This window comes from Arthrobacter sp. FW306-07-I, assembly GCF_021800405.1.
Lineage (GTDB): Bacteria > Actinomycetota > Actinomycetes > Actinomycetales > Micrococcaceae > Arthrobacter.
In genome coordinates this window covers 225,242-337,157 of sequence record NZ_CP084550.1, presented here as the reverse complement: position 1 = coordinate 337,157, position 111,916 = coordinate 225,242, and the positions used below count along the sequence as shown (strand labels likewise).

The 111,916-nt window shown below is 66.0% G+C and carries 110 protein-coding genes and 1 tRNA gene (2 of these 111 cut by a window edge); 41 read left to right on the top strand and 70 right to left on the bottom strand.

From position 1 onward, the window contains the following. The 4 genes from LFT46_RS01655 to LFT46_RS01640 form a co-directional block, all read left to right on the top strand. Positions 1-608: the 3' portion of an aldo/keto reductase gene (locus tag LFT46_RS01655; RefSeq protein WP_236821099.1), read on the top strand. 226 nt of this gene lie to the left of the window's left edge; the window shows 608 of its 834 coding nt (coding positions 227-834); the start codon falls outside the window, past its left edge; its stop codon occupies positions 606-608. Positions 609-740: 132 nt separating this feature from the next. After that, positions 741-1,007 (top strand): GlsB/YeaQ/YmgE family stress response membrane protein, encoded by a 267-nt coding sequence (locus tag LFT46_RS01650; protein ID WP_142131436.1) that lies wholly within the window; start codon positions 741-743, stop codon positions 1,005-1,007. A 126-nt stretch (positions 1,008-1,133) separates the two neighbouring features. Beyond that, entirely contained in the window at positions 1,134-1,550 is a 417-nt protein-coding gene (locus LFT46_RS01645) for a YtxH domain-containing protein (RefSeq protein WP_236800736.1), read from the top strand. 228 nt (positions 1,551-1,778) lie between these two features. Continuing rightward, positions 1,779-3,824 (top strand): HNH endonuclease signature motif containing protein, encoded by a 2,046-nt coding sequence (locus LFT46_RS01640; RefSeq protein ID WP_236821098.1) that lies wholly within the window; start codon positions 1,779-1,781, stop codon positions 3,822-3,824. Positions 3,825-4,117: 293 nt separating this feature from the next. On the opposite strand, the gene LFT46_RS01635 is transcribed toward LFT46_RS01640, so the two are convergent. Beyond that, on the bottom strand, positions 4,118-4,930 hold the full coding sequence (locus tag LFT46_RS01635) for a putative protein N(5)-glutamine methyltransferase (RefSeq protein WP_236821097.1): 813 nt from the start codon (positions 4,928-4,930) through the stop codon (positions 4,118-4,120). Positions 4,931-5,156: 226 nt separating this feature from the next. Between LFT46_RS01635 and LFT46_RS01630 the strand changes: the two genes are divergently transcribed. Next, positions 5,157-6,233, top strand: coding sequence for a lactonase family protein (locus LFT46_RS01630; protein ID WP_236821096.1), 1,077 nt, complete (start codon positions 5,157-5,159; stop codon positions 6,231-6,233). A gap of 229 nt (positions 6,234-6,462) precedes the next feature. Continuing rightward, positions 6,463-9,579, top strand: a complete 3,117-nt coding sequence (locus LFT46_RS01625; protein ID WP_236821095.1) for an alpha-amylase family glycosyl hydrolase — start codon at positions 6,463-6,465, stop codon at positions 9,577-9,579. 89 nt (positions 9,580-9,668) lie between these two features. On the opposite strand, the gene malQ is transcribed toward LFT46_RS01625, so the two are convergent. Then, positions 9,669-11,891, bottom strand: coding sequence for a 4-alpha-glucanotransferase (gene malQ / locus LFT46_RS01620; RefSeq protein WP_236821094.1), 2,223 nt, complete (start codon positions 11,889-11,891; stop codon positions 9,669-9,671). Positions 11,892-12,053: 162 nt separating this feature from the next. Beyond that, complete coding sequence (locus tag LFT46_RS01615; RefSeq protein WP_236821093.1) at positions 12,054-12,788, bottom strand: GAF and ANTAR domain-containing protein; 735 nt, start codon at positions 12,786-12,788, stop codon at positions 12,054-12,056. 178 nt (positions 12,789-12,966) lie between these two features. On the opposite strand from LFT46_RS01615, the gene LFT46_RS01610 reads away from it, so the two are divergent. From LFT46_RS01610 to LFT46_RS01600, 3 genes are all read left to right on the top strand, one after another. After that, positions 12,967-14,010: an aldo/keto reductase gene (locus LFT46_RS01610; RefSeq protein ID WP_236821092.1), complete on the top strand. Its 1,044-nt coding sequence runs from the start codon at positions 12,967-12,969 to the stop codon at positions 14,008-14,010. A gap of 119 nt (positions 14,011-14,129) precedes the next feature. Next, on the top strand, positions 14,130-14,654 hold the full coding sequence (locus LFT46_RS01605; RefSeq protein WP_236800721.1) for a DUF488 domain-containing protein: 525 nt from the start codon (positions 14,130-14,132) through the stop codon (positions 14,652-14,654). A 108-nt stretch (positions 14,655-14,762) separates the two neighbouring features. Then, positions 14,763-15,059 (top strand): DUF3040 domain-containing protein, encoded by a 297-nt coding sequence (locus LFT46_RS01600; protein WP_236800720.1) that lies wholly within the window; start codon positions 14,763-14,765, stop codon positions 15,057-15,059. Here LFT46_RS01600 and LFT46_RS01595 read toward each other — a convergent pair. Together LFT46_RS01595 and LFT46_RS01590 are read right to left on the bottom strand one after the other, a co-directional pair. Next, positions 14,970-16,019, bottom strand: coding sequence for a DMT family transporter (locus tag LFT46_RS01595; RefSeq protein WP_236800719.1), 1,050 nt, complete (start codon positions 16,017-16,019; stop codon positions 14,970-14,972). The genes LFT46_RS01600 and LFT46_RS01595 overlap by 90 nt on opposite strands. Beyond that, positions 16,016-16,636, bottom strand: coding sequence for a TetR/AcrR family transcriptional regulator (locus LFT46_RS01590; RefSeq protein ID WP_236821091.1), 621 nt, complete (start codon positions 16,634-16,636; stop codon positions 16,016-16,018). The genes LFT46_RS01595 and LFT46_RS01590 overlap by 4 nt, the downstream gene beginning before the upstream one ends. 211 nt (positions 16,637-16,847) lie before the next feature. Here LFT46_RS01590 and LFT46_RS01585 point away from each other — a divergent pair, with 211 nt between their 5' ends. Beyond that, a complete protein-coding gene (locus LFT46_RS01585; RefSeq protein WP_018772148.1) occupies positions 16,848-17,147 on the top strand; it encodes a DUF4193 domain-containing protein in 300 nt (99 codons plus the stop codon). A 66-nt stretch (positions 17,148-17,213) separates the two neighbouring features. Next, a complete protein-coding gene (locus LFT46_RS01580) occupies positions 17,214-17,996 on the top strand; it encodes a MerR family transcriptional regulator (protein WP_236800717.1) in 783 nt (260 codons plus the stop codon). A 9-nt stretch (positions 17,997-18,005) separates the two neighbouring features. Here the strand turns inward: LFT46_RS01580 and LFT46_RS01575 are convergent, their stop codons facing one another. From LFT46_RS01575 to LFT46_RS01565, 3 genes are all read right to left on the bottom strand, one after another. Further along, entirely contained in the window at positions 18,006-18,488 is a 483-nt protein-coding gene (locus LFT46_RS01575) for a hypothetical protein (RefSeq protein WP_236800715.1), read from the bottom strand. Then, positions 18,485-20,950, bottom strand: a complete 2,466-nt coding sequence (locus LFT46_RS01570; protein ID WP_236821090.1) for a molybdopterin oxidoreductase family protein — start codon at positions 20,948-20,950, stop codon at positions 18,485-18,487. The genes LFT46_RS01575 and LFT46_RS01570 overlap by 4 nt, the downstream gene beginning before the upstream one ends. 123 nt (positions 20,951-21,073) lie before the next feature. Continuing rightward, positions 21,074-22,105, bottom strand: a complete 1,032-nt coding sequence (locus LFT46_RS01565; RefSeq protein WP_236800713.1) for a bile acid:sodium symporter family protein — start codon at positions 22,103-22,105, stop codon at positions 21,074-21,076. Between the two features lie 184 nt (positions 22,106-22,289). On the opposite strand from LFT46_RS01565, the gene LFT46_RS01560 reads away from it, so the two are divergent. Further along, positions 22,290-22,757, top strand: a complete 468-nt coding sequence (locus tag LFT46_RS01560; protein ID WP_236802988.1) for a MarR family winged helix-turn-helix transcriptional regulator — start codon at positions 22,290-22,292, stop codon at positions 22,755-22,757. Positions 22,758-22,788: 31 nt separating this feature from the next. Here LFT46_RS01560 and LFT46_RS01555 read toward each other — a convergent pair whose 3' ends face one another. The 8 genes from LFT46_RS01555 to LFT46_RS01520 form a co-directional block, all read right to left on the bottom strand. Then, entirely contained in the window at positions 22,789-23,613 is an 825-nt protein-coding gene (locus LFT46_RS01555; RefSeq protein ID WP_236800712.1) for a class I SAM-dependent methyltransferase, read from the bottom strand. Positions 23,614-23,658: 45 nt separating this feature from the next. After that, on the bottom strand, positions 23,659-24,888 hold the full coding sequence (gene manD, locus LFT46_RS01550) for a D-mannonate dehydratase ManD (RefSeq protein ID WP_236800711.1): 1,230 nt from the start codon (positions 24,886-24,888) through the stop codon (positions 23,659-23,661). Between the two features lie 57 nt (positions 24,889-24,945). After that, positions 24,946-25,986 (bottom strand): sugar kinase, encoded by a 1,041-nt coding sequence (locus LFT46_RS01545; RefSeq protein ID WP_236800710.1) that lies wholly within the window; start codon positions 25,984-25,986, stop codon positions 24,946-24,948. Next, complete coding sequence (locus tag LFT46_RS01540) at positions 25,983-26,660, bottom strand: bifunctional 4-hydroxy-2-oxoglutarate aldolase/2-dehydro-3-deoxy-phosphogluconate aldolase (protein ID WP_236800708.1); 678 nt, start codon at positions 26,658-26,660, stop codon at positions 25,983-25,985. Before LFT46_RS01540 ends, LFT46_RS01545 begins: the two co-directional genes overlap by 4 nt. Before the next feature lie 5 nt (positions 26,661-26,665). Next, positions 26,666-27,814 (bottom strand): galactonate dehydratase, encoded by a 1,149-nt coding sequence (gene dgoD, locus LFT46_RS01535; RefSeq protein ID WP_142131464.1) that lies wholly within the window; start codon positions 27,812-27,814, stop codon positions 26,666-26,668. A gap of 10 nt (positions 27,815-27,824) precedes the next feature. Then, positions 27,825-28,703 carry a carbohydrate ABC transporter permease gene (locus tag LFT46_RS01530; protein ID WP_236800706.1) on the bottom strand — a complete coding sequence of 293 codons (879 nt, stop codon included), beginning with the start codon at positions 28,701-28,703 and terminating at the stop codon, positions 27,825-27,827. Further along, positions 28,700-29,653 (bottom strand): carbohydrate ABC transporter permease, encoded by a 954-nt coding sequence (locus LFT46_RS01525; RefSeq protein WP_236800704.1) that lies wholly within the window; start codon positions 29,651-29,653, stop codon positions 28,700-28,702. Before LFT46_RS01525 ends, LFT46_RS01530 begins: the two co-directional genes overlap by 4 nt. Before the next feature lie 99 nt (positions 29,654-29,752). Next, positions 29,753-31,051 carry an ABC transporter substrate-binding protein gene (locus LFT46_RS01520; RefSeq protein WP_236800702.1) on the bottom strand — a complete coding sequence of 433 codons (1,299 nt, stop codon included), beginning with the start codon at positions 31,049-31,051 and terminating at the stop codon, positions 29,753-29,755. A gap of 138 nt (positions 31,052-31,189) precedes the next feature. Between LFT46_RS01520 and LFT46_RS01515 the strand changes: the two genes are divergently transcribed. Further along, on the top strand, positions 31,190-31,939 hold the full coding sequence (locus LFT46_RS01515) for a FadR/GntR family transcriptional regulator (RefSeq protein WP_236800700.1): 750 nt from the start codon (positions 31,190-31,192) through the stop codon (positions 31,937-31,939). A 55-nt stretch (positions 31,940-31,994) separates the two neighbouring features. Here LFT46_RS01515 and LFT46_RS01510 read toward each other — a convergent pair whose 3' ends face one another. The 3 genes from LFT46_RS01510 to LFT46_RS01500 form a co-directional block, all read right to left on the bottom strand. Next, complete coding sequence (locus LFT46_RS01510; protein ID WP_236800698.1) at positions 31,995-32,459, bottom strand: phage tail protein; 465 nt, start codon at positions 32,457-32,459, stop codon at positions 31,995-31,997. Positions 32,460-32,521: 62 nt separating this feature from the next. Next, positions 32,522-33,100: a hemerythrin domain-containing protein gene (locus LFT46_RS01505; protein ID WP_236800696.1), complete on the bottom strand. Its 579-nt coding sequence runs from the start codon at positions 33,098-33,100 to the stop codon at positions 32,522-32,524. 140 nt (positions 33,101-33,240) lie between these two features. Then, positions 33,241-33,678 carry a universal stress protein gene (locus LFT46_RS01500; RefSeq protein WP_236821089.1) on the bottom strand — a complete coding sequence of 146 codons (438 nt, stop codon included), beginning with the start codon at positions 33,676-33,678 and terminating at the stop codon, positions 33,241-33,243. A 514-nt stretch (positions 33,679-34,192) separates the two neighbouring features. Here LFT46_RS01500 and LFT46_RS01495 point away from each other — a divergent pair. Continuing rightward, positions 34,193-34,528: a hypothetical protein gene (locus tag LFT46_RS01495; protein WP_236800691.1), complete on the top strand. Its 336-nt coding sequence runs from the start codon at positions 34,193-34,195 to the stop codon at positions 34,526-34,528. Here LFT46_RS01495 and LFT46_RS01490 read toward each other — a convergent pair. Continuing rightward, complete coding sequence (locus LFT46_RS01490) at positions 34,513-35,265, bottom strand: GAF and ANTAR domain-containing protein (protein ID WP_236800689.1); 753 nt, start codon at positions 35,263-35,265, stop codon at positions 34,513-34,515. The genes LFT46_RS01495 and LFT46_RS01490 overlap by 16 nt on opposite strands. Positions 35,266-35,365: 100 nt before the next feature. Here LFT46_RS01490 and LFT46_RS01485 point away from each other — a divergent pair, with 100 nt between their 5' ends. After that, positions 35,366-36,925 carry a carboxylesterase/lipase family protein gene (locus tag LFT46_RS01485; RefSeq protein ID WP_236800687.1) on the top strand — a complete coding sequence of 520 codons (1,560 nt, stop codon included), beginning with the start codon at positions 35,366-35,368 and terminating at the stop codon, positions 36,923-36,925. Here LFT46_RS01485 and LFT46_RS01480 read toward each other — a convergent pair. The 6 genes from LFT46_RS01480 to LFT46_RS01455 all read right to left on the bottom strand — a co-directional run bounded on the left by LFT46_RS01480 (position 36,903) and on the right by LFT46_RS01455 (position 40,829). Beyond that, entirely contained in the window at positions 36,903-37,343 is a 441-nt protein-coding gene (locus LFT46_RS01480; RefSeq protein WP_236800685.1) for an SRPBCC family protein, read from the bottom strand. The two genes, LFT46_RS01485 and LFT46_RS01480, sit on opposite strands and share 23 nt — an antisense overlap. A gap of 52 nt (positions 37,344-37,395) precedes the next feature. Beyond that, the gene (locus LFT46_RS01475) at positions 37,396-37,644 is read right to left on the bottom strand and encodes a hypothetical protein (protein ID WP_236800684.1); all 249 of its coding nucleotides are present in this window, start codon (positions 37,642-37,644) and stop codon (positions 37,396-37,398) included. 22 nt (positions 37,645-37,666) lie between these two features. Then, a complete protein-coding gene (locus LFT46_RS01470; RefSeq protein ID WP_272910844.1) occupies positions 37,667-38,158 on the bottom strand; it encodes an RpiB/LacA/LacB family sugar-phosphate isomerase in 492 nt (163 codons plus the stop codon). Then, on the bottom strand, positions 38,158-38,949 hold the full coding sequence (locus LFT46_RS01465; protein WP_373462172.1) for a DAK2 domain-containing protein: 792 nt from the start codon (positions 38,947-38,949) through the stop codon (positions 38,158-38,160). The genes LFT46_RS01470 and LFT46_RS01465 overlap by 1 nt, the downstream gene beginning before the upstream one ends. Positions 38,950-39,083: 134 nt before the next feature. Continuing rightward, positions 39,084-39,857, bottom strand: coding sequence for an SDR family NAD(P)-dependent oxidoreductase (locus LFT46_RS01460; protein WP_236800682.1), 774 nt, complete (start codon positions 39,855-39,857; stop codon positions 39,084-39,086). Positions 39,858-40,004: 147 nt separating this feature from the next. Beyond that, positions 40,005-40,829: a sugar phosphate isomerase/epimerase family protein gene (locus LFT46_RS01455; protein WP_236802987.1), complete on the bottom strand. Its 825-nt coding sequence runs from the start codon at positions 40,827-40,829 to the stop codon at positions 40,005-40,007. A gap of 185 nt (positions 40,830-41,014) precedes the next feature. On the opposite strand from LFT46_RS01455, the gene LFT46_RS01450 reads away from it, so the two are divergent. From LFT46_RS01450 to LFT46_RS01430, 5 genes are all read left to right on the top strand, one after another. Continuing rightward, the gene (locus LFT46_RS01450) at positions 41,015-42,352 is read left to right on the top strand and encodes an MFS transporter (RefSeq protein ID WP_236800681.1); all 1,338 of its coding nucleotides are present in this window, start codon (positions 41,015-41,017) and stop codon (positions 42,350-42,352) included. A 36-nt stretch (positions 42,353-42,388) separates the two neighbouring features. Beyond that, positions 42,389-43,300, top strand: a complete 912-nt coding sequence (locus tag LFT46_RS01445) for a transketolase (RefSeq protein ID WP_236800680.1) — start codon at positions 42,389-42,391, stop codon at positions 43,298-43,300. Next, on the top strand, positions 43,297-44,328 hold the full coding sequence (locus tag LFT46_RS01440) for a transketolase family protein (RefSeq protein WP_236800678.1): 1,032 nt from the start codon (positions 43,297-43,299) through the stop codon (positions 44,326-44,328). Before LFT46_RS01445 ends, LFT46_RS01440 begins: the two co-directional genes overlap by 4 nt. Before the next feature lie 120 nt (positions 44,329-44,448). Next, entirely contained in the window at positions 44,449-45,108 is a 660-nt protein-coding gene (locus LFT46_RS01435) for a GntR family transcriptional regulator (RefSeq protein ID WP_236802986.1), read from the top strand. A 93-nt stretch (positions 45,109-45,201) separates the two neighbouring features. Further along, positions 45,202-45,651, top strand: a complete 450-nt coding sequence (locus tag LFT46_RS01430; protein WP_236800676.1) for a transferase — start codon at positions 45,202-45,204, stop codon at positions 45,649-45,651. A 54-nt stretch (positions 45,652-45,705) separates the two neighbouring features. On the opposite strand, the gene LFT46_RS01425 is transcribed toward LFT46_RS01430, so the two are convergent. Genes LFT46_RS01425 through LFT46_RS01405 form a run of 5 tightly spaced genes read right to left on the bottom strand, consistent with a single transcriptional unit; the run spans position 45,706 to position 51,425 of the window. Beyond that, entirely contained in the window at positions 45,706-46,758 is a 1,053-nt protein-coding gene (locus LFT46_RS01425) for a LacI family DNA-binding transcriptional regulator (protein ID WP_236800674.1), read from the bottom strand. Next, complete coding sequence (locus LFT46_RS01420) at positions 46,758-48,230, bottom strand: glycoside hydrolase family 1 protein (protein WP_236800673.1); 1,473 nt, start codon at positions 48,228-48,230, stop codon at positions 46,758-46,760. The genes LFT46_RS01425 and LFT46_RS01420 overlap by 1 nt, the downstream gene beginning before the upstream one ends. Then, positions 48,227-49,141 (bottom strand): carbohydrate ABC transporter permease, encoded by a 915-nt coding sequence (locus LFT46_RS01415; RefSeq protein WP_236800672.1) that lies wholly within the window; start codon positions 49,139-49,141, stop codon positions 48,227-48,229. Before LFT46_RS01415 ends, LFT46_RS01420 begins: the two co-directional genes overlap by 4 nt. Continuing rightward, complete coding sequence (locus tag LFT46_RS01410) at positions 49,138-50,130, bottom strand: carbohydrate ABC transporter permease (protein WP_236800671.1); 993 nt, start codon at positions 50,128-50,130, stop codon at positions 49,138-49,140. Before LFT46_RS01410 ends, LFT46_RS01415 begins: the two co-directional genes overlap by 4 nt. Positions 50,131-50,132: 2 nt before the next feature. Further along, positions 50,133-51,425 (bottom strand): ABC transporter substrate-binding protein, encoded by a 1,293-nt coding sequence (locus LFT46_RS01405; protein ID WP_236800670.1) that lies wholly within the window; start codon positions 51,423-51,425, stop codon positions 50,133-50,135. Positions 51,426-51,721: 296 nt separating this feature from the next. On the opposite strand from LFT46_RS01405, the gene LFT46_RS01400 reads away from it, so the two are divergent. Next, a complete protein-coding gene (locus tag LFT46_RS01400) occupies positions 51,722-53,656 on the top strand; it encodes an adenylyl cyclase (protein ID WP_236800669.1) in 1,935 nt (644 codons plus the stop codon). 69 nt (positions 53,657-53,725) lie between these two features. Here LFT46_RS01400 and LFT46_RS01395 read toward each other — a convergent pair whose 3' ends face one another. From LFT46_RS01395 to arfA, 12 genes are all read right to left on the bottom strand, one after another. Next, complete coding sequence (locus LFT46_RS01395) at positions 53,726-54,784, bottom strand: HoxN/HupN/NixA family nickel/cobalt transporter (protein ID WP_236800667.1); 1,059 nt, start codon at positions 54,782-54,784, stop codon at positions 53,726-53,728. After that, entirely contained in the window at positions 54,784-55,482 is a 699-nt protein-coding gene (locus tag LFT46_RS01390) for an urease accessory protein UreD (protein ID WP_236821088.1), read from the bottom strand. Before LFT46_RS01390 ends, LFT46_RS01395 begins: the two co-directional genes overlap by 1 nt. 284 nt (positions 55,483-55,766) lie before the next feature. Then, positions 55,767-56,381 (bottom strand): urease accessory protein UreG, encoded by a 615-nt coding sequence (gene ureG / locus LFT46_RS01385; protein WP_236800665.1) that lies wholly within the window; start codon positions 56,379-56,381, stop codon positions 55,767-55,769. A 24-nt stretch (positions 56,382-56,405) separates the two neighbouring features. After that, positions 56,406-57,074: an urease accessory protein UreF gene (locus tag LFT46_RS01380; RefSeq protein WP_236800663.1), complete on the bottom strand. Its 669-nt coding sequence runs from the start codon at positions 57,072-57,074 to the stop codon at positions 56,406-56,408. Positions 57,075-57,218: 144 nt separating this feature from the next. Further along, positions 57,219-57,704, bottom strand: coding sequence for an urease accessory protein UreE (ureE, locus tag LFT46_RS01375; RefSeq protein ID WP_236800661.1), 486 nt, complete (start codon positions 57,702-57,704; stop codon positions 57,219-57,221). Positions 57,705-57,737: 33 nt separating this feature from the next. Beyond that, positions 57,738-59,468, bottom strand: a complete 1,731-nt coding sequence (gene ureC / locus LFT46_RS01370) for an urease subunit alpha (RefSeq protein WP_236821087.1) — start codon at positions 59,466-59,468, stop codon at positions 57,738-57,740. Further along, entirely contained in the window at positions 59,465-59,818 is a 354-nt protein-coding gene (locus LFT46_RS01365; RefSeq protein ID WP_236821086.1) for an urease subunit beta, read from the bottom strand. The genes ureC and LFT46_RS01365 overlap by 4 nt, the downstream gene beginning before the upstream one ends. An 11-nt stretch (positions 59,819-59,829) precedes the next feature. Beyond that, positions 59,830-60,132 carry an urease subunit gamma gene (locus tag LFT46_RS01360; RefSeq protein ID WP_236800658.1) on the bottom strand — a complete coding sequence of 101 codons (303 nt, stop codon included), beginning with the start codon at positions 60,130-60,132 and terminating at the stop codon, positions 59,830-59,832. A 94-nt stretch (positions 60,133-60,226) separates the two neighbouring features. Continuing rightward, complete coding sequence (locus LFT46_RS01355) at positions 60,227-60,784, bottom strand: cysteine hydrolase family protein (protein WP_236821085.1); 558 nt, start codon at positions 60,782-60,784, stop codon at positions 60,227-60,229. Positions 60,785-60,881: 97 nt separating this feature from the next. Further along, the gene (locus LFT46_RS01350; protein WP_236821084.1) at positions 60,882-61,886 is read right to left on the bottom strand and encodes a LacI family DNA-binding transcriptional regulator; all 1,005 of its coding nucleotides are present in this window, start codon (positions 61,884-61,886) and stop codon (positions 60,882-60,884) included. After that, positions 61,886-62,473, bottom strand: a complete 588-nt coding sequence (locus tag LFT46_RS01345; RefSeq protein ID WP_236800654.1) for an HhH-GPD-type base excision DNA repair protein — start codon at positions 62,471-62,473, stop codon at positions 61,886-61,888. Before LFT46_RS01345 ends, LFT46_RS01350 begins: the two co-directional genes overlap by 1 nt. Before the next feature lie 58 nt (positions 62,474-62,531). Continuing rightward, entirely contained in the window at positions 62,532-64,058 is a 1,527-nt protein-coding gene (arfA, locus tag LFT46_RS01340) for an arabinosylfuranosidase ArfA (RefSeq protein WP_236821083.1), read from the bottom strand. Positions 64,059-64,527: 469 nt separating this feature from the next. Here arfA and LFT46_RS01335 point away from each other — a divergent pair, with 469 nt between their 5' ends. Together LFT46_RS01335 and LFT46_RS01330 are read left to right on the top strand one after the other, a co-directional pair. Continuing rightward, positions 64,528-65,316 carry an ANTAR domain-containing response regulator gene (locus LFT46_RS01335; RefSeq protein WP_236821082.1) on the top strand — a complete coding sequence of 263 codons (789 nt, stop codon included), beginning with the start codon at positions 64,528-64,530 and terminating at the stop codon, positions 65,314-65,316. Positions 65,317-65,424: 108 nt separating this feature from the next. Continuing rightward, positions 65,425-65,901 carry a hypothetical protein gene (locus LFT46_RS01330; protein WP_236821081.1) on the top strand — a complete coding sequence of 159 codons (477 nt, stop codon included), beginning with the start codon at positions 65,425-65,427 and terminating at the stop codon, positions 65,899-65,901. On the opposite strand, the gene LFT46_RS01325 is transcribed toward LFT46_RS01330, so the two are convergent. The 5 genes from LFT46_RS01325 to LFT46_RS01305 form a co-directional block, all read right to left on the bottom strand. Next, the gene (locus tag LFT46_RS01325) at positions 65,891-66,700 is read right to left on the bottom strand and encodes an anti-sigma factor (protein WP_236821080.1); all 810 of its coding nucleotides are present in this window, start codon (positions 66,698-66,700) and stop codon (positions 65,891-65,893) included. The genes LFT46_RS01330 and LFT46_RS01325 overlap by 11 nt on opposite strands. After that, positions 66,687-67,301: an RNA polymerase sigma factor gene (locus LFT46_RS01320; protein ID WP_373462174.1), complete on the bottom strand. Its 615-nt coding sequence runs from the start codon at positions 67,299-67,301 to the stop codon at positions 66,687-66,689. Before LFT46_RS01320 ends, LFT46_RS01325 begins: the two co-directional genes overlap by 14 nt. Positions 67,302-67,330: 29 nt before the next feature. Beyond that, on the bottom strand, positions 67,331-68,059 hold the full coding sequence (locus LFT46_RS01315) for a class F sortase (RefSeq protein ID WP_236821078.1): 729 nt from the start codon (positions 68,057-68,059) through the stop codon (positions 67,331-67,333). A 111-nt stretch (positions 68,060-68,170) separates the two neighbouring features. After that, the gene (locus tag LFT46_RS01310) at positions 68,171-69,007 is read right to left on the bottom strand and encodes a DUF4397 domain-containing protein (RefSeq protein ID WP_236821076.1); all 837 of its coding nucleotides are present in this window, start codon (positions 69,005-69,007) and stop codon (positions 68,171-68,173) included. A 111-nt stretch (positions 69,008-69,118) separates the two neighbouring features. Beyond that, positions 69,119-70,138, bottom strand: a complete 1,020-nt coding sequence (locus LFT46_RS01305; RefSeq protein ID WP_236800643.1) for a LacI family DNA-binding transcriptional regulator — start codon at positions 70,136-70,138, stop codon at positions 69,119-69,121. Between the two features lie 148 nt (positions 70,139-70,286). Between LFT46_RS01305 and LFT46_RS01300 the strand changes: the two genes are divergently transcribed. Beyond that, positions 70,287-70,628 (top strand): YciI family protein, encoded by a 342-nt coding sequence (locus LFT46_RS01300; RefSeq protein WP_236800641.1) that lies wholly within the window; start codon positions 70,287-70,289, stop codon positions 70,626-70,628. Positions 70,629-71,017: 389 nt separating this feature from the next. Next, complete coding sequence (locus LFT46_RS21235) at positions 71,018-71,263, top strand: M23 family metallopeptidase (RefSeq protein WP_336885564.1); 246 nt, start codon at positions 71,018-71,020, stop codon at positions 71,261-71,263. Between the two features lie 292 nt (positions 71,264-71,555). Here the strand turns inward: LFT46_RS21235 and LFT46_RS01290 are convergent. Continuing rightward, positions 71,556-71,628 (bottom strand) — tRNA-Lys (locus LFT46_RS01290). A 210-nt stretch (positions 71,629-71,838) separates the two neighbouring features. Between LFT46_RS01290 and LFT46_RS01285 the strand changes: the two genes are divergently transcribed. From LFT46_RS01285 to LFT46_RS01270, 4 genes are all read left to right on the top strand, one after another. Continuing rightward, positions 71,839-72,498 carry a hypothetical protein gene (locus LFT46_RS01285; RefSeq protein WP_236800640.1) on the top strand — a complete coding sequence of 220 codons (660 nt, stop codon included), beginning with the start codon at positions 71,839-71,841 and terminating at the stop codon, positions 72,496-72,498. 314 nt (positions 72,499-72,812) lie between these two features. Further along, positions 72,813-73,430, top strand: a complete 618-nt coding sequence (locus LFT46_RS01280; RefSeq protein WP_236821074.1) for a DUF47 domain-containing protein — start codon at positions 72,813-72,815, stop codon at positions 73,428-73,430. Position 73,431: 1 nt separating this feature from the next. Further along, positions 73,432-74,442 carry an inorganic phosphate transporter gene (locus tag LFT46_RS01275; protein WP_236800638.1) on the top strand — a complete coding sequence of 337 codons (1,011 nt, stop codon included), beginning with the start codon at positions 73,432-73,434 and terminating at the stop codon, positions 74,440-74,442. Positions 74,443-74,622: 180 nt separating this feature from the next. Then, the gene (locus LFT46_RS01270; protein ID WP_236800637.1) at positions 74,623-75,030 is read left to right on the top strand and encodes a hypothetical protein; all 408 of its coding nucleotides are present in this window, start codon (positions 74,623-74,625) and stop codon (positions 75,028-75,030) included. 13 nt (positions 75,031-75,043) lie between these two features. Here the strand turns inward: LFT46_RS01270 and LFT46_RS01265 are convergent, their stop codons facing one another. The 5 genes from LFT46_RS01265 to pstS form a co-directional block, all read right to left on the bottom strand. Beyond that, positions 75,044-75,502, bottom strand: coding sequence for a hypothetical protein (locus LFT46_RS01265; protein ID WP_236800636.1), 459 nt, complete (start codon positions 75,500-75,502; stop codon positions 75,044-75,046). 91 nt (positions 75,503-75,593) lie between these two features. Continuing rightward, on the bottom strand, positions 75,594-76,373 hold the full coding sequence (pstB, locus tag LFT46_RS01260; protein ID WP_018770927.1) for a phosphate ABC transporter ATP-binding protein PstB: 780 nt from the start codon (positions 76,371-76,373) through the stop codon (positions 75,594-75,596). A gap of 71 nt (positions 76,374-76,444) precedes the next feature. Then, positions 76,445-77,557, bottom strand: a complete 1,113-nt coding sequence (pstA, locus tag LFT46_RS01255; protein WP_236821072.1) for a phosphate ABC transporter permease PstA — start codon at positions 77,555-77,557, stop codon at positions 76,445-76,447. Further along, the gene (gene pstC, locus LFT46_RS01250) at positions 77,558-78,490 is read right to left on the bottom strand and encodes a phosphate ABC transporter permease subunit PstC (protein WP_236821070.1); all 933 of its coding nucleotides are present in this window, start codon (positions 78,488-78,490) and stop codon (positions 77,558-77,560) included. 103 nt (positions 78,491-78,593) lie between these two features. Beyond that, entirely contained in the window at positions 78,594-79,715 is a 1,122-nt protein-coding gene (pstS, locus tag LFT46_RS01245) for a phosphate ABC transporter substrate-binding protein PstS (RefSeq protein WP_236821069.1), read from the bottom strand. 250 nt (positions 79,716-79,965) lie between these two features. Between pstS and LFT46_RS01240 the strand changes: the two genes are divergently transcribed. The 3 genes from LFT46_RS01240 to LFT46_RS01230 all read left to right on the top strand — a co-directional run bounded on the left by LFT46_RS01240 (position 79,966) and on the right by LFT46_RS01230 (position 84,336). After that, on the top strand, positions 79,966-81,093 hold the full coding sequence (locus LFT46_RS01240) for an FUSC family protein (protein ID WP_236800632.1): 1,128 nt from the start codon (positions 79,966-79,968) through the stop codon (positions 81,091-81,093). Positions 81,094-81,122: 29 nt separating this feature from the next. Further along, positions 81,123-82,496 carry a DNA repair protein RadA gene (gene radA / locus LFT46_RS01235; RefSeq protein WP_236800631.1) on the top strand — a complete coding sequence of 458 codons (1,374 nt, stop codon included), beginning with the start codon at positions 81,123-81,125 and terminating at the stop codon, positions 82,494-82,496. 133 nt (positions 82,497-82,629) lie between these two features. Beyond that, the gene (locus LFT46_RS01230) at positions 82,630-84,336 is read left to right on the top strand and encodes a sensor histidine kinase (protein WP_236821067.1); all 1,707 of its coding nucleotides are present in this window, start codon (positions 82,630-82,632) and stop codon (positions 84,334-84,336) included. Positions 84,337-84,386: 50 nt separating this feature from the next. Here LFT46_RS01230 and LFT46_RS01225 read toward each other — a convergent pair whose 3' ends face one another. Continuing rightward, the gene (locus tag LFT46_RS01225; RefSeq protein ID WP_236821065.1) at positions 84,387-84,602 is read right to left on the bottom strand and encodes a hypothetical protein; all 216 of its coding nucleotides are present in this window, start codon (positions 84,600-84,602) and stop codon (positions 84,387-84,389) included. A 137-nt stretch (positions 84,603-84,739) separates the two neighbouring features. Between LFT46_RS01225 and LFT46_RS01220 the strand changes: the two genes are divergently transcribed. Then, the gene (locus LFT46_RS01220) at positions 84,740-85,243 is read left to right on the top strand and encodes an NUDIX domain-containing protein (protein ID WP_236821063.1); all 504 of its coding nucleotides are present in this window, start codon (positions 84,740-84,742) and stop codon (positions 85,241-85,243) included. Between the two features lie 120 nt (positions 85,244-85,363). On the opposite strand, the gene LFT46_RS01215 is transcribed toward LFT46_RS01220, so the two are convergent. After that, positions 85,364-86,599, bottom strand: coding sequence for a beta-ketoacyl-[acyl-carrier-protein] synthase family protein (locus LFT46_RS01215; RefSeq protein ID WP_236822109.1), 1,236 nt, complete (start codon positions 86,597-86,599; stop codon positions 85,364-85,366). A gap of 10 nt (positions 86,600-86,609) precedes the next feature. Continuing rightward, positions 86,610-88,223, bottom strand: coding sequence for a peptide chain release factor 3 (locus LFT46_RS01210; RefSeq protein ID WP_236800627.1), 1,614 nt, complete (start codon positions 88,221-88,223; stop codon positions 86,610-86,612). 195 nt (positions 88,224-88,418) lie between these two features. Between LFT46_RS01210 and LFT46_RS01205 the strand changes: the two genes are divergently transcribed. The 4 genes from LFT46_RS01205 (at position 88,419) to disA (ending at position 91,829) form a co-directional block, all read left to right on the top strand. Then, positions 88,419-88,649: a hypothetical protein gene (locus LFT46_RS01205; RefSeq protein WP_236800626.1), complete on the top strand. Its 231-nt coding sequence runs from the start codon at positions 88,419-88,421 to the stop codon at positions 88,647-88,649. A gap of 60 nt (positions 88,650-88,709) precedes the next feature. Next, positions 88,710-89,225: a 2'-5' RNA ligase family protein gene (locus LFT46_RS01200; protein WP_236800625.1), complete on the top strand. Its 516-nt coding sequence runs from the start codon at positions 88,710-88,712 to the stop codon at positions 89,223-89,225. 190 nt (positions 89,226-89,415) lie between these two features. Continuing rightward, the gene (locus LFT46_RS01195) at positions 89,416-90,600 is read left to right on the top strand and encodes an acyltransferase family protein (protein ID WP_236800624.1); all 1,185 of its coding nucleotides are present in this window, start codon (positions 89,416-89,418) and stop codon (positions 90,598-90,600) included. Between the two features lie 152 nt (positions 90,601-90,752). Continuing rightward, positions 90,753-91,829: a DNA integrity scanning diadenylate cyclase DisA gene (gene disA, locus LFT46_RS01190; RefSeq protein WP_236800623.1), complete on the top strand. Its 1,077-nt coding sequence runs from the start codon at positions 90,753-90,755 to the stop codon at positions 91,827-91,829. A gap of 93 nt (positions 91,830-91,922) precedes the next feature. Here the strand turns inward: disA and LFT46_RS01185 are convergent, their stop codons facing one another. Further along, positions 91,923-92,618, bottom strand: a complete 696-nt coding sequence (locus LFT46_RS01185) for a hypothetical protein (RefSeq protein ID WP_236800621.1) — start codon at positions 92,616-92,618, stop codon at positions 91,923-91,925. Positions 92,619-92,784: 166 nt separating this feature from the next. Here LFT46_RS01185 and LFT46_RS01180 point away from each other — a divergent pair, with 166 nt between their 5' ends. Continuing rightward, positions 92,785-93,711 (top strand): A/G-specific adenine glycosylase, encoded by a 927-nt coding sequence (locus LFT46_RS01180; protein WP_442863702.1) that lies wholly within the window; start codon positions 92,785-92,787, stop codon positions 93,709-93,711. A gap of 58 nt (positions 93,712-93,769) precedes the next feature. After that, positions 93,770-94,201 (top strand): DUF3592 domain-containing protein, encoded by a 432-nt coding sequence (locus LFT46_RS01175; protein ID WP_236800619.1) that lies wholly within the window; start codon positions 93,770-93,772, stop codon positions 94,199-94,201. A 30-nt stretch (positions 94,202-94,231) separates the two neighbouring features. Here LFT46_RS01175 and LFT46_RS01170 read toward each other — a convergent pair whose 3' ends face one another. From LFT46_RS01170 to LFT46_RS01140, 7 genes are all read right to left on the bottom strand, one after another. After that, the gene (locus tag LFT46_RS01170) at positions 94,232-94,405 is read right to left on the bottom strand and encodes a hypothetical protein (RefSeq protein WP_236800618.1); all 174 of its coding nucleotides are present in this window, start codon (positions 94,403-94,405) and stop codon (positions 94,232-94,234) included. A gap of 35 nt (positions 94,406-94,440) precedes the next feature. Next, the gene (dhaM, locus tag LFT46_RS01165; protein WP_236800617.1) at positions 94,441-95,181 is read right to left on the bottom strand and encodes a dihydroxyacetone kinase phosphoryl donor subunit DhaM; all 741 of its coding nucleotides are present in this window, start codon (positions 95,179-95,181) and stop codon (positions 94,441-94,443) included. Then, complete coding sequence (gene dhaL, locus LFT46_RS01160; protein ID WP_236802982.1) at positions 95,178-95,810, bottom strand: dihydroxyacetone kinase subunit DhaL; 633 nt, start codon at positions 95,808-95,810, stop codon at positions 95,178-95,180. Before dhaL ends, dhaM begins: the two co-directional genes overlap by 4 nt. A gap of 2 nt (positions 95,811-95,812) precedes the next feature. After that, complete coding sequence (dhaK, locus tag LFT46_RS01155; RefSeq protein ID WP_236800616.1) at positions 95,813-96,814, bottom strand: dihydroxyacetone kinase subunit DhaK; 1,002 nt, start codon at positions 96,812-96,814, stop codon at positions 95,813-95,815. Between the two features lie 248 nt (positions 96,815-97,062). Then, complete coding sequence (locus LFT46_RS01150) at positions 97,063-97,572, bottom strand: amino-acid N-acetyltransferase (protein ID WP_236800615.1); 510 nt, start codon at positions 97,570-97,572, stop codon at positions 97,063-97,065. Between the two features lie 101 nt (positions 97,573-97,673). Continuing rightward, positions 97,674-99,797, bottom strand: coding sequence for a S9 family peptidase (locus LFT46_RS01145; RefSeq protein ID WP_236821061.1), 2,124 nt, complete (start codon positions 99,795-99,797; stop codon positions 97,674-97,676). Between the two features lie 248 nt (positions 99,798-100,045). Next, a complete protein-coding gene (locus LFT46_RS01140) occupies positions 100,046-102,538 on the bottom strand; it encodes an ATP-dependent Clp protease ATP-binding subunit (protein ID WP_236800613.1) in 2,493 nt (830 codons plus the stop codon). A gap of 273 nt (positions 102,539-102,811) precedes the next feature. Here LFT46_RS01140 and LFT46_RS01135 point away from each other — a divergent pair, with 273 nt between their 5' ends. After that, positions 102,812-103,387, top strand: a complete 576-nt coding sequence (locus tag LFT46_RS01135) for a hypothetical protein (RefSeq protein ID WP_236821059.1) — start codon at positions 102,812-102,814, stop codon at positions 103,385-103,387. 127 nt (positions 103,388-103,514) lie between these two features. On the opposite strand, the gene LFT46_RS01130 is transcribed toward LFT46_RS01135, so the two are convergent. The 3 genes from LFT46_RS01130 to lysS form a co-directional block, all read right to left on the bottom strand. After that, positions 103,515-103,847, bottom strand: coding sequence for a histone-like nucleoid-structuring protein Lsr2 (locus LFT46_RS01130; RefSeq protein ID WP_236821057.1), 333 nt, complete (start codon positions 103,845-103,847; stop codon positions 103,515-103,517). Between the two features lie 139 nt (positions 103,848-103,986). Then, positions 103,987-104,160: a hypothetical protein gene (locus tag LFT46_RS01125; RefSeq protein WP_236800608.1), complete on the bottom strand. Its 174-nt coding sequence runs from the start codon at positions 104,158-104,160 to the stop codon at positions 103,987-103,989. 2 nt (positions 104,161-104,162) lie between these two features. Beyond that, complete coding sequence (gene lysS, locus LFT46_RS01120) at positions 104,163-105,701, bottom strand: lysine--tRNA ligase (RefSeq protein ID WP_236800605.1); 1,539 nt, start codon at positions 105,699-105,701, stop codon at positions 104,163-104,165. 68 nt (positions 105,702-105,769) lie between these two features. Between lysS and LFT46_RS01115 the strand changes: the two genes are divergently transcribed. Beyond that, positions 105,770-106,702 carry an alpha/beta fold hydrolase gene (locus tag LFT46_RS01115; RefSeq protein ID WP_236821056.1) on the top strand — a complete coding sequence of 311 codons (933 nt, stop codon included), beginning with the start codon at positions 105,770-105,772 and terminating at the stop codon, positions 106,700-106,702. Here LFT46_RS01115 and atzF read toward each other — a convergent pair. After that, a complete protein-coding gene (gene atzF, locus LFT46_RS01110; RefSeq protein WP_236821054.1) occupies positions 106,680-108,542 on the bottom strand; it encodes an allophanate hydrolase in 1,863 nt (620 codons plus the stop codon). The two genes, LFT46_RS01115 and atzF, sit on opposite strands and share 23 nt — an antisense overlap. Continuing rightward, a protein-coding gene (uca, locus tag LFT46_RS01105; RefSeq protein WP_236821051.1) for an urea carboxylase crosses the window boundary here: on the bottom strand, positions 108,539-111,916 show its 3' portion. It continues 348 nt past the right edge of the window; the window shows 3,378 of its 3,726 coding nt (coding positions 349-3,726); the start codon falls outside the window, past its right edge; the stop codon is at positions 108,539-108,541. Before uca ends, atzF begins: the two co-directional genes overlap by 4 nt.

Sequence of the window (111,916 nt, the reverse complement as noted above, 5' to 3'; positions counted from 1 at the left end):
AGCTGGACGGCGAATACCAGGGCCACGACCGTGCTGTTACCGGCCTGGAGGGATCGCTGAAGCGTCTGGGGCTTGACTATGTGGATCTGCTGCTGATCCACTGGCCACTCCCCGGCCGGGACCAGTACGTTTCCACCTGGCAGACGTTTGAACGGCTGCAGGCAGAGGGGAAGGTCCGGTCCATCGGGGTGTCCAACTTCAAGCCCGCCCACCTTGAGCGGCTGATGGCGGAGACCGATGCGGTGCCGGCGGTGAACCAGATCCAGCTCAGCCCCGCAATCACCCGGACTGCTGAGCGGGAATTCCATGCCCGGCATGGGATAGTTACTGAGTCCTACAGTCCGCTGGGCGGTTCGGGAGCAGGTTTGCTGAGTGCTCCCGTCCTTTCCCAACTGGCTGAAAAGCATGGAAAAACACCTGGCCAACTGGTCCTCCGGTGGCACATACAAAACGGATTGGTAACGATTCCCAAGTCGGCTTCCCCGGAGCGTATGGCCGAGAACCTGGACGTGTTCGATTTCGCCCTGGATCCGCAGGATCTAGCGGAACTTTCGGTCCTGGACGAGGGCCCCGGAGCGGGCAACGACTCGGACAAAACGGGGCATTAAACTCGGCCTGAACAGCACTTTTTTCCTAAAACGGGGTTGGCAAATAGATAGTAAGCATGATTACTATTGAGCCAGAAGGACGAAGTGCCTCCCGAACATGGGGGCCTCCTTTACTTTGGAAGAGAGCGACAAATGGGATTTATTGCATTTCTGATTCTCGGACTTATCGCCGGCGCGATTGCTAAGGCAATCCTTCCGGGACGTCAGGGTGGCGGCTGGATCATCACCATGGTGCTGGGCGTCGTAGGCGCACTGCTCGGTGGTTGGATCGGTGGCGCCCTGTTCGGCGGCGGACTGCAGGAGTTCTTCTCGCTGCAGACCTGGCTGCTGGCCATTGTTGGCTCGCTGATCGTTCTTGCGATCTACGGCATGGTCACCAAGCGCGGCGCACGCGGCTAATAACTGCAAACGCCAGGAAGCCGGCCTGGGGACACCATCCCCGGGCCGGCTTTCACTTTCTCCGGCAGGGGCCATCATGGCTCCTCCGCCGGGACTGACAACCTTCTCGCAGAGCAGGAGTTCATCGTGAAAAACAAGCTTCTTTTGGGTGTAGGCGTTGCCGTCGGCTATGTCCTCGGCTCGCGGTCAGGCCGTGCTGCTTACGACAAGCTGAAGGCCCGTGCGGCCGGCGTCTGGGACAGCAAGCCGGTCCAGGACAAAGTTTCCGTAGCTACGGAGGCCATCAAGGAAAAAGCACCTGAAGTGGCGGGCCAGCTAGGCGAAGCCGCACGCAGGGCAGGGACAGTGCTTGGTTCTGCCGTGAACCGGGATGGCTCGTCCAGCGGCGACTCTTCCGCTGCGGCCAGTACTTCTGCCGGTACCTCCACTGGTACCTCTACAACAGCCGCGGGCGGCCTTGGCGAAGACCACATCCCCGCGCACAGCACCCACCCGGAAACCACCAATCTTGGTACCTCCGATGGGACCGGCGCAAAGGCCTGATTCCCGTTTCATTACTCGGTCACCGCCGCTTGACATGGGACTGAGCAGGCTTTGTGCTACAACTGAATCGCCTTGCCGGCCGTCGCGATCCTTGGGGGACGCGGCGGCCGGCAGTGTTTAATCCAGCACCTTCCGGAAAAGATTCCCGGACGCTGCCGTAACTCCATGTTTTCCACATAGGGGTTTTGGGGTCTCTTGATTGTCGGTGGTGGCTGGCAGAGTGGGGTCATGGAGGCCATTGGGGAAGATCTTGGGAGGGCGTACGACGCCGGCTGTCGGCTGCCGCGCCCGGCCCACCTTCACCCGGTCCCCAGCGAGGAACCTGTGCAGCCATCAGCTTCGGGGCCCGGTGAGCAGGACGTGTTGGACGGGCTGGGCGCACAGCTGGCAGCCGCGGCCTTGGCCGCCGCCGGCCTGCTGGCAACCGCCAGCCATGCCGAAGCTGCAGATTTCGCCGCACGGGTCGAGGGCCTTGCCCGCTCCATCGAGTACCTCCAACTCCTCGCAGCCGGGGCTGTGGACCGGGCCCGAACCCAAGCCATCAACGACGCCGCAGCCGCCAAAACCCGGGCAGGCCGGTCCCGCGCAGCCCAGTCCCGCGCAGCCTCGTCCTCCGCAGGCCGGTCCACGGGCTGGATCACCGGGTCGGACGCCAACAGTGTTGGAACCGTGAACACCGACACCCCCAGCACCGGCGCCCTGGACCAGACCGTGGCGGCGTGCGTGACCGGGACACTCACCGGAACCGGTTCGGTGCGCGAAACCGACGCCAACTGGCCCGGCCCACCCTCCAGGCCCGGCCGCCCACTGGTGGTCTCCCCGGCCGATGATGGGTGCCGGAACACCGCAGAGTTCCTCCGCCTGCGCCTGCAGATCCCCATCCGCGAAGCCCGCCGCCGCCTCACCCTCGCCCACCACGTCCTGCCCGGCACCAGCCTCACCGGCGAACCACTCCCACCAACCCGGCCACACCTCGCCGCCGCCCTCACCCCCACCGGGAACAACACCGAAACCGCAACCACCGTCGAGGGGACCACCATCGAAACCGGGCCGGGCCCGGCGGTGTCCTCACACGCAGCGACCATCATCACCGCCACCCTGGACCGGCTCCACCACCACACCACCCCGGAAACCCTGGACCGGATCGAACACCACCTCACCACAGCCGCCACCACCACCGACCCCGACTTCCTCACCCGCCTGGCCCAACGCTGGACCGACACCATCGACGCCGACGGCACCGAACCCATCGAAGAAGCCCTCCGCCACACCCAAGGCGCCTTCATCCGCAAACCCCGCCACGGCCTGCACCACCTCGAAATCTTCGCCACCACCGACCAATACGAACACCTCCTCACCGTCATGAACACCGCCACCAACCCCCGCGCCACCACCGGCAACACCAGCCCAAGCACAGGGAATGACACAGCCGACACGGCGGGCACGGGAACTGAAGGCTGCACAGGCACCGGCACAGGCACCGGAGACAACACCGGCACAGGCACGGGCACAGGCACCGAGGGGAGCACAGCAGCGGGCAGCGCAACAGAGCCCACCAACCTGCCGGACCTGGACCGGCGCACCCGCGCCCAAAAACAACTCGACGGCCTCGTCACCGCCGCCAAAGCCGCCCTCACCACCAACACCCTGCCCACCACCGGCGGCAACCGACCCCAAATCATCGCCACCATCCACTACCAAGACCTCTTCCCAGCCAACGCCACCACCCCCGCCGGAAAAGCAGAACCAAAAACAGCAGAACCCGGAACGGACACAACCACCAGAACCGACACAACCACAGCAACAGCCGCTGACACCGGCCACCCCGAACCAACCGGGACCGGCACCTTCATGTTCACCGGGCCCGTCGCCGCCGCCACCCTGCGCAAAACCGCATGCGACGCCGACATCATCCCCGCCCTCCTGGGCACCAACAGCGAAATCCTCGACCTCGGCCGCAAAACCCGCCTCTTCACCCCCGCCCAACGCCTGGCCCTCACCGCCCGCGACCAAGGCTGTGCCTTCCCAAACTGCACCATCCCCGCCCCCTGGTGCGAAGCCCACCACATCACCTACTGGTCACACGAAGGACCCACCACCATCAACAACGGCGTCCTGCTCTGCAGCCACCACCACCACCTCATCCACAAAGAACAATGGACCATCACCACCGTCCACCACACACCCACTTTTATCCCCCCACCCCACCTCGACCCCCACCAAACACCCCAACAAAACCACTACTTCAAACCACCACCCCACCCACACAAATGAAACCTGCCCAAAGCAGTTCCCGCGCTACTTCGGTCGTCGGTTGGTTGGCCCCCACCTCGCGGCGGTGGCCAGGCCGTCATGGAAGATCCATTCTGATGGGCGCGTACGAACAGTTGGGCCTCCTTCCGCCTTTGATTGGGTGGTTCTCTGTGTGAGGCTAAGCTGCAAAGGGAGAAGCTAATGCCGTCCAGGATTTGAACGGCTCCTTGGTCTGGCACTGAGCTTAAAGGCGGGAAGCTAACGCCGCCTCGTATTGACGGGTCTCGGTCTGGACTGTGCTGGAACGGTGAGACCTAACGCCGCATACGCGCCGGAATCGGGCGTCCGATAACCACGGTCCCATCCAGTTCCTCCGCACGAGCCGTCCGTATGGCGAACCCGGCTGCGGCCAGGATTTCGGAGGTGCCGGCTGCCTGCCGCCTACTGGTTTCGATGAGGACATGACCGCCTGCAGCCAGCCATCGGATGCTTTCAGCAGCAATCCGTCGGTGGAAGTCCAGGCCATCAGGACCGCCGTCGAGTGAAACCGCAGGTTCATAAAGGCGCGCTTCCGGCGGCATGGTGCGGATGGCTACCGTGGGCACATATGGAGCATTAACAGTCAGGATCCGGATCCGGCCACGCAGTCCAAGTGGAAGAGCCTCGAACAAATCCCCGGCATGCACCCGGCCACCGCGGGGTTCCAAGTTACGCCGGGCACACCGCACCGCTGCCGGCTCGATATCCGCCGCATGCAACTCCGCCTGCGGGGCTTGACGGAGAATGGCAGCTCCCACCGCACCGGAACCGCAACAGAGGTCGACCACAACCGGGGATGCCGGCAGCGAATCGTCCCGCAGCACGCTCAAGGTTTCGCGCACCAGCAACTCCGTGCGGCGCCGTGGCACGAAAACGCCGGGCTCAACCGAAACCCGGGCACCTGCAAAATCCACCCAGCCCAAGATGTGCTCCAAGGGAACCCCCTCCATCCGGCGCTGGATATTCCGGGAAAGTTCCGTGGTGGTGGTCGCCTCGGCAAACAGGAGCGCGGCTTCCTCTTCAGCAAACACACAACCCACCGACCGCAGCAGGGAGACGACCTGGTCGAAGCCAGGTGATGTGGACAAGGTGTGAACAGCCCGCGATTTGGGAGGAAGCAGAGCGGCGCTCTCCGGTGAGGCTGCGGGCAACTCCACGCCGGCTAGGCCCAGTTCTCCGAACGGCGCAGGGATGGCACGATCGAGATGAATGCAGTCGTCATGTCACCCACCTCCTTTGCCGCTGTCGGAAATCCCATGCTAATCGGCGGCCTGGTATCAGGAAATAGTGGCCAACTGTTGGCAGGATGGAACCATGACCAACGGGGCAGCCAGCAACATCATTTGGATCGGCACCTATACTCCCGACGGCGGCGGCCGCGCGGACGGCATCGGTGCCGCCCGCGCGCACCAGGACGGAAGCCTCGAATGGTTAGGGACGGCAGTGGAGGCCCAGTCGCCATCGTTTGTGGCGGTGCACCCCACACTGCCAGTGGTGTACGCGGCGGCCGAGCAGCGCAGGAAGGTGCAAGCGTACCGGCGACTGGGGGACTTCGGCCTGGAACCGTCCGGGGAACCACAGGCTGCCGGCGAAGCCACCTGTCACGTTGCCGTCGACCCCGGCGGCCGCTTTGTCACCGCCGCGTGTTGGGGCGACGGTCAGGTCCTCCTCTACGAGTTGGATGCCGACGGCGGCATGACCGGTCGGTTCCCCGCTGCAGCGTCGGTTGACCCCCACAGCGCCCTTTCTCCTGGAAACCCGAGGCAAAGCCGGGCCCACGCAAGCCTTATGTTGCGTGACGGCCGCGTCATGACCACGGACCTGGGCCACGACACCCTCCGCATCTGGAACTACGAGCCGGGAACCGGACTGGTGGCCGACCATGAGGTGGTCCTCCCCTATGGCAGCGGCCCGCGCCACATGGTGGAGCACCCCTCCGGCAGCGTCTTCATCGTGTCTGAATACTCTGCGGAAGTCTTCGTGGTCCGCCCCGAAGCGGGCACCTATGAGCTGGTATTCCGTGGACCGGCAACGGCGGGCGGCAGCCAGGAAGGCGACTCCGCCGCCGAAATCTGCCTTGACCCGCAGGGAAACTTTGCCTACGCCGGCGTCAGGGGCTCAAACGTCATCAGCGTCCTGCAAGTTGCAGCTGACGGCACCGAACTGATCCCCGTCAAGGACATCGACAGCGGCGGGAACTGGCCGCGGCACCACCTGGTCCGGGGAAGCTGGCTGCACGTGGCTCACGAACGGTCGGACAACATCGCCACCTTCGAGTTGGATCCTGCCACCGGCCTCCCAGGCCCGATGCTGCATAACCTGCCCACCCCATCGCCCACGGCCCTGGTGCCTGCAACCGGGCCTGCAACCACTCCTGCGACTGCTAGCTAGAGCGCCGGGCAGCCCCAACCTAACTGACCTTCCCTAAACACTGGAGTAATTCAGTGCAAGCGCTTACAGTTGTGACTCGGTTCACACGACAGTGTGCTGTCGTGTGAACCCTCCTGCCGCATCCCCATGTCAACGGCAAGCCTGTACAGCAGCGCTGCTTCCCAGGAAGGTCTCACCCTTGTTATTCCGCATCCCTCCCGGCGCGCCCCCACGCGCCCAACTGCTGGCAATGCCGGCAGGAACACAATCCGCCCCCGGCCGGCGAACCTGCGCACGTGCCGCCGCCGCCCGATCGGCAGCCGGCCTCCTGGCAGCCGGCCTCGCCCTCTCCGTTGCAATCCTCCCGGCCCATGCCGTGCCGAGTCCGGATGGCCCCGGCACCAACAGCGCTGGTTCCAACGGCACCGGCATAAAAGGCAACGGGTCCGTGTCCGCCCTCCATTCGCTCCGCGGTCCGGTGACCGACGAGAACTTCTACTTCGTCATGGCGGACAGGTTCAGCAACGGCAGCACCGCCAACGACCAGGGCGGGCTGGGCCCGGACCCCATGGTTTCCGGTTTCGACCCGACGAAGAAGGGCTTCTACAACGGCGGGGACTTGGCCGGCCTGCGCAGCAAGATCGACTACATCCAGGGACTCGGTACCAGCTCCATCTGGCTGACCCCCAGCTTCAAGAACAAAGCCGTCCAGCCTGAGGACAAGTCGGCCGGCTACCACGGCTACTGGATCACCGACTTCACCCAGATCGATCCGCACCTTGGCAGCAATGACGAACTCAAAAGCCTCATCGACGAAGCCCACGCCCGCGGCATGAAGGTGTACTTCGACATCATCACCAACCACACAGCGGACGTCATCGGCTACCAGGAGGGCGACCGCAAGGGCTACGTGTCCAAGGACGCCGTCCCCTACAAGACGGCCTCCGGCGAAGCATTCGATGACCGCGACTACGCAGGCACCGGAACCTTCCCCAAGCTCGACGCGAACACCTCGTTCCCCTACAAGCCCGTCCTGGCCCCCGGGGAGGAGAACCTCAAGGTTCCGGCCTGGCTAAACGACCCCACGCTTTACCACAACCGCGGCGATACCACCTTCACCGGGGAGGACTCCATGTACGGGGACTTCTTCGGCCTCGATGACCTCTTCACCGAAAACCCCACCGTTGTGCATGGGATGGAGGACATCTACAAGTCCTGGATCGGTGACTTCAGCGTGGACGGTTTCCGCATCGACACCATGAAGCACGTCAACAATGAGTTCTGGCAGGAATTCGGCCCCAACATCCTCAGCTACGCCAAGGAACACGGCAAAGACGAGTTCTTCATGTTCGGCGAGGTCTTCGACACCAGCAAGAGCTTCACCTCGCAGTTCACCACCCGCAACAAGATGCAGGCGGTCCTGGACTTCCCCTTCCAGGACGCGGCCCGCAACTTCGCCTCCAAGAGCCAGGACGCCAAGGCGCTGCAGGCCTTCTTCGCCGGAGACGACTGGTACACCGACGCCGACTCCAACGTCTACGAACTGCCCACCTTCCTGGGCAACCATGACATGGGCCGCATCGGCAGCTTCATCGCGCAGGACAATCCCGCCGCCACCGATGCCGAGAAGGTGGCCCGGGACGAACTGGCCCATGAGCTGATGTACTTCTCCCGCGGCAACCCGGTGGTCTACTATGGCGACGAACAGGGCTTCACCGGCCCCGGCGGTGACCAGGATGCGCGCCAGACGCTCTTCGCCAGCAAGGTGCCGGACTACCTTGACGACGACCTGCTGGGCACGGACGCCACCCACGCCACCGACAACTTCAACCCGGACCACCCGCTCTACGCCAAGATCAAGGAACTGGCGGCCCTCACCAAGGAACACCCGGCCCTGCGCAACGGCGCCCACCAGCACCGCTACGCCTCCGACGGGCCCGGCATCTACGCCTTCTCCCGCACTGACGCGCAGGACCAGCGCGAATACGTGGTGGCCCTGAACAACAGCGCACAGCCGCAGACGGCGCAGGTCCCCACCTACATCGCGAAGCGCAGCTACACGCGCATCTACGGCCAGGGCGCAGACGAGGTGAAGACCTCGGACGACGCGAAACTGACCGTGACCGTGCCGCCGCTCTCCGCCGTCGTCTACGAATCCTCCGGACGGATCCCGCACTCCAAGGCAGCCCCCGCCGTCGCCCTCCAGCAGCCCGCCGCCGCCCAAGGTGACAACGGGCGCATCAACGTAACGGCCGACGTCGACGGTGCTTCGTTCTACGAGGTCACCTTTGAAGCAAGGACGGCAGGCGGAGATTGGCAGCCGATCGGCACCGACGACACCGCACCGTACCAGGTGTTCCACGACGTGGCGGCCCTGGACGCCGGCACCCCGCTGGAGTACCGCGCCACGGTGCTGGACAACGGCGGCCACACCGCCACCAGCCAGAGCCGCTCAGCAAGCGTCCCCGCCCCCGTCCTGACCCTGCAGAAGCCCGCCGAGGGCAGCAGCGTGGAAGGCAAAGTCGAACTGAGCGCCACCGCTGATCCGGAGAAGGCCAGCCATGTGGTGTCGTTCGAGCGCAGCGTCAACGGCGGGGAATGGACCGCAGTGGGCACTGACTCGTCGTCGCCCGTCTACTCGGCGACCGATGACGTGTCCGCGCTGGCGGATGGCACGAAAGTCCAGTACCGGGCCGCCATGACCGGCACGGGCTTCAGCGTGACCAGCGGGACGAGGACGGTCACTGTAGGCCAGGCCCCTCAGCCCGACTCGGTCACGGTTGCCGGATCGCTCAACCAGGCAATGGGCTGCAGCGCCCAATGGGATCCGGCCTGCCCGCAGGCAAAGATGGTCCTTGACCCGGCAGACCGCATCTGGCGCCTGACCGTAGACCTCCCGAGCGGGAAGTACGAATACAAGGCCGCGCTTAACGGCAGCTGGGACGAAAACTACGGCGCGGATAGCCAGCTCAACGGGCAGAACATCGTGCTGGACCACCCCGGCGGGCGCGTCACCTTCCGTTACGACAACAGCACCCACCTGCTCAGCGCCGTATACGCCTCGCAGCAACCGGGCGCCGTCGCGGTAGCCGGAAGCATGGACAGCGAACTGGGCTGCGCCTCGGACTGGGAGCCGTCCTGCACCCAGGCACAGCTGGTGCTCGACCCGGCGGACCTCGTCTGGAAACTAACCGTGCCGGATCTCCCGGCAGGAAGCTACGAGTTCAAGGCGGCGCTCAACAAATCGTGGGACGTGAGCTATGGGGCGGGAGGCGCAACGCCTGGGGCCAACATCGTCTTTAAGCACGATGGCGGTCCGGCCACCTTCCGGTACGACCACTTCACGCACGTGATCACCGCAGGCTAGTTCCAGCCCCGAAACAAACACCGTGGCCCCGCCGCTTCCAGGAGCGGCGGGGCCACGGTGTTTTCACGTCCGCTTAGGGCCCGGACAGGTCATTGGCGGTGCATTGCTCCCTCGACCGCCGCGAGCAGTGCATTGAACCGCTTGTTGCCGGGAAGGTCGTCAAGGTAGACCGGTTTGCCGTCCGGGCCGCCCAGCGGAACCTGCCAGTTGGGATACAGCTCCTCCGTGGTGCCGGGCTGGTTCTGGACCCGCCGCTCCCCCACCGCATCCACCAAGGCCACCCCGAGCAGTACCGACGGCGCCTGGGCAAGCAGGAGGTGCAGTGCCTCGATGGTGTGTTCCTCCGTTGCCTGCCCGGTCGCGCTTCCGGGAGCGCCCTCGGAAAGGTAACCGCGCTCGCGCAGCAGGGCGAACATCTTCTCCAACGAGGCGTTATGTTCTGCGCGTTCTTCCTCCTCGGACCGTTCCAGCAGCCCCAGCCTGCTCCGCAGCCCCACGTGGTCCCCGGCGAGGTAGCCGGCGGTGGGCGGAAGGTCGTGGGTGTTCACGCTGGCCAGCGCCTGCGTCCGGTACTTTTCGGGCGCAAGGGGTGAATCGCCGTCGTACTCAAACCAAAGGATGGACGTGCCCAGGATGCCGCGGGCCGCGAGGTAATCACGCACCCACGGCTCGAAGGTGCCCAGGTCCTCGCCAATCACCACGGCCCCGGCCCTGTGCGCCTCGAGGGCGAGGATGCCGATCAGGGCCTCGTGGTCGTAGCGGACGTAGGCGCCGTCCCCTGGAGCGTTCCCCATGGGAATCCACCAGAGCCGGAACAGGCCAAGGATGTGGTCCACGCGGATGCCCCCGGCGTGCCGGAGCACGTTGGCCAGCATGTTGCGGAACGGCTGGTAGCCGGCTTCCGCCAGCCGGGCGGGGTGCCACGGCGGCTGGCCCCAGTCCTGGCCCTGCTGGTTGTACATGTCCGGCGGGGCGCCCACGCTGGTGTTGGGGGCCAGCACGCCGCGCAGCGTCCAGGCGTCGGCGCTGCTGTGATCCACACCAACGGCGAGGTCGTGCACCACGCCGAGCCGCATCCCGGACCGCAGCGCGGTGCGCTGAGCGTTCTCCAACTGCTCGTCGCAAATCCACTGCAGCCAGCGGTGGAACCCGATCCGGTCCGCCAGCTTCTCCCGGAGCGCCTCCGCCTCGGGCGTCCCAATGGCGTACGCAGGGTCCTTCCAGAGCGGATCGCCGGGTGCGAGGTCCTCGCGGATGGCGGACCAGAGCGCAAAATCCTCCAGTCCGCTGCCGGAGAGGCGGCAGAATTCATCGAAGGCGGCCTGCCGGGCGGGTGATCGGCGCGTGTGGTACAGCATTTCCAGGGCCTGTAGCTTCGCTGCGTACACGGCGTCCCGGTCCAGCCGGGCACCTTCCTTGTTCAGCCCTGCCGCTTCCTCATGGAGCTTTTCCAGCGCCGCACGTTTCCGCGGACGCAGGTATGCCAGTTCGGGGATGGCCTCGATGCGGATGTACAGCGGGTTGAAAAACCGGCGGGTGGAGGGCGAGTAGGGCGAGGGCTGGACGGGCGGCACCGGCTCCGCCGCATGGAGCGGGTTGACCAGGACGTAGTCCGCGCCGCGGGCGCCGCTGATCGCGGCCAGGTCTGCGAGGTCGGAAAAGTCACCGATGCCCCACGACCGCTTTGAACGGACGGAATACAGCTGCGTGGCCAGGCCCCAGCCGCGGCGCTCCTCCAGCGGCTTCGCCGTGGCCAGCCGTGCCGGCGTCACCACCAGGGTTGCGGTGGCAGTGGCGCCTTCCGACTCCGCGTGCAGGGTATGCCAGCCCAAAGGCAGATCCTCGGGAAGGGAGAAGGTGGCACGTCCGGTGGAGACGCCGTCGACGTCACGGGGCTGTACCCAGACATCCTGCTGGACCGCCTCCCGCAGTCCGGCTCCCGCTTCGAGCGTGACGGTTAGGCGCGTGGGGGCGCCGTCCCGGACGTGGACCGGCACCTGCGCGGGTTCGCCCTGCTTGATGACGACGGCGGGCGGCAGCATCCGTCGCCACGGCGCCAGTTCCGCCTCGGCCAGCGCAGCCTCGATGTGCTGGTTGGTACGGGCGTCAACGCCCAGGGCGGCGAGCACCTTGACCAGAGTCGATTCCGCAACGGAGTGGGGAAGCCCGTCCCACCCCTGGAAGGACGTACCCACGCCGTGTGCGTCGGCCAGTTGCTGCAGCAGGTGCGGATCCACGCGTTCAGGGCCAGCGGCGGGAGGGTCAGCGGGCATGGCTGGCCGTGGTGCGTGCTGCTGGTCTGAAGCCGTCATGGGTGTCCGCCTCGTCTGTGATGGTCCCGGAACTTACAGTGCTGCTGTTGTTGTACCCGGGCGCTGACACCCCCATGCACAACCGTTGGTTCAGATTATTGCAGGGCGGCGCGGAGGCGAAACCCGGGCTGCACGCAGGCGGGTCGGGACGGGGTCACAGGCTTACGGATCGAAGTGCGTACTCACCGCACCGTCGCTCACGCGCCCAATGATCTCCCCCGCCAGGTCCCGCAGCTTCTGGTTCCGGTGGCTGGACGCCTTGGTAAGCAGGGCCATGGCTTCCTCCTGGGAACACCGGTTCTGCGCCATGATCACCCCGCAGGCCATGTCGATGGTGGTGCGGCTTTCCATCGCTGACTTCAGGTCATCCGCCAGGTTCTGGGCGTCCGCAATCCGGAGCGCCAGCCGCAACGCCCGTCCGGCCAGGTCCGCGAACCCTTCGGCACGGTGGACGACATCGGGGCCAAACACATCCGGCTCCGCTGCGAAGAAGTTCAGGGCGGCCGACTGATGCTCATCAAGGGCAAGCGGAACGCCAAGAGCGCTGCGGCAGCCGTTCTCGGCCAGGACTATCTGGTACGCGGGCCAACGGGTATCGGTTCGCACATCGGACAGGACCATCGGCTTCATGGCGTCCAGTGATGCGATGCACGGCCCGTCCCCCAGAACCTGTTCCAGCTTGTCCAGGACGACGGCCCGTTCACTGCTGCCGGCAATGGTGGCTGTGCGCTTGCGGCGCCGGAGCGTCACCCCGCACTCGATCAAGACACCAGCAGATTCACTGAGCGTTGAAGCGGCCACCGTGGAGAGCTCAGTCAGGAAGTCAGCCACGTTGCTGCTGCCAATGATGAGGTCGTGCAGTTGGACGAACTCATCGCCACTTGTAGGGGTGCTCATGCCTCAATATAGGCGCTCTTCCCCACCGCATGCGCGCCACAAAACGTCATTCCCGCTGCCCGCGTTACTCCGTGCGACGAAAAGCGAAGGACTAAGGCTGGATTCTGCGGCGGCCTGCCGAATCTGTGTAGCCTCGTGACGACCCCAAGGCATGGCAACCAGATGGAGGAGACCACGGATGAGCCTCAGCGAACTGCGGGTGTTCGGCAGGTCCGGAACCCCCATCAGTCCCCTCACCCTTGGCACCATGAACTTCGGCGAAGGGACCGGCCCCCAGGGCGCCCCCACAGGTGCGGATGAGAGCATCCGCATCATCCACGCCGCGCTGGACGCGGGCATCACGGCGATTGATACCGCGGATGTCTACTCCCAGGGCGAGTCCGAGCAAGTGGTGGGCCGGGCGCTCCGCGGCCGCCGGGACGACGTCTTCCTGGCCACCAAGTTCCACGGCCAGATGAGCTCCAATCCCGCGCACTCCGGGAACTCCCGGCGCTGGATCACGCAGGCCGTGGAGGGCAGCCTGCGCCGGCTCCAAACAGACCGGATCGACCTCTACCAGGCGCACCGGCCGGATTACAACACCGACGTCCTGGAAACCATCACCACCCTCAATGACCTGATCCGCCAGGGCAAGATCCTGTATTACGGCACCTCGGTGTTCACGCCCGCGCAGCTTGTCGAGGCGCAGTGGCTGGCCACCACCAACCACCTGATCCCGCCCCTGGGCAACCAGGTTCCGTACTCGATGCTGGTCCGTGGCAATGAGCGGGACGTCCTGCCCATCGCGCAGCAGTACGGGCTGGGGGTGCTTGCCTATGGCCCGCTGGCTGGCGGCTGGTTGTCCGGCAGCTTCGTCCTGGAGTCGGGCAAGCCGCCCACCCGGGTGCACACCTTGCCGGGCCGGTACGACATCTCCGGGCCCGCCAGTGAACGGAAACTGCTTGCCGCAGACTCGTTGGCCCGCTTGGCGGACAAGCTGGAGCTGTCCCTGGTGGACCTGGCCGTGGGCTTTGCCCTGACCCACCCCGCCATCAGCAGCGTGATCATCGGCCCGCGCAGCGAGGAACACCTCAACGCATATCTCCGCGCGGCGAAAGTCCGGCTGGGCGAGTCCGTCCTGGACGCCATCGACGACCTGGTGCCGCCGGGCACCAACTTCGTGGAGCGGGACGCGGGCGCCATTGTCCCCTCGATCGAGTTCGCGGAACTACGACGGCGGTAGCCGGGTTGGCGGGGACGGCACCCAAGGAGCGGCGAACCGCATAGCCGCCGGCCGCCGTCGTACCCTGCCTGCCACAGCCTGCCTGATCCCTCGCCATCCGCCTGCCTATGATGGCTGGGATGGAAACCCTGTTCACGGTAGGTCACGGCACCGCCTCCCAGGCGGACTTCACCGCGCTGCTGGGGAGCGCGGGGGTGACATCGCTGGTGGACGTGCGGATTGGGCCCGGCAGCCGCAAGCATCCGCACTTCGGCAAGGACATGATGGCGGAATGGCTGCCCGACGCGGGCATCGGCTACCGCTGGGAGAAACGGCTGGGCGGGTTCCGGAAGCTGCTCCCGGACTCACCCGATACTGCCCTCCGGAACGAATCGTTCCGCGCCTACGCCGGTTACATGCGCACAGGGGACTTCCTGGCCGCCGCTGCAGAACTCGTTGCCGGCTCGCAGGCGGCGCGGACCGCGATCATGTGCAGCGAAACAGTCTGGTGGCGCTGCCACCGCCGGCTCATTTCCGATCATTGCCTCCTGCTGGCCGGCCTGCCCGTCGAGCACCTGATGCCGCCGGGCAAGGCGGTTCCGCATGTACCCACCAAGGGCGTGCGGGTAATGGGGGATGAACTGCGCTACGACGTGGCCGGGTAACACCGGCGCGCGGGGGCCCGGCTCACTGCCTCTGGTGCTATTGACTAACCGGTAGAACACTCCTACGGTCAATATCGATACCGCCTCCCAGGGAAACAGGGGCCTGCCATGCCGATGTCCGATGAGGAACGACGCCTGCTCAAGGAACTGGAACTGGGACTGATCGCGGATGATCCCCACCTGGCCATGGAGCTGCTGTCCGGCTATCCCGCACGCCGTTTTCCCTCCGGACTGTTCCCTGGAATGGCAGCGGCCCTGATCGGCGTGGTGCTCATCATCGCCGGGGCGGGGCTCCCTGCGCCCGGAGCGGTGGTGCTAGGGATTCTGTTGCTGGGGCTCGGCGCCTGCCTGCTGCTGGGCCCCACTGTGCTGGCCCGAAGCGCTGGGCGCCAGCCCACCGGCTGACAGTTTTGGTCCAACGCGCCCCGGCCCCGGGCGGGGCCTCTTCCGCCGCGGCGTGAGGATGAACAGGCTGGCCAGGACAACGGCGGCGCCAAGCCAGCCAAGTGCCGGAAGCCGTTCGCCCACCACGAGCACCGCCAGGACGGCGGCCACGACCGTTTCGAGCAGGGAAATGCTGGTGGCTGTGCTCGCCCCGACCTGCGCAAGGCCCCAGCCAAACAAAAGGTACCCGGCAAACATCGGGACCACCGCCATGTAGGCACCCACACCGACGCTGCGCCAGGACTCCAGCAGCGGGCCGCCCGTTGCCGCGAGGACCGGCATCAAGAGGAGCCCGCCCAGCCCGAACACCGCACCCATGGCGGCCCTGGCGGTGAGCCCTTGGCCGGTCAGCCGGTGGGCGGCCCAGGAGTACAGGGCATAGGTGCTGCCGGCCAGCAGCCCCAGGAGGATGCCCGCCGTCGAGGTCCACGGATCGCCGCCCGCCCCTGTGGAGGCTGATTCCGCCGGTGCGTGCCCGGCGAAGGACAGCAAAGCCGCCCCGCCGACTCCCAATAGGGCTCCGAGAACCCATTGCCGGCTCAGGGGTTTCCGGTCCCCGAAGCGTTCGATGAGGGCCGCCGCCACCGGAGCGGAGCCAATAGAGACAACGGTTCCCACGGCTACGCCGGACAGGTGCATCGAGGTGTAAAAGGCCAACGGGTAGACAGCCACGGCCACCGCACCAAGCGACACCAGGCGCCACCGCTCCAGCAGGGCGGCCGAATGGCGCGCTAAATGACGGGCCGCGTAAAGGGCCTGCAGCAAACCGCCCAGGCCCATCGCCGCAGCGCCGATGGCCAGCGGGCTCACGCCTGGGGCGAAAGTAGCAGCGGTACCAGTGGTGCCCCAGAGGACCGATGCGGCCACTACGGCCAGGGCACCCCAGAGTTGGGCCTTCGGGTGGTTTTGCCTGCCGCTCACAGGGCATCCAGCAGTTGCCCGGCGATGTGCCGCGCCTCCTTCAGGCGTGCGCCGGTTCCTTCCAGGCCTGCCCTGGCCATGGCGCCTTCGAGCAGGAACGCCAGGTGAGCGGCGGTTACCCGCGTCCGTTCCTGCTGTCCGGGCAGCAGGGTGGCCACATTTTCCGCGAGGAGTTGCTGCACCTCCTCCTTGTGGCGGCGCACCGCGACCCTGCCCGGATCCCCGGCGGGCAGCTCCGCTGCGGCATTGAGGAGCCCACAGCCCCGGAACCCGTGCTGGTATGCGACGTTGGCGTGGTCCAGGTACGCATCGAAGATTGCCAGCACCTGTTCACGCGGGGTGTGGGCCGATTCCAGCCTCTTGCGGTAGAGCCCCAGCCATTCCCCGTGCCGGGCTTCGAGGTAACCCGCCACCAGGTCTGCCTTGGAGCTGAAGTTGTTGTAGAGACTCTTCTTGGCAACGCCCGCTCCGGCGGTGATGGTATCGATTCCGGTAGCGGCCACGCCGTTCGCATAGAAAAGGCGGGCAGCCGCCTCAAGCAGCAGCTCCCGGGCGGGGCGCCGCGGCCGTGCCGCAACGCCGGTGGAAGGGGTGACCGGAACGCCTGCAGCAGTCACGGGACTCCTTGGGTAGTAGGTATACCAGTCTACCTACTACCCGGGATCGGGGCGCGGTCACCACCACGCGGCGGCCAACCACCGTATTCATTTTTAGAATGAGGTCCTCGGAAATCCACCCGCGGCCATGGGAATTAGTTGCGCGCGTCCTGCGTTGTGGATCTGTTCAGAACAATCTGGGCACCGAATCCTGGACAGGAGAACACACCACATGTCAGTTGACTACGACGCTCCGCGGGTGACTCCCGAGGAAGAGCCGAACGTCGCCCTGGAGGAGCTCAAGTCCGATAAGTCCGGCCGCCGGGAGGCCGCTCCCGACATGGACGAAACGGACCTCGCGGACAGCTTTGAGCTGCCCGGCGCTGACCTCTCCAACGAGGAGCTCCTCATCCAGGTGGTCCCGGTGCAGGCAGACGAATTCACCTGTATGTCCTGCTTCCTGGTCCACCACCGCAGCCAGTTGGCGCGGGAGAAAGACGGCAAGAAGTACTGCAAGGAATGTGAGGGCTAGCAGGGGGACGGCGGCTTGCCGGCAGAGGTTGAACCTGACGCCGCGTCAGGTCCTACGGTTGGCGGTATGGAAGATCGGGACGAGCGCATCTGGAGCATTGGCGAACTGGCTGCCGCAACCGGCGTCACCGTCAGGGCGCTGCACCACTACGAAAGCATCGGCCTCCTCCGGGCAAGCGTCCGGACCTCTTCAGGCCACCGCCGCTACACGGAGCAGGACCTGAGGCGCCTCTACGGCATCCGAACCCTGCGGAGCCTGGGGGTGCCGCTTGGTGGGATCGCTGCAGCGTTGGACGGGGCCGACGGCGGGGACGCGGAGTCGCTGCCAAGGCTGTTGCTGCGCCAGCTCAACGCCTTGGGCGAGCAAGCCCTGCAGCTGGAGCAGCTCCAGCGGACCATCAGGGATCTGCTGGGACGCCTTACCGATCACGGGGATGCCGGCCCCGCCTACTTCACCACTGTCTTGGAAAGGATGAACATGTTTGAGAACTACTTCACCGAGGACCAACGACGGGAACTCGACGAGCGGCGCGGCCAGCTCGGGCAAGAAACAACCGATCAATCAAGAACCGAGTGGGTGGGCCTGGTCGACGAAGGCCTGCGCCAGGTCGACGGCGGCGTCCCGGCCAACAGCCCGGAGGCCAGGGAGCTGGTTCACCGCTGGGATGAACTGGGTTCCAGGTTCCACAGCAGCGAGGGCACCAAAGCCGCCGCCCGCAGCATGTGGAACGGGAACAGCGCCGAACTGAGCCGGCCGCTTCCTTGGAGTGCGGACCAGCTGCAGGCACTGATGGCACACCTGCAGGAAGCCCGCGCCGCCGGCCAGGCCGCCGCCGGGTCCGTCAGCTGACGGGTTCCCCTAACTGACCAGGACCTGCGTGGCGGATTCCTTCAGCTTGCCATTGGCCCACTTCATCTGGCGGATGGTCTGGGGGTGGCACTTCCCGGCAAGTCCCAGCAGCTTCTTGTCCTTCATTCCCTGGGCAGCCTGGGCCAGCAGCTCCCAGTCTGCCGATACGCCGCAGGCCTTCAGGTAGAGCTCCCTGAGGTCCCGCAGCAGCAGCATGCCGGTCTCGGGGCGCCGGCCCACCATTTCGCTGCCCTTTTCGCGGATGGTTTCCATCAATCCCATTTCGTCCCGCGGCTCAGGGTCAAGGTCCAGCCCGTAGTTCTTGCCCATGGCGGCGATGTCCCGGACATGCTGCTGTGACCAGCGCGCCAGGTCCCGGGCCAGGTGATAGACCTCGTGGTCCACCTTGTGCCGTTCGGAGATGGTCAACAAATGGTGCGCCAGGTCGTTTTCGGACCGGTGCATTTCCTCAAGTACAAGCCCGAATTTCATCGTGCACCTCCCGCGATCTGCGGAGCCTCATCGGCCAGCGCGGACGGAATTCCCTTGGTCGAGGCCCCTTCCGGAAAACCGCCCACCGGAGCCGAGGCTGTGGTGGTGGGTGCCGGGGACGGACCGTCGCCGGCGGAAACCCTGGTGACGCGCGCAGCTGCCGTCTTGAAGATGGGCTGCTTGGACGCGGCGTCCCAGTCGGTAATGGTCAGCTCGTTCGCCGCCCGGCCCGCCCCGTCCGGCTGGTGGCCGCCGTCGGTGTCCCAATAGCCGTAATGGAACGGCAGGAAAAGCACGCCGTTCCGGATGCCGCTGATCCGCACGTTGGCACGGACGGAACCACGGGGCGTCGCCACCTCCGCAAGGTCGCCCTCGGCAATCCCGTACGCGCCGGCGTCGTCCGCTGACAACTCAACCCAGACGTCCGGTGCCGCCGCGTTCAGCTCCGGTGCCCGTCCCGTCTTGGTGCGCGTGTGGAACTGGTAGAGCGTGCGGCCCGTGATGAGCTGTAGTGGAAAGTCCTGGCTGGGCAGCTCGTGCGGCGGCATGTACTCGGCGGCCTTGATGATGGCCTTGCCCTCCGGGTTGAGGGCCTTGTACTCGGACGGGTCCACGGGTGCTCCGGTGATGAGGTCGCGGCCGTAGGTTTCGCAGTACTCCGGGTGCGCCCAGAACTTCCCGTCGGCGTAGATCCGCTCCGTGCCGTCCGGGTTCTCCTCATTGCACGGCCACTGGATGCCGGATCCGCCCCGCAGCTTGTCGTAGGTGATGCCGGTGTAGTCGCAGGGCCGCCCCCGGGTGCATTCCTTCCAGGCTTCAAAGGCGGACTCGGAATCATTCCACTTGATCAGCGGCTGCCCGTCCTTGTCCTGCAGGCCCATCCGGTGCGCATAGTCGATGAAGATGTCCAGGTCGGGCCGGGCCTCGCCGGGCGGGTCGACAGCTTTCTCCGAAAGGTGGACGGTGCGGTCCACGTTGGTGAACGTACCGGTCTTCTCACCCCACGTGGCCGCTGGGAGCACCACGTCGGCCAGCTGGGCGGTCTCGGACAGGAAGATGTCCTGGACCACAAGGAACAGCCGCTCCTGTTCCAGGATTCCGCGGATACGTGCCAGCTCTGGCAGCGAGACGGCGGGGTTCGTGCCGCTGACCCACAACATCCGAATGGAGCCGTCCTCCGCGTACCGCATCATCTGCATGACGTGGGTGGGCGGAGAATAGTGCGGGATGGACATAGGGTCGATGTTCCAAACCCTTGCGAGGTCCTTGATGTGTGCGTCGTTGGACCAGTTCCGGAAGGCGGCCAGGTCGCCGTCGGCCCCGCATTCCCGGGTATTTTCTGCCGTAGGCTGGCCGTTCATCTGCAGGATGCCGCAGCCGGGCTTGCCCAGCATGCCCCGGATGATGTTCACGTTGTTGACCTGGACCGCAGCCGCGGTGGCCTGGTTGGACTGGTAGAAACCCTGCAGGACGGTGGACAGAAGCCTTTCGGCGTGGCCGATGATGCTCGCGGCCTCGGAGATCAGCTCCGCGGGGACGCCGCAGATTTCTGCCACCAGCGCGGGCGGATAGTTCTTGACCTCTTTTTCGAGCTCGGCAAAACCCACGGTGTGCGCGTTGATGTACTCGTGGTCCACCCAGCCGTTGCTGATGATCTCGTGCAGGATGCCGTTCATCAGCGCCACGTTCGTGCCCGGACGCGGGGCCAAATGCAGCGTGGCAGCCTTGGCCACGGGTGTCATGCGGGGGTCCACGCAGATGATCTTGGGCGGGTTGGGCCCGGCCAGGCGGTCCAGCATCCTGGTCCACAGGACGGTCTGGGTCTCCGCCACGTTGTGCCCGTAGAGGGCGATCACGTCCGCATGGTCGACGTCGGTGTAGGAGCCGGGCTGGCCGTCGCAGCCGAACGACTCCTTGAGCGCTTCACCCGCCGTGGCCGTGCAGAGCCTGGTGTTGCCGTCCACGTGATTGGTGCCGATCCCGCCGTGTGCAATCGCGCCCAGGGTGTAGTATTCCTCCGAAAACAGCTGCCCGGTGGTGTAGAAGCCGATGGCGCTGGGGCCCTGTTCCGCGAGCAGCGCCTTGGAACGGTCCACCACGCGCTGCATGGCGGTGTCCCAGTCGGTTTCCACCAGTTTTCCGCCCTCGCGGACAAGGGGTTTGGTGAGGCGGTCAGGGGACGCGTTGGCCTGCCAGCCGTACAGGTCCTTCGGGCCCAGCCGGCCGTGGTTGACGCGGTCCACGGCCCGGCCGCGCACCCCGACGATCCGGTTGTCCTTGACGGCGATATCCATGGCGTCACCGTTTGAGTGGAGGAGCGACGCCGTCTGGACCCACCGGTCCACGTCCTCCGGAGCCACCCCCTCGGCCAGGTGCGTGTCCACCCTGACCGGCCAATCACCGCCGCTGCCGTACGGCGTCCTTGTCCCCCATGGTTCAGCTATTCGGTCAATCCGAGTCATCTGTCCATCTCCTGTCCGGAACTGGCGGGACCGCGTAAGACGACGTTGTCCCACCCGATTCTGTACCCACAATCGGGGAGGGGAAACGGGCTTTTCCTGTGAGTGGACAGGTGATCGCGGTGGTCAGGCCTGTTTTGTGAGGCTGGCGCTTGTCCTGTCTTCGCGCTTGTCCTGGAGCGGACGCCGGGCCAGCCAGGCAGCCACGATGGCGCCGGAGATGTTGTGCCACAGCGAGAACACGGCGGACGGGAGTGCGGCCAGCGGGGTGAAGTGCGCAGTGGCCAGCGTGGCGGCCAGGCCCGAGTTCTGCATGCCCACCTCGAAGGCAAGGGCACGCCGGGCCTTGTCGTCCAGCCGGCCCAGCTTGCCGGCCAGGTAACCCAGGCCCAGCCCGAAGCCGTTGTGCAGCACCACGGCGAGGAACACAATGGCCCCGGCGCTGATGATCTTGCTGGCGCTGCCGGCCACCACGATGGCCACGATCAGGGAGATCACGACGGCGGACGCCCACGGCAGTGCCGGCAGCACCTTCGCGACGAGCTTCTTGAGGAACAGCCGGGCGAGGAGGCCGGCAACCACCGGCAGCAGCACGGTCTTAACGATGTCCCCCACCATGCCGGCCGCATCAATCTGAAGGTACGAACCGGCCAGGAACAGGACCAGCAGCGGGGTGACGATCGGTGCGATGATCGTGGAAACGGAGGCAACCGCTACGGAGAGGGCAACATCGCCCTTGGCCAGGAAGGCCATCACATTGGAGGCCGTTCCGGAGGGGGCGCAGCCCACCAGGATGACGCCGACGGCCAGCTCGGGCTCAAGGTTGAGGGCCCCGGCGATCAGCCAGCCGGCTCCGGGCATGATGATGTAGTGGGCAACGATGCCCAGGGCCACCGCCCACGGGCGCTTGGCCACCGCGGCGAAGTCGGGTGGCGTGAGCGTCAGGCCCATGCAGAACATGATGATGCCCAGCAGGTACGGAACGCTGGGGGCAATGGGCTTGAAGACTCCGGGGAGCAGGAAGCCGATGATGCCTGCGGCCACCACCAGGATGGGGAACACCGTCACGGCGATACGGGCGATCCTGCTTTCCGCTTCCAGCGCAGGGTTGACGGGTGCCCCATCCGGGGAATTCTGGGGTTTAGTTGCCTCAAGCATCCAACCATGCTGGCACCGGCTGGGATGGTTCCGCCAATTGATGACCGTGAACGGTAACAACGGCGGGCCCCATCACATGCTGCCGCCTGCCCGAGATTCTGCCGATGTCGGTTCCCACCCGCGATTCATGAAAATTTGGATCCTTCGATAAGTCGACGATTGTTTTACCAAAACCGGAGTTGTGATGGCCGCCTTGGGCACCGAAATTCAGCCCCCGCGCCTCGCGGCATCCAGGATGGGCAGCGACATGGGCGTCCTGCTCGCCCGGCTGCATGAAAGGGGAGCAGGACTCAACAAACGGGCACTGGCAGACTTTGCACTCCGCGAGCGTTCCTTCTCCATCCTGGCGCTGGCTTGCAGTGGACTTGAGCCGACTCCGCGCGAGGTCGCCGAGTTCCTGAACCTTGAGCCGGGCCAAGTGTCCACGCTGGTGGACGACCTGGAATGGCGGGGCCTTGTGGAGCGCGCGCAGGGAAAGCAGGACCGACGGGCCAAAATCATCGTCTCCACCGCGGAGGGGCGGAAGATGCACGCCAAGGCCCGCGCTGCCATGGATGTTGCGGAGCTGAATCAGCTTGCGGTGCTGTCCGGGGAGGAGTCGCAGGAGTTGAAGCGACTGCTCCGTAAAGCGCTGTGGGGTGCTGCGGAGTAGACGCCGCCCGGCTTCAAAGGTTTCCAACCCGTCAGGACGGCCTTGAGCACACGAACATGACGGTCCGGATGCGCCGTTCGGCGAGGTTGGCTACCTGATTGGCAGTCATCTGAGCGAAGCTCTCGCCAAGGAAGGTCGCGAAGGTCACTGGTGGCGGCCCGTCCCGCTGGATTTTGGCGAGCATCTGCTGGAACCAGGCAAGGCTCTCGTCCGACGAGTCGACTTCCGAGATCACATCAAAACCTGCCGCGGGGAGGAGTTCGAGCATGTCTTCCAGGGTCGCGGGAAAGCTTGTCGAGGGGCCAGCAGCCCACGGCACCGGGTAGTGCACTGCCCCGCCTTCACCCTGCAGAACGTCATAAACCACGAACCGGCCGCCCGGCCGAAGGACCCGGAAGGCTTCCGCATAGAGCGCGTGCTTGTTGGGGATGTTCATGGCCACATGCACACTTAGTGACGCGTCGACGGACCCGTCGGGAAGACCGGTGGCTGTTGCGTCCCCCACCTGGAAACGGGTGCGGTGGGACAGGCCTGTCCATTCCGAGAGCGCGGCCGCCACCTGGCAGAATTCCGGGGTGAGGTCGACACCGGTGACGGTGCACCCTGTCAGCTCGGCGAGCGTCCGCGCGGGACCTCCCAGTCCGCTGCCGAGGTCAAGCACATGGGACTGGGCTGTGAGTCCGAGTGCTTCCACGATTTCCAGGGTTGCCCTGCGGCCACGGATGTGGAACTCGTCAACAGCAGCGAGATCGGCCGGCCGCAGCGTTGCGCGGTCCACACCGGCCGCGTCCAGGGCAGCGCTGATGGCCGCTACAAGCCTCCCGGGGCCGGTGTAGAAGGCGGCGATCTGGTTCATGGCGCCATCCTCACACCGGCTGGCGGCGGGGTCAACGGGAAGGGCCTACCAGTCGTGGACGGTGCCGTCGACGAGGCGGTTGTAGGGCAGGTAGGCCTGCTGGTACGGGTAAGCGGCGGCGGCTTCTTCGTTGAACTCCACGCCGATGCCCGGCTTGTCGCCCGGGTGCAGGTACCCGTCCACGAACGTCATGGACTGCTCGAACACCTCGTTGGTCTTCACCGAGTGCTGCATGTACTCCTGGATCCCGTAGTTATGGATGGCCAACCCCACGTGCAGCTGCGCCGCGAACCCCACCGGGGAAATATCCGTCGGCCCATGGAAACCGGACTTGATCTGGTACTGCGCCGCGAAATCCATCACCTTCTTCAACGGGGAGATCCCGCCAAAGTGCGTGGACGCCGCCCGCACATAATCAATCAGCTGCTCCTTGATCAGCGTCTGGTAATCCCACACCGTATTAAAGATCTCCCCGATCGCCAGCGGCGTAATGGTGTGCTGGCGCACCAGGCGCAGCCCTTCCTGGTTCTCCGCCGGCGTGCAGTCCTCCAACCAGAACAGGTCATACGGCTCCAACGCCTTGCCCAGCTTCGCCGCCTGGATCGGCGTCATCCGGTGATGCCCATCATGCAACAACGGGATCTCCGGACCGAACTCATTCCGCACCGCCTCAAACACCCCCGGCAGGTGCCGCAAATACGCCCTGGTGTCCCAGTCCTCCTCCACCGGGAACGCACCGCGCCCCGCCGGCTCATAGTCATACCGCTCCCCCGACGCCTGCGCCTGCGCCGCCACCCCATACACAGCCTTGATCCCCGGCACCGCCGTCTGGATCCGGATCGACTTATACCCCAACTCCAAATGCTCGCGCACCGAATCAAACAACGACTCAATATCGGCCCCCGACGCATGCCCATACGCCCGCAACCCACTCCGGGAAGCACCACCGAGGAGCTGATACACCGGCATCCCCGCCAGCTTGCCCTTGATATCCCACAACGCCATATCCACCGCAGCGATCGCCGCCATCGTCACCGGACCCCGCCGCCAATACGCACTCCGGTACAGGAACTGCCACGTATCCTCAATCCGATGCGGATCCTTCCCAATCAACAACTGCGCCACATGCTCCCGCAGATACGCGGCAACCGCCAGCTCGCGACCGTTCAGCGTGGCGTCACCAATACCGGTCACCCCATCCTCAGTGGTGATCCGGAGGGTGACGAAGTTCCGTGAGGGACTGGTCACAAACACATCAGCGGCGACAATCTTCATGGCTGGCTTTCGGGTTGGAGTTGGCAGGACCTGTGGGAATTATGTGCCCGGCGGGGGTCAGCGCTGGGTGCTGCCCCTGGCGGCATCGAGCAGGGCAAGTTCATCGGGACGGGGCAGCCCTTCCCAGTCGCCGCGGGTGCTGACTGCGAAGGCGCCGGCAAGGATGCCGCGGTGCAGGCGTTCGGGAACTTCTGCACCGCCGAGCAGAGCCGAAAGGTAGCCGGCGGTGAATGCGTCGCCGGCCCCGACGGTGTCCAGGCAGGTCACGGCGAGGGCGGGCACTTCGAGAAGGCCCTCGGCTGTATAGACGGCGGCGCCCGCGGCGCCCCGCTTTACCACCACTTCCCGGACTCCGGCCTCCAGCAGCCCCCTGGCTGCACAAGCCTCTACGTCGGCAGTGGCTTCGTCGCTGGCGCCGGTATCGCCCGGACGCCCTGCCGCGCCGCTCCCCGCCTGGGGTGGGGCAATCAGGTCCAGTTCGTCGTCGGACGCCACAACGATGGTGGCGTGCCGCGCCAAGGGTCCCAGCACCGCCCGTGCCTGGTCCCGGGACCAGAGCTTGCTGCGGTAATTGACATCGAGGGAGACCACCATCCCTTCGGTGGCAGCTCGTCCGGCGGCGTACTCCGCGGCGTCCCGCGCCTCGGCACTAAGTGCAGGCGTGATGCCGGTCAGGTGCAGGATCCGGGCGCCCTGGTCCAGCGCGGCGGCCACATGATGACGTGAAATGGTGGCCCCCGCCGAACCGGCACGGTAGTAGAAGGCCCTGCTGAGGTCGGCGGTGCGCTGTTCCAGGAACATCACCCCGGTGCTGCGCTCCGCATGGACGCCGTGGTGCAGCCGGACGCCCTCGCCCCGTAACTGCTTCACGATGAATTCGCCGTGCGGATCAGCGCCGACAGACCCGGCCCAGGCGGAAGTGTGGCCAAGGCGTGCGACGCCAATGGCAACGTTCGATTCCGCCCCGGCCACCTGCATGTTCAGCGTGCCGCCGTTGGCCAGGGGCCCTGTTGATCGGAGCGAGACCATGGATTCGCCGAAGGTCAGCAGGTCCACCGGAGCGGGGCGGTCCGGGGCGGATTCGGTACCAGCAGTCATGAGCCGGTACCGGTCCTGGCTGCGAATTCGGCAGCAAGGCCCAGGAAGCTGCGCGCGCGGTCCCGCATTTCCGTCAGGTCCCCACCTGACGCTGACGTGCCGAACAGGGGCCCGCCCAGTCCAACGGCGATGGCGCCGGCTTCCCAGTAACCGGTGGCTTCACTGAGCCCCACCCCTCCCACTGCGATGAACGGGATGTCCGGGAAGGGATCCCGCACGGCCTTCAGGTAGCCGGGCCCGCCGATGGACGCCGGGAACAGCTTGATGGCGGTGGCGCCGCGTTCCATCGCCTCATAGGCCTCGCTGGGCGTCAGCGCCCCGGCCAGGACCGGGATGCCGGCGGCAGCTGCCTCACTGATCGAGGGTGCCAGGGAGGGCGTAACGATGAACTGGCCGCCGGCTGCGGTGACACGTTCGACGTCGGCCTCGCTGAGGACGGTGCCGGCGCCCACCAGGCAGCCGGCCGGGGCAGCCGCGCGGACCTCACGGATGGCCTCCAGCGCGTTGGGCGTGGTGAGGGCAATCTCCACGTACTGGAAACCCTCCTCCATTGCCGCCAGCGCGGCCTTGGCGGCAGCACCGCCGTCGTTCCCGCGGACAATGCCGACAAGGCGGGCCTGCCGGATGCCGGCCAGCAGGCTGGCAGGGGTAACGGCTGGATTCTGGGATGTCATAGGGTTCACCATTCTGCGAAGGATCCGTCGGGGTGGCGCCACACCGGACCGCGCCAGGCGTGGCCGCGCTTGTCCGCTGCCCGGACCACGGCTTCATCGATTTCGATGCCCAACCCGGGTCCGGTGAGCCGTTCGATGTGGCCGTTCACGAACTTGAAGGGGGTCTTGTCCACCACGTAGTCGAGGACTTCGGCGCCCTGGTTGTAGTGGATGCCGATGCTTTGCTCCTGGATGAGGAAGTTGGGCGTGGCAAAACCGACCTGGAGGCAGGCGGCGAGCGCCAGAGGTCCCAGCGGGCAATGCGGTGCCAGCTGGACTTCGTAGACCTCGGCCAGGGCGGCGATCTTGCGGACCTCGGTGATGCCGCCGGCGTGCGAGAGGTCCGGCTGCGCCACGGCAATACCGGCCTGCAGGGCGGGCAGGAACTCCTGCCGGTTGTACAGCCGCTCCCCTGTGGACACCGGCGTGGTGGTGGAGGAGGTGAATTCCCGCAGCAGGTGGGTGTTCTCCGGGACCACCGGCTCTTCGAGGAAGAAGGGCCGGAAAGGCTCCAGCAGGGGTGCCACCCGTTTGGCGTTGGCCAGGCTGAAGCGGCCGTGGAAGTCCACGGCCACGTCCCGGTGGTCGCCCAGGACCTGGCGCGCCGCGGCAACACGGCGGATGACGCCGTCGATCTCCGCCACCGAGGCCACCGGGCTCATCCGGCCGCTGGCGTTCATTTTCACGGCCGTGAGGCCCACCTCCAGCTGGGCGCTGATCTGGTCGGCCACCTCATTCGGTTCGTCACCGCCCACCCAGCCGTACATCCGGATCCGGTCGCGGACGTGGCCGCCCAGGAGCTGGTGCACAGGGGTGTTGAAGTGCTTGCCGGCGATGTCCCAGAGGGCCTGGTCCAGGCCGGAAACGGCGCTGGCCAGGATGGGTCCGCCCCGGTAGAAGGACCCCTTGGTCATCACCTGCCAGTGGTCTTCAATCCGGAGGGCGTCCCTGCCAATGAGCAGTTCCGAGAGTTGCTCGACGGCGGTGCGCACAGTTTCGCTGCGGCCCTCGCAGGTTGCCTCGCCCCACCCCACGATGCCGCTTTCGGTCTCCACCCGGACAAAGAGCCAGCGGGGCGGGACCAGGAATGTTTCGATCCGGCTGATGACGGTCACGCGGCGGTTCCTAACCCTTGGTTGCGCCGGCCGTCAGGCCGGAGACGATGTACTTCTGCGTGAAGAGCGCGATGATCATGATGGGGATGGTCACGACTGTCGCCGCGGCCATCAGCCCGCCCCAGTCGATGCTGGCGTAGGAGACGAAGTCGAAGATCGCCACCGGCAGCGTCTTGGTCTTGGCACCGGAGAGCACCAGCGCGAACATGAAGTTGTTCCACGAGAAGATGAAGGACAGGATGCCGGCCGTGGCGATGCCGGACACCGCCAGCGGAAGCGTGATCAGCCGGAACGCCCCGATCGGCGTAAGGCCGTCCACCTCTGCCGACTCCTCCAGCTCCAGCGGCAGGGAATCGAAGTAGCTCATCATGATGTACACGATCAGCGGGAGCGCCACGAACATGTGGCTGAGGATCAGCACCTCGAACTTGCCAACCATCCGCAGGTTGGAGAAGACGTAGTACCAGGGAACCAGGAGTGAGACGCCCGGGATGACGCGGGCCATCAGGACCACCAGCGCGGAGCGGTGCATGGTGAACCGGCTCATCGCGTAGGCAGCCGGGACGCCCAGGACGATCGACAGCGCAGTGGAGACGAAAGCCACCCAGAAGCTGTTGACCACAAAGACGAAGTAGTTGTTGCGCTGCAGCACGTTGGCGTAGTTCTCGAAAGTGGGCGAGAAGATGAAGGCCTTGGCGGTGTCGTAGATGTCCACGTTGGTCTTCAGCGACGCCAGGAGCATCCAGAACAGCGGGGCCAGCAGGAACAGCACCACCAGGACCAGCGCCACCACGCGGAACACTTTGTAGGCGCGGGTGGCCAGGGGCTTGCGGCGGCGGCGGGGCTGGTTGTCCGCGGTGGTGGCGGCGGAGTCTGTCATGACGGTCATTTGCTTACCGCTTTCTTGCGCATGGTGAGCAGCCACATGGAACCGATGATGATCATGAAGAACAGGATCAGCACCGCCGAGGAGAGCCCGTACTGGTTGTAGTCGAAGCTCAGTCCGTAGGCGTAGACGTTCAGCGTTTCCACTTCGTGGAACGAGCCGCCGCCCTTGCCCTTGGTGGCGTAAAGGATGTCGAAGGTCTTCAGGGCATCGATGCCGCGCAGCAGGATGGCCACGATCACGGTGGGCATCATGAGGGGCAGGGTGATGTAGAAGAAGCGCTGGAAGGCGTTGGCACCGTCCACGCGTGCGGCCTCGTCCGGTTCGTCGGACAGCGAGGTCAGGCCGGCCAGCAGGATCAGGACCACCATGGGGGTCCACTGCCAGACGTCCATGAAGATGGTGGTGCCCAGGGCAGTGTCCTGGCCGGACAGCCACGGCTGGGGCGGGATGCCCACCATGCCCAGGAGCTGGTTGACGAAGCCGATGTTGGGGTCGAAGATCAGCCGCCACATCATGCCGACGGCCACAGGGGTTGCCACCAGCGGCAACAGGATGGCCACGCGGACCCACTTTTCACCCCGGAACGGCCGCCAGAGGAGCAACGCGATGCCCATGCCCAGCACCACTTCAAAGGCCAGGGCTACGCCGGTGAAGGCCAGGGTGCGGCCCACCGCGGGCCAGAAACGCTCGGTGTCGCTGAGGACCGTGAGGTAGTTCTGCAGCCCGATGAACTCGGTGGCGGCCCGGACGGAGCCTTGGGAGTCGGTAAGGCTGAGGTAAAGGGTCCAGGCAAGCGGAAAAATGATCAGCACACCGACGAAGATCATGGCCGGGGCCGCGAAGAGCCATTTGCGGTGCCGGTTGGCCCAGGCGGAGAAGTTCCCCCCGGCGCCTGCGGGGCCACCGGCCCGGCGTGTGCGGGCACTGCGGGGAGGGTTCAAAACAGACATGGTTCACCTAAGAGTTTGAGGGTGAAGTGGGTCCGCGCCGGGACGGCCATTGAGAGCCGTCCCGGCGCGATGGTGTGGGGCGCTTCTGCGCCCGGCGTCCTACTTCTTTTCGCTGTCCAGGAAGGTCTGGAAAGCAGTCTGGGCGTCGTTGGCCGCGGCTGCGGTGTCTGCGCCGGTAATGGTGGCGACGATCGGCGCACCCACGATTTCACGTGCCTTGCCTACCGTGACAACCTCCGGCCGGTCGTGGCCCACGCCGTTCTTGGCGCTGGCGGCGATCGCGTCAGCCAGGTCCTTGGGGTAGGTGGAGGTTCCGTCAGGGTTGGACCAGACGGACGTGCGGGGACCGGGGACGCCGGCCTTCTGGGCTGCCAGGGTGCGCTCCTTGCTGGTGGCCCACTGGATGAACTTCCAGGCGTTGTCCTGGTTGCTGGAGTTCTGGTTCACGCCCAGCGCCCAGGAGGGGATGTTGTAGGGCTTGGAACCGGCGGGGCCGGCGGGCAGCGCAGCGAAGCCAACTTTGTCCGCAACCTTGGACTTGGCGGGATCGGTGGCGTTCTTGTAGAGCGAATCGGCCTCGGTGTAGAAGGCGGCGCCGCCCTGGGTGAAGATGGCCATCGCCTCAGGCCAGCTCATGTCCGTGCTGACGTTGGCGGGACCGTAGTTCTTGATCAGGCCGCCGTAGTAGGCGTAGGCCTTCTTGGCTGCGTCAGTGTTGACGGAGGCCTTGCCGTTGGAGTCCATAAAGTCTCCGCCGAAGCTGTACAGGAAGCTGGAGAACTGGGTGACCGCGGCGGACTTGCCTGTGCGGGCCACGAAGCCGGCGGTGTCAGGGGAGGAAGCCTTGATGGCCTTGGCCGCCGCTTCGAGTTCCTCCATGGTCTTGGGGACCTGGAGCCCGGCAGCCTGGAGCAGGTCCTTGCGGTAGTACAGGACTTCGCGTTCGGTGATGATCGGAACGCCAACCACCTTGCCGTCAACGGTGGTGGCCTTGACGGGACCTTCCTGGTAGTCCTTCCAGTCCCAGCCCGAGTCCGAGGAGACGTTCTTGGTCAGGTCCGCCAGGTAGCCGTTCTTGGCGAAGGCCTTGCCTTCCTGCAGCGGCCGGTACATCATCACGTCGATCTCGTCGCTGCCTGCGTTGAGCTTGACGTTGTACTGGTCCGAGAGCTGGTCCTCGCCGAGCTGCGTGAGCTCGACCTTGAGCCCGCTGGACTTCTCGAACTCCGGAATGGCGGCCTTGATGCCTTCAGTCCATACGTGGTTGGCCAAGGTGACCCGCACCGTGCCGGACTCCTTGGCCTGGTCGCTGCCACCTCCGCCACCGCTGCAGGCTGTCAGCCCCAGCGACATCGCTGCGGCAACTGCCGCGTACTTCACAATTGAACGTCGCTTCATTACGACTCCCTTTGCCTCCAGGGCCCGCAACTCCGCGGACCGTTTACAAACGCCTCGTTACGTCTGTTGTGTTCAGCGAGCATAAACAAATAAGGCAGACATATACAAGAGCTTGGTGTGTCCCCATATGATTTATTCATGACCATCCCAAAGGCGGCGTTGTCCCCGGACCTGCATTCATCGCTGGTCGAGAACCTGGGGCTCGCCATCGCGGAGGGAACACTGGCACCGAATTCCATCCTGCGGCTGGATGAGCTGGAGGCGCAGCACAAGGTGTCCCGCTCCGTGATCCGGGAGGCCACCCGGGTCCTGTCCTCCATGGGCATGCTTGAGTCCCGGCGGCGCTTGGGAACGGTGGTCCAGCCGGAGGCCAGCTGGAACCTTTACGACCCGCAGGTGATCCGGTGGCGGCTGGCGTCGGCCAAGCGGCTGGAACAGCTGCGGGCCTTGAATGAATTGCGCGGCGCCATCGAACCGCAGGCTGCCCGCTTGGCTGCCGAACGCGCGTCCCTGGATGAGGCAAGCGATCTTGTTTCCATGGCGGCGCGCCTGTGGGCTGCCGGACAGCGCGGGAACCAGGAGGAGTTTTTGCGCCTGGACATTGAGTTCCACGCTGCGGTCCTCAATGCCTCCGGCAATCTGATGTTTTCGCAGTTGCATAAACTCGTTGCTGAAGTGCTGGCGGGGCGCACCCAGCACGGCCTGATGCCCCATCTTCCGGACCATGAGGCGCTGCAGATGCATGTGGACGTAGCGAGCGCCATCCAACGCCGCGACGCAGGCGCAGCCCACGCGGCCATGAGCAGGATCGTGGAGCAGTCCACGGAGGAAATGGGCGATATCTGGTCCAGCCACCACGCGAAGGGGGAACGTCCCCGGACGGAGTGAGCCGCTGTTCGGTGGTGGGCTGAAGTACGCGGGCCACCCGCGCAGATGCCAGTGCTCAGTACTGGCCCTTGACCACAAAGTAGGAGCCGCGGATGGTGCCGGCGAGCTTGGATTTCTGGCGGGCAAACTTGAAGCTGGATGCCAGTTCCTCGGGGACCTCCATGCCGTCGGAGAGCTTGAACCCGACCGCCCGCTTTGAACCCTCCTCGATTCCGTACATGACGTTGATGGAAAGGCCGGATTCGTAGAAGACGTACGTCATCCGCAGGCCGTCCACCTCGAACCTGGAGACCTCAAGGGGCTTGGACCCGATCACCAGGTTCCGCTCTGTGGCCAGGATGTTGTTCACGTAGTCCACCAGTTCCGGTGCATCAGCTGCCGGAGTCACAGTGAAGTCGTGGCCATACTTGTTCTTGTAATAGCGAGCCTCGTTCGCCCGCAGCCCGGCCAGCGCCTCCGCTACCGGTGACGATTCCAGTCCGACAGTCGATACGTCCTTGAAATCAACGGTGTTGGGCAATGGGTCCTCCTGGAAGTGATGTTTCGACTCATCCTCGCAGACCCAAGCCGTGGTCTACCGTCCTACGAGCCCGTATGCCGGCCGGTGAGCTTGTCCAGGATCCGATCCACCATCCCCACGCCCGGCCCCACGGTCTTGTGGAACAACTCGGAATGCGGTGCACTCGGGTGCGGCCGGGTGGGTGCCAGCTTCTTCGCCTTCTCCACCTTTTCGCCAATCTCGATGAGTTTCTCGCGTGGAATGTGCTGGCGGAGCTTAGGAAACTGTTCGGTCTCCTCGTCGTTGGCGTGGTGGCCCAGCTGTGCCTCAAGCTCATTGACCAGCTCCATGAAGGACTGGCCAGACGGTTCCTCTTTTTCCAGCCGCTTCATCAGCTTGACGATCTCTGCGTGCTCCTTCTTGTCGTGCTCCACTTCGCCCTTGCCGTCGGGCACATGGTCTTCAACGGCCGGGTACACGTACATTTCTTCGGCGACGGCATGCCGCATCACCTCGGCAATCAAAGTGTCCGCGAGGTCCCTGCGCTCACTTTCACCGGGCGCGCCCTTGATCTGCCCGATCAAAGCAATCATGTCCTGGTGGTCGCTGGTCAGGATGTCCACGACGTCGACGTTGGTTCCTGCGGAATTGGTATCACTCATGATCCGGCCCTCCTCCTGGATCGCTTTGCGTAAGCGACGCGAGACGGTCAAACTACCACGGGCCAGCAAAGCGATCCATGGCAAAAAGCCCTAAACAGGGCCCCATCTGGAAGTCAGGTAGGGCACCCAAGAGCACGGCTTCACTCAGCTGATGGTTCCCGGATCACCAGCACCGGGCAGTGGGCGTGGTGGATGGTCTGGTGGGACACTGAGCCGAGCAGCATTCCGGTAAATCCACCGTGACCGCGGGAACCGAGGGCCACGAGGTCAGCGTCCCGGGAAGCGTCAATGAGCGCCGATGCCGGGTTGCCCTCCACGATCTTTCCCGTGACGGATACGCCCCGGTCCTTGACGCGTTCGAGCTCCGCTTCAAGGATGGCCTGGGCGTCCTTCTCGAAGATCTCATAGTCCCAGGCTGTTCCCATGGCATCACTGACGTAGGGGAAGCTCCACGCCGTCAACGCCTGGACCTCACCATTGCGCAGCCGGCCTTCTTCAATTGCCCAGTCCATTGCTGCCTTGGACTGGTCGGAACCGTCCACCCCCACAATGATCCTGAAGCTTCCGTTACCGGGCACGACTCCCCTTTTCCTGTTGGACGGTTACCGGCGGGACTAACCCTGGTCCGTCGTCGCGCCCTGCGCCGGCACAGCCACCGTGGAATGCTCCGGCTTGGCGGCCTTGTGTGGATTTCCCGCTTCCCTGGCACAGTGAAGGCAACAGTAGATACCGGATTCGCTCTCAACCGGATGACCCAGGATGCGGCAGCCGCAGTGCTCGCACGCGGGAGCCATCATGTGGATGGCGCATTCGAAGCTGTCAAACGTGCCGGACTGGTTTCCCATGCTGACGGTGAACATCCGGCCCTCGCTGCTGCCGCAGACATCACATGCGCCCATGGTCCATGCCTCCTGTTGTTAACCCCTGCTCCAGACACTCAGGTTGGCTGCTTTCCCATGTGCTTGCCTAGGGGCAAAGGTCCTTCGGACGCCGGCAGCGGCGCGGCAGAAGGAATTTCGCGGCGCACCCATCCTCCGGCCAGCACATTCCGAATTCCGGATGTAGTAGTTCAAGCAAAGCTAGGACGGGACTATGGAAGCCGTGGACCAGCGGGCCCTGACCGGTGCCGTTATCAAGGAGCACCGGCTGGACCTGGCACAGCTGTGGCTGGAATTCGTTGGACTGGGCGGGGATGCCTCCGAACAGCTCATCCGGGATTACTGTGCAGGCGAAGCCACCCTTTCGCCCAAGGAGCGCGACGCACTGGCGCAGGCAGTCAACGAGCACTGCGCTGCCGAGGGACTGCCGCTGCGGGCCCCCTTCAGCAACTCCGCACTGTTCCTTCCGCAGCCGGAGCAGCGTGGCCCGGAACCGCATGACCCTGGACGGCACGACCCGGAACGGAAAGACCCTTACTCGTCGAAGTAGGTGAAGGTACCGGCCGCCCCGGCCACCGACGCGACGACGGAGGCCGCAACCTCGCGGAGCTTCATGTTGCGGGTGTTGGATGCGTCCTTCAGCAGCTTGAAGGCGGCGGCCTGGCTGCACCTGTTCTGCGCCATAATGGCGCCCGTGGCCAGGTCGATCACTGTGCGGGTCTGCATGGCAGCGCTCATGCCGTCCCTGATCTCCTCCAGCTTCAGCATGCGCAGGGCGAGCTTCAGCCCCTTCGAGGCCTGCCGCACGAACGCTTCGGCTGCAAAAACTCCGTCGTTGTCGGCCGCGAGCGGCTGCGGGCAGTAAAGCGTCACCACACCGCGCACATCGACTTCCAGGGCTGCCGGAACGCTCAGCACCGAAAGGAACCCGTGCCCCTGGACAGCCTTGGCGTATTCCGGCCAGCGCCGCTCGCGCCGCAGGTCGGCCACCAGGACAGTTTCGGCGGTCCGCATGGCCAGCAGGCCGGGGCCGTCCCCATGCCTGGACTCCAGCTGGGTGAGCGGCGCCAGGCCGGGGTGGCTGCCTGCACTCGCCACGGGCTTCTTTGGCCGCAACACTGTTATGTCGCAGGAGCATTCGTGGCCCGAAGACCCAAGCCTGGAGGCCGCATAGGCCGCCAGGCCCTTGAGGAAAGCCTCAACCTCCGGGTTTTGCAGGAATGATTCCTGGAGGTGCAGGGCAACGTCTGCGAAGTCCTCGCCTTCAGGGACGCCGGCCTTGAGCACGGGTCATACCTCCCGAACAGTAGTTAAAAGCCACACCATGTGGGCGCCCACTGCCGAACGGTTATGCCAGCCTACCTGCGCCACGCCGTAATCTGTCACCATGACGTGCTTGTCCACCCCCTCCGGCTCGGTCCGCGGCAGCTCCGTGGAAAGTGAGGGGATCACCATCCAACGGTTCCTGGGCATGCCGTACGCGGAGCCACCGTCGGGTGCCAACCGCTTCCGGCCGCCGGTCCCGCTGGTGGGGTGGCAGGGAGTGCGGGACTGCACCGCTCCTGGCCCCGCCGCGCCCCAGAACCCCGAATCCCCCGCTCCCCCGGGGACCAAGCCACGCAGTTGGAGCGAAGACGGATGCCTCAACCTGAACATCTGGACGCGGGGGACGGATGGCCCGGCCAGGCCGGTGATGGTGTGGATCCATGGCGGCGCGTACCTTTTGGGCGCCAACAGTGATGCGATGTACGACGGCGGCAGGCTCGCCGCTGCATCGGGCGCTGTGCTGGTGTCCATCAATTACCGCCTGGGTGCCCTGGGCTTCCTGCACCTGGCGGAGCTGCTGGGTCCCGGCTACGAGGACTCCTCCAACCTTGCCCTGCTGGACCAGTTGGAGGCCCTCCGCTGGATCCGCAGGAACATCCGCGCCTTCGGGGGCGACCCGTCCAACGTGACCGTTTTCGGGGAATCGGCAGGCGCTGCAGCCATCGGCACCCTGCTGGGCGTGCCGGCATCGGAAGGACTCTTCCGCCGGGCCATCATGCAGAGCGGCACGGCGGAACGGTACCGCCAGCCGGAGGAATCGGCGCGCATCAGTTCCGCATTCCTTGAACTGTGCAGCTTGGACCGGTCCTCAGCCACACAGCTGCTGGCCCTCCCGGTGGGGCGGCTGCTCGAGGCCCAGGCAGCCCTGGAACAGCGGGTTGCCGCCGAATCCTTTGCTGTCCCGCTGCCGTTCCAGCCCACAGTAGGCACTCCATCGCTGCCGGTGCCGCCGCTTGAAAGTATCCGCAACGGCGTCAACCGCGGGGTTGACCTGCTGGTCGGAACAAACCTCAACGAGGGATCCTTTGCCGTGGAAACGCGTCCACCCGCTTCGGATGACCCGGGCTATCCGGACCGTGCCGCCGCGGTGCTGGCCGGAGCGGGAGTCCCGGCGGAAGAGGCCCCGGGCTACACGGACGCGCTCACCCGGGTGCTGTCCCGCGAGCCGGCGGGAAAGGAACTGATCGAGGCCGCCATCGCAGACTCCATGTACCGCCAGCCGAGCAACCGGCTGCTCGACGCGAGGCTGCCGGGCGCTGCCCGTCCGGCCGCCGGCGGCAAGACCTTTGCCTACCTGTTTACCTGGCGCAGCCCGGCAATGGGCGGGAAGCTCGGTTCCTGCCACGCCCTGGACATCCCCTTCGTCTTCCGGCACCTGGACATTCCCGAGGCTGCCTTCCTCACCCGCGGCAAGGCGCCGCAGCCCCTCAGCGATGCCATGAGCGGCGCCTGGGCGTCCTTTGCGCAGAGGGGAACGCCACGCATAGCCGGACTTGGCTGGCCGGAGTACGGGCAAGAGCGCAACACCATGGTGCTCGACGCCGAACCAGGCCTCGAAGCCGACCCACGGCGGGAGATCAGGGAATTCTTCGAAGCAGTCAGTCCGCTGCCATCGCGTTGAGGGTGTCCCGGATCCCGTTGAGGGCCGGATCCCGCAGGGAATTGAAGGCCGGCTTCAGGAGCGGCTGGATGATCTTGGCCGGGCCGTTGATGCTGAACTCGGCCGTATATGTCACCACCGAACCGGTGCCGTTGGGGCGAACGTCCACCGAGTCGAAGGCCGTGACGGTCTTGTTCTCGCCGCGCAGCTTGATGTGGTTGTCCGTCAGCTCGATGACCTCATAGACCAGGGTCTGGCGCTTTCCCCGGAACTCGGACTCGGCATGGTACTTGTGCCCCACAGCCACCGGTCCGGGGGTGAGCTTGTCCATGACAGGGGTGTTGGGGTCCCACTTGCTGGTGTTCTCGAACTCACTCATGAAGGCAAAGGCCTTCTCCGCGGACAGGTTGGTTTCCACACTTCCGGTGACTGTGATCATCGTCCCAGTCTAGGGTGCCGCATCTGGCCCAACCCCAACCCCCGCGCTGCGCCTACAGCTGGGCGGCTGCCATTTTGTAGCATAGCTTTCCGGCCAGCTCCTGTGGCTTGATCCACGCCTCGTAGCCTTCGTCGGCAGTAAAGAGGGTCCTCCCACCGGCCGCATCGGCGGCTAGCCACAGGGCGGCGGGGCGGGTCATGGCGTCATCCACCACGCCCGCGCGTACCACCCGCGAGTCCTTCCGGATTTCCACGGGTACCCCGATCAGTCGGATCCAGTCGTAGTAGGGGAACGGTTTCATGGCACTCCTTTAGGCCCGGGGGCTAGCAGCCCTCGAAGTCCGTGAGGACCTTGACCTTGCCCGCGGAGGCCGAGGAAGGGTCGAACGTATAGCCGATCCATTTCCGCGCAAGCCGGCGGGCGAGTTCGATGCCCACCACGCGCTGGCCCATCGTCAGCAACTGGCAGTCGTTGGACAGGATGGAGCGTTCAACGGAGAAGGAGTCATGCGCCGGGGCGGCGCGGATGCCGTCCACCTTATTGGCGGGAATGGCGACGCCCATCCCGGTGCCGCAGAAGAGGTTGGCGTGGTCGGCCTTACCGTCCCGGATCATCTCCCCGGCAGCGATGCCCACATACGGGTAAGGCTTGGTGAAGTGGCCCGGGGCGTCGGTGCGGTTGACCCCGATGTCGATGACCTCACTGACGCGGGAGTCGTCGCGCATGTCCGCCAGGACCCTGTCCTGGTAGTCGACGCCCGCTTCGTCCGCGCCGACAATGAGCCGCAGCCCCATGGCTTGTCCTTCCGTCGTCATCATTTTGCCGCCGCCGTTGCCGCTGCAGCCTGGCTTCCGTTGCCTGCTGCGGTACCTGTGACATGGGGGCCGATCACGGCGAAGACCATGGCCAGCGAGGTGGCTCCGGGATCGGGCGTGCCCAAGCTCTTTTCGGCCAGGGGGCGGGCGCGGCCCTTGAGGGGCAGGAGATCGGCAGTGGCTTCCGCTGCTGCGGCGGATTCCCGTGCCGCCGTTTCCCAGGCCTGCACAGGCGCCACGCCCTTGGCTGCTTCACGGCTAAAGGCGGCGACGAAGGGCAGAAGGGCGTCCACCATCGTCTTGTCACCGATTTCGGCTTTGCCCAGCTGCACGATCCGGTCTGCGAACGCTGACACCCCTGCCGCGAGGGCCGCCCCGTCCGACCCAGTGCTGTTGCCCACCGTTTCGCCGAAGGCCCGCAGCCCCGCTCCCCAGAGGATGCCGGAAGTGCCGCCGGCCTTGTCGGCCCAGGCGTCCCCGGCTGCAGCCAGGACGTCGCCTGCCCCTGCACCGTCACCGAGTGGCGAGGCTGCCGCGGCAGTTGCCGCGTCCACCCCGCGGACCATGCCGCGGCCGTGGTCGCCGTCGTCGGCGATGGCGTCCATCCGGCCCAGCCGTTCTTCGGCGTCGTGCAGTGAAGCCCGGGCGGCCGCAATGGCCTCAACGCACGCGGCTGCGTACCTGCGGGAGGCGTCCGTGGCAACGAACGCCGCTTCGGAGGCGCCGCCGTCGGACATTTCCTCTCCGGACGGCGCCGCCGGGAACCTGCCGGACCAGGTCCGAGTGGGCATCGCAGAAACCGGCCAGGGCTTCCTCGGCGAACTCCCAGGGGTCATTGAAGATCTTTGTCACGGTGAGCTCTCCGGCATCCGCGGTGTTGTCTGGGCAGAGTTAGTCAGGGCAAGCGCTGTTGCAGGCCGGGCTGCTAGTGGATGTGGCTGCCGCCGTTGATGTCGATGGTGGTGCCGGTGAGGTACGCGGAGTCCTCGGAGGACAGGAAGGTGATCACGGAGGCAACCTCTTCGGTGGTGGCGTTCCGGCCCAGCGGGATGCCGGCGTTGATGGCAGCTTCCTGTTCCTCGGTGCTGCCTACGCGGATGTTGGTGTCTACGGCTCCCGGGGTGATGGCGTTGACGGTGACGCCGGTTTCGCCGATTTCACGGGCGAGTGCCTTGGTGAAGCCAAGGATTGCTGCCTTCGCCGCGGAGTAGGGGACCTTGCCGAAGACGCCGCCGCCGCGCTGGGCGGACACGGACGACATGTTCACGATCCGGCCCCAGCCGTTGGCGATCATGTCCGGCAGGAATGCCTTGGTTACCAGGTAGGTGCCGGTGGCGTTGACGTCCATGACCTTGTGCCACAGCTCAAGGGTGGTTTCCAGGAAGGGGATGGGTGAGGTGATGCCCGCGATGTTGGCCAGGGCGCCGACCGGGGGCAGGTTGCCGGCAGCGACCTCGGCGGCAACGGCAGCCTGGGCAGCGGTGACGGAGACTTCGTTGGCGACGTCGATCTCGTGGCCGAAGGCGGGGACGTTATATTCGTTGCCGATTTCGGCTGCGACCTTGGCGGACTTCTCGCCGTCGAGGTCCAGGATGACGATGCCCCAGCCTTCGCGGGCGTAACGGCGGGCGGTGGTGATGCCGATGCCGCGATCGGAGGTGGCTCCGGTGAGGACGGCGGTGCGCTGGATGGTGGCCATGGTGGTACTCCTTGAATTGTTTTGGTGGATCGATTGCTCCCTACCGGCTCCCAACCTTCGCAAGCTCAGGTCGGGACCCTTGCCGGCAGGGGCCCACGTAGCTGCCGTTATGAAGCGTCAAAACGACAGCTATGGAGCAATGGATGGTCAGAGAAGGTCGGTGATGAAGCTGGCCGCCTTGGCGGCAGCGGCCGGGCGTTCGTCGTTGGTGACGTCCCGGGTTTCCAGTTCGAGCGAGAAGTGCCCCGCGTACCCGTCGGCCGCGAGCCGCTTCAGGCCGCTGGCAAAGTCGGCGTTCCCGTTGCCGATGCTGAGATTGATGTTCCCCGGCACGGCGTCGCGCAGGTGGACGTGGCGGACCCGGCCGGAGTGCCGGTCCAGGTACGCGTCGATGTCCTCGCCGGCCGCCACGATGTGGCTGAAGTCCATGACGATTCCGACGCCGGATCCCGCCAGGCGGTCAGCCAGCAGTCCTGCACGCTCCAGGTTCCAGCAGAACCGGAGGAAGTGCAGCGATTCGGTCCAGATTTCGACGCCGAATTCGGCAGCGCGCCGGCCGGCACCAATGAGCTGGGCGGCGACGAGGTCCAGGTCCGCCTCCTCGCTGCGGACGGGGGCGTGGTCCAGGCCGCCGCAAGGCAGGACGAGTGCCTTGGCACCGATGTTGGACGTGAGCGTCAGCAAGGCGTCGAGGTGGCGTCCCCGGGCGGCCTTCGCTTCGGCGTCGAGGACTGCGTTCAGGTCCCCGATGTCCCCGTTCACAGAGCGCACGCGCAGGCCGGATGCATTTACTTCCGCCGAAACCGCTGCTACTGCCGCCGGGTCGAGTTCATAGGGAACGTGGTTGCAAACCCCCGGGAGGGCGCCCAGGTCGATTTCTTCGAAACCCAGTTCCTTGATGGTGCGCAGGGCGTGGCCCAGGTCCTGATGCCGGAAGCTGATGGATGAGCAACCGAGTCTGGAATGGAACATCATTGATCCTCTGGTTCGTGCCGGGCTTTAGTAATGGGCACCACAGTAAGCAGGTCGACTGTCAACAGTCAACTCCGGAAGTTGACTGTTGACAGTGGAAATGATCTGGGTCACACTGGGACGTACCATTTGTTAACAGTCGACAGCGGCGACCGCCTACAGCCGCTTTTCGAAAGGGAACCACCATGAGCAAAGATGCTCTGACCATGCGCGGCCCGGTCCACGGCACCAAGGACGCCCGGCGAGTTGCCATCGGATCCGGCGTGGGGGCCGTGATTGAGACGTATGACTTCATCGGCTTCGGCACCGCTGCCGCACTGTATTTCGGAACTGCATTCTTCCCCGGAAGCGATCCCGTTACGGGCACCCTCGCTTCCTTCGCCACCCTTGGCGTCGGCTTCGCGGCCCGTCCCCTGGGCGGCATCATTGGCGGCCATCTGGGCGACAAGGTGGGACGGAAGCCCGTACTGGTGGCTTCCCTCATCCTGATGGGCCTGGCCACCTTCGCCATTGGCCTGCTCCCCACCTACGCGGCGGTTGGACTGCTCGCTCCGGCACTGCTGGTCTTCGTCCGCATTGTCCAGGGCTTGGCCTTCGGCGCTGAATGGGGTGGCGCAATCCTGATGAGCTACGAGCACGCGCCATGGAAGGCCAAGGGCAAGTTCACCGGCATCGTCCAGGCCGGCTTCCCCGTCGGCCTGCTGCTGGCAAACCTGACCTTCCTGTTCAGCGTCCAGCTCGGCGGCGAGCTCGCCTGGCGCATCCCGTTCCTCGCCAGCATCCTGCTGGTCATCGTGGGGCTAGTCATCCGTTCCAAGGTTCCCGAGTCCCCCGTTTTCGACGAGGTCAAGGACAGTGGCGCCATCGTAAAGGCCCCCATCGTCGAGGTCATCAAGACCGACTGGCGCAACATCGTCAAGGGCATCGGCCTGCGCATCGCTGAAACAGCCGGCTACGCCGTGTCCATCACCTACATGATTTCCTACATCAACAGCCAGCACCTGGCCGACAAGAGCCAGACGCTCATCGCCCTCTGCATCGCCTCTGCCATCGGCATTTTCGCCACCCAAGCCTGGGCTGCCCTCACGGACCGCATCGGCCGCCGCCCCCTGTACGTGTGGTCCACCGCCTTTGCCGCCCTGTTTGCCATCCCGATGTTCCTGCTGGTCAACACCGGTCTGTTCATCGCCATCATCCTCACCATCGTGATCTCCTACGCGGTCTGCCAGAATTCTCTGGCCGGTGCCCAGGGTGCCTGGTTCCCGGAGCTTTTCCAGGCCAAGACCCGCGCCTCCGGCGCCAGCCTGGCCTACCAGATCTCGGCCATGGTGTCCGGCTTCACCCCGTTCATCACCACCCTGCTGTTCGTCAGCTTCGGCTGGATGGGCCCGGCACTGCTCTTCGGCGCCTATGCCCTGATCGGTCTCTGGGCCGCCGTCGCCACCCGGGAAACCTGGGGCAAGCGGGAACGCGAGCTGGCCGACGAAGCCACCAAAAGCACCCCCAACACCGTCAACGCCTGAATGACAGCCCCGCACGAAACAACCACGGAGCAACTAATGCCTACAGACACCGTCCATGACGCCGCCCCGCAGGGAGAGATACTGCAGACTGCAGTGTCCCCGGAACGGGTGGACAAGATCAGCGCCGCCGCGTACCGCATCCGGCACCACGCCCTGACCATGGGTGAGGTGCAGGGCCAGGGCTATGTAGGCCAGGCCCTGGGCGCCGCCGACATGCTCGCTGCGGTGTATGGAGACCAGCTCCGGTTCCGCCCCGAGGACCCGCGCTGGGAGGCACGCGACCGGTTCCTGCTCTCCACCGGCCACTACGCGATCGGCCACTACGCGGCCCTTGCCGAGGCCGGCGTGGTGCCGGTGGAGGAACTCGAAACCTACGGCTCGGATTACTCGCGACTGCCGATGTCCGGGATGTCCACCTACACCCCCGGTATGGAAATCTCCGGCGGGTCCTTGGGCCACGGCCTGACCATCGCCGTCGGCTTGGCATTGGGCCTGCGGTACCAGGGCTCGGACGCACGGGTGTTCAACTTCCTCTCGGACGGTGAACTGGACGAGGGCTCCACGTGGGAGGCGGCCATGGGTGCGCACCACCACCAGCTGGGCAACCTCACCGCCATGGTGGACATCAACGCCCTGCAGGCCGACGGCAAGACGGATACGGTGCTGCGCACCGAGCCCGTGACCGAGAAGTGGGAATCGTTTGGCTGGTACACCCAGCGTGTTGACGGGAACGACGTCGTAGCGCTGCTGGCAGCGTTCGACAACGCAGCTGCCCAGGCCGCCGCCGTCGGACGTCCCTCCGTGATCCTGTGCGACACGAAGGTGGGCCGCGGCGTGCCGCTGCTGGAAAACCGCGAAAAGGCGCACTTCATGCGCATCGAAGAACACGAATGGCAGATCTGCCGCGAGCAGCTCACCGCCGGATATGAAGGAAAGGCTTCAGCATGAGCACCACCACGGAGGCCCCCGACACCGCAGCAGCCGCTGCAACACCCGCGAAGCCGAAGCTGAAGACCTCGGCGATGATCGCATCGTTCGCCGACCCCGGCCAGAAGACCTCCAACGCCCCGTTCGGGCATGCCCTGGTCAAGGCCGCCCAGGAGAACGACAAGATCGTGGGCCTGACCGCGGACCTGGGCAAGTACACGGACATGCACATCTTCGCCAAGGCCTTCCCGGAGCGGTTCTTCCAGATGGGCATGGCTGAGCAGCTGCTCTTCGGCGCCGCCGCCGGACTGGCCGAGTCCGGGTTGGTGCCGTTCGCGTCCACCTACTCGGTGTTCGCCGCCCGCCGCGCCTACGACTTCCTCTGCCTGGACGCGGCGGAGCCGAACCTGAACGTCAACATCGTCGGCGGCCTGCCCGGCCTGACCACCGGGTACGGCCCCAGCCACCAGGCCACCGAGGACATGGCGATCTTCCGCGGCATGCCCAACCTGACCATCGTGGACCCCTGCGACTCGATCGACATCGAACAGGCCGTCCCGCAGCTTGCTGCGTCGGAAGGTCCTACCTATCTGCGTCTGCTGCGCGGCAACGTGCCCACCGTGCTGGACGAGTACGACTACACGTTCGAACTGGGCAAGGCCAAGGTCCTGCGCGGCGGCAATGACGTGGTGTTCATCTCCTCCGGCCTGATGACCATGCGCGCCCTCCAGGCAGCCAAGGCGCTGGAGGCACACAACGTGGACGTCGCCGTCGTGCACACCCCCACCATCAAGCCGTTCGACGCCGGGACCGTCCTTAAGGAGATCAACACGGATCGCCTCACCGTCACCCTGGAGAACCACTCCGTGGTGGGCGGTTTGTTCGAAACTGTTGCCTCCGCCGTCGTCACCGCCGGTGTGGGCAAGCGCGTGGTGCCCGTGGCGCTGCCGGACCAGTTCCTGGACGCCGGCGCCCTTCCCACCCTGCACGATCGGTACGGCCTGGCCGTGGACCGCATTGTGGCCAAAGTCCTCGCCGAACTCGGCTAAGGCAGGCAACCAATGGAGATAGCACGGCACTGGTCCTAAGCCGGTGCCGTGCTTTCTGCCGTAATATCGAATCCACTACCGACTGTAAACAGTCGACTTATGACATTGAGGACAGAAGCCATGGCCGGACTGACCGCCCCGCTGCTGGGACTGGAAAAGAAAAGCCTGCGCGAGCAGGCACTCTCCGCGCTGCGCACCGCCATCACCAGCGGGGAGCTGGAACCCGGCCGGCATCTGGTGGAGACGGAACTGTCCGAGATGCTGCAGATCAGCCGAGGCACCCTCCGCGAGGCACTGCGACAGCTGGAGCAGGAGGGGCTGCTGTCCGCCGGGCCCCGGGGCAGGCTGTCCGTCCGCCACCTGGATGAGAAAGAAATCCGGGACATCTACGCCGTCCGCGCCGCGTTGGAGTCCCTGGCCGCCCGGACGCTCTGCGAGCTCCCCGACCGGAAGCACGTCACCGAATCACTGCACAAAGCGATCGACGCCATGACGGACGCCACCAACGGAAGCCTGGAGGAACGGATCGAGTCCGACCTCGAGTTCCACCGCACCCTCTGCCGGCTTACCGGCAACGAAACGCTCCTCCACTCCTGGGAGTCGCTGGAGGGCTCCATCCGGATGTCCATCATGTTCGCGGGCCTGGAAAAAGGCGTCAGCAACATGAGCGTGGACCGCCACAAGGACATCGTGGCCGCCATCGACACCGGGGACGCCGGCCTGGCCCGGAAGACCATCCTGGAACACATGGACACCGCAGCCGCCAACCTGGTGGCGTAACCCCGTCCCACCTGCCCATTTGGGAATCCCAGCGCCCTCCCGCCCGTTAACTTACTGAGCGGTAAACAGCCGCAGCGCTTAACGAGGGATGGTATGACCGCAAAGTTTGTGTCAGTTGAGGACGACGCCGGGAAGGTCACCCGGTATGCCCGCCATGACAACGGCGGTGGGCTCATCGCTCCGGGAGCCAGGGTGGCGGACAGCGCCCGCGTCGGCCCCATGACGTACGTGGAACATGGCGCCCAGGTGGGTCCCGGCTGCCGTATTGGGCACGGCAGCTGGATCGATCGTGACGCCACCATCGGGGACCGGACGGTGATCGGCGACGGGGTGCGGATCGGCCGGGGCACGGTGATCGGCAACCGCGTGCATATTGGCAGCCATTCACGGATCGGCTCCAGCGTTCTGATTGAGCACGGTGTCCACCTGGACACCGACAGCACCGTGCCCGATGGCAGCGAGGTCCTCGCCGGCGCGCACTCCCGCCTGGCACCGGCAAAGCACCGGCAGCACCGCAAGCACAAGAGCGGGATGGCTGCCTGAGCCGGGCCGGTTTTCAGGGGCGGCCTGAAGTGCGGCGGCAGGAACTCCGGTAGATCAGCAGGCAGTGCTTCCGCGCACCACCAGTTCCGCGGGATAGATGACCGGTTCCAGCTGCTCCCCCGGGTTCTCAATGGCGCGGATCAATAGTTGGCCTGCTTGCTTGGCAATCTCCATCATCGGATGGGCCACCGTGGTGAGCCCAAGGCCGTTTGCTGCCTGGATGTCGTGGTTGTCGAACCCCACGACCGCTACATCCTCCGGCACCCGTCGCCCTGCGACGCGAAGAGTGTCCACGACGCCAAGCGCCATGAGATCGGATGCAGCGAAGACCCCATCCAGCTCCGGCGCCTGGGCGAAGAGGTTGCGCGCCGCCTCGGCGCCGCCCGCCGTCGTGAAATCCCCGTGGACAACGGGTGCTGCCTGCAGCCCCGCTTCCTTGAGCCCCTGCAGCCACCCTTCCAGACGGTCGACGGCGGCTGTCATGTCCGTAGGTCCAGCAACGGTCGCGAGGTGGATGCGCCCTTTGCCGGCCAGGTGCCGCGCCGCCAGCCGTCCGCCTTCGAAGCTGTCGAGGTCCACGAAGGGAAGGCCGGAACCGGTATTCCAGGGCCTGCCGATGAAAACCGTGGGCAGGCCGATGGTTCCCAGGGTCTCAACCCAGTCGTCCGCTCGGTGGTGGGACACCACGATGGCGCCGTCCACGTGCCCGCCGCGCAGGTACCGCAGGGTCCGTGCCGAGTCATCCCCTGCCCTGGACATCAGCAGCACCAACTGCATGTCCGTATCGCGGAGCGCATCATTGACTCCGGTGATCACGGCTGCGAAGTACGGGTCCATCATGACCCGGGCGTCCGGCTCCGGAATGACCAGCGCCACCGACGCCGTGCGCCGCGTGACCAGGCTCCTTGCAGCCTGGTTGGGCGTGTACCCCAAAGCCACGATTGCGGCTTCAACGGCGGCTTTGGCTTCCGGGCTCACCTTCAAGCCGCCGTTGATTGCACGGGAGGCAGTGGAGCGCGATACTCCGGCGGCAGTGGCCAGATCCTCCAGCGTTGGACTTTGCCGCCCCGCCTTGGCAAGGACGGGGCGACTGGTCTTTTCGTTCATTACACAGACAATACGACACCCGGCTCCGAAGATAACCCATCCACGTTTTCAGCTGTTACCTCGTTGGAATCGGCAACTTCGGAGTACCACAATGCGCTGGCTTTCGGTGTGCGCTCCTGGGTCTGGTAGTCCACCCGGACCAGCCCAAAACGCTGGTGGTAGCCGAAGGACCATTCAAAGTTGTCCAGCAGGGACCATGCCAGGTAGCCGCGTACGTCCACGCCGTCGGTGATGGCCCCATGCACTGCCTGCAGGTGGGCGGCGAAGAATGCGAGCCGGTCCTGGTCGTCCACGTAACCCGCCGCATTCGGCACATCATCGTAGGCCGCCCCGTTCTCGGTGATGTAGACCGGAACTCGCGCCGGGCCGGTGTACTCCGCCTGCAGCCGGTTCAGCAGCCGGCGCAGCCCTTCGGGCTGGACCTCCCAGCCCATCCCCGTGACGGGAAGGCCGCGCGGCACCGAGCGTGCACCATCGGCGGCCACGAACGGCGAGGACGTGGGCCTGGCGGCCGCCGCCGGCTTCTGCCCTTCCTGCAGCACCGCCTCTTCAGGATCCTTGGTCACGGACTCCCCGTGGTAGTAATTCACGCCGAGCAGGTCCAAGGGAGCGGAGATGATGTCCAGGTCCCCCTCCCGCACCACGTCAGCGAGGCCAAGGTGGGCCACATCCGCCAAGAGATCCGCCGGGTACTCCGCCTTGAACAGCGGGTCAAGGAAGATCCGGTTGAACTGGCCATCGATCCGCCTGGCGCCGTCACGGTCACTGCCGCTGCCGGGATCCCGGGGATCTGCGACCGTCAGGTTCAGGGTGATGCCCAGGGAGGCGTCCGCATCCCTCCGGCGGAGCTCACGGGTTGCCAGCCCGTGGCCAAGCATGAGGTGGTGGGCCGCGGCAAGTGCGGCCCGGGGTTCCTGCCGTCCGGGAGCGTGGATGCCGGCCGCGTAGCCAAGGAATGCCGAGCACCACGGCTCGTTCAGCGTTGTCCAGAACCGGACCCGGTCCCCCAGCGCCTCGTGCATCACTGCGGCGTACTCGGCAAAGCGGTAGGCAGTGTCCCGGTTGGCCCAGCCGCCCTTGTCCTCGAGCGCCTGGGGCAGGTCCCAGTGGTAGAGGGTCAGCCAAGGGGTGATTCCTGCCGCGAGCAGTTCATCCACCAGGCGGGAGTAGAAGGCGATGCCTTCCGGGTTGGGGGTGACGCCGTCGGGCATGCATCGCGCCCATGAGGTGGAGAACCTGTAGGCCTTCATGTTCAGGTGCTGCATGAGCGCTACGTCCTGTTCGTAGCGCCGGTAGTGGTCACAGGCCACGTCGCCGTTGTGGCCGTCCGCCACGGCGCCGGGCACACGGGCGAAGGTGTCCCAGATCGAGTCCTTCCTGCCGCCGTCGTGGGCGGAGCCTTCGATCTGGTAGGCGGCCGTTGCCGCCCCCCAGAGGAAGCCTTGGGGAAACGGAAGTGCGGTGGAACTCATCCTTTTACTGCTCCTTGCATAATTCCTGATACGAGTTGCCGGCCTGCCGCGATGAACAGGAGCAAGAGTGGGACGGTAGCGAGGACCGCGCCGGCGAGAACCACTGAATAGTCAACGAAGTGGGCCGCCTGGAGCAGCTGCAGTGCCACCGGGAGGGTGGGGTTTGAGGGGTCGAGGACAATGAAGGGCCAGAAGAAGTTCGTCCAGGTGGCCACGAACGTAAACAGGGCAAGCATCGCCGCGGCGGGCCGCGCCGCGGGAAATCCGACGTGCCAGAAGGCCTGGATCATTGATGCGCCGTCCATGCGGACCGCCTCGATCAGCTCGTCCGGCAGGGCGTCGCGAAGGTACTGCGTCATCCAGAACACCCCGAAGGCCGTGACGAGGCCCGGAATGATGACAGCCCACAGCGAACCCGTCCAGCCGAGCTTGGACATCACGATGAACAGCGGGACAACGCCCAGCTGGGTGGGAACCGCCATGGTGGCGATCACGAAGACCAGCAGTGCCTTGTTGCCGCGGAAACGAAGCTTGGCGAAAGCGAATCCGGCAAGGGTGGAAAACACGACGACGGACGCTGCCGTCACACCCGAGACGATCAGGCTGTTGCCCATCGCCTTCCAGAACGGGATGCTGTCAAAGACTTTCGCCGCATTGGCCAGGAAGTTTCCACCGGGCAGCAGCGGGATGCCGCGGCTGAGGACGGTGTTGTCGTGGCTGCCCACCAGGAAGGACCAGTACAGCGGGAAGACCGAGGCGAGGAGGACTGCCCCCAGGAAACCGTAGGTGAGGAAGCCCGGCCGCCGGGCGCCGCCGAACCCGGCCCTGCCGTTCCCGCCCTTTCGGCGCCGGGCCGCCGCGCGGGCGGCACCCTTGCCGGCAGTCTGTTCGATCATGGGAATGGAGCTCACTTGCGGCCTCCCTGGCTGGCTATGCGCTTGGTGATGACGAAGTTGAGCAATGCAATCAGCACGATGATCAGGAAGAGCAGCCACGCCACGGCGGAGGCCCTGCCGAAGTTCCGCTGGCCCCAGCCGAGCTCCCAGATGTACATGGTGAGCGTCTGCCACTGCCGGTCCGCGCCGCCCAGGCCGGACTGGTCGAAGACCCTGGGCTCGTCGAAGATCTGGAGCCCGCCAATGGTGGAGGTGATCACGACGAAGATGGCGGTGGGGCGAAGCATGGGCACGGTCACCGAGAAGAACTGCCGCAGCCGGCCGGCACCGTCGATCGTTGCCGCTTCGAACACATCGCGGGGGATCGCCTGCATGGCGGCCAGGAAAATCAGGGCGTTGTACCCCGTCCACCGGAAGTTGACCATCGTGGCAATGGCCGCATGGCTCGCCAGCGAGTCGGAGTGCCACCGGACCGGGTCAAGCCCTACTGCCTTCAGCATCTCGTTGATCAGCCCGAACTGGTCTGCAAAGAGGTTGTTGAAGATCAGCCCCACCGCCACCGGCGCGACGACGAACGGCACCAGGACCCCCATCCGCCAGAACGTCCTGGCCCTCAGGTTCGCGTCCAGCACCGCCGCGATCACCAGTGCGAGGAAAACCTGGGGAACCGAGGAAAGGACGAAGATGCTGAAGGTGTTGCCCACAGCGTTCCAGAAGTACGGCTGGGCTACGACGAAGGCGTAGTTGTCCAGCCCCGCGAACTTTCCCTGCCCGCCGATGAGGTTCCAGTTGTGGAGCGAAACCCATGCCGAGTATGCCAGCGGGAAGAGGCCCGTGACCGCAAACAGGAGGAAGAACGGGGAGATGTAGAGGTAGGGGGACAGCTTGACATCCCATTTGGAAACCCGCCGGGAGAGTGCGAGCCGCCGGACGTTCTTCCCGTCATTCCCGGCGTTGGGGCTGCGCCCGGCTGGGGGCGTTATGACCCGGTCGGTGACAGCCATGGTTAGAGCGACTTCACTGCGGTGACGAACTTCTCCCAGGAGGAAGCGGCGTCGTCCGTCTTGTCAACGTCCACACGGGTGAGGGCCTGCTGCATTGCATCGTTGATTGCGAAGAACTTGGTGCCCTTGAAGGGGGTCACTTCAACAGCCTTGGCGCGCTCCGCAAAGATCTCGCCTGTCGGTGCACCGTTGAAGAAGGCATTGGTCTGGCCCAGCAGTTCGCTGCTTTCAAGGGCCTGCTTCTGGCTGGGGAACGTGCCTTTCGCGGTAAACGCCTTGATCTGCTGCTCGGGGGCGGTCAGCCAGCCCGCCAGCTTCTTGGCCTCGGCCTGGTTCGCGCCCTGGGTGGGGACGGTCAGGTAGGACCCGCCCCAGTTTCCGCCGCCGCCCGGGAAGACGTTGGCGACATCCCAGCCGCTGACCCCCGCGGCGTTGCCTTCGATGACACCGAGCATCCAGCCCGGGCAGAGGGTGGTGGCGAAGGCGCTGGTCTGGAAACCGGCGGCCCAGTCGTCGCTCCACTGCTTGAGATGGGCGGACAGTCCGTCCTCGCTGGAAGCCTTCAGCACCTGGTTGTAGATGTCCTTGACCTTCTGGTTCCCGGTGGCGATGACGGCGCCGTCCTCCTCCTCATAGGCCTTCTCGAGCTGATTGCTCATGCCCTGGTAGATGGCACCGGCGGAATCGAACCATGCAGCCTTGGGGTTGGCGGCCTTGAACTTCCGGCCGGCATCGAAGTAGCTTTCCCAGGTGCCGCCGAGCATCTTGGCAACCTCACCGCGCTCCGTGGGCATCCCCGCTTTCTTCAACAACTCGGCGTTGTAGCAGATGGCCTCAGGGCCGGAATCGGTCCCGTAGCCCACGAGCTTGCCGTCGGCCGTGGTGGCGGCTTCGGTCTTCCAGTCCAGCCAGCGGCCCTCCACTGCGGGGTCGCTGAGGTCAGCAAATTGGTCTGGGTACTGAAGCAGTTCCGGAAGCCAGTCCACCTCGACGGCTTCGATGTCCGACAGTCCGGAACCTGCCGCCAGACGAGTGGTCAGGTTGTCGCGTGCCTCATTGCTGGTAGCCGCCTTTTTGTGCTCGATGGTGACGTTCGGGTTCAGCTCCTCATATTCCTTAAAGAGCTTTTCGTAGCCAAATTCGTTGAAGGTACCCACCGTAAGAGTGACCGGCTTGGAACCGGTGGATCCGTCAACACCGCCCTTCTCTGAGGCGGATGTTCCGCAGGCTGACAGGGACAGTGCCAGGCACGCGGCAGCAGCCGAGAGCACTGAGAGTTTGCTGGGTTTTTTCACAGGGAAGACTCCTTTGTCAGAAAAAGGGTTCGCTCCGGACGCCCGGAAGACGCGGCGCACATTGCCCAGGACTGGGCAGAAGCAGGAACGAGGGGGAATAGCTCCTGGTGGGAGCGCTCTCACAACATGGTGCTTTATCTCACATCCCACTGTCAAGGGTCGTGGGAGCGCTTCCAAAAATCTCTTGCCCAAGGGCGGGCGTGATGTTACGCTTCCCCGACGAGAGCGCTCCCACCCCACATCTTGCCTGCTCAAAGAGGGACCGCCGCCCCAGCCCAACAACGACAGGACCAGCAATGCCGCTAGCCCCACGCCCACATCCTCCTCGTTCCGCTGCCCGGTCCAGGCACCGGCACCGTTCCGGCCGCATCACTGGCGCCACTACTCTCCTTATCGGGCTTGTCATCGCCAGTGGCGGTGCCGGAGCACAGGCTTCGCCGGGGGCTGTTCCCGAAACGTCACCGCAGCTGGTCCCGGCCGCACCACAAGCCCCATCGCAGGCAGGGCAACATCCGTTCGGCCCCAATGTCTACGTTTTCGACCCCAGCATGCCGGTGGCGCAGATCCAGTCCACGGTGGATTCCATTGCCGCGCAGCAGGTGGACGACGAAATGGGGACCAACCGGTACTCCCTGCTGTTCAAGCCGGGCACCTATGGCACCCCTGAGGAGCCGCTGATCGTGCAGGTGGGCTACTCCACGGAGGTAGCCGGCCTGGGTGCTGCCCCCACGGATGTCACCATCAACGGCCACGTGGACGTTTACAACCGCTGCCTGGCCGCCGATAACTGCATCGCACTGAACAACTTCTGGCGTTCGCTGTCCAACCTCACCATCAATGTCACCGGGCTTGAGGGCTGCCGCAGCTCTGCGAATTTTTGGGCCGCTTCGCAGGCTTCCCCGATGCGCCGGGTCAACATCACCGGCGGCAATCTCTCCCTGATGGACTACTGCACGGCAGGCCCGCAGTATGCCAGTGGCGGCTTCATAGCGGATTCCAAGGCGGGCGCAATCATCAACGGGTCACAGCAGCAGTACCTCGTGCGTGACAGCAGCATCGGCAGCTGGTCCAACGGGGTCTGGAACCAGGTGTTCTCAGGCGTGGCCGGGGCACCTGCGGATTCCTTCCCCACCCCGCCTTACACAACCTTGGCCAACACCCCCATCAGCCGGGAGAAGCCTTACCTCACGCTGGATTCGGAAGGCCAGTACAGCGTTTTCGTTCCTGCCGTCCGTCAAGACTCTGCCGGGACCACATGGGAAAACGGTCCTACGGAGGGCCGTAGCATTCCCTTGGCCGACTTCTACATCGCCACCCCGGGCGATTCCGTCCAGGCCATCAATTCCCAACTGGCCCGTGGCAAGAACCTGCTCCTTACCCCCGGGGTTTACGACGTCGACCGCAGCATCGAGGTCAAACGAGCCAACACCGTTGTCCTCGGGCTGGGCATGACCACCCTGACGGCCGTGAAGGGGGCAGTTCCCCTGACCGTGGCTGATGTCCCCGGAGTTGATATCGCTGCAGTGACCGTGGACGCCGGCGAGGTAAATTCCCCTGCCCTGATGCGCCTCGGCAAGGCTATCCCGGGCGAAGGGGGCGGACCGGCCAACTCCGGCATCCGCAGCGATCCGGCCAACCCCACCACGCTCCATGATGTCTTCTTCCGCATCGGCGGCCCGCACGTGGGCAAGGCCTCGGTCAGCCTGGAAGTCAACAGCGACAATGTCCTCCTGGACCACATCTGGGCCTGGCGCGCGGACCACGGGAATGGTGTCGGCTGGACAACCAACACCGGCAGGAACGGCGTGATCGTCAACGGCAACAACGTCACGGCCACTGGCCTGTTCGTGGAGCACTACCAGCAGTACAACGTCATCTGGAACGGTGAAAACGGCAGAACCGTCTTCTTCCAGAACGAGCTGCCCTACGACGCCCCGAACCAGGCAGCATGGCAGCACGATGGCGTCCTGGGCTGGGCGGGCTATAAGGTGGCAGGCTCCGTCAGGACCCACGAGCTGTGGGGCGGCGGCAGTTACGTCTACAACAATGTGGACCCCACCATCCATGCCACCAGGGGTTTTGAAGTTCCGGTGACCCCGGGAGTGAAGCTGCACAGCCTGCTGACGGTAAACCTCGGTGCCGGGACACTGGACCACGTGGTCAATGACACTGGAGCGCCGGTCTCCACGGCCGCCGTCGGGGTCCCCAGCTACGTGGCAGATTTCGGCTAGGCCGGCTGGGTATCAGCCAGTAAGAGGCGGAGGGGCGCGGTGTTGGCTATCAGGGCCGGCACCGCGCCCCTATGTGTTGGTGGACTGCACGACTTTGTTCCGGGACCGCAACGAGACCAGTGACGCTCCGCCCCAGACGGCCAGCAGCAGCGCCACCAGCAGCAGGCCGGCGTCGCCCAGGTCGATCGATGAAAGCCATGCCGTCACCGGATCATGCAGGCCGAATGCGGCGTGAAAGAAGCCGGCCAAAGTGATCACGGCAATGAACAGGGCCGAGGCGGCAGAGATGCCCGTCACCACAGCATTGAAGCCAAGCTTCCGCCGCGGGTCAGCCAGTGCCGAACGGTACATCCGCATCATCGCCATGCCGTTCACCGAATCACACAGCGTCATCGCGGCTGCGAAGGCGAGCGGGAGGGCGAGCAGGGCGAACGGGGGCACCCCGGCCAGGGACGCCGCCGTCGCCATCATCAGCAGCCCGATGGTGGTGGCGGTATCGAAACCCAGCCCAAAGAGGAAACCGATCACGTAGATGTTCCGCGGCCGGCGCACCCTGGACAGCGGCCGCGAAAGCAGCCGCGCCATCAGTCCCTGCGGTTCCAGGTCGCGGGGATCGATGGCTGCTCCGGTCCGGGAACGCCGGAAAGCAGCGGCCGAGCGGGTGAAAGCCGAGCCGTTGAACAGCCCCATGGCCAGCAGGAACAGCCCGGATACACCGCTGCCGATCAGCCCCAGCACCAGATTCCCGGCCGTTTCGTCCGCCATCAGGCCGCCAACCAGGGATGCACCGGCGATCACCAGCACCCCGGCCAGGGTCACCACCGAACTATGGCCCAGGCTGAACGCGAAGCCCACGCTCACCGGATGCTGCCGCTGTGCCACGAACTTCCGGGTGGAGTTGTCGATGGCGGCAAGGTGGTCCCAGTCGTAGCTGTGCTTTACGCCGGCCAGGTAGGCGGTGAGGACAAGTCCCCAGGAGAGCGCCCCGCCGCCCCCGGTCCGGGTTCCGGCAAGCAAAAGGACGACGGCGGCAGCGTGCAGCGCGGCCACGGCACCAAAGGTGAAGAGCGCCCGGGTCCGTAGCGGCAGCGAGTCCCGGTCCCGGTAGACAGCAGCGATGCCGGCCATCAATGCTTCCTCAGGTCCAAGGGCCCCTGGCCGAACCAGCGTTCCCGGAGGAGGTTGGCGCAGGCGCCGAGCAGCCGGTTGAGTTCTTCGGTGCTGTTCGACAGGCTGCGCAGCACCAGCCCGGTAGTTCCGCCGATGGTGCGGGTCAGCGAGAGGCCGGTCCGGGCGTCGAACGGCTGCGTCAACTGGTGCAGTTCGTCGGCGAGCGCCTGGTCCACCCGTGGATCCACCACCACCAGCGAGCCCAGGTGGCTGAAGCCCTCCATAAATCCCAGCCCGGCGACATCGCCCAGCGGCGGCCGGATCAGCAGGTTGTCCAGCGCCAGCAATTCGGTACCGGTCCCAGTTTCGACCCGGATCTCATTCCGCAGCCGGACTTCCTCGTACCGGAAGACGGCACCGTCCGGCGACCAGCCCGGAGTCACCACCTCGGCCACGACAAGGCACGACGACGGCCGGAGGGTCACGGAGGTCCGTTGCCGGTAGCGGGCCTCCCGGTACGCAATGAGCTGGTCCGGCATCAGCTCCACCCGCGCCCCCTCCCCCAGCCGGACAGCCATCCTCTGCTCGGCAAAAGACCCGGGAGTCCGATAAACCTTGGTAGCGGACTGGGTAGTCAACAACAACGAAGCAGAGTCCCCCACCTCCACATCCAGCACAAAGAGATCCGCCCCAAGATAAGCCCCGCCAGGATTCACGACGACATAACAAACCTGCCCCGAGTCATCGAGATAATGCGGCCGGAGCACCCTCAAGGCACCCCGATGGTACTGATGCGTTGCGACGGAGCGCTGCCCACGCAAGGCGACCCGAAGCTCAAGCTCGCCCATAGGTGACGTACGCACTGAGGCGGCGAGGCCGGATTTTGGGGCCGCGGCGTGGTGGGCACCGCGAAGCGGGCACGGCCCAAAATCCGGCGAAGCCGCCGGAGCCAACCCGGCGCCCGGTGAGGCGAGCGCTGAACCCAAGTCCGCCGTCGTGCTCATGCCAAATCAAGCATCAGGACGTCGTGCCGGATCCAGTCGATGACCTTATCGAGCCCTTCGTCGGTTTTCAGGTTCGTGAAGCAGAACGGTTTGTTGCCGCGGAACTCTTTGGAATCGCGCTCCATGACGGCGAGGTCGGCCCCGACATGGGGTGCGAGGTCGGTTTTGTTGATGATGAAGAGGTCGGACTTGATCATGCCCTGGCCGGCTTTGCGGGGGATTTTTTCGCCCTGGGCCACGTCGATGATGTAGATGGAGAAGTCGACGAGTTCGGGGCTGAAGGTGGCGGAGAGGTTGTCGCCGCCGGATTCAACGAAGATGACCTGCAGGTCCGGGTGCCGGGCCTTGAGTTCCTCGATGGCGGCCGTGTTCATGGAGGTGTCTTCGCGGATGGCGGTGTGGGGGCAACCGCCGGTTTCGACGCCGATGATCCGGTCCGGGGGGAGGATGCCGTTGGCGGCGAGGATTTTGGCGTCTTCGATGGTGTAGATGTCGTTGGTGATGGCGGCCATGGAGATGCCGCCGCTCATGTGCCGGGTAAGCCGTTCCACGAGCTGGGTCTTGCCGGCGCCGACGGGTCCGCCGATGCCGATTTTGATGGGTTCAGTCATGGTGTTCCTCCTACTTTGAGCCAGTCAGCTCATGAACATCCGGGCACGCTGGCGTTCGTGCCGCATTTGTGAAATTTCCAGTCCGGGGCTGACGGCCCCAAGGTCGTCCGGCGTGAGGCGGGCGATCACTTCGATGGCGGCAGCGACGTCGTCGTGCGCTTTCCGCAGGACCCGCTGCCCGGCGTTCTGGCCCAGGGGGATAGCACGGACGGCGTTCTGCGTCAGGGACGTGACGGTGGCGAAGAGGTAGGCGGCGAGCGCTTCCTCGAGCGGCACGCCCAGGGAGCGGACGACGACGGCGAACGCCAGCGGCTGGTGCCCGGCGGCCCGCCCAGTGGCCACCAGGTCCCGGTACAGTCCCAGCGCAGGTGAGGGAAACACCTCCCCGCCAATCTCGAGCAGCCGGGACCCCATCTTGAAGGAAGCCTCCCGAACCTGCCGAGGCAACAGGCAAGCAGAAAGAAGAGAATCCAGCTCCCCGAGATCAGCCCCCTCATACAAAAGCCGAACCGCCAACCCATCCGAATACGTCAGCGACTGCGAGATGAACGAGGACAACCAAACCCCAAAGGACACCTCATCAAAAACGAGCTCCCGATCGATGTACGTCTCAAACCCAAAGGAGTGAGCAAAAGCCCCAGTAGGCAAGGCGGAATCAACCAGTTGCTGGAGGGCAAGCTGATACCCGCTCACGAAAGGCGCACCCAAGCCGAGGCAAGCAAGCGACGCCCGGGGATGGGGGCCGCGGCGTGGCGGGCACCGCGAAGCGGGCACGGCCCCCATCCCGGGGCGGCGCACCCACCCAAGGAATTGTTTGAAGCGCCTAGCGCTGAAGAGTTAGTGCGAGTGCTCAGCATGGCGGAAAGGTACAGGGAGGACGCGTTCCTGGCGGGTGTATGGCACACCGGCATGGATGAGGTAGTCCTCGACGGTGTGGTCGTAAGCGCACACCATGACTTCGGCTTTGTACTCACTCTCGGCGTCAAATAACTGCGCCTGGAGGTGACGGTTGCCGAGGGAGTGTGCGGTGACGCCCATTTCGGTGATGGTGCGGGGTGCGATGACCAGGACGTCGGTGGGCAGGACGGACACCACGATCATGTTGGATTCTTCGACGTGGAGGATGTCGCCGTCGCGGAGGTCGCCGGCGCCGGAGGGGAGGCGGATGCCGATTTCCTTGCCGTGGTCCGTGGTGGCGCGCTGTATGCGTTTGACCAGCTGGGCGCTGGGCAGGATGACCTTCTCGCGGTGCAGCCCGGCATAGGCGGCGAGGTCGGTTTCGGGCAAGTCATGGAGGTTGCCGAGGACTCGTTCGATGATCACGTGGTTTCTTTCAGGGGTGTGGAGTTCGCGGGACTAGAAGAGGAAGTACCGCTGCGCCATGGGGAGCACGTCGGACGGCTCACAGGTGACGTCCTCGCCGTCGACAGTCACCTGGTAGGTTTCCGGGTCCACCTGGATGTCCGGGGTGGCGTCGTTGTATTTGAGGTCGGCCTTGGTGAGGTTCCGGATGCCGGAGACGGGCCGGATGACCTTTTCGAGGCCGAGCTCCTCGGGCACGCCGGCGTCGATCGCTGCCTTGGACAGGAAGGTGATGGAGGACTGCTGTACGGCTTTTCCGAAGGTGGCGAACATGGGCCGCATGGTGCGCGGCTGTGGGGTGGGGATGGAGGCGTTGGAGTCCCCCATCAGGGCGTAGGCGATTTGGCCGCCCTTGAGGACGAGCTCCGGTTTGACGCCGAAGAACGCCGGGTCCCAGAGCACCAGGTCAGCGAACTTGCCCACTTCCACGGAACCGACGGAGTCCGCGATGCCCTGGGCGATTGCCGGGTTGATGGTGTATTTGGCCACGTAGCGCTTGAGCCGGAAGTTGTCGCTGCCGGCACTGCCGTGCGTCCCGCCGTCGTGATCCTCCAACACCCCGCGCTGCTTCTTCATCTTGTCCGCCACCTGCCAGGTGCGGGTGATGACCTCACCCACCCGGCCCATGGCCTGTGAGTCGGAGGACGTGATGGAGAAGATGCCCAGGTCCTGCAGCACGTCTTCGGCGGCGATGGTCTCGGCCCGGATGCGGGAATCGGCGAAGGCCACATCCTCGGGAATGTCAGGGTTGAGGTGGTGGCAGACCATCAGCATGTCCAGGTGCTCTTCGATGGTGTTGCGCGTGTACGGCAGCGTGGGGTTGGTGGAGGCGGGCAGGACGTTGGGCATTCCCGCGATCTTGATGATGTCCGGGGCGTGCCCGCCGCCGGCACCTTCGGTATGGAAGGTGTGGATGACGCGGCCGTCGATGGCGCGGATGGTGTCCTCCACGAAGCCGCACTCGTTGAGGGTATCGGTGTGGATGGCCACCTGGACGTCGTACTCGTCAGCCACCTTCAGCGAGGTGTCGATCGATGAGGTGGTGGCGCCCCAGTCCTCGTGGACTTTCAGCCCGATGGCGCCGGCGCGGATCTGCTCGGCCAGGGGTTCGACGGCGGACGCGTGGCCTTTGCCGAACAGGCCGATGTTCATGGGGAACGCCTCGGCCGCCTGCAGCATCCGCTGGATGTGCCACTTGCCCGGCGTCACCGTGGTGGCCTTGGTGCCTTCGGCAGGGCCGGTGCCGCCACCGATCATGGTGGTCACGCCGCTGGCCAGGGCCGTGGGGATCTGGTCCGGGGAGATGAAGTGGATATGGGTGTCGATTCCGCCGGCGGTGAGGATTTTCCGTTCCCCGGCGATGATTTCGGTGCTGGCGCCGATGACGATGTCCACGCCGTCGGTGATCTGCGGGTTTCCGGCCTTGCCGATCCTGAAGACGTGGCCGTCCTTCAGTGCCACATCAGCCTTGTAAATGCCCGTGTAGTCCAGGACGACCACGTTGGTAATCACGGTGTCCGGAACGTCCTCATCCCGGGTCGCCTGGCCGTTCTGGCCCATGCCGTCGCGGATCACCTTGCCGCCGCCGAACACCACTTCCTCGCCGTAGACGGTGAGGTCCTTCTCGATCTCGAGGAACAGCTCGGTGTCGGCCAGGCGGATTTTGTCCCCGGTGGTCGGTCCGTACAGGTCGGCGTACTGCCGGCGCGGAATCTCAAAGCTCACTTGCTGTCCCCTTCCGCGACCGAACCACCCTGGCGGATACCGCCGTCGAGCTTTCCGTTGACCGCGTTGCTGAGCCCGTAGACCTCGCGGCGGCCGGCCAGTTCGATGAGCCGGACCGTGCGTGAGTCTCCCGGCTCGAACCGGGCAGCCGTCCCCGCCGGGATGTCCAGGCGCCGGCCGTAGGCTGCCTCCCGGTCAAAGGCCAGGGCCGCATTGGCCTCGGCAAAATGGAAGTGGGAACCCACCTGCACGGGCCGGTCGCCGGTGTTGGTCACGGCAACCTCGATGGCCTCCCTGCCCGCATTCGCGGTCACGGGCTCTCGCCTGAGGACGTACTCGCCTGGAATCATTGCCGCACTCCTTACCGGATGGGGTTGTGGACGGTGACCAGTTTGGTGCCGTCGGGGAAGGTGGCCTCGATCTGGACGTCGTGGATCATCTCCGGCACGCCCTCCATCACGTCTTCGCGGCTGAGCAGCGTGGTGCCGTAGCTCATCAGGTCGGCAACGCTGCGGCCGTCGCGGGCCCCCTCAATCAGTTCATAGCTGATGATGGCCACGGCCTCGGGGTAGTTGAGCCTGAGGCCGCGGGACTGTCTCCGGCGGGCGAGGTCGGCGGCCACCACGATCAGGAGCTTTTCCTGCTCACGCGGCATCAGATGCATGGGGTTCCCTTCGACGGCCTGGGGCGTGCTGCCAGCGTAAGCCCGGCACGTTTCCACCAGGTTTCGGGAGTATCAGTACAGGCTGGGCGCCTGCCTACTTCGTTTCGCTGAGCCGGGCGAGGATCTCATCACTGGACTGGATGGGCTGGCGGTACGTGGCGGAAAGGATGCGGAGCATGTCGGCAGCGTCCTGGTCAGCCTCCGAGGCCATGGCATCCCTGGCGTAGGTAACCCGGATGTTGTGCGCGAAGGCGTCCGCGGCGGTCTGGGCGATGCAGTTGTGCGTGGAGACACCGGCGAGCACCACTTCCCCGGCGCCCCAGTTCCGCAACCGCGCCAGCAGGTTGGTGCCCACGAAGCCGCTGTCCCTTGTCTTGTTCAATTGGGGCAGGTCCTCCTTCAAGAGCCCCGGCACCGACTGGGCCTGCTCGCTGCCGCGGAAGATGAACCCCTGGTCGTCGTCAAGCATGCTGAGGGTCCAGGTGGACTTGTCCCGTTCGTGTTCGGTGCCCACCAGGAGCGCATTGTGTCCGGCTGCCTTGAACCCTTCAATCAGCCGGTTGCACTCACTGACCACCCGCTCCTGCTGGGCTGCCAGTTCGGGTGTTTCGAAGAATGCGTTCTGCATGTCGATGACCAGGAGGGCAATCATGGGGCACCTTTCCTCGTTGAGCCGGTTTCGGAAAGATACCCGTGTGCGGGGCACGTGAAACCCCCTGCTTCGAGGCGGCATGTGCCGTGCGGTTCAGTTAGGGTGCGGACTCCCGGACCTTCAGCACGAACCCGGCCTCCACATGCACACCCTGTTCCGATGTCTCGCGGCCGGCGATCCGGTCCAGCAGCAGGCCGATGGAACGCTCGGCGATCTCGTCCATGCCCGGTGAGACGGTGGTCAGGGACGGGGACGCGAACCGGGCCTCGTCGATGTCGTCAAAGCCGGCCACCGCCACGTCCTGCGGCACCTTGACGCCGCGGATCAGCAGTTCGTGCATGGCACCGAGTGCCAGTACGTCATTCAGTCCGAAGACGGCGTCGAACTCCACACCGGACTCCAGGAGCCCGGCAACGGCGGCGGCACCGGTGTCGCGGCGCCACTCGGCGGGGGCGATCAGCGCGGCGTCGAACGGAACGCCTGCCTCCTCCAGCGCCTTCCGGTAGCCGTTCAGGCGCAGGCCCGAGGTCCCGGCAGACTCCCCGGTGTTGGCGCCGACCACGGCAATACGACGGCGGCCGCCGCCAAGCAGGTGCCTGGTCAGCGCAGCCGCGGCTTCCTCGTTCTTCATGGTGACCAGGTCGAAGCGCGGGTCCATGATGTGCTCGCCGAGCATCACCAGCGGCTTCTTGCCTGCACGCTCGGCAATGGCATCTGCGTCCACCACCAGGGGCGTGAACAACAGCCCGTCGGTGAGCTGGCGGAAGGTCCCCTGCAGGGCGCCCAGCTCAACCGACGGCTCGGCGTCGGACTGCTCCACCATCACCCGGTAGCCGTGGCGGGACGCGGCCTTCATCAGCTTGGACGCCAGCTCGGCATAGTAGGGCGCGGAGAGGTCGGACAGGACCAGGCCCAGCATGGAGGTCTTGCCGGACCGGAGGCTGCGGGCGGTGAGGTTCGCCTCGTAGCCCAGTTCCGCGATGGCATCCTGCACGCGCTGCTTGGTGGCAGGCCGGATGAATTCGTAGTCGTTCAGGACGTTGGAAACGGTCTTGAGGGAAACACCTGCGGCCCTCGCAACGTCGTTCATGGTGACAGCCATTAACGCTCTTTTCCTGCCTTCGCCGCGGCCTTGGCCGCCTGCTTGCTGGCGCGGACCTTGGCCAGGGACTCCGGGTCCACAATGTCCGCTACGGAGAGGTAGGAGCCTTCCTCGCCGTAGTGGCCCGCTGCTTCCCGCCACCCCGGCGCCTCAAGGCCGCGTTGCTTGCCAAGCAGGGCCAAAAAGATCCTGGCCTTCTGCTCCCCGAAACCGGGCAGGGCCTTGAGCCGGCGCAGCACCTCGGCGCCGTCCGGCGATCCCTTGGTCCAGATGGCTGCGGCGTCGCCGTCCCACTCGCTCTGGACTGCCTCGGCGAGCGCCTGCACCCGCGCGGCCATGGAGCCGGGAAAGCGATGGACGGCGGGGCGCTCCTTGAACATCTCCACGAACGCAGCCGGATCATGTGCGGCAATGGCCCCGGGCTCCAGCGACCCGATGCGGGTCCGGATTTTCTCCGGCCCCGCGAAGGCGGATTCCATGGTGACCTGCTGGTCCAGCAACATGCCGGTCAGCAGGGCGAAGGCGTCCTCACTCAACAACTTGTCCGCGGCGGGATCCCCCGTGATGTGCAGTTCCATGCCGTCCATCCTCCCACCTGGGGCCCGCCGTCGTCATAAGGACGCCCCCGCCTTCCCAGCCGCCGTGTCAGGCGCTGACGGACAGCCGGATCATGGACCAGGACACGGCCGGAAGCTCGGCGGTGAGGTGGCCGCCGTCGACCTTTACTGTTCCGTTTTCGGAGGGCAGGACGGACGTGGAATCGTCGGCACTGGCCTGCCAGTAGGGATCCTTGTTGGCGTAGGTCACCGCCTCAACCACGCGGACGTTGCCCAGCGCGGCCACGGCAGCATCCAGGGTAAGCGCGGAGTCTGCCGAGCGGTTTACCGCGAACACCACTGCCTCGCCCTTGTCCGCGTCATACGTGGCGACGGCGGACAGCGCGGTGAAGTCCGGCGTCTTGCCGCCGCTGACCAGCGGGGATTCGACGGCGAGCTGCAGCACCGTGCCGGACGCGTGCCGCGAGGTCAGCGCGAACGGGTGGAACGTGGTCTGCTTCCAGGACCGCCCACCGGGCTCGGTCATGATGGGCGCGATAACGTTCACCAGCTGCGCCAGGCTGGCCGAGTGGACGCGGTCCGTGTTCCGGAGCAGCGTAACCAGCAAGTCCCCCACCACCACGGCGTCGGCCACCGTGTAGGTATCCTCCAGCAGCACGGGGGCCACCGGCCAGTCCTTGCCGGTGGGCACCTTGGATTCGTCCCGGCTCATGTGCCAGACGTTCCACTCATCGAAGGAGATGTTCACCTGCTTGGCGGACTTCTTCACCGACTTGACGTGGTCGATGTGGCTCACGAGGTCCCGGATGAAGGCTTCCATCTTGTGCCCGGCAGCGAGGTGCTCCTGCAGGTCGCCGAAGTCCTCGAAGTACTGGTGCGCGGAGATCAGGTCCACCAGTTCATAGGTTTCGGACAGCACTACCCGCTCCCACTCACCGAACGTGGGCATGGTGGGTCCGGAGCTGCCGCACGCCACCAGCTCCAGGTCCGGCTCCACCATGCGCATTGCCCGGGCGGTGTCCGCGGCGAGCCGGCCGTACTCCAGCGCGTTCTTGTGGCCGATTTGCCACGGGCCGTCCATTTCGTTGCCCAGGCACCACATCTTGATGCCGTAGCCGTCCGCCGCCCCGTTGGCGCGCCGCCGCTCCGAAAGGGCGGTGCCGCCGTCGATGTTGGTATATTCCAGCAGGTCCAGCGCCTCCTGGATACCACGGGTTCCCAGGTTGACGGCCATCATCGGTTCCACTCCGGCCTTGGCGGACCACTTGGCAAACTCGTCCACACCCACGGTGTTGGGGTCGGTGGAGTGCCAGGCCAGATCCAACCGCACAGGGCGCTGGTCCACCGGACCCACGCCGTCCTCCCAGCGGTAGCCGGAGACAAAGTTGCCGCCCGGATAGCGGACGGTGGACACCCCCAACTCGCGGGTCAGCGCCAGGACGTCCTTGCGGAAGCCGTCCTCGTCGGCGTCCGGGTGGTCCGGCTCGAAGATTCCGGTGTACACGCACCGGCCAAGGTGCTCAACGAAGGCCCCGAAAGTACGACGGCGGACGGGCCCCACAACGAACGAGGGGTCAAGGGTGATTTTTGCTGCAGCAGGTTCTGGCTGGGTCACGAAGGTATCCTCGGTTTAGATATGTACAACGTTATAGAAATATTGTTGGGGGTGCCGCTCCGCCCGTCAAGGGGTGTGCCAAACCCAATCCCGCAGGGCATTTCTGCGGTGCGGCGGGAGCGGAAGGCAGGGTGGCCTGCGGCAAGACCCCGAACCCGGCCCCGAACCCCGGGCTCCCAAGTACCACCTAACCGAAAAGACAGGTACCAGCTACGCATTCACGGGGAGCCGGAGGGCAATTAGGTTTCTTTACCAGAGACAAGACCCGTTCTGGTTCTCGGTACTTGGCTCACTAGGGGGTGTGAGACTGCCAATGCACGCACGACACGTAGGCCCAGGTTTCCCGGTCCACAGGACCCGGGTAATAGGCGGGGCCGGCGACGAGGAGTCCTTCGAGACCAAGGACTCTCCCCCAGCCGTCGCCGGCCCTTTCGCCCCTTCGGACCTCCAAAGGGGCCGGACCCCACTGTTGAAGGCCAGCCATGACCAGGTCGCGGCCACGAACCCGGGCCTCCTGCTGGACCTGGTCAACGGCGCACAGACCCTGTCCGATTCCCTGGATCTGCTGGTGGCAGCGTCCGCAGGGCACGTGGCCAGGACCGCTAACCTGGACGTCGGCTGCGGACTGGTGCTGCGCCAGCCCAAGCGCAGCCCGGCCATCACCGGCACCTCGGGGGAAGTGGTCCGCCTGCTGGACTGGGAACGCGAGATGGCCGAGGGGCCGGTGACCGATGTGATGTCCGGCGGCCATCCGGTAGCGGTACTCCAAAGGAACGGCGACTTCCGGTGGAAGCAATATTCCAGCCAGCTGCAGTCTGCCGGTTTCGGAAGCGCCCTTGCGGTGCGGCTGCGCCTTGACGCGGACGTTCCGGCTGACGACGGGATCCCCGGCAATGCTGAGCTCGGTGAGTCCAGCGCCGCGCTCGCCTTCTTCGCCCAGGACGCAAAGGCCTTCCCGCTCCAGGCCATCGCGGAAGCACGCACCTTCGCCGCCCTGGCGACCAAAAGCCTGCAGATGGCCATCAACCTGCACGCCGCCCGTTCGCTGGCCACCGATCTCCGGTCAGCCCTGGACAGCCGCACCTCCATCAATGTGGCCTGCGGAGTGATCATGGCCCAGAACAGGTGCTCCTACCAGGAGGCGTTTTCCATTCTGGCCAAGGCATCCAGCCACCGGAACATCAAGGTGCGCAAGGTGGCCGAGGACATCCTTGAACGCTTGCCGGAAGGCACGCCGCACTCCCACTTCGGCCGCTAGCCACGCCCTCTTGCTGCTCCTGCTGGCCATTCCTGCCTGCCTCTTCGGTTCACTCCCACCGGGATGGGTAGGGAACAATGAGGACCCGGGCGGCGAAAGGGCAGACCGATGGAAAGCATTCAGGCAGCCGTCCCGCGTACCCGCGGGAGCGCCCTGACCTCGCTGGCAGGACCGCTGGCCACCGTACTGGGACTGGCAGCTCATGTCGCGGGAGGAGGCTCGTCACCCGCCGTGGGCATCGTGGTGGCACTGGCAGCGCTGCTGGGCCTGGGCGCCGTGCTCTTTGAACGGCTGGCGCCCCCGCAGCTTCCGGGCTGGGCTGTCCTGGCGGCATCCGCCGTCGCCCAGCAACTGCTGCACCTTGCCTTGGCAGCCTTCTCAACGGCCACCGCCGTCCCATTGCCGGGCCATGACCATGGCGCCGGCAGCACCGCGGACGTGCCGTCGTCGTCGGCCGTTGCTCCGGCCGCGCACTCACTCCACCTGATGCTGTACCTGCACGCGGGCGCTGCGCTGGCAGCCGCTGCCGTTGTTGTCCAGTGGGGCAGGATCTCCGCATGGGCCCGGGCGAGCATCAGGACGTAAGCGTGCCCCTGGCGATGCTCACGGTGGAGTGTGCGGGGTTGCCGTCCATGGGCTCGTCGGACACATCCACCACCGGGTACTGGGACAAGTCCAGGCCGGAGGGCACCGGGAACGTTCCCGACGTGGAGTTCATGACGCCAAGGCTGATCAGCTTGGAAAGGTCCGGGGCGATCAGCCACACCTCCTGGTAGCCCTTGGCTTCGTCCTTGTTCAGGCTGACCTCGAGGCTGCGTGAACCATCGGCAGCTGCCACCACCTTGGCTGATCCGGCGGCGGAGTGCTGGGCCAACGGGGTCAGCTGGGCCTCGGCCAGCTCCCGGGGCTGCGGCGGCCGGTTCAGGGCCCAGACTGCGCCGGCAACCACCAGGACGGCAGCGGCCGCTGTCGCCAGCCACGCACCGGGGCGCTGCCACCAGGCGGCCTTCGCCCTGTCACGTTTTGTCCGGGCACCTTCCGTGCGGGCGGGCATGGGAACAACGTTCGACGGCGGCGCGGTCCCGGGTGCCGGCGTGGCGGCGGGCGGTGCCCCGCCTTCCTTTTGGGCTTCCGCAGCCAGCGGGTCCTCCCGGACGGACTCCCCCAGGCCAAGTTCCCGGTGGATTCCTGCCCAGACCTGGGGGCCTGGGACGGACAGGCGGCTGGTGTCCGGCGTCGTCTTCACCGCCTCCACCGTGCGGCGCAGGGCAGCGTAGTCGGCCGCGCATTGTGGGCAGGCCCGGAGGTGCTCGCGGCCTGCCGGGTCCTCCCAGTCGTCATACAGCGCCAGGAGGCTCAACTGTTCCGGATCAAGATGCGGCATGGTCTACCTCCAATCGGCTTCTGAGGTGCGTGAGGCTGCGGCGGATATGGCTCTTGACGGTACCAAGGGGCAGGTCCAGTTTCCGCGAAATCTGTTCGTGCGTCAGATCCTCGTAGAAGGCAAGCTTCATGATGGAACCCTGGGGCTCGCCGAGCCTCTCCAGTTCGCCGTCCAGGAGCAGCCGGTCCGCCAGGGTTTCCGCGGCCTCGGTTCCCGCCCCGGGGTCCGCAGCCAGTCCGGCCCCTGCAGCGGCGTGGGCCTTGCGTACTTCGCGGGCCGATGACTGCTGGGCATCTGCGATGGCGTTGCGCGTAATCCCCACGATCCACGCCGGGAGCCGGGCGACCTGCGGGTTGAAGGTGCTCCGCGAGCGCCACACCCGGATGAAGACTTCCTGGGTCACGTCGTCCGCCGCCGCCCGGTCCACCAGGGACCGGAGAGCCAGGGTATGCACCAGGGGCGCGAACTCGCGGTAGGCCGCCGCCAGCGCATGCTCATCGCCGGACAGGAAGGATGCGGTCAGTCCGTCGTCCCATCCTGGGGAGGCGCGGCCGGGGAGCGTCACAGGCGGCTCCCTCCCGGCTTCGGCGACGAGATACATGGCGGGCCACCGCTTATCCAGGAACTGTTTCATCCGGGGACCGCGGTGACAATGACATTGTCGCTGTAGTCCATCCGCGCGTCCAGCCATTTGCCGCCGCAGGTGACCAGCTTGAGTTCATGCGGGCCGGAGCGGCGGAACAGGGAGGCGCCGTCGAACTTGTCCTTCGCCATCAGCTCCACGCCCACTACGCGGTACGTGACCGCCGGGGCGCCTTCCCGCCCCACGCTGATAACGGTTCCCGCCGCGAGCGACTTCAGCGCAGAAAACGGCGCCCGGTCCGACTTCGTGTCAATATGTCCGGCGATGACGGTCGCGCCTTCGGCGGCCCCGGGGGCGGGGCCGAACTTGTACCAGGCGGCACGGTCGAACACGTCTGGAATCTCCATCGCTCCCCCGGCTGACACTCCCCCGGGCACCACCGGCATGTCGATGGCCGTGCCGGCGACGGTGAGCGAGGTGGGTGGAGGCGCGGCAGCAGCGGCCGGTGGAGTGGCCGGCCGAACCGGAATGGCCTTTTCCAGCGCTGCGGCAGGGCCGGAAGGTGCCGCTTCAACGGCAGCCGGGGGCGGCAGCGGGGTGTTGGGCGCGGCCGGCGCACCGGTGACCGCCGCAACAGCCGGCGGTTGCCCGGAAGTGGCGGGATCACCGAAGGCGCACCCGGAAAGAACCAGCGCAGCAGCCACCAGCGCCGCTGCGCCGGCACCAAAGGGATGTCGATGGCGGTAGCCGCCTGCCGTCGTCGTACCTGCCTTCATGCCTGCCGCCTCCCTGGAACACCGTGCGTCGAACAATTGGAAGACCCGGCAGGGGCCCGTCCGCGGGTGCGCGGACGGGCCCCTGCCTTCTACCGTCCTGCCAGAGGAGCGTCAGAGCTCCGCGCGCCGGGCGCGGACCGCCCGGCTTACGCCCACCGCCCCGGCCAGCAGGGCCAGGGCTGCCAGGCCGAATCCGGCAGTGGCAACCGTGGAGCCCGCACCGGCAGAATCAGCGGCACCATTGAGGGCGCCCGGCACCGAACCCGGAGCAGAGTGCAGGCCCTCGATGGTCTGCACGGCGAGCTTCAGGTTCTGGTCCGCCAGGCTGCCCCAGGCGTAAACGATGGTGTGCGTCCCCTCGGCCACCGCCACGTCCGCCGGGCCGATCACCGGGGTGGTAGTACCGGCAGCGGCGACTGCGGCCGGGACGCTGCCGGGATCCAGGGTCAGGGTTTGCTCGTTCGGGTTGGCCAGGTTGGTGACGACGGCGGTACCGCCCGCCAGGACATCGACGGCGGGTGCAGCGGCGGCGTGCCGGACGGTCAGTTTGCCCTTGCCTGCCGGGATCTGGGAGACATCGTTGGTGAACAGGCTGGCGGTGGGCTTGCCGTCCGCGCCCAGGTGGGCCGCGGCGGTGTAGTTTCCGTTGGCGGCCAGGTTGACGCTGACCGGGCCAATGGCGGGCGCGGACGCGTCGGCGGCGTCGGCGGCCGTGATGGCGATCTGGTAGGAACCCGCCGGAAGCGCCAGTGGCCCGGCAAGGGTTCCCGGGGCGAAATCATCAAGCGTGCGCTCGCCGTTGACCCAGACGTCCACGGTCAGTCCGGGGACCCCGTGCAGGACGGAAAGCTGGGCGTCCCCCTCTGCTGCGTTCGCGGGACCGGCCAGAGCGATTGCGGCTGCAATGGCTGCCGCACCGGCACCTGCGGTGAAGATTGTGTTGCGCATGTCCATCTCCTTGAACGGCCCGGCTGCCGGGCGTTTTTTGCTGACATCCCTACTACCGGCGCAGGGCCGGATTTGGATGCACATTCATGGAGATTTTTTTGGGCGGAGCTCCTACGCGGAGGCCGGAGCGGCGGTGCTGGCGCGCAGGACCAGTTCGGGCGGCACCACGGTGGAGCTCACCGGGGCGCCGGACTCGATTTCCTGAAGCATGATGTCCATGCAGCGGCGGCCCAGCTCCTCGAAGTCCTGGCGGACGGTGGTCAGCGGGGGCGTGAAGTACCCCGCCTCCGGCTGGTCGTCGAAACCCACCACGGAGACGTCGTCGGGCACTTTGACGCCCGCCTCCGTGAAGGCGCGCAGCAGGCCCAGGGCCATCTGGTCGTTCCCCACGAAGATGGCCGTCGCAGTGCGCGCGGAAGCCAGCCCGCGGCCGATCGCATAGCCGCTGCCGGCGCTCCAGTCGCCTTCCACCAGCAGGGAATCGTCCAGCCCTGCTTCCCGAAGGGCGGCGCGCCAGCCCTCCGCACGCTCGGCACCGTCGGTCCAGTCCGGCGGGCCCGCGATGTGCCCGATCTGCCGGTGGCCTTCCTTGATGAGATGTTCGACGGCGAGCCGGGCGCCCGCGCGCTGGTCCACCATGGCGCCGCTCACCAAAGCACTGCCTGCCGAGCCCACGGCCACCACGGGCACGGGGAGGTTCATCTGTTCCAGTACAGCCAGGGTTTCCGAATGCGGCACCAGCACGGCGATTCCGTCCACGGCCTGGTCCATGAAGTGGCCAACAGCGTCGGAGATGGCGTCCCTGCTGACTTCCCGCAGGGCGGCGATGCTGACAAAGTAGCCGGCATTGCGGGCGGCATTTTCGACGCCCACCAACGTGTTGGCCGGGCCATATTGGGAGAGCTCGCTGGCCAGCACTCCGATGGTCTGCGATCGCCGCGTAACCAGGCTCCGGGCAGCGGTGTTGCGCCGGTACCCCAGTTCCGCAATGGCCGCTTCCACCTTTTCCCGCGTCGCCTTGCTGACGTTGGGGTGGTTGTTCACCACGCGGGAGACGGTCTGGTGGGAGACCCCGGCGATCTTGGCCACGTCTTCCAGGCGCGGCATCCGGCCCTTGCTGGTTTTTGCCATGTGCCTATTGTGCCTGTTGCGGCCGCTGGGCTCGGTGTCTCGCGGGTGCAAATCGTGTCCAGCGCAGATTGTGGATGGGTGCTTGCACTGCCCCTGCCCGATGGGAAGGATGGGGGTCATCCGCGTCTGCAAAGAAGGAGCCGGCCCAATGACCAAGTACCTGATCTCGTTTCCCAGTGGCGTCATGGACATTCCCGACGGCGGCCTGCAGCAGGTTGCCGACGCGGCCCATGCGGTGGTCCGGGAGGCAAAGGACGCGGGTGTCTGGGTGTTCGGCGGCGGCATCGACGAGAGCGTCCCGCCGGTCATGGTGGACGGCGGCGGAACCGTCACGGAGGGCACCTACCCCCAGACAGCGCAGATCGAGGGCGGCTACACGGTGCTGGAATTGCCCAGCTACGACGCTGCGCTGCACTGGGCCGCGAAGATCGCCGCCGCCTGCCGCTGCGCCCAGGAAGTGCGGGCGTTCCAGTACGATCCAGCCAGCTGAACGCTGAACCCGGCCGCCTGGACCTGGAGTAATGGTGGAACTGCAGTATCCGTTCACCGGCTCCTGGCGGGTGCAGAACTCCCCCGCGGACCGGGTTCCCAGCCACGGGACGCCGTTGTTGGGCACCAGCTACGCCATCGACTTCACGCCGGTAGACGGGAACGGGCGGTCCGCGCGGTTCACCCTGGCGTCGTTGTTCCGGCCCGAGCCGCCGGAACACTTCGTGGGGTTTGGCAGGACTGTCACGGCGCCGGTGTCCGGCATGGTGCGCGCCGCGCACGACGGAGAGGCTGACCACGCCGCTTTTCCGCGGGTTTCCGTCGATCGGCTATGCCGCAACCCAGGCCCGGCGTGTCCGGGAAGGGTGGCTGGGCCTGGCCGGCAACCACGTGATTGTCGAAAGCGCGGGCTTGTTCGTCGCTCTGTGCCACCTCAGGCAAGGAAGCGTCAGGGTCCGGCCTGGGCAACGGGTTGAGTGCGGCGAAGTGGTGGGAGCGTGCGGCAACTCCGGCAACAGCACGGAGCCGCATCTGCACGTGCAGGCCATGGACTCCCCGAACCCCCAACAGGCGTCTGCGGTTCCCGTCACCTTCCCCGGAGGACTGCCGCGGAACGGGACGGTGTTGTCACTGTGAACGCCGCCAGCGTGAAGGCTGTCCGCTTGACTCTGCTTGCCTGAAACAGAAGGGGCCCGCCTGAAACAGAAAGGCCCCCACGTCCTTGACTCGATCCGTGAGGGGCTTCCCTTTAGCTGCTCCGCACATTGGGGGGACGTGCGTTCTTGCTTCCCTAAAAGTAGTAGGGCAGATGCTGCTTTTCCAGTCGACACTCCGGCTGGGTGGACCGCCCCACAGGCGCAGCTTGCGTTGGTTGGCTCTTAAAACACCTGCAGGCCAGAACCAACATGGCTCTGACCTGCGTAAACGGTGGGCCCTGTGGGGCTCGAACCCACGACCCACGGATTAAAAGTCCGATGCTCTACCAACTGAGCTAAAGGCCCCTGCCGGCCGGTCAACACGTTGTGTCCGCCCGTCCGGCCCGATCCATTTCTGGACGTTAATACTCTAACCCATGGTTCCCGCGTCTTTCGCACCCGGTCCGGGAGCCGCCGTCGTGCGCCCAAACCAACTGGTGAAGGCCCTTTTCCGCCGGAGCGGGACGAATGCAAACATGCTCGATTTCCGCTCCGGCACAGGAGTAGCGTGGGGGCATGAGCGAGCAAGCAGGAAACAGTCCGTACGGCGGCAGCAACCGGCACCACAAGCCCAAGCCTTTCGCGCCGATGGATTTCGAACCGTTCGCCGGCGGGGCTGATCCCGCCCGCGTGTCCGAGGCCGCCCACCTCGCCGCCCAGGCCCTGGTCCGCCACGGCCGCGACAGCGACGACCCCCAGATCACCGAACGCCTGGTAAAGCTCGCGGACGAGCAGGGCCTGGAGGCCATTGCCGAGATGTGGGCCGAAAGCCCCGCCCGCTCCCTTCCCGGCGCGCTCTGGCGCCTCTACGCCCTCCGCGCCGCCACCGTCCGGGACCCCGAGCGCATCTCCGTCTACTTCCGCGCCGGAAGGGACACCGCCCAGGTTTCCAATGTGGTGGCCGGCGCCGCGGAGCCGCCCGGTGCCGATGAAATGCGCAGCATGGCGGACGCCATCCTCTCCGGCGCCTTCGACGGCGATTTCGACGTCGCGCTGGAACGTTCCGCCGCATTTTGCCGCGTGGTGGCGCTCGGGCAGGCCACCCTCGCCGACGGCGCCGAGCACGCCAACGAGGCACATGCCAGCAAGCTGACGCGGAACTCGCACCAGTTGGTGAAGACCGCCGAGGACCTGGAACACGCCGCCAACGCGTGGCGCCTGGGCGAGTTGGACTGAGTTCCCTTTTCCTCCGGCGGCCCGCATTTCAGGGACGAAGCGGGCGCCCGCTGTCAAGATTGACTTGGGACGGGTGAAGTAGAAGACTGAAACCGGTGCCGAGCCGCGAAACCCCCGGGCTTCAACAATTAGCCGCCTAGAGCGGCCTACCGCCGAGAGGCGTATCCGGTTCGGCACCATTTTTCTGCCCTCATCCAGGTGGCCAATTCAGAGGCTGCTGTTACGGGCCGGTAGAGTAGGCGACAGTTGCCCGCCGGCGTCAAGTCACACCGCAGCAACCCCGCCTTGATAAGTCCCCGGAGACCGGTAAATACGTGAAGCTGCGCCTTTTTCCCCAGGAGCCCGCAGGGCTGAAGCTGCTCTCGCAGATGGCACAACAGATCGTGCTGGCCAGTGCCACCCTGGCCGAGATCCTTGGCGTACCCGCGGATGAGCACGGCAAGCTCGTGGAGGATATGCACAACATCGAGGCCAAGTCCGCCGAACTGCACTTCGCCCTTTTGACCCACATGCGCAGCAGCTTCGTGAACCCCCTCCCCCGCGAAGACATGTACGCGTTGTCCCGGTACCTCAACGAGGCCATGGAGAAGATGGATGCCGCCGCGGAGTTGGTGGCCCTGTACAAGCTGGACCACCTGCCCAAGCGCGCCGCCGACCAGTTGGAGATCATCAGCCGGCAGGCCGAGCTGACCGTTGACGCGATGCGCAGGCTCAATGACCTGGATGACCTCGAGGACTACTGGATCGAAATCCTGCGCCTCGCTAAACGGGCCGAGCGGACCCACCGTGTCTGGGTGGCGGACATGATTGCGGACATGAAGTGGGCCCAGTACTCCCGCAACCGGGACATCGCCAACCAGCTGGTGGAGGTCACCAAGGACATGCGGCGGGTGGCCACCCAGGTAGGCAGCATCATCGTCAAGGAATCCTGAGGTGGCGGCAGCCATCTTCGGCGCGGTGGTCCTCCTGGCCGCGGCATTCGCCTTCCTGAACGGCTTCCGCGACGCGTCCACCTCCGTCGCCCTGGCGGTGCGGAACCGTGCCCTTACCCCCAGCGTCGGCGTGCTCCTTGCCGCGTTCTTCAACTTTGTCGGCGCCCTCCTGAGCGCCCTGCTCGCCGTCGCCGCCAGCCAAACCTGGATCAACCTTCCCAGCGGCGCTGATGGCCTCACCATCCTGGTGGCCGGGCTGGCCAGTGCCTGTGCCTGGGGGCTGCTGATGTGGTGGCGCGGCATTCCGGCCTCCTCCACCCATGCGCTGGTGGGCGGGCTTGCCGGCGCTGGCCTGGCCAGTCTCGCGATCGGGGGCCCGGGAGTTGAGGGGGTGGACCAGTCACTGTTGTTCCAGGTGGTCCTGCCGCTGGTGCTGTCACCGCTGGTGGCCTACAGCGGCTCCTTCCTCCTGGTGTACCCGGCCACGTGGGTGGCCCGATACACGCAGCCCAACGTGGTGAACCAGCGCTTCCGCCGGGGCCAGGCTGTTGCCGCCGGCGCGGTCGCGTTTGGCCACGGCCTGCAGGACGGGCAGCGCGTCAGCGCCGTGCTGCTGCTGGCCCTCCTGGCGGCAGGCTATTCCGACGGCGGGATCCCCACCTGGGTGGCCGCGCTCTCCGCCGTCATGATGACGGCGGGGACACTTTTTGGCGGCTGGCGGATCTCCCAAACCATCGGCTACAAGATCACCAGGATCGATCCCCTCCGCGGCTCGGTGGCGCAGACCTTCAGCGCACTGATGCTCTTTGTGGGCGCCATCGGGCTGCACTGGCCGCTGTCCACCACCCATACCGTCACCGCCGGGGCCTTGGGCGCCGGGGAAAACCAGCACTTTTCGGTGACCAACCGGAAGCTGGTCATCCGGATCCTGTGGCTCTGGGCCCTTACTCCCCTGGCCACCTGCGCCCTGGCTTTCGTGCTGGCCCTGGCGCTCTCCCCCATCCCCGGATAGACAGGGTTACCCGCGGGTGCAGATCCCCTGTACAGGGAATCCGCCGTGACGTACATTCGAAAGTGCGCCCCCGGTCAATGTTGCCGGGGACCGGCGTCCGCGCCGTGTGCAGGGCTGCGGATGAGCGCCGCTGCAGCAACACGGCGGCTTGGATGCACCACGCGGAAATGAGCACGCGTCATGTCTTTCCCGTATTCCCGGCGCCCCCTGCCACAGCCCCGGCAGCCCCAGTGCGAGGCCTGTGGAACTGAGCACCAGCTGACCATCCACGCCATCACGGCCATCGGAGCCGCGGGCGGAGACCTGGTGACAGTCTCCTACACCTGCAACGACTGCAACCTGTTCCAGGAACACACCGCCTACGCCACCGACGTCGCGGCAGCGCTCAACCAGGTCCGGTGGATGGCGAAGGTGGTCATCTTCGGGGACGACTACATCCACTGCGGTTTTCCCATGGAGGAAGCCGAGTTCGAGGTTGAGCGGCTCTGCTACCGCAGCAGCAGGACCGGCCGCAGCCTCAACGCCGTGTCCCTGCCCACGCGCGTGCTGCGCTGCCAGTGCGGATTCCAGCTGGAAGTCCCGGAGTAGTCCCGGCGCCTTACTACAGCTGGATGCCCGCGGCACCACCTGGCGCGGACTGAAGGACGGCGGCCAGCTCCTCCGCCGTCAGGTTCGCGGCTGAACAGAGCTCATCCTGCGTGATTCCGGCAGTAGAGGCTGCGCGGACTGCCTGCCGCAGGGACTCCTGGGCGTTGTCCAGTTCCCACTGCATGCTTTCAACGAGCGAACTGGTGCGCCAGACCACGGACAGGACGTCCTCCTCCTCGGCAGCCACCGCAAGGTGGGGTTCGAGTTCCGGTGCCAAGGGTCCGGCCGCGAGGGGCCCGGCCAAACCGGCGGCGGCGGCAAAACCCTCCGCCGGCAGGACAGGGTCGGGCAGCACGATTTCAGGCAACACGGGATCCGGGAGGACCGCATTCTGCACTGCTGCACCTGCGCCTACTGCGGGTACGGAAACCGTAAGCTGGGGGCCCAGAGGGCTGCTGGCCGTCTGCGTCATGGCAAAACTCCTTAAGCTGGCTTACTACTAGTTCCGTAAGTATCTAGATGAGCGTACTAAACGAACTCCCAGAGCGCCAACGGGAGCGGGCTTATCCAAAGCGACCGGAAACGTAGTCCTCGGTGGCCTTCTGGACAGGGTTGCTGAAGATGGTGTGGGTGTCGCCGTACTCAATCAGCTTGCCCGGCTTACCGGTGCCCGCGATGTTGAAGAAAGCGGTCCGATCCGAGACACGTGCAGCCTGCTGCATGTTGTGAGTCACGATCACCACGGTGTACTGGTCCTTGAGCTCATTGATGAGGTCCTCGATGGCCAGGGTGGAGATGGGGTCCAAGGCGGAGCAGGGCTCATCCATGAGGATCACCTGCGGCTCCACGGCGATGGCGCGGGCAATGCACAGGCGCTGCTGCTGCCCGCCGGAGAGACCGGAGCCGGGCTTCTCCAGCCGGTCCTTGACCTCGTTCCACAGGTTGGCGCCCTTGAGCGAGCGCTCCACCAGGACGTCGGCTTCACCCTTGGAGATCTTCTTGTTGTTCAGCTTGACGCCGGCCAGCACGTTGTCCCTGATGGACATGGTGGGGAACGGGTTGGGGCGCTGGAAGACCATGCCGATCTGCGACCGCACGGTCACGGGGTCCACGCCGGGGCCGTACAGGTTGTCGCCGTCCAGCAGGACCTCGCCCTCGACGCGGGCGCCGGGGATGACTTCGTGCATGCGGTTCAGGGTGCGGAGGAAGGTGGACTTTCCGCAGCCGGAGGGGCCGATGAACGCGGTGACGGACTTGGCCTCGATGTTGATGCTGACGTCCTCCACGGCGAGGAAATCGCCGTAGTACACGTTCAGGTCCTTGACGTCGATGCGCTTAGACATGGTGTTCCTTCACTTACTGGGTATGGGTTGAAGTCTAGGTTCCGCGGGTGGGCGGAAGGCAGGCGGTCTGGTTACCGGCCTGTTTTGGGGGCGAAGATCCTGGCGATCAGGCGTGCCACGAGGTTCAGGACCATCACCAGGATGATCAGCACCAGCGCCGCACCCCATGCCCGCTGCGAGGACGGGTCCGGGTTGGAGGGCGAGGTGGGGTTGAGGATCTGGGTGTAGATGAAGGTGGGCAGCGAGGCCATCCAGCCGCCGAACACATTCGAGTTGATGCTGGTGGCGAAGCCGGCGGTGACCAGGATGGGCGCCGTCTCGCCGATGACCCGGGCGATGGCCAGGGTTACGCCGGACGCGATGCCGGAGATCGCCGTCGGGATAACCACCTTGAGGATGGTCCGCCACTTGCGCACACCCAGGGCGTACGCGGCCTCACGGAGTTCGTTGGGGACGATCTTGAGCATTTCCTCGCTGGAGCGGACCACCACGGGGATCATCAGCACGGAAAGCGCGACGGCGGCCACCGCACCGGTCTTGGTGCCCGGGCCCACCACCACGAAGAAGAACGCTGCGGCAAACAGGCCGGCCACGATCGAGGGGATGCCGGTCATGACATCCACGAAAAACGTGATGGCCTTGGCCACCCGGCCGTCCTGGCCGTACTCCACCAGGTAGATGGCGGTAAGCAGCCCCACGGGGACCGAGATGACGGTCGCCAGCAGGGTGATCTGCACGGTGCCCAGCAGCGCGTGGTAGATGCCGCCCATCACGGGGGCACCGCTCTCAACGGACTTGTTGTCGAAGGCGCCCGTGACGCCGTTCATGGAGGTAGTGAGGAATCCGGGGTCGAGGAGTCCGGGGATGCCGTTGACCAGCACGGTCCAGATGACCGAAACCAGCGGCAGCAGCGCCACCAGGAACGAGCCCACCACAAGGCAGGTGGCCAGCTTGTCCTTTGCCTTGCGGGAGCCTTCCACGGCCGCACTCCAGGAGACCAGGCCCACAGCGAACAGGATCGCGGAGACCACTCCCCAGCCAAACGGGTTGAAGCCGATCAGGGCCATGATGGCAGCGCCGACAACCAGGGCCGCACCCAGCACGGCGTAGGGTGCGTACTTGGGCAGCTGGCCCTTGGTCAGTGCCGACCGCTTGCTGCGGACGGGGGTAAGCGTGGAGGTCATTTAGTTGGCTCCCGAAAATTCTTTGTGCCGGGTGATGACCCAGCGCGCGATCATGTTCACGGCCAGGGTGATGATGAACAGCACCAGGCCGGCGGCGATCAGGGTGCTGACTTTGATGCCGCTGGCTTCGGGGAAGTTCAGGGCGATCTCGGCAGCGATGGTCTGGTTTCCGGACTGGATCAGGCTGGCCGTCAGGGCGCCGGAAGAGAGCACCAGGGCTACGGCCATGGTCTCGCCCAGTGCGCGGCCCAGGCCCAGCATGACGGCGCTGATGATGCCCGGACGGGCGAAGGGCAGCACGGCCATCTTGATCATTTCCCAGCGGGTGGCGCCGAGCGCCAGCGCGGCTTCTTCGTGCAGCTTGGGGGTCTGCAGGAAGATTTCGCGCGACAATGAGGTGATGATCGGCAGGACCATGACGGCAAGGACAATGCCGGCCGTGAGGATGGTCTTGCCGGTGGTGGAGGCCGGACCCTCGAAGATGGGCAGCCAGCCCATGTTCGCTGCGAGCCAGCCATAGGCAGGCGAAATCTCCTTGGCCAGGAAGGCCGCACCCCAGGCGCCGTAGACCACGGAAGGGATGGCGGCCAGCAGGTCCACCACATAGCCGAGCCCGGAGGCCAGGCGACGGGGTGCGAAGTGGGAGATGAACAGTGCCACGCCAATGGCGATGGGGGTGGCGATCACCAGCGCGATGACCGCGGCGATGAGCGTGCCGATCACGATCGGCCAGATGTAGGCGAAGAAGCCCTGGCCGCCCTGAATTTTGTCGGCGGGAGCGGTCAGCGCGGGAATTGCCTGGACTACCAGGAAGAGCGCGACGCCGAAGAGGACGGCGAGGATCAGGCAGCCGGCTGCCAGCGCGGCGCCGGAAAAGACTTTGTCCCCGGCGCGCCCGGCGCCCTGGGTACTGGTCAGGGAGGTGGCGGTCATTCGACGGCCCTTCGATTCGTTGCTGGATTGAGGAGGCGGGGTGCAAAGCCAAGTTCCCCGCACTGCCTTCCGGCAGGCGGGGAACCCGGTTTTGCAGCGTTGGCTAGGACTTGACCTTGATCGAGTCGACGGCCTTGGCAGCCTTTGCGGCGAGGTCCGAGGACAGCGGGGCGGACTTGGCCGACTCGGCTGCGGCATTCTGGCCCTCTGCGGAAACTACGTAGTGCTCGAAGGCCTTGACCAGGTCAACGGTCTCCTGCTTGTCGTAGGTGGTGCACAGGACGTGGAAGGACACCAGGACGATCGGGTAGGCGCCGGCGATGGTGGTCTTGCGGTCCAGCTTGATGGAGAGGTCGTTGGCGGCGCGGCCTTCAACCGGCTTGCCTGCGTCCACGGCCTTCGCAGCGGCGTCAGCCGAGATCTTGGTGAAGGAATCGCCCACCTTGATCTGGGCCACGCCGAGCTTGCCGCTCACTGCGGAGTCGTCAGCGTAAGTCACGGCGCCGGGGGTGTCCGTGACGGTCTTGACCACGCCGGAAGTGCCCTTGGCATTTTCACCCTGAAGGCTGGCGGGCCAGACACCGGCGGCCTTGTCGGTCCAGACCTCGGGTGCCGCTGCGGCCAGGAAGTCGGTGAAGTTCTGGGTGGTGCCGGAGTCGTCGGAACGGTTCACCGGGGTGACCTTCAGGTCGGGCAGGGAGACGCCGGCGTTCAGGGCGGCGATGGCGGGATCGTTCCACTTGGCGATCTGGCCGCGGAAGATCTTGGCTACGGTGGTGGCGTCCAGCTTCAGGTCGGTGACGCCGGGAACGTTGAAGGCCACGGCGATCGGGGAGATGTAGACCGGGACGTTGATGGCGCCCTCGGGGCCGCAGACGGACTTGGAGGAGGCGTATTCGTCATCCTTCAGGTAGGCGTCAGAGCCGGCGAACTGGGCCGAGCCGTCCAGGATGGCCTTGCGGCCCGCGCCGGAGCCGTCCGGGGAGTACTGCACGCTGGCGCCGGAATTGGCGGAAGCGAAGTTGGTCTTCCAGGCGTCCATGGCAGCGCCCTGGGCGGAGGAACCAATGCCGGTCAGGGTGCCGGTGACCTTGGTGCCGCCGGCGGACTGGCTGCCGGCAGGAGCGGTGCCAGTGGCGTTGTCTGAACCGCAGGCGCTGAGCGCGAGTGCGCCGGCTGCGATAACAGCGATAGCCGCGTGGCGGCCGAAGCGGAGTGCCTTCACTAGATGTACCCCTTCCAGGGTTATTCAGGTGCGGGACAGGGACGGAGAACCCTGCTGCGCGATGCGTACGTTGTGTACCTTCAAGAAAGTTATGGGCCGCAGGTAACGGGATGGCCTGTCCAAAGTGAACGGAGGATTAACGACGGCGGGATATTGGCTGACAAATGCCGGGTCACCATTGCGCGGATCACAGGTGGGGCCGTAGTGGCGGCACGAAGTGCAGCACCGAACAGCAAATAGACTGAACGGCATGGCTCCAGCAGCAGGACTTTCAGCAGGCAAACGGTTCCTGCACGGCCGCATCCGCACCGGGTTGATCCGAAGCCGGAATTCGCTGGTTCCGGCAATCCAGATGACCGTCTGCGCCGTGGCGGCCTATGCCTTCGCGGAGTACGTACTGGGGCACAGCGGCCCGCTGTTCGCAGCCACGTCGTCCCTCATCGCCCTTGGCTTCTCGCGTGAGCCACGGCTGCGGCGGGTCGTGGAGGTGGGCCTGGGCTGCACCATCGGGATTGCCGTGGGTGACCTGCTCCTGCACTGGCTGGGCAGCGGAATCTGGCAGGCCGCCGTCGTCCTTCTCTTCTCCATCCTCCTGGCCCGCTTCCTGGACAGCGGAACCATCTTCACCACCCAACTGGGGCTGCAGTCGCTGCTGGTGGTGCTGCTTCCGGCGCCGGCGGGCGGACCGTTCACACGCAGCATCGACGCCGTGGTGGGAGGCCTTTGCGCGCTGCTGGTGACCATCCTCATGCCCAAGGATCCGCGCCGGGAGCCGCGCCGCGATGTCCAGAAGCTGCTGCATGAGCTTGCCGAGGTCCTGCGCGAATGCGCCGACGCCCTGGTGAACAGCGATTCCACCCAGGCCTGGCATGCGCTGATCCGCGGCAGGAACTGCCAGCCGCTGGTCGACGCCATGCGGCAGTCGCTCCGTGCGTCCGGTGAGGTTGCCACCCTGGCGCCCGCCTACCGCCGGCACCGGGATGAGCTGGACCGGCTCAAGCAGTCGCTGGACTTTATCGACCTGGCGCTGCGCAACAGCCGCGTTTTCGCCAGGCGGCTCACCAGCGCCATCAACCATGCCGCACTCTCTGATGAGGCGACGGACAGCATCGCCGAAGTGCTGCAGGAGACCGCTGCCGCGATTGACGAGCTTTCGCTGGGCCTTGCGGAATCGCACGACGGCGTCCGGCGCGCCCACCTGCGCACGGCGCGGCGGGACCTGAGCGAGATTGCCCTGCGCCTGCATCCCAAGCTGCTGGAGGTGCAGCGGCTCGAGGGCGAGACGGTGGTCATGTTGTTCCGGCCGCTGATGGTGGACCTGCTGGAGGCCACCGGGATGGACGCCGACGAGGCCAGGGACGTGTTGCCCGCACTGTAGTGTCGGTGCCCGCCGCTAGGGTTGAACGCATGGCAACGAAGACTTCCCGGGCGTCAAAAGCGCCTGCATACAAATGCGCCGAATGCGGCTGGACCACGGCCAAGTGGGTGGGCCGGTGCGGTGAGTGCCAGGCCTGGGGCACCGTTGAGGAAACAGGCACTGCGGTGGCGCGGACCACGGCGGCCACAACAGTTGTGGAGCCGGCCCGGAAAATCGCAGACGTGGATGCCACCACGGCCGCCTTCCTGCCCACCGGAGTGGACGAACTGGACCGGGTGCTGGGCGGCGGCCTGGTTCCGGGCGCCGTCATCCTGCTGGCCGGTGAGCCCGGCGTGGGTAAGTCAACGCTGCTGCTGGATGTTGCGGCCAAATTCGCACGGACCGCCCAGGACGTCCTCTATGTCACCGGCGAAGAGTCGGCGGCACAGGTGAAGCTGCGCGCGGAGCGGATCGACGCCGTGGCCGAATCCCTGTACCTGTCTGCGGAGACCGACCTTGGCCAGGCGCTGGGGCAGGTGGAGAAGATCGAGCCGCGGCTTCTGATTGTGGATTCGGTGCAGACGCTCAGCAGCGCGGACGTGGATGGCAGCGCCGGTGGCGTGTCCCAGGTGCGGGAGGTGGCGGCTTCCATCATCGCGGCCGCGAAACGGCGCAACATGACCACTTTGCTGGTGGGGCACGTGACCAAGGACGGTTCCATCGCGGGGCCGCGGTTGCTGGAACACCTGGTGGACGTGGTCTGCCAGTTCGAGGGCGAGCGGCATTCACGGCTGCGGCTGCTCCGGGCGGTTAAGAACCGGTACGGGCCCACCGACGATGTTGGCTGCTTCGACCTGAACGAGAACGGAATTGAGGGCCTGGCCGATCCCAGCGGACTGTTCGTCAGCCGCACCAAGGACCCGGTGTCAGGTACCTGCATCACTGTCACCATGGAGGGGCGGCGTCCCCTGCTGGCGGAGGTGCAGTCGCTGCTGGCCGAGAGCCCCAACTCGCAGCCCCGGCGCGCCACCAGCGGCCTGGACAGTTCCCGGGTGTCCATGCTCCTGGCCGTCCTGCAGCAGCGGGCAGGAACCCTGCTGCACAAGGACGATTCCTACGTGGCCACCGTTGGCGGGGTGAAGCTCAGCGAGCCCGCCACTGACCTTGCAGTTGCCCTTGCGGTGGCGTCTGCCAAAGCCCGCAAACCCCTGCCCATCCGGCTGATCGCCTTTGGCGAAGTGGGACTGGCCGGCGAGGTCCGGCCGGTACCGGGCATCAACCAGCGCATCCAGGAGGCACACCGGCTGGGATTCACCCACGCTGTGGTTCCGGCCAGCCACACCGGGCCGGGCCCGGTGCCGCCGGGGTTCTCCGTGCGTGAAGTGGAACACCTGACGGAGGCACTCAGCCTTTTGATTGGTTAGCAGTCCCGGTTGAATATGCAGCCGCCGGCTCCCGCCCTGACCGGTGGCGATCCATCGCCGGATTCAGTGGGCGGTACGGTGGATGGGAGCCTTCTCGCAGACGGAGGTTTTTATTTCTGTGCTGGGGGGAAGCTTGGTAACCAAGGAATGGCAGGGCACTGCCGAAGGGGCTGCCCACGCGGGCAGGGCACCGGCGCAGCCGGTTGTGTCGGACCGTCTTGACGGACTGTTCGGAGGGCTGAGCGCGCGGAAGCGCGTGATTGCCAGCCAACTGCCGGTCAGCATGACCATTTTGCTTGTGGTGCTCGCCGCCGCAATTTTCAGCCCGGAAACGTTGGCCAAGAACTTGTTCCTGGCGGCGCTGCTGTTCCACGTAGCAATCGCCGTTGCGTGCATTGCCACCCCGTGGGGGCGTCTTCCCATGGGGGCCTTCGCGGTGATCCCGCTCCTGGACTGTGTCGCCATCGGTTTCACCCGGGAGGCTGGCGGCCCGGCCTTCAGCGTCCTGAGCATGATGCTTGTGTTCCCTGTCATTTGGCTCTCGGCGCAGGTGCGGCCGTACATGCCGGTACTCGCCATCTCGGGGACCATCCTCGGTGTAGTGGTTCCCGCCGCCTTGCATGGGTCGCCGCCCGCAGGGGGGTCGATGATCCGCACCCTGATACTCCCCTTGGTCATGTCCGTCATTGCGGTTACGGCGCACGTAGTGGCAACCACCATCCGCCGCCAGCGCATGACTTTAATCGAAAACGAGCACGAAATGGCACGGACCCTCGACGAGAGCGTCCGCCGGCAATGTCTCCTCGACGCCGTACTCAAGGCCGTTGGGGTGGGTGTTTGGGTGGTGGATGCCAAGGGAAACACCGTCCTGGCCAACAGGGCCATGCGGTCGGACCCCGTCCTGGCAGACGTCATTGGGTCCACGGGTGGAAGCGGCGCTGCCGGCGGGCCGGGGCTGCTGATGTCCGCCGATCGCTCCACCCCTGTCACGCTCCACCAGCTTCCCGCAGCCCGCGCCGCCGCAGGGGAAGCGTTCACTGACGAGTTGTACTGGGCCGGTCCGGCCGACCGCCAGCGCGCCTACTCCGTAAGCTCGCAGTCTTTCCCTCCGTCCGGCGGGCAGGAGGGCGGTGCCGTCATCACTTTCGTGGACGTGACCAGCCTGATTAACGCGCTCGCGGCGAAAGACAACTTTGTTGCCACCGTCTCGCACGAACTCCGGACCCCGCTCACCTCAATCCTCGGCTACCTGGAACTGGTCCTGGACGAACCCGGGCACGAGGAGATCCAGGAAGAGCTCCTCGTGGTCCGCCGCAATGCAGGGCACCTGCTGAACCTGGTCAACGACCTGATCGCCGTGGCGTCGGAGCGGGTTGACCTGTCCTTGGAGGAGACGGACCTGGCCCGGCTGCTCGCCGTCGAGGTCGACGCTGCCTTGCCCAAGGCGGCCAGCAGCGGGCTGCAGCTGGCGCTCGATGCCGAGCAGCCGCTGCCCGGCAGGATGGATCCTAAGCGGATCGGCCAGGTGATCCAGAACCTGCTCTCGAACGCCATCAAGTACTCCCCGGATGGCGGTTTGATCACTGTCACAGGCCGCCGTAGGGACGCAGAGTTGGTCTGCACCATTTCGGACACCGGCTCGGGGATGACCGGGGAGGAGCAGGAACAGGCGTTCACCAAGTTCTTCCGTTCGGCGCGCTCACGCGAAACAGCCATCCCGGGCGCAGGCCTGGGATTGTCGGTCAGCAAGACGATTATCGAGGGCCATGGAGGATCAATCACCCTCGACAGTGAACCCGGCGTGGGCACCACCGTAACCTTCATTCTGCCGGCATCCTGAGCGGTTCCGGCTGGACCTTGGCTGCGGCGCAGTTGTTTAGGGGGCAGCCGTCAGGAACCCTCGGTCAGCCAGCGGGAGACATCGCTGCGCAGCACCAGCAGCGGGCCGCCGGTGGCGCTTACGTTACCGTTGGCCACGTAGTACCCGCGGCCCGAGCCGGCTCCCCCGGCTGCCCGGTCCAGGGCGTCCACTAAGTGCCGCGGCAGGTGCCCCTGCGGGCCAAGGCTGCGCAGCTCATCCACTTCTTCCGGCGTCAGCCGGCCCAAACTTCAGCTATGTTGGCCATCAGCGGTCCCTTCGAGGAGTGCCTGAAGGAATAACCTAGAGCAGCGCCGTGAACTGCACGTTAACGGTGGACGGCAATTTTGCACTTCGCCCGGGAAGTGCCCTGTTTGGAGGATCGATGCCCATTCGAAGCGCAGGCATACTGTTGTACCGGCAGGACCTGCCCACACCCGTCGGCACCGGCACCTCCGGCGGCCACCATGGGCTGCAGGTCTGGATCGCCCACATGGGCGGCCCCTTCTGGGCACGGAAGGACGCGCACGCGTGGTCCATTCCCAAGGGCGAGTACGTTGACGGTGAGGACCCACTCGCCGCCGCCCTGCGCGAGTTCGCCGAGGAGATGGGCACTGAAGCTCCTGGAGTTGAGTACAGGTCGCTTGGCGAATTCCGGCAATCCTCCGGAAAGCTCATCACTGTCTACACCGGGGAGGCGGCTTTCGATCCGGAGGCCATCAACAGCAACACGTTTCCGCTCGAGTGGCCCAAGGGCTCCGGCAGGATCCAGCACTACCCCGAAATCGACGACGCGCGCTGGTTCCCGGAGGAGGAGGCACGGCTCAAGCTTGTAAAGGGTCAACTGCCAATCCTTGATGCCTTGGTGAAAGTCACCGCCGTGACGTGACGCAGCCGCCCGTCCGCCGAACGACAGCTCTCCCCGCTCCGGGACCGCCGGAACGGTGCCTGGACGCCGTAACGTTCCGGCGTCCCGGCACCGTTCCGGCGTGTTCGGCGGCAGGCGGCGTTAATTTCCGGTCATCACCAAAGCCACACTGTGGCCGCCGAAACCGAAGGCGTTCACCAGCCCTGCCCGGCGATGGCCCGGCGGAAGCTGGTGGGCGCTTTCGGTGATGACGTGAAGGTCCACTTCCGGGTCCAGCGTCTCGACATTCAGGGTCCCCGGCAACTGGCCGGTGCGCAGGGCCTCAAGGACTACGACGGCTGCCAACGCACCGGCCCCACCCAGCAGGTGGCCGGTATGCCCCTTGGTGGAAGTGACGGGGACGCCAGGGCCGAAGACTGCGTTGATCGCCTGGCCTTCCAGCCGGTCACCCACGGGGGTGGACGTGGCGTGGGCGTGTACGAATCCAATGTCCGCCGGCTGCAGGCCTGCTGAGTCCAGCGCCTTTTGCATGACCCGGCGCTGCATTGCGGGATCCGCCGCCACGATGTCGTTTGCGTCGGAGGTTACCGCTCCGCCGGCTACGGTACCGAGCACGGCAGCGCCCCGCGCATGGGCATGCTCTTCACTTTCCAGCAACACCACCGCGGCACCTTCCGCCAGCACAAAGCCGTCCCGGCCGGCGTCGAACGGACGGGACGCGCGCTGCGGATCGTCCGCGCGCGTGGACAGTGCGCGGATCTGGGCAAAGCCACTGATCACCAGGTCATTGACCGAGGCGTCAACGCCACCGGCAATTACGACGTCGGCAGCACCTGAGCGGATCAGCTCGGCTGCCTGGACAATCGCCTCAGCTCCCGAGGCACAGGCGCTGACAGGAGTCCGGGCGCCACCGCGGGCACCGAGATCAATGGACACCCAGGCCGCGGGGCCATTGGCCATCAGCCGCGTGAGGGTGTGCGGCGAGACTTTGCGCGGGCCGGACGCCGCCAGCACCCGGTCCTGCTCGATGGTGGAACCCAGCCCACCGTAGGCGGAACCGATCACCACAGCGAACCGCTCAGGGTCCACCTCGGGGGCGCCCGCCTGCACCCATGCCTCGCGTGCCGCGATCAGGGCAAGCTGGCCGCAGCGGTCCATCCGCTTCATTTCGCGGGTGCTGAGGTGCTCCGAAAGATCCGCCGTGACCTGCCCGGCGATCTTGACCGGCAGCTGCTCAGCCCAGCCCTGCGAGAGTGCCGCTATTCCGGACCGCCCATCGAGCAGGGCCTCCCAGGTTTCCTTGACGGTGGAGCCGAGCGGGTTGATGGTTCCGGCCCCGGTCACCACGGCCCGCGGCTGTGCCGGGCCTGCCGGCAGGTTGACCACCTTACTTCGCCGGGTTGTGCGTGCCGATGGGCACGAGGGTGAGGTCCGGGTGGTTCTTCTCAATGCGCCGCAGCGCCCAGACGTCATTGAACAAGGCGAGGTATTCGCCGTCGGACCGCAAGAGCACCTCCGCGCCCGGTACGTTGGCCAGCGCAGGCATGGCGTCCGCCGTCGTAATTCTTGCCAGGGAGTACGGCAGGCGCTCCAGTCGCATGGGGGCGCTGAAGTCGTGTGCCATGCGGTCCTCCACCACTTCGAACTGCATGGGTCCGACGGCGGCAAGCACCGGTGCCTGGTCGCCGCGGAGGTCGGAGCGGAGCAGCTGGATGACGCCCTCGTGCTCTAGCTGCTCGATACCGCGGCGGAACTGCTTGAACTTGCTGGGGTCCTTGGAGCGGGCCACCTGGAAGTGTTCCGGGGCGAACAGCGGGATGGCCGGGTACTCCACCGCTTCGTCAAGGAACAGGCTGTCACCGACGCGCAGCGAGGACGCGTTGACCAGGCCCACCACATCCCCTGGGTACGCCTCGTCGATGACTTCGCGTTCGCGGCCGAACACCTGCTGCGCGTACTTGGTGGCGAAGGACTTGCCCGTGCGGGTCTGGGTGACCACCATGCCGCGTTCGAAGATGCCCGAGCAGACGCGGATGAAGGCCACGTGGTCGCGGTGTGCCTTGTTCATGCCGGCCTGGACCTTGAACACGAAGCCGGAGAACGGGGATTCCACCGGGCGGGTGTTGCCGTCCACGTCCGGACGCGGCGATGCCGGCGGCGCGAAGTCCACCAGTGCGTCCAGCAATTCCTTGACGCCGAAGTTCAGTGCGGCGGAGCTGAAGAGGATGGGGGTCGCCTTGCCGGCGTGGAAAGCCTCGACGTCGAATTCGAGGTTGGACTCGATCACCAGTCCCGCCTCGTCCACGGCGTCGGACCAGTTGCTGCCCTGGTCTTCCGCAGCTTCCTCAGGGCTGAAGTAGTCGGTGATGGCGATCTGGGCGCCTGCGTTGTTGCGCTGGAAACGGGCGAAGCGGTCGTTGCGCAGGTCCCAGACGCCGCGGAAGTCACCGGAGATGCCCACGGCCCAGGTCAGCGGCATGGGCTGCAGGCCGGTGCGTTCGGTGATCTCGTCCATCAGGGCAAGCGCGTCCAGGCCGGGGCGGTCCCATTTGTTGATGACGGTGATGATGGGCAGGTTGCGCTGCTTGCAGACCTCGAACAGTTTCATGGTCTGGGTTTCCAGGCCCTTGGCGGCGTCCACCAGCATCACGGCGCAGTCGACCGCGGCCAGCACGCGGTAGGTGTCCTCGGAGAAGTCGGCGTGGCCGGGGGTGTCCAGGAGGTTGATCACGGTGTCGCGGTAGGAGAACTGCAGGGCGGCGGAGCTGATGGAGATGCCGCGGTCCTTTTCCATCTGCATCCAGTCGGAGACGGTTTCCCTGCGGTTGGCCTTGCCACTGGAGGCGCCCGCGGTACCGATCACTTTTGCGTGCAGGGCCAGCGCCTCGGTGAGGGTGGACTTGCCGGCGTCAGGGTGGGAAATGACGGCAAAGGTCCTGCGGCGGCCCGCCTCCTTGTGAATCTCGGAGATCCGGGCGGGGGTCAGGACATCTTGGGACACGGTGCTACTTTCGCTGCGGTTGTGGCTGCCCAGGGCCTGTCGGGCTACTGCTGTGCGACTCAAGGGCGGGGAATGTCATTGGCAAACGGCCAAAGTATAAGTTTATCGCAGGGCTGCAACTGGCACCGGCGGCGCTTAACGCAGGCGAAACCAGACGTTCAAAGCAGCGAAATGCCGGGACGTTAGCTTGGGCGCATGATGCATGGCGCCACTTTCACCGGCAACCTTTTCTTCGACCCGCTGGCCACAAACCTTGCCAACAATTGTGGTCCTGCCGCGACGCAGGATCCCGATCCGGGCATTCCCTCCGGCTCATCGCGGAAGCGGGGAGTCCAGACGGCGGAGGAACACAAGGCGCTGCGGGCTGCGTCCCTTTCGAAGGTCAGCAGGGACCTGGAGCGGATGCTCAGGGACCTGAAGCGCTGAGTCTGCACCGGAACGCGCGCGCTGAGCGGGCGGCGGCAGCCGAAACGGCATGATGGGTTCATGCGCAGCATCGAGTTGGTCTTTGACGGCTCCACCGATTCCCTGATCAGGGCCGACTGGGCCCGGCTGCAGGCTGCGGACCTTCCCAGCCTTGCAGCGCACACCTCCTTGAGCAACAGCCCCCACATCACGCTTGCCGCCGGGGCGGACCTGCAGGCCGGCCAAGAAAGTCCGCACCAACAAGGCCTGTGGCAGGCGTTGCCCATGAACATCACGTTCTCCGGCGCCATTGTTTTTCCCGCAGGAGCGGGCAAGTATGTCCTGGCCAGGGCGGTCCTGCTGACCGACCCCCTGCTTGACCTGCACAGGCGACTCCACCAGGACCTGTCCGGCGCGCTGTCACTGACGCTGCCGGGGGCGTGGACGCCGCACGTCACCATCTCCCGCCGCGTCCCCGCGCACCAACTCGGAGCGGCCATGGACCTGCTGGACCTGCGCCTTGAAGGCCAGTGCACGGGGGCCCGCCTTTGGGACAGCGACAGCAGAACCGTCACGCCCCTCATCGAATGCCCTTAGGGCGCCTGAGTCCAGCACTAAAACGCGAGGGCTCTGGTGCTGAAAATGCTGCCCTGATCCTTGCGAAGTCCTTGGCTATTCCTGCGCCGTTTTCACGTCGCCGGTGTCGTCGATTCCCATAGGCTGGTTGGACGTAGACGAACACGACGCTCCGCAGAGATTGCGGTTCTCCCTCTGAAGGTCTCCACTAATGCCCTCCACCGCCAGCACGGCGGCCGCTGCCATGTTCGACGGCCCTAGCTCATCCGCCAACCGCCAAGCCGAAACCGATGGAAGGCGGCTCCATTCCTTGACGGGCCTGAGGTTTGTCGCAGCAGTGGCCGTGGCGCTAATGCACGGACTCGCCCTCTACAACCTGCCCATTGTCGACCTCGGTTTTATCGGCGTAAGCTTCTTTTTTGTCCTCTCCGGCTTCGTACTGACCTGGGCTGGCGCCGCGGAAAAAGGCACTGGTGTCTTCCTGCGGAACCGTATCGCTAAATTGTTTCCACTAAGCGCAGCTACGTTGGCCATCGCAGCATTAGTACCCGTGGCCCAAAATTCGAGCGCGGTTTCCTTCCTGCAAAGCCTGACCTTGACTCAAGCCTGGTGGCCCTGGTCTGCTTCTTCCTTCAACCCTGTCGCTTGGTCGCTGTCGGCAGAAGCTTTCTTCTATCTCCTGCTGCCCCCGCTTGTCTCGGTAATGCGCCGTTTCAGCACAAAGGAACTTGTCGGTACGGTTATATTCCTCGGAGTCCTGCAACCTGTACTGGGCGTCGCCTGCCAATTAACTTTGGGAGCGCAGGTCAGCCATTTCATCACCTACAACTTGCCGCTGTACCGGCTACCCGAGTTCGTCATCGGCGTCGCCCTGGCGCTTCTACTGAAGGCTGGTTATGTACCGCCACACAGTACACAGTTGTCGGCAGCCGCTTTCACCACCGCTGGCGCCACGCTTACACTCTTGGTGGACCTTTTGCATTCCATTCCCTGGTGGATCAGCCAGACGCTCATGCTGCCCGCGATCATCACCCTCATTTGGACGGCTGCCCGCCGCGAGCTCGCAGGCAACCGTGACTTTCTCAGCAACCCCGTCCTAGTAAGGCTCGGAGATCTGTCATTCGCTTTCTACATGGTCCACTATCTTGTGCTGGGTACGTTCGGCCTTCTTGTCGGCCGGTGGGCCCAGGGGCTTCCCTGGTGGCTCGTGCCGCCTGCCCTGCTCTGCGCGGCAGCCGTAGCTTGGGTCGCAAACAGGTTTATCGAGAAACCCTGCGAACGGGCGGTACGGGACATATTCCGGTCTCGAGCGGGACAGCAGCACGGGTCACCAAAAAATGCCCTGCCCGCACCCGCCATCGAGCACGCTTTTCCGGCACTTTCGGAAACTCCCTAATGGGGCACTTTGGGGCTTGCCCGTGCGGAACTTGGGTTTCTTACCCCTATCATTGAGCTTGCGGGAATTACAGCACTTTTTGATCCTGCCGGCGAACTGCAGATGCCGGCATTCCTGCGGGCGGCGGTCCGCACCTTTGAAGGGAAATACCTATGGCGCGGAGCCCCGAAGAATCGCTGAGGGCCACTCTGGGCAGGGTTGCACCCGGAACTCCCCTTCGCGACGGCCTGGAACGGATCCTCCGCGGACGCACCGGCGCCCTGATCGTCCTGGGATCTGACCGCACCATTGACTCCATCTGCTCCGGCGGGTTCGATATCGGCATCGAGTTCTCGCCTACCCGCCTGCGGGAACTGGCCAAAATGGACGGCGCCATCATCTGCGACAAGGACGCGGGCAACATCCTCCGCGCCGCGGTCCAGCTGGTCCCGGACTCCAGCATTGAGACCCAGGAGTCCGGTACCCGCCACCGCACCGCAGAACGGGTGGCCAAGCAGACGGGCGTTCCGGTCATCTCCGTCAGCCAGTCAATGCAAATCATCGCCCTCTACGTCAATGGACTGCGGCACGTCCTGGAGGGCTCGGAAAACGTCCTGGCCCGCGCCAACCAGGCCCTTGCCACCCTGGAGCGCTACCGCGCCCGCCTTGACCAGGTCACCAGTTCGCTCTCAGCCTTGGAAATCGAGGCCATGGTGACGGTGCGCGACGTGGCCGTCACCCTCCAGCGGCAGGAAATGGTCCGCCGCATTTCCGAGGAAATCTCGCAGTACGTCCTGGAACTGGGCGAGGACGGCCGCCTCCTCTCCCTCCAGCTCGATGAACTCACCGTGGGACGCGGTCCGGGCAGCGACGTGATCATCCGCGACTACGCCAGCCCCCATGCCTCCGCCGAAGACATCGAAAAAGCCGTCAATGAACTGGTCAACCTGGGCCCCACCGAACTGATCGACCTGGGCAAAATCTCGGCGATCGTCGGGTTCGCTGGCGGCGAGGCGAACCTGGATGCAGTGGTCCAGCCCCGCGGCTACCGGCTGCTGTCCGGCCTCAAGGCAGTCCCCAAGGCCGTTGCAGACCGCCTGGTGGACCACTTCGGGGGCCTGCAGTTCCTGATGGCGGCCACCATCGACGACCTCATGACGGTTGACGGCATCGGCGACCAGCGCGCCCGGACCGTACGCGAGGGCCTGAGCCGCATGGCAGAAGCCAGCCTCCTGGACCGCTTCCTCTAAGCCCCGGCCCAAAAGCATCATCCATTGCTGCCCACCTGCCGTTTTGAACCCTGAAAACGACAGTTACCCAGCAATCGACGGGGATTGAGGAGATCAGTTCAGCTGGAAGACGGCCTTCGGGCTGGCCCGTGAGCCCAGCTTCGCGGTGAAGATGTAGTACGCCCCGCCACCGCCCGGAGCTGCGGCCACCGCTTTGCAGCCCTCGGCGCTGCGGTTCCGGCTCCACGGGAAGTTAGCGGTTTCGCTGGCACCGGGTGCAATGACCTTCACCAGGTCCTCGCTGGACGCCTGGCAGTCCTTGGAGGAAAAGATCCGGTCCGAGCCGCTGGTCACCAGGAATTCCATCTGCGACGTTCCGATGTTGACCTCACAGGGCACCTTGCCGCCGTTGGTCACCTTCAGGGTGAGCATCGGGTTTTCGCCGGGGCCGTAGGCGGGCTTGTCCGTGGAAGCAGTGACAGTGACCAGGTTCTGGTTGCAGGTGGCGGTTGCGGAAGCAGTGGGCGACGGCGTGGCCGGAGCAGTTGCCGAGGCGGAAGCAGAGGGTGTTGCTGAGGCAGCCGGGTTCGCCGAAGCAGGGTCGGTGGAAGAAGGCTGGGTGGAAGAGGCCTGCCGGGAACCGCCCTTGAAGGCACCCGCCAAGGCGAACCCACTGACCACCAGTGCGATCACCAGCAGCAGGGCACCGCCAGCAAACAGCCGACGGCGGCGGTAGACAGCGGCGCTCGGTTTCCGGACGCTGCTGGAACCCGACGTGCCGCGTGCTGATGAATTGCCTTGCCTGCCCATCCTCCTAGGCTAGGGAAAGCCTCCGGATCTGAACCGCCACCACGCCGCCGCGGGCCCATTGCTCTGGTCACACCGGGTTTTCCACACTGCGCAACCCATCTACTACAGTGTTGGCATCGACACTCAAACCTCCCCCAAGACGGATGCCCCGGTCGCCTCCGCGGATCTGGAGCTGCTCCGCAGGCGGGTCAACGACTGGTTCGCCGGCATTGCCCGCGACCTGCCGTGGCGTAAGCCTGAATGCTCCCCCTGGGGAGTGCTGGTCAGCGAAATCATGCTGCAACAGACCCCCGTGGTCCGGGTGCTGCCCGTCTGGCACGAGTGGCTCAAACGCTGGCCCACTCCCGCGGGCCTGGCAGGCGAACCGGCAGGCGAAGCCGTCCGTTCGTGGGGCCGGCTGGGCTACCCCCGGAGGGCCCTGAGGCTGCACGCCGCGGCCACCGCAATCGTGCAGGAGCACGGCGGCAAGGTCCCGGACACTTACGCTGAGCTGCTGGCCCTTCCCGGCGTGGGCAGCTACACCGCAGCAGCAGTGGCAGCATTTGCGTATGGCCGCCGCGAAACGGTGGTGGACACCAACATCCGCAGGGTGCACGCCCGGCTCATCTCAGGCACCGCGCTACCCGCCCCGGCCCTGACGGCGGCGGAGATGCGCCTTGCGGCGGCCCTGCTGCCGGAGGACGACGACACGTCCGTGCGCTGGAACGCCGCGGTCATGGAACTGGGTGCCCTGGTGTGCACGGCCCGCGCGCCCAAGTGCATCGACTGTCCAGTGAGGGACTCCTGTGCCTGGCTCGCCGCCGGTGAGCCCCCGCCGTCGTACGTTCCCAAGGGCCAGTCATGGCACGGCACCGATCGCCAGGTCCGCGGCGCCGTGCTGGCCGTGCTCCGGCTGGCGGATGCACCCGTGCCGCCGGACATGTTCCACCGCGAACCGGCCGATCTTGGCTACGCGCCGGAGGGGATCAGCGTGCCCCTGGCCGCGCTGCACCGGCTCAACTCCGCCCCCGAACAACTGGACCGGGCGCTGGCAGGGCTGCTGGCGGACGGGCTGGCGGAGATGCACGACGGCGGCCTCCGGCTACCAGCCTGAGGCACCGGCGGCGCGGGCCGGGATGGCATACTTCTTGGTGACCGGAACCGGGGGAACCATGAAAACCATCCTGTACATCGTGTGGGCCCTGTTTGTTGCTGCCGCCATATTTTCACTGGTCTACGCGGCGCGCAGGACCAAGCGCCAGCAGCAACAGATGGCGGCGTGGCCCAGGGCGCAGGCAACCGTCACCGGCAGCGCCACCGGATGGACCAGCGGCGCGGGCGGCTCAAGCCGGAACCTGCGCTACTACCCCACCTACCAGTTCACGGGTCCGCAGGGCACCCTCTTCATGGGCAAGTCGGAGATCTCGGCGGTGGAGCAGCCGGCGCCGGGCTCGCTGATCGAGGTTGCCTACAACCCCGCCAACCCCAATGAGTCGCTCCAGGTTTCCTCGGAACCGCGCACCGTGATGGGCTGCCTGATTGCGTTCTTCGCGGTCTTTGCCGTTGTTTCGTTCTGGTTTATCGGCGTCTTTCCGCTGGGTTAGCGGACCCTGGCCGGGCCCGAAAGGGGCCGGCTAGAACAGCGCGGGCTGGCTGAATGTATCGCCCTCGGCATCGCCGGCTTCCGCGCCGCCGCCAGCGGGTTCTGCCGTCCAGTTGAAGCCGAGCTCGGCGAGCAGTTCCTCCATGGAGATTTGGCCGTCCAGCACTTCGATTTCCTGGGAGTTGTCTGTAAGCGGCCGTTCCATGCCACCGAGCTTATTCGCAGGAACGGGCGGGGTGGTCAGGGCTCGCCGAAACCAGCCTCCACCAAGCCGCCCACATACTCCACGGCCCGTTCCGCATCAGGTCCCCACGCTTCAACGTGCAGCACGCTGCCTTTGCCGGCGCCGAGGGTCATCAGCCCGGTCATGGACGCGCCGTCCACGCCGTTGATGGTGACTTCGGCGTCCAGGGAGGCCAGGCCCCCGGCCACTTTCGCGGCAGGCCGCGCATGCATGCCTGCCTGGTTGACCAATTCGAAGTCGCCGGTGCTGTCAGGCGCGGCGCTGGTGACAGGCTCCAGCTCCTCCGGCGCGGAAGCCTGCTCCGCCTGATGCGTCCCGCCCCCTGCAGCTTCTGCCGCGTTCCGCACGGCCTGCACATCGGCTCCGCCCTGTGCCGCGACGGCTGCGGCCACCAGGCCTTCGACCAACGGTGCATCGGCGAGCAGGACGCCGGCTGGGTTTTCCAGGAACTCGAGGGCAGATTCCGCGGTCATCACTGCTGATCCCAGGTCCGTGATGACTACTGTGCCGTTCGCCGCAACGCCATCCCCGTCGGCTTGTCCGCCTGCCTGGCCGCCATCCTGCCCGCCCGCCTGTTCCAGGGCGGCGAGGACCTTCTCCAGGCTGGTGCCGATCCTGCCGTCGTCGGTGCCGCCGGCGGGCAGGATGATCACGTCCGGTGCCATTTGGGCGGCAAGCTCCACGGCGCCGTCGGCAATTTTTTCGCTATGGGACACCACAACGATGCTGACGGTCACGCAGCCGCCCCAACGGCGGCGCGGAGGATCAGCGCGCTGGATACGGCGCCGGGGTCCCGGTGGCCGGCGCTGCGTTCGCCGAGGTAGCTGGCCCGGCCTTTCCTTGCGACCATCGGATCCGTTGCCACCGCCCCTGCTTCGGCAGCCTCGGCCGCCGCCACCAGGACGCCCAGGACATCGGCGCTTCCGCCGTCCGCTGCTGCGCGGGCAGCGTCGACAGCCGGGGTCCAGGCATCCACCATGGTCTTGTCCCCTGACTCGGCCTTCCCGCGCGCCACAATCCCGTCCCGCGCAGCCGCCAGGGCCCCGGCCAGGGCGGCTGCATCAACTTCAGCGGAATCGCCGAGTGCGGTGGCGGCGCGAAGGAAGGCAGTGCCGTAGAGCGGCCCTGCGGCGCCGCCCACCTTGGACATCAGCGTCATGGCGGTCATCTTCAGCGCAGCCCCGGGCGTCTCCGGCGTCGATTCGCCGAGCTTGGCCAGGACGGCCTGGAAGCCCCGGTCCATGTTCTCGCCGTGGTCCGAGTCGCCAATGGCCCGGTCCAGTTCGATGAGTTCAACGCGGTGCTCTGCCATGGCCTGCGCGCACAGGGTCAGCCACTTCACGGCCCAGTTGACGTCCAGGATCACGGTCACACGCCCCACCGCAGCGCGGGGGTGTGCACGGGCGCGTCCCAGAGTTCCGTCATCTCGTCATCGAGCCGGAGGACCGAAATGGAGCAGCCCTGCATTTCGAGGGCCGTAATGTAGTTGCCCACCAGCGAGCGTTCCACCGTGGCGCCGGCATCTCCGAGTACCTGCACAGCCCGCCGATACACGATGTACAGCTCGCTCAGTGGCGTGCCGCCCATGCCGTTTACGAAAAGCAGCACCTTGTCCCCGGAGGTGATCTTCAGGTCCGCCAGGACGGGTTCCAGCAGGCGGTTGGTGATGTTGTCCGCGGTCTCCATGGGAATCCGGTGCCTGCCCGGCTCGCCGTGGATGCCGATGCCGATCTCGATCTCATCCTCGGCGAGGTCAAAGCTGGGTGTGCCGGCGTGCGGAACCGTGCAGGCGGACAGTGCCACCCCCATGGTCCTGACGTTGGCGTTGACCCGCTCGCCGATGGCGGCGACGGCGTCGAGGTCGTCACCGCGTTCGGCAGCTGCGCCCGCAATCTTCTCCACCAGCACGGTGCCGCCCACACCGCGGCGGCCTGCGGTGTACAGCGAATCCTCCACCGCCACGTCGTCATTGACCAGTACGGTGCGGACACTGACGCCTTCGGCCTCAGCCAGTTCGGCCGCCGTCTCGAAGTTCAGGACGTCGCCGGTGTAATTCTTGACGATATGCACGACGCCGGCACCGGAGTTCACAGCGAGGGTGGCCGGAAGGATCTGGTCCGGCGTAGGCGAGGTAAACACCGCCCCCGGCACCGCGGCGTCGAGCATTCCCTGCCCAACGTAACCGGCGTGCAGCGGCTCGTGCCCGCTGCCGCCGCCGGAAACCAGCCCCACCTTGCCGGCCACAGGCGCGTCCTTGCGCGTGATGTAGATGGGGTCTTCGCTGACCGTGACCAGTCCGGCGTGTGCCAGGCCAAACCCCTGGACAGCTTCCTGGACAACGGATTTTGGATCGTTGATGAGTTTCTTCATGGCGTTGCTCCTGGCTGTGCTCCTGAAGGATGTGTGTCTGACCCTACTACCGGGATCGCGACTGGCGGTAGGCTCCTCCACCCCACTTTTCCGCACTTATCCCACAGGTTTGCGACCCGGACGCAGCAAAGGGACAGCCCCCAATGACTGTCCCTTTCCTGAGGCCCCCCACATATCGGCCTTCAGCAGTTTATCCATCAATTCGAGTAAAGCCAAGAGGGGTTTCTGAATGCCGTCTGCGGACGCCTTTAGAGGGTGCGGATCATCCGGGTGTTGCCAAGGGTGTTGGGCTTGACGCGTGCCAGGTCCAGGAACTCCGCCACGCCCTCGTCATGGGAGCGCAGCAGCTCCGAATAGACTTCCGGATCCACCGCCGACTGGTCCGCCATGACTTCGAATCCGTGACGCTTGAAGAAATCCACCTCGAAGGTGAGGCAGAAGACGCGGGATACCCCCAGGGCCCGGGCTTCTTGCAGCAGGCTCTCCACCAGGACATGCCCCACCCCTCTGCCGCGCCACTCCCCCGACGCTGCAAGGGTGCGGATTTCGGCCAGGTCCTCCCACATGACATGCAGGGCGCCGCAGCCGATCATTTCGCCGTCGCTGGACTCGGCGATGCGGAACTCCTGGAGGCTCTCGTAATAGGCCACCGTCTCCTTCGCCATCAGGATGCGCTCCTCGGCCAGGGGTGCCACCAACCTCTTGATGGCGGGGACGTCGCTGGTGCGTGCTGGGCGGATGTGGAAGGAGTCGGTCACACAGCCATCCTACGAGGCGAAGGGCTCTCGGCTGGTTGCGGACGGGGCGGGGCGTTCCGGTGCCGGCAAATGCCTCGGCCGACGGCGCAAAGCCGACCAACCTAGAGCCCCAGCTCGGCAGGCAACTCGAGATCCTGGCCCAGGACGTTCTTTGCCAGGAACCACTCCACCACCTGGTACCAGACCTTGGCGTGTTGCGGCTGGAGGACCCAGTGGTTCTCGTCCGGGAAGTAGAGGAACCGGTGCGGAGTCTGTCCGTCCTGGTCCGCCGCCAGCTGGGACTTGGACAGCAGTTCATACCAGAGCCGCAGGCCTTCGCCGATGGGCACCCGGTAGTCCTTGTCACCGTGGATCACCAGCATGGGGGTGCTGATGTTCTCGGCATGGAGGTGCGGCGAGTTCTCCAGCGCCATTTCCTCGGTCATTTCCTTCAGCCAATACTGAGAGGCGTCGGTGGTGGGCCCGAACTGGTCCAGGGCCCAGAGGCTCGCATGGGTGACGACCGCCTTGAACCGGTCTGTGTTGCCCGCCACCCAGTTGGCCATGTAGCCGCCGAAGGAGCCACCCATCGCCGCGGTCCGGGCCTCGTCGATGTCGGGCCGCCGTACGGCGGCATCGGTCACTGCCATGAGGTCTGTGAAGGGCGCCTTCCCCCATGATCCCCAGCCGCGCTGGATGTACGACTGCCCGTAGCCGGTGGACAGCGCCGGATCCGGCAGCAGCACCGCGTACCCCTTCGCCGTCAGGAGCCAGGGGTTCCAGCGCCAGGTCCACGCGTTCCACGATCCCAGCGGGCCGCCGTGGATCCACAGGAGCAGCGGTGCCGGCTGGTCCGCGGAAGCACCCTCCGGGAGGGCCAGGTAGGCGGGCACGCGCGAGCCGTCCGCGGCGGTTGCGGCGATGCGCTCCATCCGGCCAAGGTAGGACGGCCGCTCGGCAGGGGCAGGGAGGCGGGTGGTTTCCCCAGTGGCCAGGTCGATCCGTACGGCCTCGGCCGGGAACTCGTACGAGCTGCGCAGGGCATAGGCGCTGCGCCCCTCCGGCGAAATTACGACGTCGGAGTAGGCCGCAGCGTCCTGCGTCACCCGGGTGACGCCCACCTCAGCGGCAGCCGACGGAACGCTGACCCGAAAAACCGGCGACGCGCCGTCGTCGTCCGCTGTAACCAGGAGGCCGGAACCGTCCGGAAGCCACGCCGCAGGCTTGGGCCAGCGATCCCAATCGTGGGCCAGTGGCTGCAGTCCGCCGCCCTCCTCCGGCGCCTGGCCGGAGACGTCGAGCAGGTACATCTTGATTTCGGGGGCCCGGTGAGGGGTGGAATCACTCTCGCTGACCACCACGAGCGTGCGGCCATCGGGGCTGACGGGTCCCGGGAAGTAGCTCATGCCTTCCTGGTCCAGCAGCACTTTGAGGCTGCCGGACGCCACATCGACAGCCACCAGAATGGACCGGCTGTCCGCCTTCGCAAGAGGCTTGGTGTAGCCGCTGTAGATGGTCTTCCCATCGGGGCTGACCACGGTCTCCGCCTCCCTGAGCCGCGGGCCGGCGTCGGGCGTCAGGTTGCGCAGGACCAAGGGAGCGGTGGCATCAACCGTTGTGGGCGTGCCGGCTCCTTCTTTTTCCCCCGCTTCCACAGCGAAGATCCGCGGCTGACCGGGCCCCAGGTCCGCGTCCCAGTACCGGACCGGATACTCGCTGTGCAGGATGGCAGAGACCTTCTTGTCCTTGCGGGACTTGCGCCGTTCAGCGTCGTCCTCCTCGTCAGCGGAACCTGCCAGGACCTCGGCCGTCACGAACGCCGCATCGGCGCCCCTGGCCGTGATTACCCTGCTGACGCCGCCCGGCCGGCTGAGGACCACCCTTGCTTCGCCGCCGTCGGCCGGGAGCAGCCACAGCGCGCTCACCGGATCTTCGTCGGGGCTGTCCGGATCGGGACGGGCGGACGTGAAGTAGACGTCCCCATTGGCTGCGAACGCGGCACCGGCCTCGCCCTTGGCGCTGCGGGTGATGCGCCGGGCGTGCTTCTGCCCGGCCGGGTCCAGCTCCCACAGTGCGGTGGCGAATTCGGTGCCTTTACCGTTCAAGGTGCTCACAGTGGTGACCAGCCGCGTGCCGTCCGGGCTCAGTGCCAGGCCGCTTACCCGGGGGATGGACAGGTAATGGTCGAGGTCATGGAAAGGGGTCAGCGGTTGCTCGTCCGGGATCGCCGGATTCTGATTAGCCATGCTCCCGATTCAACACGTTTTGTGTCCGCCATCACAGTCGACACACGGCACCCGGCTACGCGTGGGTGCTTCTCCGCGGCTGGGTCCGGCACCGGGGTCATTTGTGTAGCTTGCGTCAAAGCGACGAAGGAGCAGCAAGCGGCAAATGGCGCCGGTGCCGGAGCGGCGGCAACCAGTGACGGGGTGGAAAGGGCAAAGCAAAAGCCCCGCCGCTCCTTTGTGGAGTGGCGGGGCTTTGGCTGTGGAACTTAGACGCTGGGTGCGATCTCCGGGATGCGCGGCTTGGCGTTGCCGGCGAAGGTGAACTTCGCGTCGTCGCCTTCGCCTTCGACATCCACCACGACGATGTCGCCGGTGTGGATCTCGCCGAAGAGGATCTTCTCGGAGAGCTGGTCCTCGATCTCGCGCTGGATGGTGCGGCGCAGCGGCCGGGCACCCATGGCGGGATCGTAGCCCCGGGTCGCGAGGAGCACCTTGGCGGCCTTGGTGAGCTCGATGCCCATGTCCTTGTCCTTGAGGCGCTTCTCCAGGCGGGTCACGAACAGGTCCACGATCTCGATGATCTCGTCCTGGGTGAGCTGCGGGAACACCACGACGTCGTCAACACGGTTCAGGAACTCGGGGCGGAAGTGCTGCTTGAGTTCCTCCGTGACGCGGGCACGCATGCGGTTGTAGCCGGTCTGCGTGTCGGTGCCGGACTGGAAGCCGGTGGCGACGCTCTTGGAGATGTCCCGGGTACCCAGGTTGGTGGTCATGATGATCACGGTGTTCTTGAAGTCCACCACGCGGCCCTGGGAGTCGGTCAGGCGACCGTCTTCCAGGATCTGCAGCAGCGAGTTGAAGAGGTCAGCGTGGGCCTTCTCAACTTCGTCGAACAGCACCACGGAGAACGGACGGCGGCGGACCTTCTCGGTCAGCTGGCCACCCTCTTCGTAGCCCACGTAGCCCGGAGGGGCACCGAAGAGCCGCGAAACGGTGTGCTTCTCGGAGTACTCGGACATGTCCAGGGTGATGAGGGCGTCCTCTTCACCGAAGAGGAACTCCGCAAGTGCCTTGGCGAGCTCGGTCTTGCCGACGCCGGTGGGGCCGGCAAAGATGAACGAGCCACCGGGGCGCTTGGGGTCCTTGAGCCCTGCACGGGTGCGGCGGATGGCCTGGGACAGTGCCTTGATGGCCTCGTCCTGGCCGACAACCCGCTTGTGCAGTTCGTCTTCCATCTTGAGCAGGCGCGAGGATTCTTCCTCGGTCAGCTTGAAGACGGGGATGCCGGTGGAGTTGGCCAGCACCTCGGCGATGAGATCCTCATCCACCTCGGAGATGTCGTCCATGCCGCCGGACTTCCAGTTGCGCTCCTTCTCCGCCCGCTCGGAGATCATCTTCTGCTCCTTGTCGCGGAGCGAAGCTGCACCTTCGAAGTCCTGGGCGTCGATGGCGGATTCCTTCTCCATCTTCAGCTTGGCGATGCGCTCGTCCATGGCCTTGAGCTCCGGCGGAGCGGTCATGCGGCGGATGCGCAGCCGGGCACCGGCTTCGTCGATCAGGTCGATCGCCTTGTCCGGGAGGAAGCGGTCCGAGATGTAGCGCTCGGCGAGGCTTGCAGCGGAGGCCAGGGCACCGTCGGTGATGGTGACCCGGTGGTGCGCCTCATACCGGTCGCGCAGGCCCTTGAGGATCTCGATGGCGTGCGCCACGGAGGGTTCCTTGACCTGGATCGGCTGGAAGCGGCGCTCCAGGGCGGCATCCTTCTCGATGTGCTTGCGGTACTCGTCCAAGGTGGTGGCACCGATGGTCTGCAGCTCGCCGCGGGCCAGCATGGGCTTCAGGATCGAGGCTGCGTCGATGGCGCCTTCGGCGGCACCGGCACCCACCAGGGTGTGAATCTCGTCGATGAACAGGATGATGTCGCCGCGGGTGCGGATCTCCTTGAGGACCTTCTTAAGGCGCTCTTCGAAGTCACCGCGGTAGCGGGAACCTGCCACAAGGGAACCGAGGTCCAGGGTGTACAGCTGCTTGTCGCGGATGGTCTCCGGGACGTCGCCGCGCACAATGGCCTGGGCAAGGCCTTCGACGACGGCGGTCTTGCCGACGCCGGGCTCGCCGATGAGGACAGGGTTGTTCTTGGTGCGGCGGGAAAGGACCTGCATGACGCGTTCCATTTCCTGCTCGCGGCCGATGACCGGGTCCAGCTTGTTCTCGCGCGCAGCCTGGGTCAGGTTGCGGCCGAACTGGTCCAGGACCACGGAACCGGCAGGGGCGCCTTCGGGCTGTCCGCCGCCGACGCCTGCGCCGGTGGTTTCCTTGCCCTGGTAACCGGAGAGGAGCTGGATGACCTGCTGGCGGACCCGGTTCAGGTCGGCGCCAAGCTTGACCAGGACCTGGGCGGCAACGCCTTCACCCTCCCGGATCAGGCCGAGCAGAATGTGCTCGGTGCCGATGTAGTTGTGGCCCAGCTGCAGGGCTTCGCGCAGCGAGAGCTCCAGCACCTTCTTGGCACGCGGGGTGAAGGGGATGTGGCCGGAGGGAGCCTGCTGGCCCTGCCCGATGATCTCCTGCACCTGCTCGCGAACGCCGTCGAGCGAAATGCTCAAGGACTCAAGAGCTTTGGCGGCAACACCTTCACCCTCATGGATCAGACCCAAGAGGATGTGTTCGGTACCGATGTAATTGTGGTTCAGCATGCGTGCCTCTTCTTGGGCAAGCACAACTACGCGACGGGCACGGTCCGTAAATCGCTCAAACATTTCGCCACACTCCTAGCTACGACGTACTTTGATGCTACGTGGCCCGCCCGGCGATGTGGAGCGTGTTCGCCACAGGGGAAACCGCAGTGTTTACGGAATATCCGCCACGTCCTCCGGCGCGGACTTCCTGCCTTGGTCTCCGGGCAATGGGAAAGACCGCCAAAATGCCCTTGTCCGTGGCCCTGCGGTGGCCCATCCTTGGCCTTAATGGCGGGCAGGGAGCGGCATCCGTACGGAACGTGCCAGCCGGGAAAATGGCGGGAGGCGTGGAATATGTCGAAGGTGGACCTGGAACGCGTGAAGCGGCCGGCCCGTGTTGCGCTTATTGCCGGAGCAGTGTGGCTGGTGGGCATCAGCCCGGTGCCGGGGGTATACCTCGGGCCTGACGCCGCCCAACGACTCGAAATGCTCCGAAAGGGGCGGCGGTGGTGGGTGGCGGGACAACACGTCGCTGCGGCAGGAACCGCCGCCATGCCCGCGGCGATCGCCCGACTGGCCCTTGCCCTCCCGGAGGGGCGGAGCCGGTCGCTCGCCGGCACGGCCGCCGTCGCACTTGCTGCAGGCGCCCCGTTGTTCGTGTCCGAACTCGCGATGCGCGCAGCGGACCTGGAGCGTTTCGCGGCCCGCCGCTTCCCGGCTTGGCCATTCCTTACCTACGCATGGCTGCACGTGCTCGCGCTTGGATCCCTGTCCGGAGCCCTGGCGGGCCTGCACCGGGAGAAAGAAGCGGCAGCCCTGGCCCTGGCCACCGTCGGTTGCGGAGCCGCGCTGGCGAAAACAGGCGATATTCCGCCCTTCGTGTTCTACCTTGCCGAACAGTTCGCTGCCGGCAGCCTCTTGCGGAGGTAATCGCACGGCCATCAAACTGCTGCAGCCCTGCAGGGATAATTGCTCCTCCGCCGCGGAATTCAGGTGCACCAAAAAGCCCTGCCGCCCAATATGGGAAGCAGGGCTCTTTAGTCGAGCTATCGCCGTCCTACGAATTTGCCTTTTGGTAGGCTTCCTGGATTTCGGCCTGAATTCGGCCGCGGCTGTTAACCGTGTAGCCGTTATCCCGTGCCCATTGGCGGATTTGTGCTGAATCGTGGCTGCGGCCCGCGGTGGACGCCTTGGTGGCCCGCTGGCTGCGGCCTCCGGACGCCTTGCGCGCAGCGTTGATGAACCTCTCCAATGAAGACCGAAGCTCAGCGGCATTGGCTGCCGACAGGTCAATCTCATAGCTGACCCCGTCGAGGCCAAACTTAACATTCTCGTCTGCGGATCCCCCATCCAGATCATCAACAAGGATGATGTTTACTTTCTGTGCCATTAAGGTCTTCCTCTTGCTGGAAAGTCGGTTTTCAGAAAAGCAGGATGTTTCCCAAAAAAAGTATGACTCTTATCTTGGCAACGCGTCAAAGCGCCTAATGGTTCCTTGGGGATAAAGCCTGGGAATAGGGGGCTTTTACCTATTTGGATTCGGGGCCCTGCTGCTCGGAGGGTGCCGGAAGGGAATCGGCTTCGGCCTGGGCGCGGGCTTCCGCCTGCCGCTCGGCCTTGTCAGCGTTAAAGATTGCCTTCATGGCGAACCAGAACAGCAGGCCCACCACCAGGGAGGGAAGAAGTACTGCTACGTATTCCATGGTCAGTGCCCTTCGGGCTTGAGCAGGGGGAACAGGATGGTTTCGCGGATACCGGCCCCGGTGAAGAGCATCACCAGCCGGTCGATGCCCAAGCCGATACCGCCCATGGGGGGAGCACCGTATTCGAGGGCGCGCAGGAAGTCTTCGTCAAGCTGCATGGCTTCGACGTCGCCGGCGGCAGCGTGCATGGACTGCTCCGTGAGCCGCTCGCGCTGGATGACGGGGTCGATCAGCTCGGAGAAGGCGGTGCCGCGCTCCATGCCGCCGATGATCAGGTCCCAGGCCTCGATCAGCCGGCCGTCCTCGCGGTGCGGGCGGGCCAGCGGCTGGGCGGAGGGCGGGTAGTCGTAGACGAAGGTGGGGTTCAGCAAGGTGGGCTCCACGATTTCACCGAAGAGTTCAACCACCAGCTTCTCGGCGTCCCACTTGGGGTCCACCTTGACCTCGTGCTTGGCTGCAAGCTCCCGAAGCACCTCAACCGGGGTGTCCGGGGTGATTTCCTGCCCAACGGCGTCGGAAAGTCCGGGGTAGACAGGCAGCCAGGCCCAGTCGCCGTCGAGGTTGATCTCCCCCGCCTCGGTCTGCAGGACGCGGCCGGCACCCACGGCGTCGGCGGCGTCAAGGATGATCTCCTTGATCCGCTGCGCCATGACGAACTGGTCGGCCCAGGCCTCGTAGCACTCGAGGGTGGTGAACTCGGGGCTGTGGGTGGAGTCAACGCCCTCGTTGCGGAATACGCGGCCCATGTCATAGACGCGGTCGATGCCGCCCACCACTGCGCGCTTGAGGTACAGCTCGGTGGCGATGCGGAGGGTCATCTTCTGGTCGAAGGCGTTCATGTGGGTCTCGAACGGCCGCGCCAGTGCCCCGCCATGGACCAGCTGCAGGATGGGCGTTTCCACCTCCACGTAGCGGTGGCGGAACAGCGTTTCGCGGATGGAGCGCGTAATGGCGGCACGCGTGTAGACCATTTCACGGGCCTCGTCGCGGACCATCAGGTCGACGTAGCGCTGGCGGACGCGGGTTTCCTCGTTGAGTTCCGCGTGGAGCACGGGCAGGGGGCGCAGGGCCTTGGAGGCCATTGACCAGGACTCCGCCATGATGGACAGTTCTCCGCGGCGGGAGGAGATGACCTCACCCTTAATGAACACGTGGTCGCCGAGGTCAACCAGGGCCTTCCAGTCAGCGAGCGCTTCCTCGCCGATGTTGGCCAGGCTCAGCATCGCCTGGAGGCGCGTTCCCTTGCCGTCAGTGCCGCCTTCCTGAAGGGTGGCAAAGCAGAGCTTGCCGGTGTTGCGGACGAAGACTACGCGGCCCGTGACACCCACGATGTCACCGGTCGTGTCGTCCGCCTCGAGGTGGGCGTACTTTTCCCGGATCTCGGCAAGCGAGTGCGTGCGTTCCACTCCCACGGGGTACGCCTCCGTGCCGCGCTCAAGAAGTTTGGCGCGCTTTTCCATGCGGATCCGCATCTGCTCGCTGGCATCGACGGGCTCTGGGGCATTCTTGGGCGCGGGGGTGTTTTGGGAAGTCACAATCATCAAGTTTACCGGGCATTGGCCACCCCGGTTCCCAGCTGCCGCGCAGGCTTGCTGCCTAGGATGGGCTGGTGAAAGAACGGGTCCTTCCAACGCACGACGGCGGCAAGCTGGCTTTGTACAGCTACGGCGCCGAGGACGCGCCGGGCGAAAAGCGTGTGCTGCTGATTGGCGGCGCATTCCTCACGGCCCTGATCTACCGCCCATTCTCGATTGCGCTGGCGAAGGGCCTGGGCGACGGCTGGGCGGTTGACGTCTATGACCGCCGCGGCCGGGGCAACTCGTCCGAACAGCCGCCTGACTACAGCATGGCCACCGAGATCGAGGATGTCCGGACCGTCCTCGCCGCCACCGGCGCACGGAACGTCCTGGGCCACAGCCTGGGCGGATCGGTGGCGATGAACGCGGTCCAGGAGTTCACGGGCACCCCGTTGGTCCCGGACAAGCTGGCCGTGTACGACGCTGCCGTGAATATTGACGGCAGCGTCGACACCCGCTGGCTGGACGCGTTCGAGGCCGCCGTCAACGATGGCAGGGTGGGACTCGCCCTGGCCCACATGAAGAAGGCCACCAGCCCGGGCTCAGCGATGGCCAGGATCCCGGAGCCGGTCCTGGCCGGCCTGATGGCGGTCCTGTCCCGGACCAAGGTGAACACAATCTTCCGCCAGGTGATGCCCAGCGGCGTGGGTGAGCTGCGCGCGGCCTACGACGAGAAGGATCACGCCCGGGACTTCAGCGTGCTGCCGCCGGGCACCCACTTCATGGCCGGCGGGAAGAGTCCCAGTTATTACAGGGAGACTGCCGAACGGCTCCACGCGGCCGTACCGGGCAGCACCTACCAGCTCTCCCCCAAGTGCTTCCACGGGTCTGTCCCTGCAGCGGTCAAGGAACTGGTGGAGGCCATCGCAGCGTATTTCAAGGACGAACGTCCGGACGGGGAGGCCCGCCCGGACGATGATTCCCGCCCGGACCAGGCCGGCGTTATCCCCGTTCCCCGCGGCTGAACCCCGCAAGGGCAGCTTCCCCCAGGTTCCGCCACACCGTACGCGGCTTCGGTTCCACGCTCCGGTCCGCCAGCCAATCGCCCCAGGCAGTGATGTCCTCCCCGCCCGCAGCGGCGACGGCATCACAGGCGAACCCGACGGCGGCGGACCCATCCGACAGCTGCACGGACCCCAGCAGCATCGGCTCGGGAAGGCCCGCCAGGAACGTCCCCAAAGCTGCCGGGGACACCAGCCACCGCTCCCCCACCAACTCGGCGCCGTCGTCGGACCGGTAGACGCCGGGTTTGGCCGGCACGGTGTCCAGCGCCACCATCCGGTAGCGCGCCGCCGTCCGGACCGGGCCGTCCCAGAACGCCCCGAGCTCCTCCAGTTGCGGCGCGAGTGGCTGGTCCTTGCGGTGGGCCCCGACCACAACCAGCGGCACGGCCTGGGCACCTGCGGCCAACGGCCAGGGAGCGGACGACGACGGCCTGCCGCCTTCCGGACCGGCCCCGCCTACGGCGCCGGGAACCGTAGCTCCCTTAGCAAAGAGCGCAGGCGGCGCGGGAGTGGTTTCGATCCGGCGCGCGATGTCGGCAGCCACGGCGTCATCGAAAGTGCGGCCCACTACCGTGAGTCCAAACTGGGCGCCGTCCACCTCCCCGGCGGGAACGGCCACTGCGCACAGATCGAACAGGTTGCAGAAATTGGTGTAGGTGCCCATCAACGAGTTCACACCCACGGGGTCGGCAGCTACTTCTGCCAGCGTGGGATGGAACGGCGCGGTGGGAACCAGCAACGCGTCGAAGCCTTCCAGCCGGGCCATGGCCCTGGCCTTGAGTTCCTCCAGCCGCCCGGTATCAGCGACGTACCGGTGGGCGGGCACTGTGCCGGCCGCGCGGACGATGCCCCGAACTGTCGGATCGATTCCCGCCTGGCCGTCCGTGCCGCCGTCGTGGTTCTCCAGGAAGCTGCCCACCGCGGCGTACCGTTCGGCCACCAGACCACCGTCGTACAGCAGCCGGGCAGCCTGGAGGAAGTCGTCGAATTCGACCGGTTCGGCGGCCACCCCAGAGGATCGCAGCCGGTCAACCTGCCGGTCAAACTCCGCGGCCCATTCCGGCGGCAGCGCAGGCAGCGCCGCGGGGTATGCCACCCGCGGCCGGGACGGCGCGGCGAGCCGGATGTCCGCCGGCCAGGCCCGTGAATTGCCGGCCATGATGCCCATGGCCAGTTCGGCGGTGGACAGGTGCCGGGCGAAGATGGTGACGGCGTCCCAGGACCGGCAGGCCGGCACCACCCCGGCTGTGGAGACCACGTTGAGGGTGGCCTTGATCCCGACGATGCCCTGCAGCCCGGCCGGGACGCGGCCCGATCCCGCCGTGTCCGTGCCGATCGCGATGTCCGCCAGCCCCAGCGCCACCGCAACAGCGGAGCCCGAGCTGGAGCCGCCGGAAATGTAGCCGGGGCGGCGGGAATCCCGGACCGCACCGTAGGGACTCCGCGTGCCCACCAGCCCGGTGGCGAACTGGTCCAGGTTGGTGGCACCCAGGACCAGGGCACCGGCTGCGCGGAGCCGGGCCACGGCTTCGGCGTCCTTCTCCGGCGTGTAGGCGAAGCCCGGGCAGGCGGCCGTGGTTCGGATGCCTGCCACGTCAACGTTGTTCTTGACGGCGAGCAGGAGTCCAGCCAGGGGAAGGTCCGCGCCGCTGGCTACAGCCGCATCGATTCCGGCTGCTTCGGCCAGGAGGTCCTCGGCGGCGCGCAGCGTGATCCAGATTTCTGGCCGGTCCACCGTTTCAATCGCCGCGAGTGCTGCCTTGACGCGGCGGGTGGCGCTGCCGGTGGTTGTGGTGCTCATACTGCCGCCTCCTCCAGGTCCTGTGCCCCGAGGTCCAGGACTTCATCAACGGGTACCAGGTCGCTGCCGCCCAGGACCACCACCGCCTCGCCGGACACCACCTGAGATCCGGCGGCCGGCAGGACACGAAGCACGATTCCGTCAGAGGGTGCCTCCAGGACGGTTTCCATTTTCATGGCCTCCAGCGACACCAGCGGCTGGCCCTTGACCACGCGGTCGCCTTCCGCCACGTCCACCTTCCAGACGCTGGCGGCAAAGGGGGCGGAGACGAGTGCGCCGCCCTCGGGCACCTCCACGTCGTCGGCCACAGGGGAAACGACGGCGGCGAGCGCCTCCGCCCGGTCGAACTCGCCGGCGTCGGCCCAGGCCTGCCGTTCCACCGCGAAAGCGGCGCCCTGCTTTTCCCGGAACGCGTCGATGGACGCACGGTTTTCGGCCAGGAATGCCTCATGCTCGGCCAGGGAGAAGGTGCCGTCCTCGATCTCCACGCCACGGCCGCGCCCGGCGGCCATGTCGGCCCGTAGGTCCAGCAGTTCCTCCGGGCTGACGGGGTACCAGGAGATCCGGTCGAAGAAGCGCAGCAGCCAGGGCGATCCCGGCTCGAACGGGGCCGAATCCGCGTAGCGGGACCAGACCTGCGTGGTGCGGCCCACGAACTGGTAGCCGCCGGGGCCTTCCATGCCGTAGATGCACATGTAGGCTCCGCCGATGCCCACGGCGTTCTCCGGCGTCCAGGTGCGGGCCGGGTTGTATTTGGTGGTGACCAGGCGGTGCCGCGGATCCAGCGGGGTGGCCACGGGCGCGCCGAGGTAGACGTCGCCCAGGCCCAGCACCAGGTACTCGGCGTTGAAGACTGTGTCGAACACGTCGTTGACGGAGTCCAGGCCGTTGATCCGGCGGATGAACTCGATGTTCCACGGGCACCAGGGGGCGTCGTCGCGGACGCCTGCCATGTAGCGCTCGATGGCCTCCCGGGTGGCGGGATCATCCCAGGACAGCGGCAGCCGGACGGTGCGGCTGGGAACCACCAGTTCGGAACTGGCGGGCAGCGCGGCCTCGATTTCCTGGACCAGGTCCAGCAGCCGCGTGGTGGACAGGACGGACGGGTCCACCTTGATCTGCAGTGACCGGATGCCCGGGGTGAGGTCCACGATGCCGGGGACGCGGAGCGCCTCGATCTGCTGGTGCAGGGCGTGGACGCGTGCGCGCAGGCCAAGGTCCAGCACCATCTCGCCGTATTCGACCAGCAGGTTGTCATCGCCGGAGCGGCGGTAGGTAACGGCGGGACGGCCGGAACCTTCGGAAACCCGGCCCAGCACGCCGTCGTCGCCATCGCCCCGGAACGAACGTGCGGGGGCGGCCATGGACGGATCCGACGTCCAGTCCGCGTCGCCCGGGAGCACCAGCTGGCGTCCGGGTCCCAGGTCCTTGGCCGACGGCGCCTGGCTGGCTTTGATGGGCACGAACCGGACCTTGTCCCCCGGGCGGAGCTGGCCCAGCTTCCAACGCTCGGCGGTGACCACGGTGGCCGGGCAGACGAAGCCGCCGAGGCTGGGGCCGTCCGGGCCGAGCAGGATGGGCGTGTCGCCGGTGAAGTCCAGGGCGCCCACGGAGTAGGCGGTGTCGTGGATGTTGGACGGGTGCAGGCCTGCCTCGCCGCCGTCGGTCCGGGCCCAGCGGGGTTTGGGTCCGATGAGCCGGACTCCGGTGCGGGCGGAATTGAAGTGGACCTCGTATTCCGCGGCGTAGAGCTCTTGGATGTCTTCCCTCCGGAAGAACTCGGGGGCGCCGTGCGGGCCCTCAGCAACGGCCAGTTCCCAGGTGGCGGTGAGCGCGGGGCGGCTGTCGAGCGGCACTGCAGCGGCGGGAATTTGTTCGACGCCGGATTTCACCGTGCGGAGCACGTCACCGGCGCGAAGGACGCGTCCGGCGTGGCCGCCGAACTGCCCCAGGGTGAAGGTGGAGGCGCTGCCCAGGTACTGCGGAATGTCCAGGCCGCCCTGGAACAGGATGTAGCCGCGCAGGCCCGTTCCGGCGGCCGTGCCGGCGTCGAGGGTTCCTCCGGCGGGGACCGTGACGGGCGTCCAGGCGGGCACCTCCGTTCCGTCCACTGTCACCACCACTTCCGCGCCGGTGACGCACACGGTGGTCTGATGCGTGAAGGTCAGGCTGGGACCGGTCATGGTGAACTCCAGGCCGGGAGCGCCTTCCTGGTTGCCGAGGGCGGTGTTGCCAAGCCGGAAGGAGAGATCGTCCATGGGGCCGCTCGGCGGGACACCGATCTGCCACAGCCCGGTGCGGCCGGGCCAGTCCTGCACGCTGGTCTGCAGGCCGGGGCGGCCCACGGTGATGCGCGGTTCAGGATCCCCCACGTTGTCCAGGGTGCTGGTGGAGTGCAGGACGCTGCGGACCACGTCCATCCCGCTCACGGCCCGAAGCATGCCAAGGTTGGTCTCGATGCCGTCGATGCGGGTGTTGTCCAGGGCGGACGCGAGCCGGTCAAAGGCGTCCGCACGGCTTTCGCCGGCGGTGATGATCTTGCCCAGGAGGGGGTCGTAGTTGGTGGCAACCTCGGTGCCGGTTTCCACCCAGGCGTCCACGCGGGCTTCATCCGCTGCAGGGTAGACGGCGTTGGTGACGGTTCCCGCGCTGGGCTGGAAACCGCGGGCCGGGTCTTCGGCGTAGAGGCGGGCTTCCACGGCGTGGCCGGAAACCGGCAGTGCGTCCGGAACGTTTTCCAGCACTGATTGTGCTTCGCTCCCGCCCTGCGCCAGGCAGAGCATCCATTCCACCAGGTCCACGCCGGTGACGGCTTCGGTGACGGGGTGTTCCACCTGGAGCCGGGCGTTGACTTCCAGGAAGGAGGCTTCCTTGCGGGCGGCGTCGTAGACGAACTCGACCGTGCCGGCGGAGCGGTAGTTCAGCGAGGCGCAGAGAGCCCGGGAACTGCGGTGCAGTTCTTCCCGCAGCTCCGCCGGGAGGTCCGGGGCCGGGGCTTCCTCAAGGACTTTCTGGTGGCGGCGCTGCAGCGAGCAGTCCCGGTCGCCGAGGCTGACCACCCGGCCTTCGCCGTCACCAAAGACCTGGACCTCCACGTGCCGGGCGTTCTCGACGTACCGTTCGGCGAAAACGCCCGCGGTGCCGAAGCTTGCGCTGGCCAGCCGGGCAACGCGGGGGAAGCTTTCGGCCAGCTCGGCCTCGGAACGGCAGACGGTCATGCCGATGCCGCCGCCACCTCCGGTGGCCTTAAGCATCAGCGGGAAGCCGATCTCCTTGCTGGCCGCCACGGCGGCGTCCACGTCCGCAAGCAGCCCGGACCCGGCGATCATCGGCACCCCGGCCGCCCGGGCGGCGTCGCGCGCTGTGTGCTTGGT

What these genes read in the sequence shown, in the direction of transcription:
- LFT46_RS01650 (WP_142131436.1), top strand. Translation starts at nt 741, where the DNA reads ATGGGATTTATTGCATTTCTGATTCTCGGACTTATCGCCGGCGCGATT.
- LFT46_RS01640 (WP_236821098.1), top strand. Translation starts at nt 1,779, where the DNA reads ATGGAGGCCATTGGGGAAGATCTTGGGAGGGCGTACGACGCCGGCTGT.
- LFT46_RS01630 (WP_236821096.1), top strand. Translation starts at nt 5,157, where the DNA reads ATGACCAACGGGGCAGCCAGCAACATCATTTGGATCGGCACCTATACT.
- LFT46_RS01625 (WP_236821095.1), top strand. Translation starts at nt 6,463, where the DNA reads ATGCCGGCAGGAACACAATCCGCCCCCGGCCGGCGAACCTGCGCACGT.
- malQ (WP_236821094.1), bottom strand. Translation starts at nt 11,891, where the DNA reads ATGACGGCTTCAGACCAGCAGCACGCACCACGGCCAGCCATGCCCGCT.
- LFT46_RS01615 (WP_236821093.1), bottom strand. Translation starts at nt 12,788, where the DNA reads ATGAGCACCCCTACAAGTGGCGATGAGTTCGTCCAACTGCACGACCTC.
- LFT46_RS01610 (WP_236821092.1), top strand. Translation starts at nt 12,967, where the DNA reads ATGAGCCTCAGCGAACTGCGGGTGTTCGGCAGGTCCGGAACCCCCATC.
- LFT46_RS01605 (WP_236800721.1), top strand. Translation starts at nt 14,130, where the DNA reads ATGGAAACCCTGTTCACGGTAGGTCACGGCACCGCCTCCCAGGCGGAC.
- LFT46_RS01600 (WP_236800720.1), top strand. Translation starts at nt 14,763, where the DNA reads ATGCCGATGTCCGATGAGGAACGACGCCTGCTCAAGGAACTGGAACTG.
- LFT46_RS01585 (WP_018772148.1), top strand. Translation starts at nt 16,848, where the DNA reads ATGTCAGTTGACTACGACGCTCCGCGGGTGACTCCCGAGGAAGAGCCG.
- LFT46_RS01580 (WP_236800717.1), top strand. Translation starts at nt 17,214, where the DNA reads ATGGAAGATCGGGACGAGCGCATCTGGAGCATTGGCGAACTGGCTGCC.
- LFT46_RS01575 (WP_236800715.1), bottom strand. Translation starts at nt 18,488, where the DNA reads ATGAAATTCGGGCTTGTACTTGAGGAAATGCACCGGTCCGAAAACGAC.
- LFT46_RS01570 (WP_236821090.1), bottom strand. Translation starts at nt 20,950, where the DNA reads ATGACTCGGATTGACCGAATAGCTGAACCATGGGGGACAAGGACGCCG.
- LFT46_RS01565 (WP_236800713.1), bottom strand. Translation starts at nt 22,105, where the DNA reads ATGCTTGAGGCAACTAAACCCCAGAATTCCCCGGATGGGGCACCCGTC.
- LFT46_RS01560 (WP_236802988.1), top strand. Translation starts at nt 22,290, where the DNA reads ATGGCCGCCTTGGGCACCGAAATTCAGCCCCCGCGCCTCGCGGCATCC.
- LFT46_RS01555 (WP_236800712.1), bottom strand. Translation starts at nt 23,613, where the DNA reads ATGAACCAGATCGCCGCCTTCTACACCGGCCCCGGGAGGCTTGTAGCG.
- manD (WP_236800711.1), bottom strand. Translation starts at nt 24,888, where the DNA reads ATGAAGATTGTCGCCGCTGATGTGTTTGTGACCAGTCCCTCACGGAAC.
- LFT46_RS01545 (WP_236800710.1), bottom strand. Translation starts at nt 25,986, where the DNA reads ATGACTGCTGGTACCGAATCCGCCCCGGACCGCCCCGCTCCGGTGGAC.
- LFT46_RS01540 (WP_236800708.1), bottom strand. Translation starts at nt 26,660, where the DNA reads ATGACATCCCAGAATCCAGCCGTTACCCCTGCCAGCCTGCTGGCCGGC.
- LFT46_RS01530 (WP_236800706.1), bottom strand. Translation starts at nt 28,703, where the DNA reads ATGACCGTCATGACAGACTCCGCCGCCACCACCGCGGACAACCAGCCC.
- LFT46_RS01525 (WP_236800704.1), bottom strand. Translation starts at nt 29,653, where the DNA reads ATGTCTGTTTTGAACCCTCCCCGCAGTGCCCGCACACGCCGGGCCGGT.
- LFT46_RS01520 (WP_236800702.1), bottom strand. Translation starts at nt 31,051, where the DNA reads ATGAAGCGACGTTCAATTGTGAAGTACGCGGCAGTTGCCGCAGCGATG.
- LFT46_RS01515 (WP_236800700.1), top strand. Translation starts at nt 31,190, where the DNA reads ATGACCATCCCAAAGGCGGCGTTGTCCCCGGACCTGCATTCATCGCTG.
- LFT46_RS01505 (WP_236800696.1), bottom strand. Translation starts at nt 33,100, where the DNA reads ATGAGTGATACCAATTCCGCAGGAACCAACGTCGACGTCGTGGACATC.
- LFT46_RS01495 (WP_236800691.1), top strand. Translation starts at nt 34,193, where the DNA reads ATGGAAGCCGTGGACCAGCGGGCCCTGACCGGTGCCGTTATCAAGGAG.
- LFT46_RS01485 (WP_236800687.1), top strand. Translation starts at nt 35,366, where the DNA reads ATGACGTGCTTGTCCACCCCCTCCGGCTCGGTCCGCGGCAGCTCCGTG.
- LFT46_RS01480 (WP_236800685.1), bottom strand. Translation starts at nt 37,343, where the DNA reads ATGATCACAGTCACCGGAAGTGTGGAAACCAACCTGTCCGCGGAGAAG.
- LFT46_RS01475 (WP_236800684.1), bottom strand. Translation starts at nt 37,644, where the DNA reads ATGAAACCGTTCCCCTACTACGACTGGATCCGACTGATCGGGGTACCC.
- LFT46_RS01470 (WP_272910844.1), bottom strand. Translation starts at nt 38,158, where the DNA reads ATGACGACGGAAGGACAAGCCATGGGGCTGCGGCTCATTGTCGGCGCG.
- LFT46_RS01465 (WP_373462172.1), bottom strand. Translation starts at nt 38,949, where the DNA reads ATGCCCACTCGGACCTGGTCCGGCAGGTTCCCGGCGGCGCCGTCCGGA.
- LFT46_RS01460 (WP_236800682.1), bottom strand. Translation starts at nt 39,857, where the DNA reads ATGGCCACCATCCAGCGCACCGCCGTCCTCACCGGAGCCACCTCCGAT.
- LFT46_RS01455 (WP_236802987.1), bottom strand. Translation starts at nt 40,829, where the DNA reads ATGTTCCATTCCAGACTCGGTTGCTCATCCATCAGCTTCCGGCATCAG.
- LFT46_RS01450 (WP_236800681.1), top strand. Translation starts at nt 41,015, where the DNA reads ATGAGCAAAGATGCTCTGACCATGCGCGGCCCGGTCCACGGCACCAAG.
- LFT46_RS01445 (WP_236800680.1), top strand. Translation starts at nt 42,389, where the DNA reads ATGCCTACAGACACCGTCCATGACGCCGCCCCGCAGGGAGAGATACTG.
- LFT46_RS01440 (WP_236800678.1), top strand. Translation starts at nt 43,297, where the DNA reads ATGAGCACCACCACGGAGGCCCCCGACACCGCAGCAGCCGCTGCAACA.
- LFT46_RS01435 (WP_236802986.1), top strand. Translation starts at nt 44,449, where the DNA reads ATGGCCGGACTGACCGCCCCGCTGCTGGGACTGGAAAAGAAAAGCCTG.
- LFT46_RS01430 (WP_236800676.1), top strand. Translation starts at nt 45,202, where the DNA reads ATGACCGCAAAGTTTGTGTCAGTTGAGGACGACGCCGGGAAGGTCACC.
- LFT46_RS01425 (WP_236800674.1), bottom strand. Translation starts at nt 46,758, where the DNA reads ATGAACGAAAAGACCAGTCGCCCCGTCCTTGCCAAGGCGGGGCGGCAA.
- LFT46_RS01420 (WP_236800673.1), bottom strand. Translation starts at nt 48,230, where the DNA reads ATGAGTTCCACCGCACTTCCGTTTCCCCAAGGCTTCCTCTGGGGGGCG.
- LFT46_RS01410 (WP_236800671.1), bottom strand. Translation starts at nt 50,130, where the DNA reads ATGGCTGTCACCGACCGGGTCATAACGCCCCCAGCCGGGCGCAGCCCC.
- LFT46_RS01400 (WP_236800669.1), top strand. Translation starts at nt 51,722, where the DNA reads ATGCCGCTAGCCCCACGCCCACATCCTCCTCGTTCCGCTGCCCGGTCC.
- LFT46_RS01395 (WP_236800667.1), bottom strand. Translation starts at nt 54,784, where the DNA reads ATGGCCGGCATCGCTGCTGTCTACCGGGACCGGGACTCGCTGCCGCTA.
- ureG (WP_236800665.1), bottom strand. Translation starts at nt 56,381, where the DNA reads ATGACTGAACCCATCAAAATCGGCATCGGCGGACCCGTCGGCGCCGGC.
- LFT46_RS01365 (WP_236821086.1), bottom strand. Translation starts at nt 59,818, where the DNA reads ATGATTCCAGGCGAGTACGTCCTCAGGCGAGAGCCCGTGACCGCGAAT.
- LFT46_RS01360 (WP_236800658.1), bottom strand. Translation starts at nt 60,132, where the DNA reads ATGCATCTGATGCCGCGTGAGCAGGAAAAGCTCCTGATCGTGGTGGCC.
- LFT46_RS01355 (WP_236821085.1), bottom strand. Translation starts at nt 60,784, where the DNA reads ATGATTGCCCTCCTGGTCATCGACATGCAGAACGCATTCTTCGAAACA.
- LFT46_RS01350 (WP_236821084.1), bottom strand. Translation starts at nt 61,886, where the DNA reads ATGGCTGTCACCATGAACGACGTTGCGAGGGCCGCAGGTGTTTCCCTC.
- LFT46_RS01345 (WP_236800654.1), bottom strand. Translation starts at nt 62,473, where the DNA reads ATGGACGGCATGGAACTGCACATCACGGGGGATCCCGCCGCGGACAAG.
- LFT46_RS01330 (WP_236821081.1), top strand. Translation starts at nt 65,425, where the DNA reads ATGGAAAGCATTCAGGCAGCCGTCCCGCGTACCCGCGGGAGCGCCCTG.
- LFT46_RS01325 (WP_236821080.1), bottom strand. Translation starts at nt 66,700, where the DNA reads ATGCCGCATCTTGATCCGGAACAGTTGAGCCTCCTGGCGCTGTATGAC.
- LFT46_RS01320 (WP_373462174.1), bottom strand. Translation starts at nt 67,301, where the DNA reads ATGTATCTCGTCGCCGAAGCCGGGAGGGAGCCGCCTGTGACGCTCCCC.
- LFT46_RS01315 (WP_236821078.1), bottom strand. Translation starts at nt 68,059, where the DNA reads ATGAAGGCAGGTACGACGACGGCAGGCGGCTACCGCCATCGACATCCC.
- LFT46_RS01310 (WP_236821076.1), bottom strand. Translation starts at nt 69,007, where the DNA reads ATGCGCAACACAATCTTCACCGCAGGTGCCGGTGCGGCAGCCATTGCA.
- LFT46_RS01305 (WP_236800643.1), bottom strand. Translation starts at nt 70,138, where the DNA reads ATGGCAAAAACCAGCAAGGGCCGGATGCCGCGCCTGGAAGACGTGGCC.
- LFT46_RS01300 (WP_236800641.1), top strand. Translation starts at nt 70,287, where the DNA reads ATGACCAAGTACCTGATCTCGTTTCCCAGTGGCGTCATGGACATTCCC.
- LFT46_RS01285 (WP_236800640.1), top strand. Translation starts at nt 71,839, where the DNA reads ATGAGCGAGCAAGCAGGAAACAGTCCGTACGGCGGCAGCAACCGGCAC.
- LFT46_RS01270 (WP_236800637.1), top strand. Translation starts at nt 74,623, where the DNA reads ATGTCTTTCCCGTATTCCCGGCGCCCCCTGCCACAGCCCCGGCAGCCC.
- LFT46_RS01265 (WP_236800636.1), bottom strand. Translation starts at nt 75,502, where the DNA reads ATGACGCAGACGGCCAGCAGCCCTCTGGGCCCCCAGCTTACGGTTTCC.
- pstB (WP_018770927.1), bottom strand. Translation starts at nt 76,373, where the DNA reads ATGTCTAAGCGCATCGACGTCAAGGACCTGAACGTGTACTACGGCGAT.
- pstA (WP_236821072.1), bottom strand. Translation starts at nt 77,557, where the DNA reads ATGACCTCCACGCTTACCCCCGTCCGCAGCAAGCGGTCGGCACTGACC.
- pstC (WP_236821070.1), bottom strand. Translation starts at nt 78,490, where the DNA reads ATGACCGCCACCTCCCTGACCAGTACCCAGGGCGCCGGGCGCGCCGGG.
- LFT46_RS01240 (WP_236800632.1), top strand. Translation starts at nt 79,966, where the DNA reads ATGGCTCCAGCAGCAGGACTTTCAGCAGGCAAACGGTTCCTGCACGGC.
- radA (WP_236800631.1), top strand. Translation starts at nt 81,123, where the DNA reads ATGGCAACGAAGACTTCCCGGGCGTCAAAAGCGCCTGCATACAAATGC.
- LFT46_RS01220 (WP_236821063.1), top strand. Translation starts at nt 84,740, where the DNA reads ATGCCCATTCGAAGCGCAGGCATACTGTTGTACCGGCAGGACCTGCCC.
- LFT46_RS01205 (WP_236800626.1), top strand. Translation starts at nt 88,419, where the DNA reads ATGATGCATGGCGCCACTTTCACCGGCAACCTTTTCTTCGACCCGCTG.
- LFT46_RS01200 (WP_236800625.1), top strand. Translation starts at nt 88,710, where the DNA reads ATGCGCAGCATCGAGTTGGTCTTTGACGGCTCCACCGATTCCCTGATC.
- LFT46_RS01195 (WP_236800624.1), top strand. Translation starts at nt 89,416, where the DNA reads ATGCCCTCCACCGCCAGCACGGCGGCCGCTGCCATGTTCGACGGCCCT.
- disA (WP_236800623.1), top strand. Translation starts at nt 90,753, where the DNA reads ATGGCGCGGAGCCCCGAAGAATCGCTGAGGGCCACTCTGGGCAGGGTT.
- LFT46_RS01185 (WP_236800621.1), bottom strand. Translation starts at nt 92,618, where the DNA reads ATGGGCAGGCAAGGCAATTCATCAGCACGCGGCACGTCGGGTTCCAGC.
- LFT46_RS01175 (WP_236800619.1), top strand. Translation starts at nt 93,770, where the DNA reads ATGAAAACCATCCTGTACATCGTGTGGGCCCTGTTTGTTGCTGCCGCC.
- LFT46_RS01170 (WP_236800618.1), bottom strand. Translation starts at nt 94,405, where the DNA reads ATGGAACGGCCGCTTACAGACAACTCCCAGGAAATCGAAGTGCTGGAC.
- dhaK (WP_236800616.1), bottom strand. Translation starts at nt 96,814, where the DNA reads ATGAAGAAACTCATCAACGATCCAAAATCCGTTGTCCAGGAAGCTGTC.
- LFT46_RS01145 (WP_236821061.1), bottom strand. Translation starts at nt 99,797, where the DNA reads ATGGCTAATCAGAATCCGGCGATCCCGGACGAGCAACCGCTGACCCCT.
- LFT46_RS01140 (WP_236800613.1), bottom strand. Translation starts at nt 102,538, where the DNA reads ATGTTTGAGCGATTTACGGACCGTGCCCGTCGCGTAGTTGTGCTTGCC.
- LFT46_RS01135 (WP_236821059.1), top strand. Translation starts at nt 102,812, where the DNA reads ATGTCGAAGGTGGACCTGGAACGCGTGAAGCGGCCGGCCCGTGTTGCG.
- LFT46_RS01130 (WP_236821057.1), bottom strand. Translation starts at nt 103,847, where the DNA reads ATGGCACAGAAAGTAAACATCATCCTTGTTGATGATCTGGATGGGGGA.
- LFT46_RS01125 (WP_236800608.1), bottom strand. Translation starts at nt 104,160, where the DNA reads ATGGAATACGTAGCAGTACTTCTTCCCTCCCTGGTGGTGGGCCTGCTG.
- lysS (WP_236800605.1), bottom strand. Translation starts at nt 105,701, where the DNA reads ATGATTGTGACTTCCCAAAACACCCCCGCGCCCAAGAATGCCCCAGAG.
- atzF (WP_236821054.1), bottom strand. Translation starts at nt 108,542, where the DNA reads ATGAGCACCACAACCACCGGCAGCGCCACCCGCCGCGTCAAGGCAGCA.